Origin of the sequence: Pseudomonas sp. B19(2017), assembly GCF_002113165.1 — a bacterium.
Classification (GTDB): Bacteria; Pseudomonadota; Gammaproteobacteria; order Pseudomonadales; family Pseudomonadaceae; genus Aquipseudomonas.
On sequence record NZ_NEJR01000015.1, the window covers coordinates 1 to 114,033 of the forward strand.

The following is a 114,033-nucleotide window of genomic DNA, read 5'->3' on the forward strand; positions in this document are numbered from 1 at the left end:
GACTTCGAGAAGCTCGACGTCAGCAGCACTGCAGCTGTGACCCAGGTGACCGACACCATCGACACCACGACCGTGACCCTGACTGCTACGCAAAGCGTGGTCGAGGGTGGCGTCGTCACCTACACCGCGTCGGTCAACCACAAGGTCACCGGTTCGGACCTGGTGGTGAAACTGGCCAACGGCCAGACCATCACCATCCCGGTAGGCGAGTCGTCGGCGTCGGTGCCATTCACCGCACCGAACAACGTCCATAACACCAACCTGGACCTGACCAACAAGATCACCGATATCTCGGGTGGCAACTACGAAAAAGTGGTCGCTACCGGAAGCCCTGTCACCGTCGTAACGGACGTGCCGGGTACAAAGGACACTACGGTACTGAGCCTGACCGCTACCCCAACTGTCGACGAAGGCGGCAACATCACCTACACCGCCACCTTGACCAACAAGGCCGGCACCGAGATGACCGTCCGGTTGAGCAACGGCGAGACCATCACCATCGCCCAAGGTGCCACTCAGGGCAGCGTCACCGTCAAGGCCCCTGCGGACGATCCGTACATCGATGCGGGCACGGTACAAGCCAAGATCAATGGCACTACGGGTGGTGACTTCGAGTTACTGTCTACCGACGGCGCCTATGCGGTCACCCAGGTCAAGGACACAATTGACCCTACCGGCCTGAGCCTCAGCGCCACGCCGGCCGTCGAGGAAGGTGGCCAGATCACCTACACCGCCACCTTGACCAACAAGGCTGGCACCGACATGACCATCAAGCTCAGCAACGGCGCTGTCATCAGCATCGAAGCGGGCAAGCTCTCCGGTACCGTTACCGTTCCGGCGCCAGCCGATGACGTCTATATCGATGCAGGCAATGTTTCGGCGAAAATCACCGAAACCACCGGTGGCAACTTCGAGAAACTGAACGTCAGCGATACGGCGGCAGTCACCGCGGTCACGGATACCATCCAGACCACCACCCTGAGCCTCAGCGGTACCACAGCGGTGGCAGAAGGTGCCAACGCCACCTACGTGCTCAACCTGACCAACAAGGCTCAGACCGACGTCACCGTCAAACTCAGCTATACAGGCACCGCCGCCGATGGCACTGACTTCACCGGCGTAGCCACCGTGGTGATCAAAGCCAACAGCACGCAGGCAACGTTCACCATCCCGACCTTCAAGGACAGCATCACCGAGGGTACCGAGCACTTCACCGTCAAGATCGATTCGGCTACTGGCGGCAACTTCGAGAAGCTCGACATCAGCTCAAGCGCTGGCAGCGTGACCACCCAGATCTTCGAGCCAGCCCCGGTCCTGGACCTGGATGGCAACGATTCCAGCGGCAAGACCGGTGCCGACTACCAGACCACCTTCACCGAGAACCAGCCAGGCAGTGGTGTGTCGATCGGCGATGTGGACGTCACCATCACCGACTTCGACAGCTCGCAGCTGACGGGGGCGACAGTCACCCTGACCAACCGCCAACCGGGCGATGCGCTTAACCTGGGCAACAGTGTCAACGGTATCTCGATCAACGCCAACAGCACCGAAGGCAAGGTAGTCCTGACGCTGAGCGGCACTGCATCGCTGGCCGACTATATCCAGGCGATCAAGAACATCACCTTCATCAACAGCAGCGAGAACCCGAGTACCACGCCTCGCATCGTCACCGTGACGGTGACTGACGGCGTGAACACCTCGAACACCGCCACGACCACGGTGAATGTGATTGCGGTCAACGACGCCCCGGTCGCCACCGGCGGCGCTGTCACTGGCGTCGAAGACACACCGCTGGTGCTGACCTGGAGCGATTTCAACATCTCCGATGTCGACAGCGCCCTGTCGAGCCTGGGTGTAACCTTTACCCAGCTGCCAGCGGGCTCCCTGCAGCTGTTCAACGGCACCGCCTGGGTCAACGTCGCCCAGAACCAGACCGTCAGCCAGGCCGACATCGCTGCCGGCAACCTGCGGTTCGTGCCGAAAGCCAACGAGTCGGGTATCGACGGTTATGGCGGAACGGGCGTCGGCAACAAGCAGGCCGACTATGCCCAGATCAAATACAAGCCTACCGACGGTGGCGCTGCGGGTAGCGAGGCCACGCTGAAGGTCGACATCGCGCCCGTGGCCGACAAACCTGGCCTGAACATCGGCAGCAATACCGCCGATTCGCTCGGCCTGACCAAGGAAACCTGGAACAGCCTTACGGGCCTTGGCACCAACGGCAACGGCATCAGCGGCGCTGCGCTGAAGACCGTGTTCGCCAACTCTGGCAGTGCCAGCAAGACCGAGCAGGTTACCAGCGCCGATTCGGGCGGCAGCGTTGCCGCCGGCACGGGTTCCAAGACCTCCGGCCTGATTTACCTGGAAGCCGGCCAGACCTACACCTTCAGCGGCGTTGCCGATGACAGCTTGCAGGTCTACATCGGCAAGACCAGCGTGGTCGGCGCCACCTGGGGTGCCGGGGGTACCATTTCCGGCAGCTTCTCGCCGCCTGTCAGCGGCTATTACACCCTGGAGATCTACCACGCCAACCAGTCCGGCCCGGGCAGCCTGGACATCAACGTCAAGGTCGGTAACGGCCCGGTGACCGACCTGAACAGCTCGGCCATCCCGATGTACCCGAACGTGGCGGCGATGGGCAACGCAGGGCTTTCCGTATCCGACTTCCACGGCAGTGACGGCCAGGGCTACTACGACGGCTACAAGCTCAACGAAGGGCCGGAGAACGGTACCGTCAAGCTGGTTGGCATTTCCACCAACCTGACCGACACCGACGGCTCCGAGAGCCTGAGCGTCAAGCTGGGCGGCATTCCGGCAGGTTCGGTACTCAGCGATGGCGCCGGTCATACCGTCACCGTCGGCGCCACTTCGGTTGATGTCACCGGCTGGAACCTCAACGGCCTCAGCATCAAGCCGCCGGCGTACTACAAGGGCAGTTTCGATGTGACGGTCACCTCGACCGCCACCGAGAGCGTGGGCGGCAGCAAAGCCGCCACCGAAGGCACGATCAAGGTGACCGTGTATCCGGACACCTATACTGCCAGCAACCTGACCACCGACAGCGATACGTTCACCGGCACCGTCACCAGCGACATCATCGTTGCCGACATCAGTGGCCTGCACGTGACGCCGGGTCAGGACTACAACATTGCATTCATCGTCGATACATCGGGCAGTATGGGCAGTGCGGTCGACGCCGCGCGCAACTCGCTGAAGTCGGTGTTCGATACTTTGGCCAACAGCGTCAAGGGTGCGCAATCCGGCACGGTAAACATCTTGCTGGTGGATTTCTCCACCCAGGTGAACAGCACGGTCTCGGTCAATCTGGGCGACAAGAACGCGCTGAGCGCGCTCTACACAGCGCTCAATACGCTCTATTCCAGCGGCTCGACCAACTACGAGGATGCCTTCAAGACTACCGCCAACTGGTTCAAGCAATTGATGGATGCGGGTAACACCGGCAGCCGCCAGACATTCTTCATCACCGACGGTCAGCCGAACGTGTACCAGTCTGGCGAGCGTGAGGGTACCTTCAGGAACATCGGCACCACGGTGGATTCGGTGCTCAAGTCGATCGGCTACAAGCTGGGTGACGTGGTCACCAACAAGATGGTTGGCAGCGACAACCGCTTCAGCATTGATGCCAAAGGCAACATGACAGCCGAGTATTACAACAAGGGATGGCGTAACGACAGTGGTGCATCCGGGCAGTTGCATGCCCAGGGTGACGGCACCTTCGAGTTCTCCTACACCGAAAACGGTTACTACGCGGACTACAACTCGCAACAGAGTTTCCTGTTGCTGTCCAGCCTGTCGGGTGTGGAAGCCATCGGCCTCAACAGTGCGGTCAATGTCAATGACCTGAAGCCTTACGACAGCGATAGCAAGCCGCAGACCAATATCGACCCGAGCAAGTTGGCGGAAGCGATCCTGGGCCACACCGAAGCCACCGTGCCGGGCAATGACACCGTCAACGGTGGTGATGGCAACGACATCATCTTCGGTGACCTGGTGAGCTTCGGTTCGGTCGCCGGCAACGGTGTCGAAGCCATGCAGGGCTATGTCGCAGGCCAGCTGGGGATGGCCGTGGGTGATGTCGATGGTCGCGTGCTGCACAAGTACATCGTCGAGCACGTCAGCGAATTCGATGTCTCGCGCAGCAACGATGGTAATGACATCCTCAACGGTGGCGCGGGCAATGACCTGCTGTTCGGGCAGGGCGGCGACGACACCCTCGACGGCGGCAAGGGCAATGACATCCTGCTCGGCGGCCTGGGCAAGGACACCCTGCTTGGTGGTGAAGGCAACGACATCCTGCTTGGTGGCAAGGGCGATGACACCATGACCGGTGGCACTGGTGCCGATACCTTCGTGTGGAAGGCTGGCGATACCGGCAATGATGTGATCAAGGACTTCAAGGTGGCCGAGGGTGACCGCATCGACCTGAAGGACCTGCTCCAGGGCGAGAAGGGCAGCACCATCGACAACTACCTGAAGCTCACCACGGTGGACGGTACGACGACGCTGCAGGTCAGCAGCGAAGGCAAGCTCAACGCTGCCGGTGGTATCGCCAACGCCGACGTGACCATCAAGCTGGAAGGGGTGAACTGGTCCAATACCACGATCAACTCGTTGATCAGCGGTGCTGACCCGACCATCATCATCCACAACAAGGACAGCTGATGCGCTAGCGGGCTGCCCTGCAGCCCGATCGCCGGCAAACCAGCTCCTACAGGGGCTGTGCAGCTCTCTAGAGTTGTGCGGTTCCTGTGGGAGCTGGCTTGCCGGCGATTGGCCGCTCAGCGGCCACGGCTCTTTCCTGACATCCTGCGACAGCGCATACTCTGGCGCCGGGCCTGCGTGCCCGGCGATCTTTGCCTATGCTGCTGTCTACCACCAAGGAACCAACGTGACGAGGGACACCGCCATGTTCTACGTGCAACGCGATGCCGCCGGCCAGTTGCGGCGGGTAGAAGCGGCCGCTTTCGACGAGTTCACCGAAATGCTTCCTGCCGACCATGCCGATATCCAGGAATGGTTTGCCGATGACGTCGTGGAAAACAGCCTCAATCAGCTGAAGCAAAGCGACCTGGACATGATCCGCGTGCTCGAGGACCTGATCGATGTGCTGACTGCCAAGGGGGTGTTCAATATCACCGACCTGCCCGCTGGCGCGCAGGCCAAGCTGCTCAACCGCTCCAAGGCGCGCAAGGCGCTCAGCAGCTTGACCAACCTCATCGAAGAAGAGGAGCAGGGCGGCTTGATCTGATCATCGGCGAGCAAATCCCGGTGCTATGGTTATTCCGTATAGGTATTTAAATTATTGTGCTTATGACTTTATAGTCACTTCCACTGCGTACCCGTCGACCAATCGATGCGCCGCACGACTTGAACCCACACGGGAAATCCCCGTGCGTTTCTGATCGTTGCGCGCCGTTGAAGTCGCGCACTGCGTGGGAGTGAACAATGTCAGCCGCCTCGAACGCCTTGTCGATCATCGACAGCGCCCAGCCGCAACACTTCGAAATCCGCCCGTTCTCCGGTGCCGTAGGCGCCGAGATTGTCGGCCTGGACCTGGCCAGGCCGGTCAACGCCGAGGATTTCGCCCGTATCCATCGCGCCCACCTCGACCACCACGTGCTGGTGTTCCGCGACCAGCGCATCAGCCCTGACCAGCAGATCGCTTTCAGCCGCCGGTTTGGTCCATTGCAGATCCATGTGCTCAAGCAGTTCCTGCTCGCCGGCCATCCCGAAATCCTGATCGTTTCCAACATCATCGAAAACGGCCAGAACATCGGCTTGGGCGATGCCGGCAAGTTCTGGCACTCGGACCTGTCGTACAAGCAACTGCCCAGCCTCGGCTCCATGCTGCATGCCCAGGAATTGCCCGGCGAGGGCGGCGATACCCTGTTCGCCGACATGCACAAAGCCTGGGATGCCGTACCCGAGGCCCTGCGCAAGGTAGTCGAGGGCCGCAGTGCTGCGCACTCCTACACCGCCCGTTACGCCGAGACCAAGTTCGAAGGCAACTGGCGCCCGACCCTGACCGCCGAACAACTGGCACAGGTCCAGGAAGTCATCCACCCGGTGGTTCGTACTCACCCGGAAAACGGCCGCAAGGCGCTGTTCGTCAGCGAGGGCTTCACCACCCGCATCGTCGGCCTGCCGGACGACGAAAGCCGCGACGTGCTGCAACAGCTGTACGCCCTGAGCGTGCTGCAACAGAACATCTACCGCCACCAGTGGCAGCCCCACGACCTGGTGTTCTGGGACAACCGCTCGCTGATCCACCTGGCCACCGGTTGCCCCGCACACCTGCGACGCAAGCTCTACCGCACCACCATCCAGGGCGATGCCCCGTTCTGACGACTGAGGAAACCCATCATGCGTAAATCCATCAGCCGCCTGGCGGCAAGCATCGGCCTGGGCGCAAGCCTGGTCGTCGGCAGCCTGGCAGCCCCCGCCGCGGCGCAGGCAGAAGGCAAGATCCGTATTGCCGAGCAGTTCGGCATCGTCTACCTGCTGCTGAACGTAGTGCGTGACCAGCATCTGATCGAAAAACATGGCAAGGAGCAGGGCATCGACATCGAAGTCGATTGGGCCCAGCTGTCGGGTGGTTCGGCCATCAACGACGCACTGCTGTCCGGTTCGGTGGACATCGCCGGCGCTGGTGTCGGCCCATTGTTGACCGTGTGGGACCGCACCAAGGGCCGACAGAACGTCAAGGCCGTCGCCTCGCTGGGCAACTTCCCGTACTACCTGGTCAGCAGCAACCCCAACGTGAAGACCATTGCCGACCTCTCCGACAAAGACCGCATCGCCGTACCGGCGGTAGGCGTTTCGGTGCAGTCGCGCTTCCTGCAGTACGCCGCCGCCCAGCAGTGGGGCGACAAGGAATACAACCGTCTCGACAAGTACACCCTGGCCGTGCCGCACCCGGATGCCACTGCCGCACTTTTGGCCGGCGGCACCGAGCTGAACGGGCACTTCTCCAACCCGCCGTTCCAGGACCAGGTGCTGGCCAACAAGAACGTGCACGTGGTGCTCGACAGCTACGACCTGCTCGGCCCCAACTCGCCGACCTTGCTGTTCGCCACCGAGAAATTCCGCAAGGACAACCCCAAAACCTACAAGGCCTTCGTCGATGCGCTGACCGAAGCTGCGGACTTCGCCCAGAAGGACAAGGCGGCTGCCGCCGACACCTACATCCGCGTGACCAAGGCCAAGATCGACCGCGACACGTTGATCAAGCTGATCGACAACCCGCAGTACGAATTCACCGTCACGCCAAAGAATACCTACAAGCTGGCCGACTTCCTCTATCGGGTAGGCGCCATCAAGCACAAGCCGGAATCGTGGAAGGACTATTTCTTCCAGGATGAACGCCCGCTGCAGGGGAGCTGACCGATCATGACCGCCCCATTGCCAGGCCACACGGCCAGCAACCTGAGCCGTGTCGCAACGCCACCTTTGCTCAAGGTGGCTAACCTCAGCCTCGAATATCGCACCGCGCAGCGCGTGGTGCGGGCCACTCACCAGGTCAGCTTCGAAGTCGACCGTGCCGACCGCTTCGTGCTGCTCGGCCCCTCCGGCTGCGGCAAGTCCACCTTGCTCAAGGCCGTGGCCGGGTTCATCTCGCCCCAGGAAGGGCAGATTCTGCTGCAGGGCCAGCCGGTCAGCGGCCCAGGCCCCGACCGCATCGTGGTGTTCCAGGAGTTCGACCAGCTGCCGCCGTGGAAGACGGTGAAGCAGAACGTCATGTTCCCTCTTTTGGTGTCGGGCCAGCTGAAACGCGCCGAGGCCGAAGAGCGAGCATTGCACTACCTGGAAAAAGTCGGCCTGGCAGCCTTCGCCGATGCCTACCCGCACACCCTGTCGGGCGGTATGAAGGCGCGCGTGGCGATCGCTCGTGCCCTGGCAACGCAGCCGAAGATCCTGCTGATGGACGAACCGTTCGCCGCCCTGGACGCGCTGACCCGGCGCAAAATGCAGGAAGAACTGCTGCTGCTGTGGGAAGAGGTGCGCTTTACCCTGCTTTTCGTTACTCACTCCATCGAAGAAGCACTGGTGGTCGGCAACCGCATCCTGCTGCTGTCGCCACACCCGGGGCGAGTGCGTGCCGAAGTGCACAGCCACCAGTACGACCTGGGCAGCCTGGGTGGCAGCGACTTCCAGGCCAGTGCCCGGCGCATCCATCGTTTGCTGTTCGATGAGGCAGATGCGCCTGAACAGCCCGACGATCTTGGTTTCAACGATATCCGCATCGCCTACTGACAGGAGCTTCAGCCCATGACCACTACACCTGTACGCCAGGAATACGAGGTGCAGCTGGAGCCCCTGCTCAGTGTGCCCGTGGAGCGCAACCTGCCGTTGGCTCAGCGCCTGTGGCAGCACGGCTGGCTGCGCAAGGCGGTCATCCTGCTGGTAATCGCCGCGCTGTGGGAGGCCATCGCCCGTTACCAGGGCAACGATCTGCTGCTACCGACCTTCCTGCAGACGGCTACGGCGCTGTGGGACGGCCTGGTCAGCGGTGAGTTGCCGGCCAAGGTTGGCGTGTCGCTGGTGATTCTGCTCAAGGGTTATTTGCTGGGGATCATCCTGGCGTTCGGCCTCACCAGCCTGGCGGTGTCGACCCAGCTTGGGCGCGATCTGCTGGGCACTTTGACCTCGATGTTCAACCCGTTGCCGGCGATTGCCCTGTTGCCCTTGGCCTTGCTGTGGTTCGGGTTGGGTGACAACAGCCTGATCTTCGTGCTGGTGCACTCGGTGCTCTGGGCGTTGGCGCTGAACACCTATGGGGGCTTTCTCGGGGTGTCCGAGACCCTGCGCATGGCGGGACGCAACTACGGCCTGAAGGGGCTGCGGCTGGTGCTGCATATCCTTGTCCCCGCAGCGCTACCGTCGATCCTGTCGGGGCTGAAGATCGGCTGGGCTTTCGCCTGGCGCACACTGATCGCTGCCGAACTGGTGTTCGGGGCCAGCAGTGGCAAAGGCGGGCTGGGCTGGTACATCTTCCAGAACCGCAACGAGCTGTACACCGACAAGGTGTTTGCCGGGTTGGCGGTAGTGATCCTGATCGGCTTGCTGGTGGAAGGGCTGGTGTTCAATACGCTGGAGCGGCTGACAGTGCGGCGCTGGGGGATGCAGCGCTAGCCAGTAAGCCTGTGCCGGCCTCTTCGCGGGCTTGCCCGCTCCCACAGGTACTACACCGCTCTCAAGGTCGATGGGGATCCTGTGGGAGCGGGCAAGCCCGCGAAGAGGCCGGCACAGGCTATGGATTCTGGTACTGAGCCGCCGCATTTCTGAGAGTCTTGCCAATCTCCTCGCGCAATCCGCCAGGCTGCTCCACCACCACCCCATCACCATGGCTCAACAGCCACCAGCGCAGCGGCCAGCCGTCGCTCACCGTGGCCCGCAACCGATGCCCCTGCTCCAGCGCCGTCAGTTGCATGTCACTGCTCAACGGTGCATCCCGCAACTGCCGCGCCAGCGCATCGCTGATCCGCGCCACCAGCACCACCCCCTCACCGCGGGCCGGTTGCAAGGCATCGCCACGCAGGTACGTCAGCAGGTCGAAATTGCCGCGCAACTCACCCACGGCGCTTGCCGACCAGTGCCAGCCAAACGGGATGCTCTTGTCATTGCGCTCCAGCGGAAAGATCAGCGACAGCTCATTGAGATCGCGCTCGACAGTGCGTTTGCTGACAGTGAAGCCCACGTCACGCAGGCGCCAGACCAGCTCGGCGCTGGTGATGCCTGGGGAACGGCTGGGCAGCTGGCGCAGCAGCGCCCACTGCCGGCTGAGGGTGGCGCGAGTGGTGGCGAACGGCAAAAGATAACGTCCTTGTCTAGGCTTGCCGCAATAGGATGGCGGCAGGCGTGGGGCATGGCAATTGGCCACAGCCTGCTCAGATCAAGGAAGTCGCATTTGGTTGCCTGGTGCCGAATCGTTCGCGACAGGTTTTGTCGTGACGTCACGCAGAATCACGCCTCATCACAGCCAAAGGTTGGGGCTGTGCATCGTTCAATGAGGATGAACATGTTTGCTGCCAGCAATATCCATTCGCTGCTTGCCCGCCTTTTGCCCGAGCGGGTCATTGCCCCACCGGCTGCTGTCGGGAGGCGACAGCGACTGTTTGCAGGGATTGGGTTTCCCAGCCAGCGCTCGCTGCTGGTCAGCCGCCTGGACGAAGCCAGCGACTTGCAGGCGGTGTACAGCGACCTGCGCCGCCAGGCCTTGCAAGGCAACGTGGCGGCGCTCAACGACCTTGGCTGGATCTGGCTCAACGGCAAGTACTGGCGTGCCGACACCGGATTGGCCGGCCACCTGTTACGCATGGCGGCCCTGCAGGGCAATGCTGCGGCGTGGTTCAACCTTGGGCAGCAACATTACTTCGGCAAAGGCATCGAGCCCTCTTACGTGCAGGCGGCGGAGTGCTACCGGCAGGCTTTCGAGCGGGGCATGCTGCATGCGGCTGCCGCGCTGGGTGACCTGTACGAGGAAGAGGTGTGTGATAGCAGCCTGCAATGGCGGGTCGACCTGGTGCAGGCTTACCAGTGGTTCTTGCGCGGGGCCGAGCGGGGCGAGGCGCGCTGCCGTTTCGAGGTGGGTTACCGGTTGATGCACGGGCTGTACGTGGAGGCTGATCTCAAGGCAGCGTTGTACTGGCTGGAGCTGGCGGCAGCGGCGGGGGTAGTGCAGGCGGCCGAGGAGCTGGCGGTGCACTTCAGCAGCCGTGACGCGGGCCGCTATCAGGAGTGGCGTGACCGGGCGGTGCAAATGGGCAGCACGCTGGCCTTGACCATGAAGCTGGAGGACCAGATACAGCCCTGAATTTACTGTTGCCTGCCCGGGCCCTTTCGCGGGCTTGCCCGCTCCCACAGGGACCGCACAGGACCTGAAATTTGTGCGACTCCTGTGGGAGCGGGCAAGCCCGCGAAAGGGCCAACAAGGTAAACGCATGAACAACATTTCACCCAAGCTATCCGTCACCCCCGGTTGACGACAGGGGGAGGCACAGGCGTATATTGATAGTTAGCAAACTATGAATATCCTTGGTTCCTGTCATGTCCCTTGATCTCCTGCGCCTGCAAGTCAGCAGTGGCATGGTGGTTGCCGCTCGCCACTGGCGGCGCCTCTGCCATACCGCCCTGACCGGTTACGGTATTTCCGAGGCCTGCGCCGCGCCGTTGCTGATGATCGTGCGCCTTGGCGACGGCGTGCATCAGGTGGCCGTAGCCCAGGCCGCCGGCCTGGAAAGCCCGTCGCTGGTGCGCCTGCTCGACCAATTGTGCAAAGCTGGCCTGGTATGCCGCAGCGAGGATCCGCTGGATCGCCGCGCCAAGGCCCTGAGCTTGACCGCCGAAGGCCGCGCCCTGGCCGAATCCATCGAAACCGAACTGGTACGCGTGCGCCGCGAGGTACTGCATGGCATCGACCAGGCCGACCTGCAAGCCGCGTTGCGCGTGCTGCGTGCCTTCGAAGCCGCCGGTCTGGGCAACACAGGCGGGGCTGCATGAACGGTTTCTTCAGCTCGGTGCCCCCGGCCCGCGACTGGTTCTATGGCGTGCGAACCTTTGCCGCGTCCATGATTGCCCTGTACATCGCCCTGCTCATGCAGTTGCCGCGCCCCTATTGGGCCATGGCTACGGTGTACATCGTCTCCAGCCCGTTCCTCGGTCCCACCAGTTCCAAGGCCCTGTACCGTGCCGTGGGCACGCTGCTCGGTGCCGGCGGGGCGATCTTCCTGGTACCACCGCTGGTGCAGTCGCCATTGCTGCTGAGCATCGCCATCGCCCTGTGGACCGGCACTTTGCTGTTCCTCTCGCTGAACCTGCGCACCGCCAACAACTACGTGCTGATGCTCGCCGGCTACACATTGCCGATGATCGCTCTGGCGGTGGTCGACAACCCGCTGGCAGTGTTCGACGTGGCGTCTTCCCGCGCCCAGGAAATCTGCCTGGGAATTGTCTGCGCGGCGGTGGTCGGGGCGATTTTCTGGCCACGCCGGCTGGCGCCGGTTGTGGTCGGTGCCACCGACAGCTGGTTCACCGAGGCGATCCGCTACAGCGACACCTACCTGGCCCGCGATGTCAGCGCCGACAAGGTTGGCGGCATGCGCGGGGCGATGGTTGCGACCTTCAACTCGCTGGAGCTGATGATCGGCCAGCTCGGCCATGAAGGCGCCGGTCCGCACACCCTGAAGAACGCCCGTGAGTTGCGCGGGCGGATGATCCACCTGCTGCCGGTGATCGACGCCCTTGATGACGCCCTGGTGGCCCTCGAAGGCCGCGCCCCGGCTCAGTTCGCTCTGTTGCAACCGCTGCTCGATGCCGCCCGCGAATGGCTCAAGGGCACCGCCGACAGCGCCTCGGTCGCCCGCTGGACCGCCCTGCACGAACAGATCGAGCGCCTGCAACCTGGCGCCGCGGCCCTCGACCAGCGCGCCGATCTGCTGCTGTCCAACGCCCTGTATCGCCTGACCGAATGGGCCGACCTGTGGCAGGACTGCTGCAGCCTGCAACATGCCCAGCGCAGCGACGATTCCAAACCCTGGCGCGCGGTGTACCGCCACTGGCGCCTGGGCCGCCTGACGGCGTTCTTCGACCGTGGCCTGATGCTGTACTCGGTGGCTTCCACCGTGCTGGCGATCATCGTCGCCTGCGGCCTGTGGATCGGCCTGGGCTGGAACGATGGCGCCAGCGCAGTGATCCTGGCCGCCGTGTCGTGCAGCTTCTTCGCTGCCATGGACGACCCGGCGCCGCAGATCTACAGGTTCTTCTTCTGGACGCTGATGTCAGTCATCTTCTCCAGCCTGTACCTGTTCCTGGTGCTGCCCAACCTGCACGACTTCCCGATGCTGGTGCTGGCCTTCGCCGTACCGTTCATCTGCGTCGGTACCCTGACCGTGCAGCCGCGCTTCTACCTGGGCACCTTGCTGACCATCGTCAACACCTCGACCTTCATCAGCATCCAGGGCGCCTACGACGCCGACTTTTTCACCTTCCTCAACTCCAACCTGGCCGGCCCCGTGGGGCTGCTGTTCGCCTTCATCTGGACCTTGGTGATGCGACCGTTCGGCGTGGAACTGGCGGCCAAGCGCATGACCCGCTTCGCCTGGCGCGACATTGTCGAGATGACCGAACCGGCCACCCTGGCCGAGCACCGTCAGGTGGGCGTGCAGATGCTCGACCGCCTGATGCAGCACCTGCCGCGCCTGTCGCAAACCGGGCAGGACAGCGGCGTGGCATTGCGCGACCTGCGCGTTGGGCTGAACCTGCTCGACCTGCTGGCCTACATGCCGCGTGCCGGCCAGCAGGCTCGCGAACGCCTGAACACGGTGATCGAGGAAGTCGGCGCGCACTATGCCGCCTGCCTGCGCACCGGCGAGCGTCTGCACGCCCCGGCCGCGCTGCTGCGCAACATGGAGCGCGCGCGCCTGGCGCTGAACCTTGATGAGCTGTACGAGCGCGGTGATGCCCGCACCCACCTGCTGCACGCCCTGAGCGGCCTGCGCCTGGCGCTGCTGCCGGGGGTGGAGGTGATGCTCGAGCCAGCCGAACAACCGCAACTGCCCCCCGGCCTCGACGGAGCACCCTTGTGATTGGTGAACTGGATATCAGCGGGGTGTTCCTGCCCACGCTGCTGGTGATGATGTTTGGCACCTACCTGCTGTTCCTCGGGGTGCACGCGGTGCTGGTGCGCCTGCATTTCTACCGCCTGGTCTGGCACCGGGCGTTGTTCAACGTTGCCCTGTATGCCGTGCTGCTTGGTGCGGTGGACCACTTTTGCCGAAACCTGATGCTGCCATGAAAAAACCTTTGCTGACTTTGGGCCGTGTGGTCCTGACCTTGCTGGTAGTGACCTTCGCCGCCGTGCTCGTGTGGCAGATGGTGGTGTACTACATGTTCGCCCCCTGGACCCGCGACGGCCACATCCGCGCCGACGTGATCCAGATTGCGCCGGACGTATCCGGGCTGATCCAGAAGGTCGAGGTGCGTGACAACCAGACGGTCAAGCGTGGCGATGTGCTGTTCACCATCGACCAGGACCGCTTCACCCTGGCCCTGCGCCAGGCCAAGGCGACCCTGGGCGAGCGCCAGGAAACCCTGGCCCAGGCCGCCCGCGAAGCACAGCGCAACCGCAAGCTGGGCAACCTGGTGGCCGCCGAACAGCTGGAAGAAAGCCAGTCCCGCGAGGCCCGTGCCCGTTCCGCCGTCAGCGAAGCGCAGGTGGCCGTCGATACCGCCCAGCTCAACCTCGACCGCTCGGTCGTACGCAGCCCGGTGGACGGTTACCTCAACGACCGCGCGCCGCGTAACCACGAATTCGTCACGGCCGGCCGCCCGGTGCTGTCGGTGGTTGACAGCGCCTCGTACCACGTCGATGGCTACTTCGAGGAAACCAAGCTTGGCGGTATCCACATCGGTGATGCCGTGGACATTCGCGTCATGGGCGACAACACCCGCCTGCTTGGCCATGTGCAAAGCTTTGCCGCCGGCATCGAAGACCGCGACCGCAGCAGCGGCGCCAACCTGCTGCCCAACGTCAACCCGGCGTTCAGCTGGGTACGCCTGGCCCAGCGTATTCCGGTGCGCATTGCCTTTGATGAAGTGCCGCAAGACTTCCGCATGATCGCCGGGCGAACCGCTACGGTGTCGATCATCGAGGGCCAACGCCCATGAAACAGCTGATCCTGGCCGGGCTGTGCCTTTCGCTCGGGGCCTGCATGATGGTCGGCCCCGACTACGAAGTACCGAAGGACGCGGCGGTGCAACGCAGCGACCTCAACGGCCCGCTGCGCCAGGATGCCGACAGCGTGGTCTCGGCACCGGTGCCTGAGGACTGGTGGCAGTTGTATCAGGATCAACGGCTGAACGAGCTGGTGCGCCAGGCCCTGAGTGCCAACACCGAGCTGCGCGTGGCTGCTGCCAACATTGCCAAGGCCCGTGCCCAGGTCGAAGTTGCCGAGTCGCAGGGTGGCTTCAATGGCGGCGTCAAACTGGGTGCCCAGCGCCTGCAGGAGTCGGGCGAAGCCTTCCTGTTGCCCGAGAAGGTGCCGGTGGCCAACATCGGCGAGGCCATTATCAGTGCCTCGTACCAGTTCGACCTGTGGGGCACCTTCAAGCGTGGCACCGAGGCCGCCAAGGCTAATGCCGATGCGGTGCAGGCCGCTGCCGACACCGCCCGCATCACCCTGGTGGCCGACGTGGTCAAGGCCTATACCCAGGTGTGCTCGGCCAACGAGGAATACCATATCGCCCGCGAGTCGCTCGACCTGCAGGAGCAGAGCGTGAAGCTCAACCAGCGCTTGCGCGATGCTGGCCGTGGCGACGAAACCCAGGTCACCCGCTCGCAGACCCAGTTCAAATCCTTGCGCGCCGAACTGCCACGCTTCAAGGCGGAGCGCGAGACTGGCATGTATACCCTGGCCGCTTTGTTGGCCAAGCCGGTCGACCAACTGCCTGCCGGTACTGCCGATTGTGCCGAGCTGCCGCACCTGAAGCAGCTGGTGCCGGTGGGCGATGGCGCTGCACTGCTGAAACGCCGCCCAGATGTGCGCCAGGCCGAACGCCAGCTGGCTGCTGCTACCGCCTACATTGGCGTGGCCACAGGCGCCCTGTACCCGGATATCAGCATCGGCGCTCAGGTGGGCACCATCGGTATCCTCGAGAACCTCGGTGAGCCGTCTACCAACCGCTGGGGTTTTGGCCCGCAGATCAGCTGGACCATCCCCACCAACGGCACCCGCGCCCGCATTCGCATGGCCGAAGCCTCGACCCAGGCAGCCTTGGCGAATTTTGATGGGGTAGTGCTGAACGCCATCCGCGAGACCCAGACCCGTCTGGCGCAGTACAGCGCCCTGTTGGACCGGCGTGACGCGCTGGCCGAGGCGGAGAAGTCGGCCAAGGAAGCGGCGGACCAGACACACCGGTATTACCAGGCTGGGCGTGAGTCGTTCCTGGCGGACCTGCAGGCGACTCGGACTTATACCGATATGCGTGCGCAGTTGGCAGCGGCCAACAGCCAAGTGGCGTTGGGGCAGATTGGCGTGTTCCTGGCGTTGGGTGGGGGGTGGAAGGCAAGTGCGGATGTGCAGCCACGCTGACCGAACGATTGTTCAAGTCTGATGGCTGGGGGGAACTGATTGCCCTTGATAGTGTTGCTAGTTACTCAGCTGTTTGAAAATTCGCCATGCTCTGCCTGACTTAACCAGGCAGGTGGAACATGGAAATATCTACTTATGCTGTATCCGGTGGCTCGGTAAAACTCTTTTACAGGCAAAAGGAGTTGGCCACAGAAGTGGGAACATCGAATGCACGCTCCCTTGTGAGTGACGGGCGGACCACTGTCGCGCAGGTCAATGGCGGGCAAAAATCCGGCTTGGTCTTGCTGGCGGCGGACTCAATGCACAGTGTCATTGACGGGCAGGCAGGGCACTATCGTGCTAAGTTCAACTATCCACCTTACGGATTCACTGCTCCCCAGCCCTTCGTCGCGGCAGGTTTCAATGGCCAGCCTCGTGACTGGCTGACGGGCTGCTATCTGCTGGGGGCCGGCTACCGGGCTTTCAGCCCTGTGCTGATGCGCTTCAACAGCCCGGACAGTTGGAGCCCGTTCGGCAAGGGCGGGTGGAATAGCTATGCCTATGTTTCGTGTGATCCAGTTAACTTCTGCGATCCTACAGGGCATGTGAAGTACCCGCAGAGAACGCTGCTGCGGCCTGCAAAGCGGCCTGATTCGTTCGCTGTGCCTTTGCAGCAGATAAACGCTCCCGTTTCACCCGCACCACCGAAATCTCGATCAAGTTCAAGTGGGTCGACCTCTTCGACGTCAACGACACCCTCGACCCCTTCAGTGGGAAGTTCGCCCAGAAGTGATCGGTACAGTTCGCAAAGTTCTTTGTTCTCCAGCACATCCTCAGGGAGTGGCCGAGGGTGGACGTTGGATAAATCGAATGCACAGTTCAAGTTGTCCGGGCTTTCAGAGGCTGAGCAAAGATCTTTCGACATTTTTCAGAATGCCATCTATCACTTGGGAGCATCACCAAAGAGCGCAGCAATGCTGATGGGTGGGGCCGATTACAAACAGCTCGACAAGAAAACCAACCTCTACCAGATTCGCCTGAGTAAAAGTGAGCGTGTGACGTTAACCATCGAAGACAAGCGAGCGATCATTCGCCAGGTAGGTGGGCATACATGACATTTCCGAACCTGAAACCAAATGCTTCAGTTCGGGTGCCATGTCGAATTATCCTGTTTTTCACTAGCCTTCAAGACCCCGGGGCCGCTGTGCGGCCCATCGCCGGCAAGCCAGCTCCCACAGGTACTCTACTGCCTTAAAGTTCAGTGATTTACTTGTGAGAGCTGGCTTGCCAGCGATGGAGGCCCTGACAGGTCAGCACCTGCCGCAGGCCTGATGAATACCCTGTGGGAGCTGGCTTGCCGGCGATAGGGCCCTCACAGGCGATACACGATCAGAGCCAGATCGCATCCCAATGCGGATAATCCCCAGCCCTCGTAACCAGCCCCGTCCGCTTCGGGTTCATGACGATGTACCGCGCCACATCTTGCACATCCTCCTCCCGGCGCAAGGCCCGGTCATGAAACCCCTTCTGCCAGAGCTGACCGCTTCGCCCTCGATGCCTGTTGATCATCATGGTGCTGCGGGACTTCACCCGGCGCATCAGGTGCTTCAGGCTGGCGGGCCCAAGCTCGACCAGCCAGTGAAAATGATCTGGCATCACCACCCAGGCCAGCGATCGGGCGGCACCTTCCTCCTCAGCCTGGCGGAGCTCTGCCACCAGCAAACGGGCCGAGTGAAAGTCATTAAAGATCGGGGCCCTGTTAAGGGTGGTGCTGGTAAGCAAATACAATCGGCTGGTTTCCGAAAACCGGGGAACTGGCTTGCCGGCGATGAGGCCCTGACAGGCAACACAAGACAGCCTCTCCCGCTTCATCTGATTTGTAGCAAGATTTTTCATGAAATCCGCCCGGCGCCCTTGAGCGAAGCAAAGTGGAAGTGAACAATGTTCTCTTTCGCATTCCCTTCGAGACTGGCCATGAAAACCCGTTCCCGTCTGCTTGCCTTGCTGCCGGTTATATTGCTCGGCCCGCTGCTGGCGCTGTGCAGCACCCTGGCGTTGGCCGAAGCCCCCGCCGAGGCCACCAAGGCCCTGCACCTGCTGGACTACATTGGCGCCGACTACCCGCCCACCGTACAAGACGGCAAGGTGATCGACGATGGTGAATACCGCGAGCAGCAGGAGTTCAGCGCGGTATTGGCCGACTTGGTCAAAGGCCTGCCTGCGCATGCTGAACAAGCAGCCCTGGAGCAGGGCGTCCAGGCGCTGCGCCAGGCCATCGACCAGCGCCAGGACGGCCCGGCTGTTGCCAAGCAGGCCCGCCAGTTGGGTGCTCGCCTGGCGGTAGCCTATGAGGTCAGTCAGGCTCCGGTGATTACCCCAGACCCGGCCCGTGGCGCTTCGCTGTATGCGCAAAACTGCTCGATCTGCCACGGCGACAATGGCGCCGGCGACGGCCCGGCCGGCGTGGGCCTGGAGCCTGCACCCGCCAACCTGCGCGATGTTACGCGTCTCGACCAGTTGAGCCTGTTCGATCTCTACAACACCTTGGCGCTGGGCATCGACGGCACCGAGATGCCTTCGTTTGCCGATCAGTTGGACGATCGCCAGCGCTGGGATGTAGCCGCCTACATCGCCAGCTTCACCGCCAAGCCGGAAGCCGGCAAAGGCGACAAGACCTGGAATATCGCCGACCTGGCCCGCCAGACCCCGGCCGAAGTCGCCGCCAGCGAAGGCCCCACGGCCGTGGAGGCCTTCCGCGCCCAGCGTGCACAGCCGCCGCAGGTCAAGCGCGGCCCGGCGCAATTGCTCGAATACACCGCCAGCACCCTGGACAAGAGCCTGGCCGCCTACCGGGCAGGTGACCACGACCAGGCCTATGACCTGTCGGTGGCAGCCTACCTGGAAGGCTTCGAACTGGTGGAAAGCTCGCTGGACAACATCGACACCCAAGCGCGCAAGGACACCGAGAAATCGCTGATGGCCTACCGTCAGTCGCTGCAGGACGGCCTGCCCGTGGCCCAGGCCGAACAACGCCTGAGTGAAGCCAAAGCCAAGCTGGAGCAGGCTTCCAGGCTGCTGGGCAGCGATGGCCTGAGCTGGTCGCTGAGCTTTGTCTCCGGCTTGCTGATCCTGCTGCGCGAAGGCCTGGAGGCGATTCTGGTGCTCGCAGCGATCCTGGCCTTCCTGCGTAATACTGGCCAGCAGTCGGCGGTGCGCAGTGTCAATATCGGCTGGGGCTTGGCCCTGGTGGCCGGTTTCGCAACCTGGGCACTGGCGGCCTACGTGATCGACGTCGGTGGCGCCCAGCGCGAACTGCTGGAAGGCTGCACGGCGCTTTTCGCCGCGGTGATGGTGCTGTGGCTTGGAGTGTGGATGCACGACCGCCGCCATGCCGCCGCCTGGCAGGACTACATCAAGAGCAGCCTGGTCAGTGGTGGCGGGCGCTTCGGCTTTGCCGTGCTGGCGTTCTTCTCGGTTTACCGCGAACTGTTCGAAGTGATCCTGTTCTACGAAACCCTGTGGCTGCAGGCCGGCCCAGCGGGGCATCAAGCGGTGCTGGCGGGTGGTGCCACGGCGCTGGTGCTGCTGGTGGGATTGGCCTGGGTGATCCTGCGTGGCTCGGCCAAGCTGCCGCTGTCGCTGTTCTTCAGCATCAACGCTGCGCTGCTATGTGCCTTGTCGGTGGTGTTCGCCGGGCATGGCGTGAAGGCCCTGCAAGAGGCCGGAGTGCTGGGCACGCGGCCGGTGGCGTTCTTCGAGTTCGACTGGCTGGGGATTCACGCTGACGCCTACTCGCTTTCGGCGCAGGTGCTGGCCTTGCTGGCCATCGTGTTCCTGTACGGGCGCTCGCGCCTGGCGGAGAAGCGCAGGGCAGTGGCCAACTGATTGGGGCCGCGCTGCGGCCCATCGCCGGCAAGCCAGCTCCCACCCCGACCGCATCGGCTTCAAGCCATTTGCAGTACCTGTGGAAGCCGGCTTGCCGGCGATGGGCTGCAAGGCAGCCCCTTGCATTATCAGTTCAGGCCGGCTGTGGCGCCTTGAGAATGTTCTGCAGCAACTGGACACTTTCGACAGCGTCATGACCCAGGCTGGTCAGGTAGCCGCCATCAGGTTGATCGGTCAGCCCCTTCTCATACAGGCGTTGCGCAGCGGCTACCAGGGTGGGGGAGGCGTTGTTGTGAATCTTGATGCCTTCCTGGCTGCTGTCGTGCTTGAACAGCGAAAGTACTTCCAGTTCAGCGATCAGATCGGGGGTAAAAGGCATGGCGACTCCTGACTTCCAGACAAGGATGGCGGCACCGTTCCACGGTGCCTGATCTTCGAGTGTAGCCGGGTTATTCGTCCTCGCCTTGATCCATCTCAGGCGGCAGTTCCGGCAGCGCACGCAGGGCATTCTCGTACCACTCGCGGTCGAACTCGCGTTCTTCCATCAGCATATTGTCAATTTCGAAGGCCAGTACATGGGCCATCAGGTTGAGAATGTCTTCGCGCTCGTAACCGACCAGGGTCAGTTTGTTGAACGTGGCTTTCGCCGCCGCCGGGTCGCCGCTTTCGATCTGGTTCTCGATGGCCTGGGTCAGCGTTGCCTCGGCGAAGGCTTCGTCGTCGTCAATGTCGATGTCGGTGGGCTCGCTCATGGCGGTACTCCTGGGATGGGATGCACAGTGTGCCACGCCTGTGGCGCCAATGCCCGGGCATTGACAGGGTGCATGACACTGGTCAGGAGTGGGCGATCGGTCTATAAAAGCCGGGCCAACCCCTTACGGCCTGGAGGCTGTTACCTCATGCTCAAGCTTCATGGATTCTCGGTCAGCAACTACTACAACATGGTCAAGCTGGCCCTGCTGGAAAAAGGCCTGCCTTTCGAGGAAGTCACCTTCTATGGCGGCCAGGCGCCACAGGCGCTGGAAGTGAGCCCGCGAGGCAAGGTGCCGGTGCTGCAGACCGAGCACGGCTTCCTCAGCGAAACCAGTGTGATTCTCGACTATATCGAGCAGACCCAGGGCGGCAAGGCGCTGCTGCCGGCCGACCCGTTCGGGCAGGCCAAGGTGCGTGAACTGCTCAAGGAAATCGAGCTGTACATCGAGCTGCCGGCGCGTACCTGCTATGCCGAGTCTTTCTTTGGCATGTCGGTGGAGCCGCTGATAAAGGAGAGAGCCCGTGCCGACCTGCTGGCCGGTTTTGCCACGCTCAAACGCAACGGCCGCTTCGCACCCTATGTAGCGGGTGAGCAACTGACCCTGGCAGACCTGATGTTCTGCTTCTCGGTCGACCTGGCCTGCGCCGTGGGCAAGAAAGTGCTGAACGTCGACTTCCTGGCGGACTTCCCGCAGGCCAAGGCGTTGTTGCAGCTGATGGGCGACAACCCGCACATGGCGCGGATCGTGGCGGACAAGGAGGCGGCGATGCCGGCCTTCATGGAGATGATTCGTAGCGGTAAACGCTGAGCCAGGTGGTGGCCCCTTCGCGGGCATGCCCGCTCCCACAGGGAAATGCTGTACCTGTGGGAGCGGGCGTGCCCGCGAACGAGGGCAAAGCCCTCGCAATGGGCCTTAACGCGAAGCCAGCAGCGCCTTGCCGCGGGCAACGGCGGCACGCACCTGCGCCGGCGCGGTACCACCAATGTGGTTGCGGGCATTCACCGAGCCTTCCAGGGTCAGCACGGCAAACACGTCCTGCTCGATCTGGTCGCTGAACTGGCGCAGTTCGTCCAGGCTCATCTCTGCCAGGTCCTTCCCGGTGTCCACCCCATACTTCACCGCATGGCCCACGATCTCGTGGCAATCACGGAACGGCAGGCCACGGCGTACCAGATAGTCGGCCAGGTCGGTGGCGGTGGAGAAACCGCGCAATGCCGCTTCACGCATGATTGCATGCTTGGGCTTGATCGCCGGGATCATGTCGGCGAAGGCACGCAGCGAGTCGCGCAGGGTGTCGGCGGCGTCGAACAGCGGTTCCTTGTCTTCCTGGTTGTCCTTGTTGTAGGCCAGCGGCTGGCCTTTCATCAGGGTCAGCAGGCCGGTCAGGGCGCCGAATACACGGCCGCTCTTGCCTCGTACCAGTTCCGGCACGTCCGGGTTCTTTTTCTGGGGCATGATCGAACTGCCGGTGCAGAAGCGGTCTGGCAGGTCGATGAACTGGAACTGCGCACTGGTCCACAGCACCAGCTCTTCGGAGAAGCGCGACAGGTGCATCATCGCCACGCTGGCGGCGGCGCAGAATTCGATGGCGAAGTCGCGATCCGACACGCCGTCCAGCGAGTTGCCGGCCACGGCTTCGAAGCCCAGCAGCTTGCAGGTGAGTTCGCGGTCGATCGGGTAGGTGGTGCCGGCCAGTGCGGCGCTGCCCAGGGGCATGCGGTTGGCACGCTTGCGGCAGTCGACCAGGCGCTCGTGATCGCGGCTGAGCATTTCGAACCAGGCCAGCAGGTGATGGCCGAAGGTGACCGGCTGGGCCGTCTGCAGGTGGGTGAAGCCAGGCATGATGGTTTCGGCTTCACGCTCGGCCTGCTCCAGCAGGCCCTGCTGCAGGCGGGTAATCTCGGCCAGGATCAGGTCGATTTCGTCACGCAGCCACAGGCGAATATCGGTGGCCACCTGGTCGTTGCGGCTACGGCCGGTGTGCAGCTTTTTGCCGGTGATGCCGATACGGTCGGTCAGGCGTGCCTCGATGTTCATGTGCACGTCTTCGAGGTCGACGCGCCAGTCGAAGGTGCCGGCCTCGATCTCGCCCTGGATGGTCTTCAGGCCATCAATGATGGTGTCGCGCTCGGCATCGCTGAGCACGCCGACCTGCGCCAGCATGGTGGCATGGGCGATCGAACCCATGATGTCGTGGCGGTACAGGCGCTTGTCGAAATCGACCGAGGCGGTGAAACGGGCGACGAAGGCGTCGACGGGTTCACTGAAGCGGCCGCCCCAGGACTGATTGGTCTTGTCGGTGCTCATGGATTCACTCATTGCAGGCGTGAACGAAAAAGTGGCGCCGATGATAGCAGGGTTGGGCGGGCCGCCGCAGGGCGCTGGTCGAGAGAAATGCGCGGAAAACGACAGAGAAGGATTTGCAGGAATGAACGGCAGTGTTCCACGGACCGTCTACAGTTGGACAGAGGACTGGCAGTGAATCTGCCGGCCGAGTGAATCTTTGGCCATCGCACCGGTCTAGAGCGTGACCTTTGTGTCGCTCGAACCATACCTGTCTACGCTATACCTGTGCGAGACTCATTCAGGAATCCAGCGCAATTATGAATGTCCTGATCGTTGATGACGAACCCCAAGGCCGTGAGCGCCTCAGCCGGCTGCTCGGCGAACTGGAGGGTTACACCGTGCTGGAGCCTAGCGCCACCAACGGCGAGGAGGCCTTGGCGCTGATCGAAAGCCTCAAGCCCGATGTGGTCCTGCTGGACATCGGCATGCCAGGCCTGGACGGCCTGCAGGTTGCTGCTCGCCTGTGCGAGCGCGAGGCGCCGCCGGCGGTGGTGTTTTGCACCGGGGACGACGAATACGGTGCAGAGGCTTTCAAGGACAGTACCCTCAGCCATGTGACCAAACCTTTCCAGGCCCAGGCCTTGCGCGATGCCTTGCGCAAGGCTGAAAGGCCCAACCGCGCCCAGTTGGCGGCGCTCACCCGGCCGGCCAATGAAGGTGGCGGCCCGCGTAGTCACATCAGCGCCCGCACGCGCAAAGGCATCGAGCTGATCCCTTTGCCCCAGGTGATCTACTTCATTGCCGACCACAAGTACGTGACCTTGCGCCACGAGGCCGGGGAGGTGCTGCTCGACGAGCCGCTCAAGGCCCTGGAAGACGAGTTCGGCGAACGCTTCGTGCGTATCCACCGCAACGCGCTGGTCGCCCGTGAGCGTATCGAACGCCTGCAGCGCACGCCGCTGGGGCATTTTCAGCTGTACCTGAAAGGCCTTGACGGCGACGCCCTGACCGTCAGCCGACGCCATGTGGCCGGTGTGCGCAAGATGATGCAGACCCTCTGAGCCTGTACCGGCCCAATCGCCGGCAAGCCAGCTCCTACAGGTATAGTGTCAGCCTTGAGCCTTGCACGGCCCCTGTGTGGCTTGCCGGCGATTGTGTCGGTACAGGTAGGTACAGGATCCTGATCCACATCTGCTAGCGATACCGGCGATGCTGTTATCATCGACAGCATTTCTCTGGATCGGGGCGTTTCATGTCCACTCGCGAAATCCGCATTGCCACCCGTAAAAGTGCCTTGGCCTTGTGGCAGGCCGAATACGTCAAAGCCCGCCTCGAGCAGGCCCACCCCGGTCTGCTGGTGACCCTGGTGCCCATGGTCAGCCGTGGTGACAAGCTGCTCGACGCGCCACTGGCGAAAATTGGCGGCAAGGGCCTGTTCGTCAAGGAACTGGAAACTGCCCTGCTGGACAATGAAGCCGACATCGCCGTGCATTCGATGAAGGACGTGCCCATGGACTTCCCCGAAGGCCTGGGCCTGTACTGCATCTGCGAGCGCGAAGACCCGCGCGATGCCTTCGTCTCCAACCGTTTCGCCAGCCTCGACGCGCTGCCGGCCGGCAGCATCGTCGGTACCTCCAGCCTGCGTCGCCAGGCCCAGTTGCTGGCGCGTCGCCCGGACCTGCAAATCCGCTTCCTGCGTGGCAACGTCAACACGCGCCTGGCCAAGCTGGATGCCGGTGAGTACGACGCCATTATCCTCGCCGCCGCTGGCCTGATCCGTCTGGGCTTCGAAAACCGCATCACCTCCACCATCAGCGTCGATGACAGCCTGCCGGCTGGCGGCCAGGGCGCGGTGGGCATCGAGTGCCGTAGCGCCGACCAGGAAATCCACGCGCTGCTGGCGCCGCTGCATCATGCCGATACCGCCGACCGGGTAGTGGCCGAACGCGCCCTGAACAAACGCCTGAATGGCGGCTGCCAGGTACCGATTGCCTGCTATGCGGTGCTGGAAGGTGACCAGTTGTGGCTGCGTGGCCTGGTTGGCCAGCCCAGCGGCGGCACCCTGCTGGTGGCCGCTGCCCGCGCGCCACGTACTGCCGCCGAAACCTTGGGCGTGCAGGTGGCCGAGGATCTGCTGGGGCAGGGCGCCGAGGCCATCCTCAAGGAAGTCTACGGCGAGGCCGGCCACCCGTGAGCTCATGGCGCCTGTTGCTGACCCGGCCTGCCGAGGACTGTGCGGCACTGGCGCAAAGCCTGGCGGCGGCAGGGGTGGCCAGCAGTTGTCTACCGCTGCTGGCGATCGAGCCCGTCGCTGTGGATAACCGGCAGCGCCGAGTGCTGGAGGGCCTGCAGGGCTACCAGGCGATCATCGTGGTCAGCAAGCCGGCTGCCCGGTTGTTGCTTGAGCAACTGACCGATGCCGACCTGCAGCCCCCCGTGCAAGGCTGGTTCACTGTGGGCGAAGCGACCGCCGCCGTGCTGCAGGGGGCGGGTCTGGCGGTGAGCGTGCCGCCACGTGGCGATGACAGCGAAGCGTTGCTGGCGCTGCCGGCCCTGCGCCAGGCAGTTGCCGTGCCGGCGCCACGAATCTTGATCGTTCGTGGCGTTGGAGGTCGCGAACTGCTGGCAGAGCGTCTTGCAGAGCAAGGTGCTAGTGTCGATTATCTGGAACTGTATCGTCGCTGCCTGCCGGCTTACCCGGCGGGCACCCTGATGCGCCGCATCGAAGCGGAACGCCTCAATGGCCTGGTGGTCAGCAGTGGGCAGGGTTTTGAACACTTGCAGCAAATGGCCGGTGCCGATTGGCCGCAGCTGGCGCGCCTGCCGCTGTTCGTGCCCAGCCCGCGGGTCGCTGAACAGGCCAGGGCCGCCGGGGCCCAACAGGTTGTGGATTGTCGTGGCGCCAGTGCCACGGCCTTGCTGGCAGCCGTGCAGCGCAGCGCTGCACCTGCCTCTTAAGGCGCTAAGCTGAACGCGATGCGCCCCCATGCAAAGGATGGATACGTGAGCGAGACTGTCTTGTCCAATAACGATCAGCCGTCGGCACAGGCGCCGGCGGAACCCGTCACCGCCCCACCTGCCAAGCGCTCCGGCAGTGGCCTGGCAACACTGGCCCTGCTGTTGGGCGCGGCCGGAGTGGCGGTAGGTGGCTGGGGTGTCTGGCAGGTGCGTCAGCTGCAAGGCAGCGAATTCAACCAGGGCCAGCACATCGAGGCACTGAACCAGCGCGCCGAGGCCCTGCAGCAGCGTGAGCAGCAGATCAGCGCGCAACTGGCCAGCCTGCCGGCGGCCAGCGAGCTGGAAGACCGCCGCCGCCTGGTGGCACAGCTGCAAGGCGACCAGCAACGCCTCAGCCAGCGCCTGGAAACCGTGCTGGGCGAAAGCCGCAAAGAATGGCGCCTGGCCGAGGCCGAGCACTTGCTGCGCCTGGCCACCCTGCGTCTGTCTGCGCTACAGGACATCACCAGTGCCAAGGCCTTGGTCGAGGGTGCCGACGAGATCCTGCGCGAGCAGAGCGACCCGGGTGCCTTCGCCGCCCGTGAGCAGCTGGCGCGCAGCCTGGCCACGCTCAACAGCACCCAGCAACCGGACCGTACCGGTCTGTTCCTGAAACTGGCCGCCCAGCGCGAACTGGTGCAGCAACTCAGCGCCCAGTCGCCGGAATTCGACACCAATGCCGATGCCCTGGGCGCCCTGACCGCCGATGGTGATGGCGCCAGTCGCCTGTCGCAGTGGTGGGCCGAGATCTCCAAGTACTTCCAGATCGACTTCAACGCCGATGACAACGTGCGGCCGCTGCTGGCCGGGCAGCAACTGAACCAGCTGCGCCTGGCCCTGAGCCTGACCATCGAGCAGGCCCAGTGGGCTGCGCTCAATGGCGATAGCAAGGTCTACACCCAGGCGCTGGACGACGCCCGTAGCGTGCTGCTGGCCAACTTCAACGCCGACAACCCGCAAAGCAAGGCCATGCTGGACAGCCTCAATGCGCTGGCCGAACAACCGGTGTCGGTGGTTACCCCTGACCTCAGCGAAAGCCTGGCGGCAGTGCAGGCCTATATCCAGCGCCGCCACCTGCCGGCCGAGGCTGAAGGGGGCAAGCCATGAAGCGTGTCTACCTGCTGGCCGTGCTGGCGATCGTGGTCGCCGCAGCACTGGGTATCGCGGTTGCCAAACACAGCGGCTACGTACTGATTTCCTATGGCAGCTTCCGCTACCAGTCGGGGCTGTGGGCGGCCCTGGCCGGCTTGCTGGCCGTGCTGCTGCTGCTGTGGCTGGTGCGCTACCTGGTTGGGCTGGTGCTGACTTCCAGCGGCGTGGTCAACCCGTGGTCGCGGCGTAATCGCAGCCGGCGCGTGCGCCTGGCCATCGAGCAGGGCCAGCTGGACCTCGCCGAGGGCCGTTGGGCCAGTGCCCAGCGCCACCTGCACCGTGCCGCAGAGGCCGAGCGCCAGCCGTTGCTGTACTACCTCGGTGCTGCGCGTGCAGCCAACGAGCAAGGCCGGACCGAAGACAGTGACAACCTGCTGGAGCGTGCCCTGGAGCGCCAGCCGCAAGCGGAACTGGCAATCGCCCTGACCCATGCGCAGTTGCAGATGGACCGTGGCGAAAGCGATGGCGCGCTGGAGACCCTGCTGGCCATGCAGGAGCGCCACCCGCACAACAGTCAGGTGCTGCGCCTGCTGCAGCGGCTGCACCTGGAGCGCGGCGACTGGTCGGCACTGATCCGCCTGCTGCCCGACCTGCGCAAAGGCAAGGTGCTGCCGGCCGCCGAGCTGGCTGCCCTGGAGCAACGTGCCTGGGGCCAGAACCTGAGCCTGGCCACCACCCGTGGCGAAGACGCGCAAAGCGCCCGTCAGGCCCTGGAGCGCGCCTGGCAACAACTGACTGCGGCTCAGCGCCAGGAGCCACAGCTGGTGCTGGCCTATGCCGAACAGTTGCGCCAGGTAGGGGCCCAGAGCGAAGCCGAACAGGTGCTGCGCACCGCCCTCAAGCGTGACTACGAAAGCCACCTGGCCCGCCTGTACGGCCTGGTGCGTGGCGATGACCCGGCGCGCCAGCTGCAAACTGCCGAAGGTTGGCTCAAGGCCCACCCGCAAGATGCCAGCCTGCTGCTTACCCTGGGCCGCCTTAGCCTGCAGAACCGCCTGTGGGGCAAGGCGCGCGACTACCTGGAAAGCAGCCTGCGCATGGAGCGCAACCCCGAGGCCTGCGCCGAGCTGGCACGCCTGCTCGCCAGCCTTGGCGAGACCGAACGCAGCAACCAGCTGTTCCAGGAGGGCCTCGGTCTGCTGGACGAGCGCCTGCTAGCCCTGCCTTTGCCAGAAGGCGTGCGCGCCTGACCTACCCTCGGGCCCGTGCCAAGGTGCGGGCTCCGGGGGCGGGTAACTTGTCCACCGACGTAAGTTAGATCTGCAGTCCATTTCTTCAGATGTTTCCTACCGAATGGCTGGAAATTTCCTTCGCGATTCAGCGCCTTGTCGTTGCTGTCGCGCCTTGAAACAAAGCGTGTCTTTCCTCTACCGTTTCAAGTCACTTCCATTATCCCGGGACCTTCACCGCCCATGCTGCCGGCCCGTTTGCGCACCTTTTTCCTACCTGCCTGCCTCGCTGCACTGGCGGTACTGGCTGCGTCCTTGCACCTGGAAAACGCCCTCGGCCTGGTGCCATGCCCGTTGTGTTTCAGCCAGCGGTTGTTGCTGGGCATATACGCGCTGCTGTGCCTGACGGCAGTGCTGCAGGCGCCGGGTACGGCGGGCATTCGCTGTTACGCGCGGGTGACGCTGGCCTGTTCGGCTGCCGGGGCGTTGCTGGCAGCGCGACATGTCTGGTTGCAAGGGGATGACGGGGCCATTCCTGTCTGCCCAATGCCGATCGGGCGTCTGTTCGAGCAGTCCTGGGGCGAGGCGGTTCGGCAACTGTTGCTCGGCGGCCCGGATTGCAACGCGCTGACCTGGAGCTTTCTTGACCTGACCCTGCCCGAGTGGAGCCTGCTGGCCTTCCTGCTGCTGGCGGCGCTGCCCTTGAGTTGCCTGCTGGCGTATCGTTTCCGCAGCCTGGCGAGAACATGACCTGGCGCAAGGTTGCGCCATTGGTGCGACCAATGGCCGTGTAACAGGGTATTAAACACTTGTATGAACTTTGTCCGCTGCGTACCTTGAAGGCCAGACCGCGCGGGAATAATCTCCCAGCACGCATACCGAAAACACAACTGCTCGATGCCGTCTGCTGATGTCACCTTTGTGCTGCACGGTCGTGGTGCGAGGTGCAGCGGCATCTACCCAGAAGGGAAGAGATCGCCATGCTCGATAGTTGTCAGAACGCTCAGGAACGCTGGGGTGGGGTTCACAAGCTGATCGACCGCTGGCTGGAGGAGCGCCAGGAACTGGTGCAGGCTTTTCGCGCACTGCGCGACGCCAAGCCGGCCTTTGCCGACAAGGATACGAACGGGGAGTTTTGCGCGCTCCTCGTCGACTACGTTTCGGCGTGGCATTTCGAAGTCTGCGAGCAGCTGGTCAGTGAAGCAAAGGCCTTCGGAGACGAGAAGGCGCTGAAACTCGCCGAAGAGATCAACCCACGGATCAACGACAGTACCCAGATCGCACTGGCCTTCAATGACCATTGCGCCAAGGGTGAGTGCAAGGACACCCAACGCTTTGCCGAAAAGCTGGGCAAGCTGGGTGGCCTGCTGCACGAGCGCTTCGAACTGGAAGACTGCCTGATCGAAGTGTTGCACAACGCGCACAAGGAAGAAGGCGCGGTCCAGGCCTGAGTATTGGCGTCAGTCGCCAACCGCCAGCAGCTCGATCTCGAACACCAAGGGTGTGTAGGGTGCGATCAGGTCACCTGCACCCTCGGCGCCATAGGCTTGTGCCGACGGGATCACCAGGCGCCATTTGGCGCCAGCGTGCATGTTTGGCAAGGCCACCTGCCACCCTTCGATCACCGAATCCAGGCTGAACCACTGGGGCGTCTGGTTCTGGTCGAACACCGAGCCGTCTGGCAGCCTGCCTACATAACGCACCTGCACCTTGCCACCGGCCTTGGGCTGCGCGCCCGTACCTGCTTGCAGTTCGCTGTAGAGCACACCCTCCGGTAGTTCGTGCACACCATAACGACCACGCTCGTTGGCCATGAAGCGTGTTTCGGCAGCCTGCAGCTTCTGCATGGCGGCATCGCCTTCCTGCGTTTCATGCTGCTGGAGCACGGCCTGCATGCGTGCCTTGTCGAGTTTCAGCGGTTGCCCCTGGTAGGACTGGCGCAGGCCTTCGACCAGCGCATCCAGTTGCAGGCCCGGCATCTCCTGGCGTAGCCGCTCACCCAGGCTGGCACCTAGGCTGTAGGCAAGGTCATGTTCGTCGCTGTCGGCCAGGGCGAGGGGTGCCAGCAGGCATAAACCGAAAACAAGATATCGAGGCATGGTCAGTTCCTGCGCCAGTGAGCGGGGAAGTATGCCAGTGTTTCGACAGACTTCTGTTTTGTATCAACCAGTACTGGCCCTATCGCCGGCAAGCCAGCTTCCACCTCGATCGCGCTGCCTTCAAGGCCTGTGCAGTAGCTGTGGGAGCTGGCTTGCCGGCGATGAGGCCAGTACAGGCAGACAATTGTGCCGACATGGAGAAGGTTGTGGGCGATAGGGCCGGTACAGATAACTGCCAAATATCAGCAATGATTTATTCAGCAACTACACTTGCTCGGAGCTGCAAGATAACAACTTTGCCCAGGCATGCAACGCGGCGTAAACAATACTGTCAACATGCCCTAGCGGCGGTAGCAGCAGAAGCATAGTATGAGCCGCAATCTCGTCAGCCAGGAGGTAAACCATGTCGGCTAAAAAGAAGCCAGTAAGTACGCCGTTACACCTGCTCCAGCAACTTTCGGGCAGCTTGCTCGAACACTTGGAGGATGCCTGCTCGCAAGCGCTGGCTGATGCGGAAAAACTGCTGGCCAAGTTGGAAAAGCAGCGTGGCAAGGCCCAGGAAAAACTGCACAACGGTCGCCTGAAACTGCAAGACGCGGCCAAGGCAGGTAAAGCCAAGGCGCAGACCAAGGCGCAAAAAGTCATTGGCGAACTTGAAGAGTTGCTCGATTCCCTCAAGGAACGTCAAACCCAGACCCGTTCTTATATCCAGCAACTCAAGCGCGATGCGCAGGACAGCCTCAAGCTGGCCCAGGGTGTAGGCAAGGTTCGCGAAGCCGCAGCCAAGGCGCTTGATCAACGTGCTGCCAAGACCACCAAACCGGCAGCCGTCAAACCCGCCACCAGGGCTGCTGCGGCCAAGCCCGCCGCCAAAGCCACCGCTGCTGCAAAACCTGCAGCCAAGCCGGCTGCCAAGGCCACCGCTGCTGCCAAACCTGCAGCCAAGCCGGCTGCCAAAGCCACTGCTGCTGCCAAGCCTGCAGCCAAGCCGGCTGCCAAGGCCACCGCTGCTGCCAAACCTGCAGCCAAGCCGGCTGCCAAGGCCACTGCTGCTGCCAAGCCTGCAGCCAAGCCGGCTGCCAAGGCCACCGCTGCTGCCAAACCTGCAGCCAAGCCGGCTGCCAAGGCCACCGCTGCTGCCAAACCTGCAGCCAAGCCGGCTGCCAAGGCCACCGCTGCCGCCAAACCTGCCGCCAAAGCCACTGCTGCTGCGAAGCCTGCAGCCAAGCCAGCTGCCAAAGCCACTGCTGCTGCCAAACCTGCAGCCAAGCCAGCGGCGGCAAAAGCGCCAGCCAAAGCCGCTGCTGCCAAGCCTGCCGCGAAACCAGCGGCCGCCAAGGCTCCCGCCCGTGGGGCCACCAAACCCGCTGCAGCCAAGCCTGTTGCCAGCAAGCCAGCCGAAACCAAACCGGCCACGCCTGCTGCCAGCACCCCGGTCACCGCGACCAACTCGGCCACCCCGGCAGCTTCGGTAGCACCATCGGCACCCGTCAGCACCCCGGCTCAGGCACCGTCTTCGGCGTCCTGAAGCGCTGCCGCCGCGACGCGCAAACAAACCAGCGCGTCGTGGTGGCGGGCCTGGTCCGGCGCCAGCCGGGCCAGCCAGTCGTCCGTGCACTCATGGACGCCCGCTGGCCACTGTCGCGAGCGCTCTTGCAAACGTTCCAGCAAAGCTTTCTCGGCCAGTAATTCCAACCCCTTCACCTGCTCACGCAGCACCGCCAGTTGCGCATCACTTTGCGCTGCTGCTCGCCACTGTTGGCGCAAGCTACGTAATGGGTTGACCACTTCGCGCTGCCAGGGCCCGGCAACCTCGCGCAGTACCTGTACGCGCTCGTCCCGCACAGCCACGCCACGCGCCTGTAGCCAGGTTGCACACAGCAGCAGGCAGACATCGCCACCTTGCGCCTGCAGGGCGAGGCAGGCCGCTTCTACGCCGGGCCTGGCATACAGGGCCAGGGCGTGATTCCACAGGTCGGTGTGCATGGTTCCACTCGCGCTATGGGCCGAGGAAGCTGGTAGACTCCGCGACCATCATGATCAGACTATCCAACCTCACTTTACAGCGTGGGCCGCAGCGCTTGCTAGAAGGCGCCGAGATGACCCTGCACACCGGTCACAAGGCCGGCCTGATCGGCGCCAACGGCGCCGGAAAATCCAGCCTGTTCGCCTTGCTGCGCGGTGAGCTGTCGCCCGATGCCGGCGATTGCCAGCTACCGGGTGACTGGCGCATCGCCCACATGCGCCAGGAGGTCGATACCCTCGACCGCCTGGCCGTGGACTATGTGCTCGACGGCGACGTGCGCTTGCGCAAGGTCCAGGCCGATCTGGCCGCGGCCGAGCAGGCCCACGACGGTACAGCCCTGGCGCGCCTGCACATTGAGCTGGATAGCGCCGACGGCTATACCGCCGACGCCCGCGCCCGCAAGTTGCTGGCCGGGCTGGGCTTCACCAACGAGCAGATGGACCGCCGCGTCGGCGACTTCTCCGGTGGCTGGCGGATGCGCCTGAACCTGGCCCAGGCCTTGATGTGCCCGTCCGACCTGCTGCTGCTTGACGAGCCCACCAACCACCTGGACCTGGACGCTATCCTGTGGCTGGAGGACTGGCTGAAGGGTTACCCCGGCACATTGTTGCTGATCTCCCATGACCGCGACTTCCTCGACGCAGTGGTCGACCATGTGCTGCACGTCGAGCAACGCAAGCTGAACCTGTACAAGGGCGGCTATACCGCCTTCGAGCGCACCCGTGCCGAGCGCCTTGCGCAACAGCAGCAGGCCTACGAGAAGCAACAGGCCCAGCGTGCGCACATGGAAAAGTACATCGCCCGCTTCAAGGCCCAGGCCACCAAGGCCCGCCAGGCACAGAGCCGGATCAAGGCCCTGGAGCGCATGGAGGAGCTGTCGGCGGCGCATGTCGATTCGCCGTTCGACTTCGTCTTCCGCGAGTCGCAGAAAATCTCCAGCCCGCTGCTGAGCCTGTCCGAAGGCCGCCTGGGCTATGGTGACAAGGCGATCCTCGACAAGGTCAAGCTGCAGCTCACCCCGGGTGCGCGCATTGGCCTGCTCGGTCCCAACGGTGCCGGCAAGTCGACCCTGATCAAGAACCTCGCCGGCGAGCTCGAGCCGCTGTCGGGTCGCCTGGTGCGTGGCGAGAACCTGGCGGTGGGCTACTTTGCCCAGCACCAGCTGGACTCGCTGGACGACAAGGCCAGCCCGTTGCTGCACCTGCAGCGCATCGCCCCCACCGAGCGCGAGCAGACCCTGCGCGATTTCCTGGGTGGTTTCGACTTCCATGGCGACCGCGTCGACGAGCCGGTGGTGAACTTCTCCGGGGGTGAAAAAGCCCGCCTGGCGCTGGCGCTGATCGCTTGGGAGCGGCCGAACCTGCTGCTGCTCGACGAACCGACCAACCACCTCGACCTGGAAATGCGCCTGGCGCTGACCATGGCTCTGCAGGAGTTTGCCGGTGCCGTGGTGGTGGTGTCGCACGACCGTCACCTGCTCAAGAGCACCACCGACGACTTCCTGCTGGTAGCTGACGGCAAGGTCGACGTCTTCGATGGTGACCTGGACGACTACAGCCGCTGGCTGGTCGAGTACCGCCAGCGCAGCGCGCCGGCCAGTAGCGCCCCGGTCAACCCGGACAAGACCGACAAGAAAGCCCAGCGCCAGGCTGCCGCAGCCTTGCGCCAGCAACTGGCCCCGCACAAGAAGGCTGCCGACAAGCTGGAAGCCGAGCTCAGCCAGGTGCACGTGCAACTGGCCGAGATCGAGACTGCGTTGGGTGATGGTGGCCTCTACGAGGCGTCGCGCAAGGACGAATTGCGTGACCTGCTGGCGCGCCAGACCAAGCTGAAGCAGCGCGAAGGCGAACTGGAAGAGGCCTGGATGGAAGCCCTGGAAACCCTCGAGAGCATGCAGGCCGAGCTCGAGGCGCTGTCCTGAAAGGGCCAGGTATTGCGCTACCCTAAAGGGCTGCGCAATACCTGTGGGAGCGGGCTTGCCCGCGAAGAGGCCGGTACAAGCAGCAAATTCTTCAAAATCTTCTGGTTATTTTTTCACCAACACCTTAGCTTAACGTTTTGCAGCATATGTTCGAGCGAGGTGTGTGATGTCGATGGAAGTGTGGTTGGGCTTCTTTGCCGCCTGTTGGGTGATCAGCCTTTCACCCGGTGCCGGGGCGATTGCCTCGATGTCCAGCGGCCTGCAATACGGCTTCTGGCGTGGTTACTGGAACGCCCTGGGCCTGCAGCTGGGCCTGATCGTGCAGATCGCCATCATCGCCGCCGGCGTCGGCGCCATCCTGGCCGCCTCGGCCACGGCCTTCCAGGTCATCAAATGGTTCGGTGTCGCCTACCTCATCTACCTGGCCTACAAGCAGTGGCGTGCCTTGCCCATGGACATGAGCGATGAATCCGCCGTGCGCCCGATCGGCAAACCGCTGAGCCTGGTGTTCCGTGGCTTCCTGGTCAACGTCAGCAACCCCAAGGCGCTGGTGTTCATGCTGGCGGTGCTGCCGCAGTTCATCAACCCGCATGAACCGCTGTTGCCGCAGTATGTGGCGATCACCGTGACCATGGTTGCCGTGGACATGCTGGTGATGGCGGGCTACACCGGGTTGGCAGCGCGGGTGTTGCGCTTGCTGCGTACGCCCAGGCAGCAGAAGCGTTTGAACCGGACGTTCGCCGGGTTGTTCATTGGTGCGGCCACCTTCCTGGCGACCCTGCGCCGCGCGCCAGTCTGATAGACCGCATACAGGCCATTCGCGGGCTTGCCCGCTCCCACAGGTACTGCGCCGCCCTCGTGGCTGTAGAGCACCTGTGGGAGCGGGCAAGCCCGCGAATGGGCCACCGCTATTTCTGTTTGTCCACCAATCCCTTGAGCAAATCCACCGGCAGCGGAAAGACGATAGTCGAGCTCTTGTCCCCGGCAATCGTCCCCAGCGTCTGCATGTAGCGCAGCTGCATCGCCCCCGGCTCCTTGCTCAGCATTTGCGCCGCCTGCATCAGCTTCTCCGATGCCTGCAACTCGCCCTCGGCATGGATCACCTTGGCCCGCCGTTCACGCTCGGCCTCGGCCTGGCGGGCAATGGCGCGCACCATCGATTCGTTGAGGTCGACGTGCTTGATCTCGACGTTGGCCACCTTGATGCCCCAGGCATCGGTCTGTGCGTCCAGCACCTGGCGAATGTCCGAGTTCAACTGCTCGCGTTCGGCCAGCAGTTCATCCAGTTCGTGTTTGCCGAGCACCGCACGCAGAGTGGTCTGTGCCAGCTGGCTGGTTGCCACGAGAAAGTCCTCGACCTGGATGATTGCCTTCTGCGGATCGAGCACGCGAAAGTAGACCACGGCGTTGACCTTGACCGAGACGTTGTCGCGGGTGATCACATCCTGCGGTGGTACATCCAGCACCACGGTGCGCAGGTCGACCCGTACCATTTGCTGGATCACCGGGATCAACAGGATCAGCCCCGGCCCCTTCACCTGCCAGAAGCGCCCCAGCTGGAACACCACGCCGCGCTCGTATTCGCGCAGGATGCGGAATGCCGACAGCAACAGCATCGCCAGCACGATCAGTACCGCGCCGAAGCCCAATTGCATGAACATGGTCATTCTCCTTGCGCCGCGGGCGCGGCGGCGCTCACTTCCAGCATGACGCCATGGCGCGCGGTCACCCGCACGTTCTGGCCCGCTTGCAGTGGCGTTGCACACTGCGCCTGCCATTGCTCGCCCTGGGCCAGCACAAAGCCACAGAACGGGTTACCCGTCATCACCTGGGTGACGGTGACCAGGCTGCCGACGAGGCCGGCGTCACCGCTGACCAGCGCCCGTCGGCGGGCCTTGAGGGCCATGCCCAGCACACCGCCAATCAGCAGTGCCGAAAGCACCGCCAGGGTGCCGATCAGGGCCAGCGGGATGCCGAAACCAGGGGCGTCGGTGTCGATCAGGATCAGCGCGCCGACAACGAAGGCGACGATGCCGCCAAAGCCGACCACGCCGAAACTGGGCAGGAAGGCTTCGGCGATCATGAAAGCGATGCCGAGCAATATCAGCGCCACCCCGGCGAAGCTCACCGGCAACAGTTGCAGGGCATACAGCGCCAGCAGCAGGCAGATGCCGCCGACCACGCCGCCGAGCGTCGAGCCCGGGTTCATGAACTCGAACAGCAAGCCGTACACGCCGATCATGATCAGGATCAGTGCCACGCTGGGGTTGGTTATCACCGCCAGCACCCGTGTGCGCCAGTCCGGCAGGTGCTCGACCAGGCTGGCGCCGGCGGTTTGCAACAGCCGGGGCTGGCCAGCGACGGTCAGCGTCTTGCCATCGAGTTTGCGCAGCAGGTCGGGCAGGTCATCGGCCACCTGGTCGATCACGTTCAGCCGCAAGGCCTCGCTGGCAGACAGGCTGACCGCCTCGCGCACGGCCTTCTCCGCCCAATCGGCATTGCGCCCGCGCAGTTGCGCCAGGCCACGAATGTACGCCGCTGCATCATTGACCTGCTTGCGCGCGAGGGTTTCGTCATCGCTGCCTTTGGCCTTGTCGTCCTTGGGCATGCCTGGCGGGGCGCCGATCTGCACGGGTGTGGCGGCACCCAGGTTGGTACCGGGCGCCATGGCCGCGACATGGCTGGCATAAAGGATATAGGTGCCGGCGCTGGCGGCGCGGGCACCGCTGGGGGCGACGAAAGTGGCGACCGGCACGGGGCTGGCGAGAATCGCCTTGATCATCTGGCGCATGGCGCTGTCCAGCCCGCCCGGGGTGTCCATGCGGATAACCACCAGTTGGGCGCCCTGCGCCTGGGCCTGGTCGAGGCTGCGTACCAGGTAGTCGGCGCTGGCTGGGCCGATAGCGTCATCGATGCCCAGCACCCAGACCGCAGCGGGCGCTGCCTGGCCGCCTGGCGTGATGCCAAGCAGCAACAGCAGCAACAGCCAGCGCCAGCAGCGGGCGATCACCTGTCGTCACCTCGATTGCCTCTATTGCACAAGTTTAGCCCTGCCTGCTGGTACCCGGCCTAAAATTGGAGATTGGGGGACGAAACCGGAGGTGCATCATGCGTATGGCAAAGACCCTGCAGGATCGCCTGGACAAGGCCAACTGCGACTACGACATCATTCCCCACCCACATTCGGCCACCAGCCTGGAGTCGGCCCGCACGGCCGGCGTGCCCGCCGAGCGGGTCGCCAAGTCGGTGATGCTCGATGACCGTCATGGCAACTACATCATGGCCGTGCTACCGGCCAACCGGCATCTGGACATGACCAAGGTGCGCATGTCCGGGGCCTGGCAACTGACCCGTGAAAGTGGCCTGCCGAGCCTGTTCGGCGACTGCGAGCGCGGTGCCGTGCCGGCGCTGGGTGATGCCTACCAGATAAAGATGCTGCTTGATTCGAGTCTTACCCGCCAGGGCGATGTCTATCTGGAGGCGGGTGATCACGATCATCTGATCCACATGAGCATGGAGCAATACCTGAAGCTGGTGCCGCGCGCCGAAGTGCGCGAGCTCAGCTGATGCTCTCAACCCATGCCGGGCCGGCATCGTCGACGACCGGTCTGGCGACGAGGAGGAACCATGGAAAAGCCGATTCATCCTTTGTCCGAGATTTTCAAACAGCTGGGGCTGTCTGACGATCCGGTCGATATTGACCGTTTCATCACCACCCATTCGCCGCTCGATGACGATATAAAGCTGGTTGATGCGCCTTTCTGGAACGCTTCCCAGCGCGATTTCCTGAAAGAGAAGTACATCGCCGATGACGACTGGATTCCGATGATCGACCAACTGAACGAGGCGCTGCACCTACGCAAAAAATAAAGCGCCGAGTGGTGCCTGACGAGTGATTGGCCGTTGCTATGCTCAGGAAAACAACAAGGGGATAGCGCGATGAAAGATCCCTACGCACCGGGTTTCTGGTGCTCCGTGACGATCCTGGGCACGTTGACGGCCAGTTATTTCTACGGCATTCGGCAAACGCAACAGATGAACCAGGCAGTGCACTTCCTGTATGCCGCTGCCGCTGTCACCGTGGCGGTTGCCCTGGTGGCGCTGGCCTGGATCGCCTGGCAGCAACTGCACCTGAACAAGCGCGAAGTGGTGCAGGGGCGAACGTTGCTGACCATCTGGAACACCAAGGTCGCGCTGCGCCGCGTCGAAACGGTGTTCGACCGCTATTTCTGGGGCAGCTACTGGCATTCGGGGCGCACCTTCGAAGAGGTCATGGGCGAGCTCAAGGGCACACCGCTGGAGCAGAGCCTGGATGCCCTGAAACGCCAGTGCCGCTTGCTCGACCGCGAAATTCATGACCACCATCACCATTGGCTGGCCAATGCCCGCGACCTGTCCAGCGTGGCCCAGGCCATGGCTCGTGAACGCTACCAACTGGATCTGGGCGAGCCAACCCGCAGCGGCCATGGCAATACCGCCGTGCTCAACCGGGACCTGGAAGTACTGGTGTACACCTGGTCGGCGCGCCTGCGCAGCTTCGATCATCAACTGGACGAACTGGAGCGCGCCTACCATTGAGGTGCTTCATTCACCGCGGATGTACTGCTCCAGTTTCATGATCAGGCTTGCCTGTTCGGCGATGGTTTCCTTGACCAGGTCGCCGATCGACAGCAAACCGAGCAACTCGCCATTGCTGACCACCGGCAGGTGGCGCAGGTGGCGGTTGGTCATCAGGTTCATGCAGTACTCCAGGTTCTGCTTCGGCTCCACGGTAACCACCGGCGCACTCATGATTTCGCGCACGGGGGTAGCGGCGGACGAGCGGCCCTTGAGCACCAGTTTGCGCGCATAGTCCCGTTCACTGACGATACCTACCACCTGGTTGGCCTCGACCACCGGTAGCGCACCGACGTTTTTCTCCGCCAGCAGCTTCAGGGCGTCGAGTACCGAGTCATCCGGGCCGATGGTGTACACGGTCTGGTGCTGGGATTTGGTCTTGAGGATTTGTTCGACGGTCTTCATACGGGCCTCTGCGGGTGGAAAAGCACTGTCTCGGAGTAAATAAAGCATCCGGCACGGCGCTCTGCACGGCAATGCAGGAAACGGCATCGAGTCGATTGAAAAACGTCATGAGCGGTCGCCTGTACCGGCCTCTTCGCGGGCACGCCCGCTCCCACAGGCTGCGCAATTCCTGTGGGAGCGGGCGTGCCCGCGAAGAGGCCGGTACAGTCAATCAGAGTTTCGGCATCTGCCCGATCCGCGCCACCATTTCGCTCACCACCTGCAAGTCCAGCATGAACTGCTCCACAGTCTTGAACTCGTTGTCGTTATGCCCGGTGTACTTCACATCGGGCATGGCCAGGCCAAACTGCACGCCGTTAGGCAGGTCATGCACCGAGGTCGCACCCGCCGAAGTACCAAACTCATGCTTCATGCCCAGGTTCTCGGTAGCCACGTCAAGCAAGGCCTTGACCCATTCGCCCTCGGGGTTGCGGAACATCGGCTCGTCCAGGCTGTAGTCGAAGGCCACCGAGGTGTGGCTTTGCCGGGTCCATTTGCCCAGTTTGTCGGCCAGTTCGTCCTTGATCGCGGCAATTGGCTTGCCTTTCGGAATGCGCAGGTTCACCGCCAGTTTCAGGCCTTTTTCATCCACCCCGACAAAGGTCAGCGAGGCGGTCAGCGGGCCCATGAACGGGTCCTTGAAGGCCACGCCGAGCTTGTTGCCCAGGTAGTCCAGGCCCCAGTTGTCGGCGGCGTAGCGGGCGGCGTCGGTGAAGTGGTTGTGCTTGAGCGGCACCTGCTGGCCCAGGCCGTTGATGAAGCCGAGCATGCGCGCCACCGGATTGACCCCGGACTCCGGCTCCGAGGAGTGGGCGGAAACACCGGTCACGGTGAGCAACACCTGCTTGCCCTCGGCCTTGGCAGCGATGCTGAAGTCGCCGCCATTGCGCTTGACGTAATCGGCGCCGGCTTTTTCCAACTGCCTGGCCAGCTTCGCCGGGTTGTCGGCGAGCAGCGTCGCGACCGAAGTCGTCGGGATCTGGTTGGTCGCCAGGCCGCCAGTCAGGTTGACGATCTCGGCACCCTTGCCACTGGCCGGGCGCTTGCTGAAGCTGGCCATGACCGTGCCGTAGCCTTTCTCGGCGATGACCACCGGGTAGCCGCCATCGAGTGCCAGGTTGTAGTCAGGCGTGGGGTTGCGCTCGAAGTAGTAGGGGATGGCATCGCCGCTGGTTTCTTCAGTGGTGTCGATCAGCAGCTTGAACTGCCGGGCCAGCGGCAGGTTCTCGTCCTTGGCCACTTTCAGCGCGTACATCGCCACGACAATGCCGTTCTTGTCGTCTTCGGTGCCGCGGCCGTACATGCGGTCGCCGACCAGGGTGACCTTGAACGGGTCCAGGCGGGTGCCATCGGCCAGCTTCCAGTTGTCCGGGTTGACCGGTACCACGTCGGCGTGGGCATGGATGCCGACCACTTCCTTGCCGCTGCCCAGCGAAATCTCGTACACCCGGTTGTCGATGTTGCGGAAAGCCAGGCCGAAGCTGTCGGCCAAGGCCTTGATCTTGTCGGCGATCCGGAGGAACTCGGGGTTTTCGTGCTGCGGCGTACCCTCGACGTTGAAGGTGGGGATGGCCACCAGTTCACGCAGGGTTTCGCTGGCAGCCTTGCCATACTTGATGCGGGTATACAGGCCGAGCAGGCGGTTGATCTCGTTCTGTTGCTCGGCTGCCAGTGGCTTGCCGGCCAGATAGGCATCGAGGGTTGCCGCGAGGTTGTCGGCCTTGGCCAGGTCGTTGCCCTTGAGTTTGCCGAGGAACTGCTTGAAGTCGCTTGGGTCGCTGCCGTCGAAGGCTTTGACGATGGCTGCGGATTGCTGCTGGGTAAGGTTGGCCTGGGCCGGCAGGGTGAACAGGCCGATGCTGGCCAGCAGCAGGGTGGTGGCGGTAAGTTTTTTCAGGTGCATGGTTGTGCGCATTCCTTCGCCAATCATTGTTGTGGTAACCCGTCGGGAAACGGGAAGACGCCCACGCTAACACCAATGACCCGTGGTACGGGAGTGCCAGAAACGCGACATGTCGCACAAACGAAAAAGCCCCGGGCACAGGCCCAGGGCTTTTTGATATGGCGCACTCGGCGGGATTCGAACCCACGACCCCTGCCTTCGGAGGGCAGTACTCTATCCAGCTGAGCTACGAGTGCAACGCGCACGCATGATACCCATCTGATCCGATGGCGTCCATCGCCTTGATCTGTAGCCGTTTTTACCTTTCGCCGAGAGTGGCCACGCCAGCAATCACCAACGCATCTATCCATATGCGATATCGGTATTTCCATGGCAGTTAATATGCCCTCTATCCTCTGGTCACAACTTGTTATAACAAGTCATCGATCAGCGAAGAGACCCCATGGCCGAACTGCTCCCCCTGTCCCCGGTACCGCTTTACACCCAGCTCAAGGAATTGCTGCGCGAGCGCATCCTCGACGGCACTTACCCACCGCATAGCCGCATGCCTTCGGAAAGCGAGCTGGGCAAGGCCTTCGACGTCAGCCGCATCACGGTGCGCCAGGCATTGGGCGACCTGCAGAAGGAGGGGCTGATTTTCAAGATTCATGGCAAGGGCACCTTCGTCGCCAAGCCCAAGGCATTCCAGAACGTCAGCACCCTGCAAGGGTTGGGCGAGTCGATGACGCAAATGGGTTACGAGGTGATCAACCGCCTGCGCAGCTTCCGCCATGTGCCGGCCAATGCATTGGTGGCCGCGCGGCTGCAGGTCGAGGAGGGCAGCTTGGTCACCGAGATCCGCCGGGTGCGGTTGATCAACCGCGAACCGGTGTCGCTGGAGCTGACCTGGTTGCCCAAGGCCGTCGGCGAAAAACTGGAAAAGGCCGACCTGGTCACCCGCGACATTTTCCTGCTCCTGGAAAACGACTGCGGCATTGCCCTTGGCCACGCCGACCTGGCTATCGATGCGGTGCTGGCCGACAGCGACCTGACCCAGGCGCTGGATGTTGAAGAAGGTTCGCCGATCATGCGTATCGAGCGCCTGACCCATGCCGCTGACGGTACGCCACTGGACTTCGAACACCTTTACTACCGTGGCGATGCTTTCCAGTACCGCCTGCGTATCGACCGCCAGAAGGGGAGCAAGGCATGAGCATCCAGACTCAGGATTACGACATCATCGTTATCGGTGGCGGTACCGCCGGGCCGATGGCGGCGATCAAGGCCAAGGAGCAGGACAAAAGCCTGCGCGTGTTGCTGCTGGACAAGGCCAACGTCAAGCGCAGTGGTGCCATCAGCATGGGCATGGACGGCCTGAACAACGCGATCATCCCCGGCCACGCCACCCCCGAGCAGTACACCAAGGAAATCACCGTGGCCAATGACGGTATCGTCAACCAGGCCACGGTGCATGCCTACGCCACCCACAGCTTCGAAACCATCGAGCAACTCGACCGCTGGGGCGTGAAGTTCGAGAAGGACGAGACCGGCGACTACGCGGTGAAAAAGGTTCACCACATGGGCGCCTACGTGCTGCCCATGCCCGAAGGCCACGACATCAAGAAGGTTCTTTACCGTCAGCTCAAGCGTGCCCGAGTCGAGATCAGCAACCGTATGGTCTGCACCCGTGTGCTGCTCGATGGTGAAGGCGCGGCCGCTGGCGTGCTGGGTTTCGATTGCCGTAGCGGCGAGTTTCGGGTGGTGCGGGCCAAGGCGGTAATCCTTGCCTGCGGCGCGGCCGGGCGCCTGGGCTTGCCGTCGTCGGGTTACCTGATGGGCACCTACGAGAACCCGACCAACGCCGGTGACGGCTATGCCATGGCGTACCACGCAGGTGCCGAGCTGGCCAACCTCGAGTGCTTCCAGATCAACCCGCTGATCAAGGACTACAACGGCCCGGCCTGCGCCTACGTCACCGGCCCACTGGGTGGGTATACCGCCAACAGCAAGGGTGAGCGCTTTATCGAGTGCGACTACTGGAGCGGCCAGATGATGTGGGAGTTCCACCAGGAACTCGAGGGCGGCAATGGCCCGGTGTTCCTCAAGCTCGATCACCTGGCCGAGGAAACCATCCAGAACATCGAACAGATCCTGCACAGCAACGAGCGCCCCAGCCGGGGCCAGTTCCACGCCGGGCGTGGCACCGATTATCGCCAGCACATGGTCGAGATGCATATCTCGGAGATCGGTTTCTGCTCGGGGCATTCGGCGTCGGGGGTGTGGGTCAATGAAAAGGCCGAGACCAGCGTCAAAGGGCTGTATGCCGCGGGCGATATGGCAGCGGTGCCGCACAACTACATGCTCGGGGCCTTCACCTATGGCTGGTTTGCCGGTGTGAACGCTGCGCATTACGTGATCGGGCGCGAGTTCGCCGAGGTCGATGCCGAACAGGTCGAGCGCGAGCGCGCGCGGGTGTTCGCCCCGCTGCTCCGTGAGCATGGCCTGCCCCCAGCGCAGGTCGAGTACAAGCTCAGACGCATGGTCAACGATTACCTGCAGCCGCCGAAGGTCACCAGGAAGATGGAGATCGGCCTGGAGCGCTTTGCCGAGATCGAGCGTGACCTGGACCAGATGAAGGCCAGTAACCCTCATGAATTGATGCGTGCGATGGAAGTTTCGGTGATTCGTGATTGCGCCGAGATGGCCGCGCGGGCCTCGCTTTTCCGCGAGGAAAGCCGCTGGGGGTTGTACCACCACCGTGTGGACTTCCCCGAGCGCAACGATGGCGAGTGGTTCTGCCATTGCCATCTGAAAAAGGGCGAGCACGGAGAAATGACCAGCTTCAAGAAGGCCGTCGAACCCTACCTGATCGCCCTGGATACAGAAGAGCAGACCGCTTATGACCGGTTGCGTGTCAAAGCCGATGCCGCCTAAGCGACACCTCACCTTGTGGGAGCGGGTTTACCCGCGAACACCGGCGAAGCCGGTGCCATCCACCGTGTTGGATTCTTCGCGGGTAAACCCGCTCCCACAGGGAAACGTGCAAGCCTCTAGATAGAAGGGAGCCAATGAAGGCCCCGAGGACTCCGTGAAATGGCCTACCAGCCGCAAGAAATCTTCTTCCGCAGCAGTGCCCCCGTCACCATCGACGAAGACAAGTGCATCGCCGACAAAGGCTGCACCGTCTGCGTCGAGGTTTGCCCCATGGACCTGCTGGCGATCAACCCGGCCACCCAAAAGGCCTACATGGCCTTCGACGAATGCTGGTACTGCATGCCCTGCGAAAAGGACTGCCCCACCGGTGCGGTGAAGGTCGACATTCCGTACCTGCTGCGCTGATTCATCCCGCCATCCGGCGCACCACCGGACGCCCCCCTGCAGTGCCCCTCGTTTCCCACCACCCAGGCCGGGGGCGGAGACGACCCAATTCCTATAACGACTCGAGGGGAAACACCCATGCGCCTTGTTGCAACCGTGGCCGGCCTCGCGCTGGCGCTCACTGGCCTGAATGCCAGCGCCGAAACCATCCGCATCGCCATCGGCACCCAGGACACCACCATCAATTGCGCCACCGGTGGCCTGCTGATACGCGAGCTTGGCTTGCTGGACAAGTACCTGCCGCATGACGGCAAATACAAGGATGCCAAGTATCAGGTGGAGTGGAAGAACTTCACCAGCGGTGCGCCACTGACCAACGAAATGGTCGCTGGCAAGCTCGACTTCGGCGCCATGGCCGACTTCCCTGGCTCGTTCAACGGCGTTGCTCACCTGGATGCCGGCAAGCGCAGCCTGTTCGTAAGCGTGCTGTCGGGCAGCGTGCACGGCAGCGGCAACGGCATCGTCGTACCTGCGGCGTCCAGCGTGCAATCGTTGGCTGAACTCAAGGGCAGGACCATTTCCGTGCCGTTCGCATCCACCGCCCACGGCATGCTGCTGCGTGCCGTAGCAGCCCAGGGCTGGGACCCGCAGAAGGATGTGCGCATCATCGCCCAGGCGCCGGAAATCGCCGGTTCCGCCCTGCGTAGCAACCGCATCGAGGCCCATGCCGACTTCGTGCCGTTCGCCGAACTGTTCCCCAACCGCGGCTTCGCTCGCAAGATCTATGACGGCGCCCAGGCCAACGCACCGACCTTCCATGGCGCCTTGGTCGATGCCGGTTATGCGAAGAAATACCCGGAAGTGGTCACCGCCTACCTGCGTGCCAGTCTCGAAGCCGATCGGCTGATCGCTGCTGAGCCTGAGAAGTACAGCGAGTTGATCGAGCAAGTCACCGGCATCGAGGCCGAGGTCAATTACCTGTTCCACGGCCCGCTCGGCCTGCAGACGCGCGACCTGACCTGGAAGCCTGAATACCGTCAGGCGGTCGCCACTTCCATCGATACGCTCAAGCTGCTTAAAAAGACCGATCGCGGCCTCGACACCGACAAGTTCATCGACGACCAGTACATCCGTGCGGCCTTCAAGGAGGCTGGCCTGGACTACGACAAGGCGCTGAAGGACTACGACCCGCAGCCACTCAAGGCCAATGACGCACTGACCGGCAAACCGATTACCGATTTCAGCCGCCTGGCGCAGATCTGGGTACGCGGTGAAGGCAAGGTCCGCCACTACGCTTCGCCGGAGGCCGCGCTTGGCGCCTTGGCCCAGCTGGAGCAGGAGGGCAAGGACATCCGCGCCATCTACGCCCAGGCCGCCGACAGCGGGATCAAGTTGCTGGCGAACCAGGCCTGGTTCGTACGCAACGCCAAGGGTGAACTGGCGGCGTTCCTGCTCAAGGACCAGGCCGAGCAGTATGCCAAGGCCCATGGCGGTGAAGCGCTGGACTTCGCCAGCGCCAACCAGAAGCTGGTCGCCCAGCGCTGACCGGGAGGCACCGACATGACCTGCAACCTCAAGCGCTGGCCGGTGCGCCTGGCTTCGCTGCTGGCCTGCCTGCTGTTCTGGCAGGTCGCGGCGAGCGCGAAGCTGGACCTCGGGCTGCTGACGTTCACCTATGTCCCCACACCGAAGGCGGTGCTGGAAGCTGCGTGGCAGTTGTTGACCTCCAGCACGCTGCTGGCGCACCTGGGCAGCAGCCTGTCGCGGGTGTTTGCCGGTTATGCCGCCGCGGCGCTGACCGGCGTGGCCCTGGGGTTGTTGATCGGTCGCTCGAAATGGGCCGAGGACACCCTGCTGCCGCCAATGGAAGTACTGCGGCCGATTCCGGCGGTGGCGTGGATCCCGCTGGCGATCCTGATGTTCCCGTCGTCGGAGCTGTCGATGGTATTCATAACGTTCACTGGCGCGTTGTTCCCCATCCTGCTGAACACCGTGCACGGCGTCGAGGCCGTCGACCCGCGCCTGGTTGCATCGGCGCGCAGCCTCGGTGCAGGGCGTGGGTCCATCCTGCGCGAAGTGGTGTTGCCGGGAGCGTTGCCGAGCATCGTCACGGGCCTGGCCATCGGCATGGGCACCTCATGGTTCTGCCTGGTCACCGCCGAGATGATTTCCGGGCAGTTCGGTATCGGCTACTACACCTGGGAGTCCTACACCTTGCAAAACTACCCGGACATCATCGTCGGCATGCTGCTGATCGGCGTGCTGGGTATGGGCAGCAGCGCCCTGGTCAAGCGCCTTGGCGAGTTGGCCACGCCTTGGTACCGCGCGCGGAGGGCCAGCTGATGAACAGTTATCAACCAGCACCAGGGCGAATCGACGGGCGAGGCCTGTCGATTCGCCTGGGGCACGGCAGCGAAGCATTCGAGGCGGTGCAGCGTCTGGACTTTGCCGTGGAGCCTGGCGAGTTCGTCTGCATCCTTGGCCCTTCCGGTTGCGGCAAGTCGACCTTGCTCGGCGCCCTGGCCGGGCACCTGCTGCCCAGCAGCGGCCAGCTGAGCGTGGACGGCCAGGCTGTTGCCGGGCCGTCACCGCAGCGTGGCATGGTGTTCCAGCACCACACCTTGCTGCCCTGGCGTAGCGTGCTCGACAACGTGGCCTTTGGCCTGAAGATGCAGGGCCAGGGCCGCGCCGAACGCCGCCGGCAGGCTCGTGAAATGCTGCGATTGGTGGGGCTGGACGACTTTGCCGGGCGCTGGCCCAGCCAGCTGTCCGGCGGTATGCAGCAACGGGCCGAGATTGCCCGGGTGCTGATCAACCGCCCGCGCCTTTTGCTGATGGACGAACCTTTCGGTGCCCTGGATGCGCAAACCCGCGCACGCATGCAGGAGCTGTTGCTGGATATCTGGGCAAGCATCCGCACCACCGTGGTGTTCGTCACTCACGATATCGACGAGGCGCTGTTCCTGGCCGACCGTATCCTGGTAATGAGCCCGCGACCTGGCCGCTTTATCGAAGACCTGCACCTGGACTTTCCGCGGCCACGCCGCGCCAGCCTGCTGACCAGCCCTGAATTCACTCACCTCAAGCGTCACTGTCTGGCCTTGCTCCGTCACGAGGAAGGCCGCGAACTTCCGCGCCTGACCCCGTTGGGCCTGCCGGACACTGAGCACCCACCGCTACGGATCGCGCTATGACTGAACGAAAGACTGACAACCCCGACATCCTTGCTCTGCTGCCTCGCCTTGGTGCTGCCGACGTGAGTGTGCGCCGCATCGCCCTGATCGAACTGGCCGACCTGGAAGACCCCGATGGCTTGCCGTGGCTCACCGATGCACTGCTGGTGGACTCCGCCGACGAGGTGCGTGCCGAGGCCGCGCGCCTGCTCGAGGCCTGGGAAGAACCCGAAGTCGTGCAGGCCCTGTGCGCTGCGCTGGCCGACGCTGCCGAGCCGGTACGGCTGGCTGCCGCACAGAGCCTCAGCGAGCTCAAGAGCCTTGAAACCGGTCAGCTGATCCTGCCATGGGTCAAGCATGCCGATGCCTTCGTCCGTGCCAGCGCCCTGCGCGCCTTGCGCGAGCTGCGCCTGGAAGATGCTGCGGAGCCTGCACTGCTGGCCCTGGCCGACGGCGACGCCGCGGTCCGGCGTGAGGCAGTGGGTATTCTTGGCTGGCTCAAGCACCAGCCGGCGTTGCCAGCATTGGCAACGCTTGCCGAAGACGAGCCGGACACCGAGGTGCGCCGTGCGGCCATCGGTGCGCTGGGGCTCGCGCGCGACAGCGCGGTGCTGCCCGCATTGGTGGCTGCATTGACTGACAAGGCCTGGCAAGTGCGCGAAGAAGCCGCCACCACGCTAGGCAAGGTGGGCCTGGCCCCGGCAGGCCCGGCACTGGTAAATGCGCTTGCCGATGACTTCTGGCAGGTACGTCTGCGTGCGGCGCGGTCGCTGGGGCGGCTGCGTCATGTTGCGGCCCTGGACGCGCTTGGCCAGTTGCTTGGCCACGGCATTGCCAACCTGCGCAAGGAGGCGGCTCTGGCCCTGGGGGAGCTGGGTCAGGCGCGTGCCTTGCCGGTGCTGCAGGCCGCCGAGGCCGATGCCGACCCCGAGGTGCGCAAGGCTGTGCGGATTGCCATGGCGCAACTGCGCGGGGCCTGCTGATGAAAGCCCCGCAAGCGGTTCGCAACATGCGCGCGCCCGGGCAGCTGGTGCTGCAATGGCAAGACGGCGAGCACAGCCTCAGCCATGTCCGGCTGCGCGGTGCCTGCCCCTGTTCGCAATGCCGAGCGGCACGGCTGCAGGGGCGTATCAGCTTGGTGCGCGATGATGTGCGCGTGGTGCACATCGAACCGCAAGGATATGGTGTACAACTGGTGTTCAGCGATGGGCATGAGCGGGGTATCTACCCTTGGGCTTACCTGCGTGACCTCAGTGCCCGGTGAGTCTTCTTCGCGGGCATGCCCGCTCCCACAGGTTTGGTGCAAGGCTCAGAAAACGCGCGGTTCCTGTGGGAGCGGGCGAGCCTGCGAACACCGGCGTAGCCGGTGCCAGCCGCCGCGTTGGATTCTTCGCGGGCATGCCCGCTCCCACAGGTTTGGTGCAAGGCTCAGAAAATGCGCGGTTCCTGTGGGAGCGGGCGAGCCCGCGAACACCGGCGTAGCCGGTGCCAGCCGCCGCGTTGGATTCTTCGCGGGCATGCCCGCTCCCACAGGTTTGGTGCGAGGCTCAAAATGCGCGGTTCCTGTGGGAGCGGGCGAGCCCGCGAACACCGGCGTAGCCGGTGCCAGCCGCCGCGTTGGATTCTTCGCGGGCATGCCCGCACAGGCTCAGAGCGCAATCAGCTCCGGCCTCAGCCCTTCGACCCGTCGCACCGGCGGCGTCAGGTAACCGCCATCCCCGGTGATCTGGTGCAGCACCTTCTCCCGCAGCCCGTGAAGTGCTACACCCGTACGCAACCGTGGGTGGGGCAGGTCGATATCCACCACCGCCTTGATCCGCCCCGGGCGCGGCTCCAGCACCACCACCCGGTCGGCCAGGTAGGTGGCTTCTTCGGCGTCATGGGTGACCAGTAACGTGGTGATGCCGGCACGTTCGCGAATGGCCAGCAGCTCGTCCTGCAGTTGCTGGCGGGTCAGCGCATCCAGCGCGCCGAACGGCTCGTCGAGCAGCAAGATACGCGGGCTGGCTACCAGGCCACGGGCGATCGCCACACGCTGGGCCATGCCGCCGGAAAGCTGGTGTGGGTACGCCGACTCGAAGCCGACCAGCCCCACCAGTTGCACGAACTCGTGTACCCGCCGCGCGCGTTCACCCTGGGTGAGCGGTTCGTTGACCAAACCCAGGGCGATGTTCTGTTCCACGCTCAGCCAGGGGAACAGCCGGTGTTCCTGAAACACGATGCCGCGCTCGCTACCAATGCCGCTGACAGTTTCGCCGTCGACGCGAATATTGCCGCTGTAGTCGGTATCCAGCCCTACCAGCAGGCGCAGCAGGGTGGATTTGCCACAGCCGGAAGCACCGACGATGGCAATGAATTCGCCTTGGTTGATCGACAGGTTGAAGTTGCGGATGGCTTCCAGCGGCTGGCCATCGACGCTGAACACTTTGCCAACCCCCTCGAAGCTGACCAGGGGCGGGGCGACGTCGGGCTGGTTGGCCGCGAGCAGGTGCGAGGTGTTGAAGGCGTTCATGCGGTTCTCCAGCGCGTGGCGCGCGATTCGAGGCGTTGTCCAAGGGTGCCGAGCAGGGCGCCGACCAGGCCGATCAACAGCATGGCGGCCATTACCTGGTCCATGCGGAACAGTTGCTGGGCGCCGATCATCAGGCTGGCGATGCCGCCGTCCGAGGGCATGAAGTATTCGGCACCGATGGTGCCCAGCCAGGCGTAGATCAACGACAGGCGCAGGCCGGCGAAAATGGCCGGGGCTGCGCCGGGCAGCACCAGCAGGCGCAGGCGTTGCCACAGGTTCAGGCGCAGGGTGCGAGCCGCTTCGCCCAGTTGTGGCGACAGGCTAGCGATACCGCGCTGGGTGGCGATCAGCAGCGGGAAGAACGCAGCCATGCCGACGAACACCTGCTTGGCCCCTTCACCCAGGCCGAACCAGGCCGTGAGCAGCGGCACCCAGGCGAACAGGGCCACCTGGCGCAGGGCTGACAAGCTGGGCCCGAAGATACGTTCGGCATTGGCCGAAAGCCCCAGCAGCAAACCGACCAGCAGGCCAGCGCCACCGCCCAGCAGCAAGCCGGCCAGGGCGCGCTGCAGGCTCAGCAACAAGGCCTGCGGCAGCGAACCATCGGCCAGGCCGATCAGCAGGGTTCGCAATACTTCAAGGGGCGAGGTCAGGATGTTGTTGTCGACCCAGCCGAAGCCGCTGCTGGCTTGCCACAGTGCTAACAGTGCCAGCGGTAGCAGCAGGCTCTGCCAACCTCGCGGCACGGGGCCACGCGGCTGCTCCCCTGTTGCCGCTTGCGGCCAGTACAGCAGGCGTTTTTCCAGGGCGGAGAAACTGCGCTCCAGCAGTGCGCCAACCAGGCCGATCACCAGGATGCACAGCAGCACCAGGTCGAGCATGAACAGCTGTCGTCCCCACACCATCAGGTAACCGATCCCTTCGCTTGAGGCCAGCAGTTCGACCGCCAGCAGCGAGGTCCAGCCGGTGGCCAGAGCCAGGCGTACGCCGGTGAGAAAGGCCGGCAGGGCAGCCGGCAGCAACAGGCGAAGGAACAGAAGATGGCGAGGCAGACGCAGCGCCGCAGCGGCTTCCCGCAGTTTGGGCTGGGCATCACGTACACCGACCAGGGTGTGCAAGGTAACGGGAACCACCACGGCTTTCACCAGCACCACCAGCTTGAGCAATTCGCCGATCCCGAAGAACAGCATGAACAACGGGATCCAGGCCAGGGTAGGAATCTGTGCCAGCGCCACGAAGGTTGGCAGCACCAGCGTCTGCGCCTGCCGCGAAGCACCCAGCCAGACGCCCAAAAGCAAGCCGCTGCCGATGCCGACCGCCAACCCCCAGAACAACCGCTGCAAGCTTATCCACAGGTGCCCCCACAGCTCGCCGGAGCCAAACTCCAGTGCGCTCTGCCACACCAATGCTGGCGCCGGCAGAATCTGCTCGCTCATCCAGTGCAGCCGGCTGGCCACCACCCAAAGCAGCGTAATAACCACAGGCAACACCCACGGCAGCAAGTTGGCGCGATCCTGGTGGGAGCGGCCTTGCGTCGCGAATGGGCCGCGTAGCGGCCCCCGAAACCAACCCCGACCTCTGCTCAGAATTCCATTCATCGGCCATCTCTCGAAGCGTTGTTAAGTTATTCATTTATGGAATTAAAAAAATCCAAAAATGACTTTCAAGAGATAAGAGCATGCACTCCCTGCATACGGAAGCCCCCCGCCGTTGCGTTTTCCTCATATTTTCCATGCGTTTTCCGCAAGCCCGCCGCAGACCCGCAGCCCGCCTGATTTATGCCTTTAAGTTACTGAAGAATGAAGTTTTGATCTTTGTAGGTTCTAACCAGACCTGCCTAGCTTCTGGCCAAAGCGCCGGCCATCGCCGGTGGCAGCCTGCCAAGGAGCCTTGCCATGAAAACCCCGTTGCGCCACCTGATCACCGCCCTTGGGCTGGCCTTCACCCTCATCGCCCATGCGGCTGAACCGGCCAAGCCAGAAAGCATCCGCATCGCCGTGCCCGACCTCAGCGCGGGCAGCAAACCCAGCGCCGGTGGCGTGGTCGACGTGCTGCGTGACCAGCAACTGCTGGAAAAGGAATTCGCCAAAGATGGCATTCGCATCGACTGGCACTTCTTCAAAGGCGCCGGGCCGGTGGTGAACGAAGCGTTGGCCAACGGCCAGGCCGATTTCGCCTATCTCGGCGACCTGGCCGCCATCGTCGGCAAGGCCAATGGCTTGGACACCCGCGTGCTGTCGGCGGGTGTACGCGGGGTGAAGAGCTACCTGGGCGTGGTGCCTGGTTCCGGCATCAAGACCCTGCACGACCTCAAGGGCAAGCGCGTGGCGGTGTTCCGTGGCACCGCCAACCAGCTGTCTTTCGCCAGCGCCCTGTCCAGCCAAGGGTTGAGCGAGCGCGAGCTGAAGGTGATAAACCTGGACTTCAATGCCGCCAACGCAGCGCTGGCCGCCAAGCAGATCGATGCCACCTGGGGCCTGTCCAACCTGTTGTCGCTGCGTGAGCGCGGGCTGGTCGAGCTGCCGGTCAACTCGCGTGATCTGGAAGGCGCCGGCAGCACCCAGGCGGTGCTGCTGGGCACCGGCGATTTCATCCGCAAATACCCCGAGCTGGTTCAGCGCCTGGTCAACGCCCAGCAACAGGCCAGTGCCTGGCTGCGTGACGAACACAACCGCGAAGCCTACGTCGAGTTGGTGGCCAGTAATGCCAACTGGCCGCGCAGCATCCTGCGCGATGACCTGGCCAAGGAAGATCTCGCTCACTACTTCGATCCACGCCTGGACGCCGGATTCGTCGGCCAGCTGCAGCAGGGCGTGGACCTGGCCGCCAAGGAGCGCCTGATTCGTCGTGGCTTCCAGGTGGCCGACTGGATCGAACCCCGCTTCCTCGATACCGCCCTGCAACAGCAACAGGCCGTGCAGGCTGCCCGCTGACCCCCGTAAACCCGACAATGACCGCAAGGATACGACCATGAGCAACGCCGCCCTGGCCACCGCGCCACAGAACCTCGAACTCGACATCCACCCGGTTGCCGGCCGCATCGGCGCCGAAATTCGCGGAGTGCAATTGTCCGCCGATCTCGATGCAGCCACCCTGGAAGCCATCCAGGCTGCGCTGGTGAAATACAAGGTGATCTTCTTCCGTGGTCAGACCCACCTGGATGACCAAAGCCAGGAAGCCTTCGCCAAGCTGCTCGGCGAGCCGGTCGCCCATCCCACCGTGCCGGTGGTGGATGGCACCAGCTACCTGTTGCAGCTCGATGGCGCCGAAGGCCAGCGGGCCAACTCCTGGCACACCGACGTGACCTTCGTCGACGCGTACCCCAAGGCCTCGATCCTGCGCAGCGTGGTGGCGCCTGCCTCCGGTGGCGATACCGTGTGGGCCAATACCGCCGCAGCCTACCAGGAGCTGCCTGAGCCGTTGCGCGAGCTGGCCGACAAGTTGTGGGCGGTGCACAGCAACGAGTATGACTACGCGAGCCTCAAGCCCGATGTCGACCCGGCCAAGCTGGAGCGCTACCGCAAAGTATTCACCTCCACGGTGTACGAGACCGAGCACCCGGTGGTGCGCGTGCACCCGATCAGTGGCGAGCGAGCGCTGCAGCTGGGCCACTTCGTGAAGCGCATCAAAGGTTATTCGCTGGCGGATTCGCAGCACCTGTTCGCGGTGCTGCAAGGGCATGTGACACGCCTGGAGAACACCGTTCGCTGGCGCTGGCAGGCTGGGGATGTGGCCATCTGGGACAACCGCGCGACGCAGCATTATGCGGTGGATGATTACGGGACCCAGCCGCGTGTGGTGCGGCGGGTGACCTTGGCGGGTGAGGTGCCGGTCGGGGTAGATGGGCAACTCAGCCGCACTACGCGTAAAGGCTGATATCACCGGGGCCGCTTTGCGGCCCATCGCGACACAAGGCCGCTCCTACAGGCGATCGCATGCCCCTGTAAAAGCGGCCTTGTGTCGCGAAACGGGGGCGAAGCCCCCGCCAGCTACAACTCGGTATCGCAGGCAATCAGCTGCCTGACCAGCCCCTGAGCCAGCGGCGATAGCCCATACCCCACCCGGCTCACCACCCCATAACGGGTATAGAACGCTTCTTCCTGCTCCAGCGTCAGGTCGGCCAGCTGCAATGCCACCAGTCCCCCGTCACGCTGATACGGCCGCAAGTTGGCATTGCAGGCAATGCCGATCGTGTCCGAATGCATCACCACATTCAGCAGTGCATAGCCATGCTCGCACTCCACCGTCGGTAGAAAATCCTGTCGCCCGCTGAGGTCGCTGAGGATCTTGCGGATGTTCGGCGGGCGGAAGGTGGTGGCCAGCGGGTAATCGAACAGGTCTCGCGCCCGCACGCTCTCGCGCTCGGTCAACGGATGCCCGACGCGGCAGCAAAAATGCCAGCGCTGCGGCGCCAGCTTGTGTACCTGGTAGTCCGGGTCGGACTCGAACTGGCGGGTGTCGGCGACGAAGAACTCGATCTCCTCGGCCACCAGCTTGCGGTTCAGCGCCTGCCAGTTATCCACCTGGAAGCAGGTCCGCGCCGCGGGGTATTCGGCGACGAAACGTGCCACTGCCCGCGGCACCAGGCCTCCGGCTGGTGCCGGGCCGGAGCCGAAGCGCACCACGCCGGTGGTGGCGCCATTGAACTGGTGAATCTCGTTGACCAGGTTATGCGCGCCATGCACCAGCCGCCGCGAATGCTCCAGCACCAGCAGGCCCTGGCGGGTTGGCGCCAACTCCTTGCTGGCGCGGTCCACCAGGCGGCAGCCGATATTGTGCTCGAGGGTCTGAATGCTGCGGCTGAACGCTGATTGCGACAGGTTTACCGCAGCCGCCGCAGCAACGAAGCTGCGGTGCTCGACAAGGGCAATGTAGTGGCGCAGCTGACGTAGATCGATATGCATTTTTTACATTGAAACTTTCGGTCGAATGCAATTGCTGACAAGGGTTAGTCCCCTTATAAAGGGAGTCACTTATTCCACAAAATATGAATTAAAACTATTTATATCACTTAAAAGAATATAAGCCCGACTGACCGCGATTCGGTTCCGCCAACGGAAATGCTCGCCAGGGCCCATGCCTCAAGGAGCATTTGCATGTCCGGAGTTTCCCGTTGGCCTGCGCGCGCGTCGCGTTTCACCTTGCCACCCTTGGCTGCCGGCGTGTTGCTGGCGGCGTCCTCTGCCAGCTTCGCCGAAGAGCCGGTCAACGCCACCCCGGCGGTGGAGCAGGAAGCCAAGCTCGGTACCGTAACGGTCAATGCCCGCCGCCGCGAAGAAACCGCGCAAAGCGTGCCCACGCCGATCAGCGTGCTCGACAGCGAAACCCTGGAGAGCCAGCGCATCTACCGCGTGCAGGACCTGCAGCAGCTGGTACCCAGCACCAACGTTGCCTATGTGCATGCACGCCAGTCGAGCATTTCGATCCGTGGCCTGGGCAACAACCCGGCCAGCGATGGCCTGGAAGGCAGTGTCGGTATCTACCTGGACAACGTCTACCTCGGCCGCCCCGGCATGGCGGTGTTCGACCTGCTGGACGTGGAGCAGCTGGAGGTGCTGCGCGGCCCGCAAGGTACGCTGTTCGGCAAGAACACCACCGCCGGTGTGCTCAACATCACCACGCGCAAGCCAACCTTCCACCGTGAGGGCAGCATTCAGCAGTCGATTGGTGAAGACGGCTACCTGCAGACCCAGGGCAGCTTCTCGGGGCCGATCAGCGACACCCTGGCCGGGCGCATCAGCGCCTACCGCACCGAAGACGACGGCTATGTGAAGAACATCCACAACGGCGACGACCTCAACGGTGGCAAGCGCCAAGGCTTTCGTACCCAGCTGCTGTTCAAACCGAGCGAAACCTTCAACCTGCGCTGGATCGGCGAATACAACGAAGAAGACTCCGACAACGGCATCCTCAGCCTGTACAGCACCGGCCCGACCATCAATGGTGTCAACCGCTACGAAAGCCTGGCCGCCCAGGCCGGCGCAACGTTGGTGTCGGGCAAGGACCGCAAGGTCAACTTCGACGCCGACCAGCAAGTGACGGTGTTCCAGGGTGGTACCTCGGTGGAGGCCAACTGGACCCTGCCCAACGACTTCACCCTGACCTCGATCACCGCCTACCGCTGGTGGGACTTCACCCCGCGCAACGATGACGGCCTCAACGTACCGGTCTTCTACAGCGCCGGGGTATCGGTGCGCGACAAGCAATACTCGCAGGAAATCCGCCTGGCTTCGCCCACCGGTGGTGCCTTCGACTACGTGCTGGGCGCGTACTATTTCAAGCAGGACCTGGACAACAAATCCTTCACTTACTACGGGCCACAGGCGGACATCTGGAACTTGACCCCGGCCGGCGCCCTGGCCAATGTCGACACCATTGGTAACGGGCACATCGACACGGACAGCTATGCGCTGTTCGCCCAGGGCACCTGGCACATCACCGACCGGCTGGACTTCACCGCCGGCATTCGCGGCACCTATGAAGAAAAGAGCGCCTGGGTGACCCGCGATGCACCAATCGGTGGCGCAGCGGTAACCGGGGCCGCCGCAGCAGCGCGCCAGGGACGCGTAGGCGCCTATGATTCAGGCGACCTCAACCAGTACAGCTTCAGCCCCTCTGGCCTGCTGGGCCTGAGTTACCGCTTCAACGAGCAGCTGCTGGGCTACGCCACCCTGACCCACGGCGAGAAGTCTGGCGGCATCAACCTTACCGTTGGCGCTGCGCCACGGCTGGGCACCGACTCGCTGCTGGTCGGCACCGAGCGGGTCAACAATGCCGAAGTCGGCTTGAAAAGCTCGCTGTTCGACGACCGCCTGCAACTCAATACCAACCTGTTCTGGGCCGAAGTGCATGGCTACCAGGCCAACGTCTACGACCAGATCAACCGCGTGCAGTACCTGGCCAACGCCGGTAGCGTGCGCTCGCGTGGTCTGGAGTTCGAAGCCACGGCGTTGCCGCTGCGCGGCCTCACGGTCAACTTCAACGGCTCATGGAACGACGTGCGCTACACCGACTACAAAGACGCCCCATGCCCTCCGGAGGTGAGCCTGGCCAATGCCACTGCCACCTGCGATTTGTCCGGCCACCAGGTGGTCGGCGCCTCTAAGTACATCGCCAACCTCAACACCCAGTACAAGTGGCAGGCCAGCGAGCACATCGAACCCTATGTCACGGCCAGCTACGCCTTCCGCTCGAAGGCGGTGGGCACCATCGACGACTCCGATTTCGGCCAGATCCCCAGCTACGCGCTGGTCAACCTTTCTGCCGGTGTGCGCCTGGACCAGGGCGACGGCGTGGTCGACCTGTCGTTGTGGGTGAAAAACGCCGGTGACAAAACCTACTTCACCAGCCTGTGGAACTCCGCCAACGGTGGCTATGCCGGCGTGCTCGGCACCCCGCGCACTTTCGGCGCCACCGCCCGTTACGACTTCTGAGCACAAGGAGCTATGCCATGAATGCCAAGACCAAAACCCCTGCATTGCCTGAAGGCGCCTGCCTGACCGCCAAGGTCCCCGAACGTGACGAGGCGCTGCTCGGCGACGTGGTAGTCAACCCGTATCGCCTGGCGCCGCTGACCGCGATCATTCGCGACGGTGGGCGCAGCCTGAGTGCCGCGCACGTGCGCGTGCTGGGGCGGGGCGAGCGCGGTGTGGACATTGCCTATGAGGTATCCGACCGTTCGTTGTGGACCTACGGCGGTATCCCGGTATTCGGCCTGTACCCGGATCATGTCAACCAGGTGGAAGTCACCTACAAGCTCGATGGCGAGCGCATTCGCGAGCAGTACCAGATCTACGCCCCGGCCGTGCGCCTGCCGGTGGTGGCCGCGCAGACCGCCGCGTTGCCTGAAGTTCAGCCGGTCAAGGTAGCGCCAGGTTTTGAAAAACGCCTGTACCTGTTCAACCACCTGCAGGGCGACATCCCGGGCGGGCGCGCTTTCAAGTGGAATGCCCTGGGCGGCGCGGCAGAATGGGACCAGGTGGGCAACAACTGGATCGCCGACAGCAATGGTGACGTGCGCTGGTACCTGGACATCGAGCAGATCCACGACGCCAACCGCCGCGATGGGCTGGGCGGCACCATGGGCTTCCAACAGACCCGCGACGGCAAGCTGATCTGGGGCCAGGGCCAGACCTACTCCAAGTACGATTTGCTGGGCCGGCGCATCTGGCAGCGCAGCCTGCCCGACAAGTTCGCCGACTTCTCCCATGAAATCCGCGAGACGGCCAATGGCACCTACCTGCTGCGGGTGGGCACCAGCGACTATCGCCGCCCCGACGGCAAGCGCGTGCGCTCGATCCGCGACCACATCATCGAGGTCAACGAGGCCGGTGATGTGCTGGACTTCTGGGACCTCAACCAGATCCTCGACCCGTACCGTGGCGACCTGCTGGAAACCCTTGGCAAGGCAGCCATCCAGTTGCCGCCGGGCGTGCAGAAGCAGGATGAGCGGCTGGCCAACGAACTGGCTGAGGGTGACCTGCCCTTTGGTGACACCCCGGGGGTAGGCACCGGGCGTAACTGGGCACACGTCAATGCCATCGACTACGACGCCGATGACGACAGCATCATCGTTTCAGCACGGCACCAGGGCGTGGTGAAGATTGGCCGTGACAAGCAGGTGAAGTGGATTCTCGCCTCGCCCCAAGGCTGGCCTGAGCGTCTGCGCGAGAAAGTGCTGACGCCGTTGGCGAGCGAAGGCTTCGACTGGTCGTGGACCCAGCACACCGCCTGGCTGACCGGCAAAGGGACGCTGACCGTGTTCGACAACGGCTGGGGCCGCGACTTTGCACCGACCAGGCTGACCGGCAACTACAGCCGGGCGGTGGAATACCGCATCGACGAGGCCGAGGGCACTGTCGAGCAGGTGTGGGAATACGGCAAGGAGCGCGGCGACGAGTGGTACAGCCCGGTGACCTCGGTGGTGGCCTACCGGCCGGAGACCGACACCCAGTTCATCTATTCGGCATCGGTGAACTTCCTGACCCCGGAGAAACTGACCACCACCGTGCTCAACGAGGTGCGGCGCGGGACGCAGGAGGTGCTGGTGGAGCTGAAGGTGCACAGCCGGCAGCCGGGCAGCGTGGGTTACCGGGCCTTGGTGATCGACCTGGCCAAGGCGTTCTGAGCCATCCCTTCCGGGAGGGCCGTCGGTCCTCCCATCCTATTTCCTTCAGCGCGTTCGTCTAACCTGTACTGGCCTCTTCGCGGGCACGCCCGGCTCCCACAGGTACTGCACCGAATTCGAAACCGGTGGGGTACCTGTGGGAGCGGGCGTGCCCGCGAAGAGGCCGGTTGCCATTATGCAAATCATGAAATTTCCGCCAGGCTGTTCAACCATTCGTTCTTTTTTTCGAACAGCCTATTGTCCAACACCCCAGCAGCCGCTTAGCATTCGTTTGAGATTTCAAACGCTCGATGCCCTGCCTTGGGCGCTTTTCAACAATCAACAATTCGGGAAGCCGACATGCAGCTCAAAGACGCTCAGTTGTTCCGCCAGCAAGCCTACATCAACGGTGAGTGGCTGGATGCGGACAACGGCCAGACCATCAAGGTCACCAACCCGGCCACTGGTGAAGTCATCGGTACCGTGCCGAAGATGGGCACCGCGGAAACCCGCCGCGCCATCGAAGCCGCCGACAAGGCCCTGCCGGCCTGGCGTGCCCTGACCGCCAAGGAGCGTTCGGCCAAGCTGCGTCGCTGGTTCGAACTGATGATCGAGAACCAGGACGACCTGGCTCGCCTGATGACCACCGAACAAGGCAAGCCGCTGGCCGAAGCCAAGGGCGAAATCGCCTACGCCGCCTCGTTCATCGAGTGGTTCGCCGAAGAAGCCAAGCGCGTCTACGGTGACACCATCCCGGGCCACCAGCCAGACAAGCGCCTGATCGTCATCAAGCAGCCAATCGGCGTTACCGCGGCCATCACCCCGTGGAACTTCCCGGCCGCCATGATCACCCGTAAAGCCGGCCCGGCCCTGGCCGCTGGCTGCACCATGGTGCTCAAGCCTGCCTCGCAAACCCCTTACTCGGCCCTGGCCCTGGTCGAGCTGGCCCACCGTGCCGGTATCCCGGCTGGCGTGCTGAGCGTGGTTACCGGCAGCGCTGGCGAAGTTGGCGGCGAACTGACCGGCAACTCCCTGGTCCGCAAGCTGTCCTTCACCGGCTCGACCGAAATCGGTCGCCAGCTGATGGAAGAGTGCGCCAAGGACATCAAGAAGGTTTCCCTGGAGCTGGGTGGCAACGCCCCGTTCATCGTGTTCGACGACGCCGACCTGGACAAGGCGGTCGAGGGCGCGATCATCTCCAAGTACCGCAACAACGGCCAGACCTGCGTCTGTGCCAACCGTATCTACGTGCAGGATGGCGTCTACGACGCGTTCGCCCAGAAGCTGGCCGCCGCTGTTGCCAAGCTGAAGATCGGTAACGGCCTGGAAGAAGGCACCACCACTGGCCCGCTGATCGACGGCAAGGCTGTCGCCAAGGTTCAGGAACACATCGAAGACGCCGTTGGCAAAGGCGCCAAGGTGCTGTCCGGTGGCAAGATCATCGAAGGCAACTTCTTCGAGCCGACCATTCTGGTCGACGTGCCGAAGACCGCTGCCGTCGCCAAGGAAGAGACCTTCGGCCCACTGGCGCCGCTGTTCCGCTTCAAGGACGAGGCCGAAGTCATCGCCATGTCCAACGACACCGAGTTCGGCCTGGCTTCGTACTTCTACGCCCGCGACATGAGCCGTGTGTTCCGTGTTGCCGAAGCCCTGGAATATGGCATGGTAGGTATCAACACCGGCCTTATCTCCAACGAAGTGGCGCCGTTCGGTGGCATCAAGGCTTCGGGCCTGGGCCGCGAAGGCTCCAAGTACGGTATCGAGGACTACCTCGAGATCAAATACCTGTGCATCAGCGTCTGATCGCACGGTAACGGTTTTACCTCTGCCAGCGGGGCGCGAGAGCGACGTCTCGCTGGCCTTTTTTACATCGCAGTACCTGGTGGCCAGGGCGTTCACGGCAGTCGATCAACGAATACTGTTCGCGAGCACTCCCAGCCACCCCCCGAATAAAAGCGCCACTCCAGACCGGCGCAATGAGGGCATTATGAGCAAGACCAACGAATCCTTGATGCAACGTCGTGTCGCCGCCGTCCCACGTGGCGTTGGCCAGATCCACCCGATCTTCGTCGATACTGCGAAGAACTCGACCGTGATCGACGTTGAAGGCCGCGAACTGATCGACTTCGCCGGCGGCATCGCAGTACTGAACACCGGCCACCTGCACCCGAAAGTGGTTGCGGCCGTGCAAGAGCAGCTGACCAAGGTCAGCCACACCTGCTTCCAGGTGCTGGCTTACGAACCCTATGTAGAGCTGTGCGAAAAGATCAACAAGCTGGTCCCGGGCGACTTCGACAAGAAGACCCTGCTGGTCACCACCGGCTCCGAAGCCGTTGAAAACGCCGTCAAGATCGCCCGTGCCGCCACTGGCCGCGCTGGCGTCATCGCCTTCACCGGCGGCTACCACGGCCGTACCATGATGACCCTGGGCCTGACCGGCAAGGTTGTGCCGTACTCCGCTGGCATGGGCCTGATGCCAGGCGGCATCTTCCGCGCCCTGTTCCCGAGCGAACTGCACGGCATCAGTGTTGACGACGCCATCGCCTCGGTCGAGCGCATCTTCAAGAACGACGCCGAGCCGCGCGACATCGCCGCGATCATCCTCGAGCCGGTACAAGGCGAAGGCGGCTTCCTGCCAGCGCCGAAAGAGCTGATGAAGCGCCTGCGCGCCCTGTGCGACCAGCACGGCATCCTGCTGATCGCCGACGAAGTACAGACCGGCGCTGGCCGTACTGGCACCTTCTTCGCCATGGAACAGATGGGCGTTGCGCCTGACCTGACCACCTTCGCCAAATCCATCGCTGGCGGCTTCCCGCTGGCTGGTGTGTGCGGCAAGGCCGAGTACATGGACGCCATCGCTCCTGGCGGCCTGGGCGGTACCTACGCCGGCTCGCCGATCGCTTGCGCCGCGGCCCTGGCCGTGATCGAAGTGTTCGAAGAAGAGAAACTGCTGGACCGCAGCAAAGCTGTGGGTGAGCGCCTGACCACTGGCCTGCGCGAAATCCAGAAGAAGTACCCGATCATCGGCGACGTCCGTGGTCTGGGCTCGATGATCGCTGTCGAAGTCTTCGAGAAAGGCACTCACACCCCGAACGCTGCTGCCGTTGGCCAGGTTGTCGCCAAGGCCCGCGAGAAGGGCCTGATCCTGCTGTCCTGCGGTACCTACGGCAACGTCCTGCGTATCCTGGTTCCGCTGACCGCCGAAGACGCGCTGCTGGACAAAGGCCTGGCTATCATCGAAGAGTGCTTCGCTGAAATCGCCTGATGTAATGCGCTTCAGAAAAAACCCGCTTCGGCGGGTTTTTTTTGTGCCCAGGAAAGCCATGGAGCGCTATCGTTGTCGAAGGATTTGCTCAGGAAGCTGCGATGGACTGTGTGTCAGGGCTATTCAGGAGTTGGCGATGAACGCTGCAGACCCCTCCCCACCGAGCGTACTGATTGTCGAGGGCGACCCCTGGGTGCGTGACCTGCTCAGCGAAATGCTGCTTAGCGTGCGCTGTGACGCCCGCCTGCAGGTCTGCGCCGACGGCTCGCAGGCCTTGAACGCACTGTCCAGCAAGCCCGACCTGATCATTGCCGCGCGTGAGCTGGCAGGTGTCGATGGCCTCGACCTGTTGCGCAAGGTACGCGCCAAAGGCCCGAGTTTGCCGTTCATCCTCATGAGCAACCGCATTGACAGCGCCAGCGTGCACGAGGTGCTCCCCCTGCACCCCACGGCTTACCTGAGCAAGCCGCTGAACCTGGACACCCTGCGCAAACGCCTGGAAGAACTGCTGCTGGCGGTTGGCGAAGAAATCGCCTGCCCGGCGCCGGCCTTGCAGGCAGGTGCCAGCCTGCCGGCCTACCTTGAGCAGCGTCGCGCTACCGCCGACGGCGGGCCGCTGCTGGCCGATGTGGAGGTGGCGATCAAGCGCGCGCTCAACCCCCAGGGCCTGAACCTGAGAGTGCTTGAAGAGCAAGTGCAGGGCGACCCACAGATCACCGCCGTGCTGATTGCTGCGGCCAACAGTGCAGCACTGCACCGCGAAGCACCGGTGCAGACGTTGCTGCAGGCCTTGAACAAGCTTGGCAGTACCCAGAGCATGAACCTTATCCTGGGCATGACCCTCAAGCGCAGTGCGCGCCTCAGTGACCCGCTGCTGGCGGAGCATGCAGCCCATTACTGGGCGTTGTCGCTGCACACTGCCGAATATGGCCGCACCTTGGCACGCATGCTCGAGCTGGACGAAGGGCGTTGTTATTGCGCCGGGTTGCTGCATTGCCTGGGCGACCTGGCGGTACTGCGCTGCTTGCAGGAATGGCGGCTGGCCGGGGGCGACCTGGACGAGGACCGGGTGCAGCTTTCGCTCAATGAGTTCGGTGCGGCGTTCGGTTCGGCGTTGCGTACGCGCTGGCGGTTGCCGTTGGGGTTGCGCGAGTTGATCGCGGCGATCTACCAGCTGGGTGGCGGGGTGTATTCGCGGGAGATCCTGGCCATGAACCTGGCCGGGCAGTTGTCGCGGCTGCCGGCTGGGCAGGGGCTGGAGAAGGTGGCCAGCAGCAAGACAGCGCGCCTGCTCAAGCTCGGCCTGCCGGAGCTGAGCCGGTTGCGCAAGGTGGAGAACCCGGAGGTGAAACCGCAGCGGGAAGAACCGCCTTTAGCTGAGGGTGAAGTTTCGGGCTGAGATCTTGGGGCCGCTTTGCGGCCCATCGCGACACAAGGCCGCGCCTACACGGGTACGCGGTTGCCTGTAGGAGCGGCCTTGTGTCGCGATAGGGGGGCAAAGCCCCCCAAAGGCTCAGCCGCGGACGATCTGGTTCTTGCCCTGCCGCTTGGCCTGGTACATCGCCGCATCGGCCCGGGCATACAGGCTGTCCAGTGCCGCATCCTCGTCAGTCAGCCCGGTCACCCCTTGGCTCACCGTCACCCCGTAGGTCTGCTCCCCATGGCTGAAGCTCAGCCGCTGGATATGCCGCTGCAAGCGCTCGGCAATCTGCTCTGCCACCTGGGCAGTACAGCCCGGAAACACCGCCGCGAACTCCTCACCACCAATGCGCCCGAACAAGTCACCACGCCGCAGCACGGCCTTGCCGCTATCGGCGATCTGCTGCAACACCTGGTCGCCTTCCTGGTGGCCGTAGCTGTCGTTGATTCGCTTGAAATCGTCGATGTCCAGCAACAGGAAGGCCAATGGCGTACCGTCTTCGCGGGCACTTTCGAAGGCTTGCTGGGCGCATTCGAAGAAGTGCCGGCGGTTGCTGCTCTGGGTCAGCACATCGGTGGTAGCCAGGCGCTGCAACTCGCCTTCGAGCTGCTTCTTCTCGGTGATGTCTTCGGCGATGCCGACGATGATCACCCGGTCGCCATCGCGTTGCTGGTTGATGTAGCACTTGTCGCTCAGCCAGCGGATCTGGCCGTCGGCATTGAGAATGCGGTACTCGCGGTCTTCCACCGAGCCCTTCAGCAGCACCTGGGCCAGGCTGCGCTCGGCGAACTCCAGGTCGTCGGGGTAGATGCTGTCGCGCCACTCGTTGTAGTCGGCCAGCACCAGGCTGGCCGGGCGGCCGAAGATGCGCTCGTAGGCGGGGCTGACGTACAGCACCTGACGGGTTTCCCAGTCGAAGGCCCATAGCACCGCATTGACACTGTCGAGCAGTGAGCTGAACAGCTGCTCGCGTTCGCTCAGGCGGGCAACCTCGCCCTGGGCGTGGAGCAGGGCAAGCAAGGTTTGGGCGGCTTCGGGAGGCGGGGTGCCGGGCAGTGTCGTTGGAATGTTCTTGGCCATGTGCACGGAGCAGATCTCGGCGTGAAAGCGTGCGGCCAGCATCTGGCCCGCCACGCGGGCGATGTGCCAGATATGAGTGTAAACGAGCGGGCGAAGTTCCGGTCGGCACGCCCCGCCAGGGGGCGTGCCGATCAACGGCGGTCAGGCGCCGGTCGGGCGCAGGGAGTAGGTTTTGAGCTGTGCCGCAAAGTCCCGCAGGGCGTGGATGCCGCTGGTTTCCGCGTCGTGTACCCAGTCTTTCATGGCGGCGAGCATGTCGTGGCCGTTGGCGCTGGTACGTGCCCAGATCTGCTGCAGAGCCAGGCGTTTTTCGTAGATGGTCTTCAGCGCCTGGCTGTGGGCGAGCATCGACTCGATGCGCACATGGTGGCGGTCTTCCAGCAGGCTGGTCTCGCGCGACAACAGGCGCTTGGCGCGGCGGAAGTGGTGGCGCAGCGAGGCATCGACGCGCGCCAGTTCCTGCTTGACCAGCGGGCCGATCACCAGCTTGCGGTACTGGGCCATGATCTGGAAGCGGTTGTTCAGAATGGCCATGGCGGTATCCATGTCCAGGTTGCCTTTGCCTTCGACCCGGTGGGCGATCGGCGCCACGCGCTGCACCTTGGCCAGGCGCAGCAGGCAGAACAGGCGGATCCACGCCCAGCCCATGTCGAATTCCCAGCGTTTGACCGACAGCTTGGCCGAGTTGGGGTAGGTGTGGTGGTTGTTGTGCAGTTCTTCGCCACCGATGACGATGCCCCACGGCACCAGGTTGGTGGCGGCATCTCGGCACTCGAAGTTGCGGTAGCCGAGCGCGTGGCCCAGGCCGTTGACCACGCCGGCGGCCCAGAACGGAATCCACATCATCTGCACTGCCCAGATGGTGATGCCGATGGTGCCGAACAGCAGCAGGTCGATCACCGCCATCAGCGCGATGCCGCCCAGCTTGTAGCGCGAATAGAGGTTGCGCTCGATCCAGTCGTCCGGGCAGTTCTTGCCGTAGATGCGCAGGGTTTCGGGGTTACGCGCCTCTTCACGATAGAGTTCGGCCCCTTTGCGCAGCACCGTACTCAGGCCCTTGTGTACAGGGCTGTGCGGGTCGTCGGGGGTTTCGCACTTGGCGTGATGCTTGCGGTGGACGGCAGTCCACTCGCGGGTGTTCTGCGCCGTGGTCAGCCACAGCCAGAAACGGAAGAAGTGCTTGAGCGCGCCGTTGAGCTCCAGGGCCCGGTGCGCAGAGTAGCGGTGCAGGTAGACCGTGACGCTGACAATGGTCACGTGGGTCATCAACAAAGTGATGCCGACCAGTTGCCAGGCCGACAAGTCGAGCAGGCCGTTGTACCACATAGGTGTAAATACCCTCGAAATGCAGGGGGAAGGGTCGATTATCCCTTGGCCGGGAAATAAAACCAGTCAACCGTTCAGATAGGAGGTCACGACATGTTTCAGCCTTTATAATGCCCCATCCTTTTCTATGGGCAATTGCACCCGACATGTCTGTTTCCGTTCGCGACGCCTTGCGCATGGCTGCGCTGTATGTGGTGCTCTCGATCCTCTGGCTGACGCTGGCCGAGGTGGTGCTGCACAGCATGACTGACGACCCTCTGGCGGTGACCGTGGGCCGGCAGATCAACGTGGTGATCTGGGTGCTGTTCAGTGCCTTGCTGATCTACGTGTCGCGGGTGCGGCTGCTCGACTTCATCGGTGTTGGTGCGCGTATGCGTGGCGAAGACCGGGAACGCCTGCGCATGGCCGCGGCAGTGTTCGACAGCACCCTCGAAGGCGTGCTGGTGACCGATCGCCATGGCCTGATCGTGCACGTCAACCGTGCCTTCATGCGCATCACCGGCTACCGGCAGGAGGAGGTCATCGGGCAGCGTCCGAACAAGTTCAAGTCGGGCCGTCATGGGCTGGCGTTCTACCAGCAGGTCTTCGCCACCCTGGCGGAAAAGGGCGAGTGGAGTGGCGAAATCTGGAACCGGCGCAAGAGCGGCGAAATCTATCCGCAGTGGCAGACCATTTGCGCCATCCGCGACGACGAAGGCGAGCTCAGCCATTACGTGGCGGTGTTCAGCGACATCAGCGCGATCAAGCATTCGGAACAGGAACTGGCCTACATGGCCCACCACGACCCGCTGACCGGCCTGCCCAACCGTCTGCTGTTCACCGACCGGGTCGAGCAGGCGCTGGCCGCAGCCCAGGCCAACAAGCGCGGTTGTGCCCTGCTGTTGCTGGATCTGGACCACTTTCAGAGCATCAACGATGGCCTTGGCCACACCATTGGCGACCAGTTGCTGAAGCTGGTGGGCGAGCGCCTGGCTGAAATGCTCGGCAGCGGCGTGACCCTGGCGCGTCTGGGGGGCGACGAATTTGGCGTGCTGGCGGAGAACTGCCAGGAAGTCGGCCAGGCGGGCAAGCTGGCGCAGGGCATCATCGAGCGCCTGCGCGAGCCGTTCCTGTTCGACGGTCACCGCCTGTTCATCAGCGTCAGCGTGGGCATCAGCCTGTTCCCCAGCGATGCCTTGAGTGCCGAGCAGTTGCTGCGCAATGCCGATTCGGCGTTGTACAAGGCCAAGAGCAACGGGCGGGCCTGCTATGCGTTGTACACCGAAGAGCTGACCGCTCACGCCCAGCACCGGGTCGAAACCGCCGGCGAGCTGCGCCGGGCCCTGGAGCAGGACGAGCTGCGAGTGTTCTACCAGCCTGTGCACGACCTGGCGACCGGCCGCCAGGTCGGCGTCGAGGCCCTGGTGCGTTGGCAGCATCCCCAGCGCGGCCTGGTGCCACCGGGCGAGTTCATCCCGATTGCCGAGCGCACCGGGCTGATTGCCGAGATCGATGCCTGGGTGTTGCGCCAGGCGTGTTGGCAGATGGTGCAATGGCAGGGCGAAGGCCGGCAGTTGGCGTTCGTGGCGGTGAACATCTCTAGCCGCCTGTTTGGCCAGCACGCGTTGTACCAGCAGGTCGCCGAAGTGCTGCACGACACCGGCCTGGACCCAGCCCTGCTGGAACTGGAAGTGACCGAGAGCGCGGTGATGGAAGACCCGGAGGTGGCGCTGGAGCAGTTGCATCGCCTGCGTGAGCTGGGGGTGACCCTGGCCATTGATGACTTCGGCACCGGGTACTCGTCATTGCTGCGGCTCAAGCGCTTGCCGGTGCAGAAGCTGAAGATCGACCAGGGTTTCGTTGCCGGGTTGCCGCTGGATGAGGACGATATCGCGATTGTCCGGGTGATCATCGCCCTGGCCCGTAGCATGGGCATGCAGGTGCATGCCGAAGGCATCGAGCAGGCGGAGCAGGCCAGCTTCCTGCTGCAGGAACTGTGTCAGCTGGGGCAGGGCTACTGGTTCGGGCGACCGGTGCCTGCCGAGGACTTGCACTGGGGTTGAGGGCCTCTTCGCGGGCACGCCCGCTCCCACAGGTACTGCACTGGACCTGAGAGATGTGGGGACCTGTGGGAGCGGGCGTGCCCGCGAAGAACTCAACGCTTGTTCAAGCCTTTCGCCAACCGGTCCCCACCCAGCTGGATCAACGCCACCAACGCCACCAGCATGGCAATCACGGTCAGCATTATCTGGCTATCGAAACGCTGGTAGCCATATCGGTAGGCAATGTCCCCCAAGCCCCCTGCACCGATCGCCCCGGCCATTGCCGAGGAGTTGATCAGGGTTACCAAGGTAATGGTGAACCCCCCTACGATCCCCGGCAGTGCCTCGGGCAGCAGCACGTGCCAGACGATGTGCCAGCGCCGGCAACCCATGGCCTGCGCAGCTTCCACCAGGCCGTGGTCGACTTCGCGCAGGCTGACCTCGGCAATCCGCGCGAAAAACGGCGTTGCGGCAATGGTCAGCGGTACCACTGCCGCCCACACGCCATAGGTGGTACCCACCACCAGGCGGGTAAAGGGGATAAGCGCAACCATCAGGATCAGGAACGGGATCGAGCGGAACAGGTTGACGAAGGCACCCAGCACCCGGTTCAGCAGCGGCGCCTCGAAAATTCCGCCCTTGTCGCTGGTAACCAGCAGCACCGCCATCGGTACCCCCACCAGCAGGGCGATCAGCGACGACACACCGACCATCAGCAGGGTATCGAGCAAGCCTTCCAGCAGGCGATCAAACCACATGGCCCAGTACCTCCACATCCTCGGCCCATCGGCGGGCGCGTTCCAGCAATTGGTGTGTGTCGAGCGGCGAATGCCGCACCGACAGGATCAGTTGCCCCAAGGCATGTTCGCCAATGGTTTCCACGCCGCCCTGCAGCAGGCGCACGCGGCCGCCAAGGTCGTTGAACAGGGCAGACAGTTCGGGCTCGCCGAACAGGGTCAGTCTCAACACTACGGCGCTGTCGCGGCTCGCCGGGCTGGCCCGCAGGCTGGCTTGCAGCGCGATGGGCAACCTGGCCTGCAACGGCGCGAGCAGGGTGCGGGTGACCTCGTGGCTTGGTGAGCCAAACACCCGCCAGACCTCACCTTGCTCGACCACTTCTCCGCGCTCCAGCACCACAACTCGGTGGCAGATATCACGGATTACCGCCATTTCGTGCGTGATCAGCACGATGGTCAGGCCGAGGCGCTGGTTGATGTCGCGCAGCAGTTCGAGAATGGAAGCGGTGGTTTCCGGGTCCAGCGCCGAGGTGGCCTCGTCGCACAGCAGGATCTCAGGGTCATGCACCAGCGCCCGGGCAATGCCCACGCGCTGCTTCTGCCCGCCGGACAGCTGCGCCGGGTACACGTGGTGCTTTTCCTGCAGGCCAACCAGGTCCAGCAGTTCGCGCACCTTGCGCTGGCGTTCGGCCTTGGCCACGCCGGCCACCTTCAGAGGTAGCTCGACGTTCTGCCACACGGTCTTGGCCGACATCAGGTTGAAGTGCTGGAAGATCATGCCGATGCGCCGGCGCAGGGCCACCAGGTGGTCCTCGTCGAAGGGCGCGATATCCACCTGGTCGATCAGCACACGCCCCTGGCTGGGTTGCTCCAGGCGGTTGATGGTGCGCAGCAATGATGACTTGCCGGCGCCGCTGCGGCCGATGATGCCGAAGATTTCGCCATGGCGGATGTTCAGGTCGATGCCTTGCAAGGCCGGTTGCGCCTGGCCCGGGTAAGTCTTGCCCAGGCCGATGAAGCGCACGTGGGCTTCATTGGCTTCCGGGCGCAGGGCCTGCTTCCTGGCCGTCGGCGGCAGTGGTTGTACGGTAGGCGCCCGGAGCGCGCTGGCCTGGCTCATGTCAGCCCTCCCAACCGGCCTGGTAGAGCTTGCCGTGGGCTTTGTCCAGGGCTGCGCGCACCACTGGCGAGTGCTGGTAGATGTCGACGAACCTGGCCAGGCGCGGGTCGTCCTTGCTTTGCGGGCGAATGACGAACTGGATCACGTATTCCTTGTTCTCCAGGCCGTCGAACAGCAGTGCGGAGCCGGCGTCGAAGCTGTTGGCCAGGCGGATGTAGGCCGGGTAGCCTTGCACCAGGTCGGCGTCGTCATAAGCACGTACCAGTTGCACGGCCTCGACCTGAAGAATCTTCAGTTTTTTCGGGTTGGCGACGATGTCGTCTTCGGTGGCCTTGTAGCCGACCCCCGGCTTGAGGGTGATCAGCCCGGCCTTGGCCAGCAACTGCAGGCCACGGCCGCTGTTGATCGGGTCGTTGGCGATGGCCACGCTGGCGCCTTCAGGCAGGTCGGCGAAGCGCTTGTACTTCTTCGAGTACAGGCCGACGTTGTTGATGATGCCGGGGGCGTAGGGCACCAGGTTGAAACCCGCAGCCGCCTTGGCGTTTTCCAGGAACGGGATGTGCTGGAAATAGTTCACGTCGATGTCGCCGCTGTTGAGGCTGACATTCGGCGCGATCCAGTCGCTGAACTCGACCAGCTTCACCTCCAGGCCTTGCTTGTGCGCTTCTGCCACTGCGGCTTCCAGCGGAATGGCAAATGCGGCGGTGGTGCCGATCTTCAGCGGTTCGGCAGCCAACGCGCTGGCGGACAGGCCGAGGGTGAGGGCAATGGCCGCGACGGGCCGGAACAGTTTATCAAGCATGGTGCAGAGCTCCAGTCGGGACAGGGTCAGAGGTAAAGCGGTAAGCCGAGCCAGGGTGGTCGGCGGGCAAATGCGGGTGGTTGGCCTGGAACAGTTTTTCGCGCAGGGTGCCTTTGGCGTAGGCGGTCTTGTAGCGGCCTCGCTGTTGCAACTGCGGGATGACCAGGTCGATGAAGTCCTCGAAGCTTTCCGGGGTTACGGTGCGGGTCAGGTTGAAGCCGTCCAGGCCGGTTTCATCGATCCAGGCGATCAACTGCTCGGCCACCTGCCCGGGCGCGCCGACCAGGGTCACGTAACGGCCACCCAGCGCGTGCTGCTGCAGCAGGCGCCGACGGGTCCAGGCGTTGTCCTGCAACTGGCGTGTGGCGGACTGGATGGCGTTGCCCTGGCTGAAGGCAATCGGCTCGTCCAGGGCGTAGGCGGCGAAGTCGATGCCGGTGGACGCTGCGAAATGCGCGACCCCGGCCTCGGCGCTGGCATGGCGCAGGTACTCGGCATGCTTGGCTTGGGCCTGCTGCTCGGTGGCGGCTACGATCACCGTGATGCCCATGAACACCTTGACCGCCTGCGGGTCGCGGCCAGCGGCCTGGGCGGCGGCGCGCACCTTGTCGACCTGGGCGCGAGTGGCGGCCTTGTCCTGGCCACTGATGAACACGCATTCGGCATGGTTGCCGGCGAAGGCCAGGCCACGTTGCGAGCTGCCGGCCTGGAACAGCACCGGGGTACGCTGCGGCGAAGGTTCGCACAGGTGGTAGCCGTCGACCTTGTAGAACTCGCCCTGATGCCGGACTTTGCGCACCTTTTCGGGCCTGGCATAGACGCGCTGCTGGCGGTCGGCGACCACGGCATCGTCGGCCCAGCTGCCTTCCAGCAGTTTGTACAGCACCTGCAGGTACTCGTCGGCCTGGTCGTAGCGGCGGTCATGCTCGGGTTGCTGCGCCAGGCCCATGGCCCGGGCGGCGCTGTCGAGGTAGCCGGTGACGATGTTCCAGCCAACCCGGCCATTGCTCAGGTGGTCCAGGGTGGAAAGGCGCCGGGCGAACAGGTACGGCGCTTCGTAGGTAAGGTTGGCGGTAAGGCCGAAACCCAGGTGGCGGGTGACGGCGGCCATGGCCGAAACCAGCAGCAGCGGGTCGTTTACCGGCAGCTGGATCGACTCCTTGAGGGTAACGTCCAGCGACTGGCCGTAGATGTCGTAGGTGCCGACGATGTCGGCGATGAACAGCCCGTCGAACAGGCCGCGCTCCAGCAGGCGCGCCAGGCTGGTCCAGTAGTCCAGGGTCTTGTACTGGGTCGAGGTGTCCCGTGGGTGGGTCCACAGGCCGTGGTTGATGTGCCCGATGCAGTTCATGTTGAAGGCATTGAGCAGGATCTGCCTGGCCATCAGATGGTCCCCCGGCGTGGTGGGTTGGCATCGTTGAGGTAGTAGTTGCCGATGGCGTGGTATTTCCAGCGCACCGGGTCGTGCAGGGTGTGCACGCGGGCGTTGCGCCAGTGGCGGTCGAGGTTGTGTTCGGCCAGGGTGGCCTGGCTACCGCCCAGTTCGAACAGCGTGGTGCCGGCTGCGAGGGCAATCTCGGTACTGATGGCGCGGGCCTCGGCCACCGCGATGGATGCGGCGGCCACGTTGTCGGCAGTGCTGTCGTCGCGGGCGCGGTCCAGGTATTCGCCGGCACGCTCCAGCAAGGCTTCGGCGGCGTGCAGGCGGATTGCCAGGTGGCCGAAGCTCTTCAGCGTCAGCGGGTCATCGCTGGCCTTGTCCAGGCCGGAGTCGACCCAGGGGCGGCTGCGGGTACGCACGAAATGCAGGGTGTCTTCGTATGCGGCGCGGGCGATGCCTGTGTCGATGGCAGCATGAAGGATCTGCGCCAGCGGGCCGACCGGGGTGGGGCGCTCGAAGGCACTCTGGAAGGGCACCACGTCGGCAGCGCTGACGTATACGTTGTCGAACACCACCGAGCCGCTGCCGGTGGTGCGCTGGCCGAAGCCGCTCCAGTCGTCGATCACCTGCAGGCCCTGGCTGTCGGCCGGAACGAAGGCCAGGTGCTGCACGCCATGCTCATCGACCACCGAGGTGGGAATGCGCTGGGCGTAGATGGCGCCAGTAGCGTAGAACTTGCGGCCATCGATGCGAAACCCGTCGCCGTCGCGGCTCAGGCGGGTGGTGCGCTCGTTGGCGGTCTTCGTGCCCAGTTCGGCCAGGGCATTACCGAAGCGCTTGCCCGCCAGTACTTCGGCGTACAGGCGTTGTTGCTGTTCGGGCGTGCCGTTTACCCGCAGCACTTCCAGTGCGTAGAAATGGTTTTGCGGGATTTGCCCGAGCGAGCCGTCGGCCTGGGCGATCCGGGCGATGACCTTGGCCAGGGTGACGTTGGACACGCCGGCGCCGCCGAAGGCCTTGGGCACGCTGATGGCCCACAGGCCGGAGCGGGTGAACAGCTCGAGCTCGGCGTGCGGCAGGTGGCGCTCGCGGTCGCGCAGGGCGCTGTCGCGGCGTAGCTGTTGGGCGATGTCTTCGGCGACGTTCAGCGCTTCGGTGTCGCTGGTGATGATGTTTGTAGTCATGGTGTTCTCCGGGGGCCGCTGCGCGGCCCTTCGCGGGCTCGCCCGCTCCCACAGGTAAAGTGATGCCTGTTCAGGCGGTGGTAATCCTGTGGGAGCGGGCGAGCCCGCGAAGGGCTGCGCAGCAGCCCCAAAGGCAGCAAGTCAGATCCAGGAATGCCGCGCTGGCAAGGTGCCGTTGAGGTGGTAAGCGCCAACCGCGTGATACTTCCAGCGCACCGGGTCGTGCAGGGTGTGCACCCGGGCATTGCGCCAGTGGCGGTCGAGGTTGAACTCGGCGAGGGTGGCGCGGCTGCCAGCCAGCTCGAACAGCTTTTCGCTGGCCTGCAGGGCAATCTCCGTAGTCAGCACCTTGGCCTCGGCCACCGCGATCGACGCCCGTGCTGCGCTGGCGGCATCCACCGGCGCGGCATTGACCTCGTCGAGCACCCGCGCGGCCTTGCGCAGCAGGGCTTCGGCGGCGTGCAGTTCGAGCTTCAGGCGGCCGATGTCGGCGATTACATAAGGGTCGTCGCTGGCGCGATCGACCTTGGCCTCGATCCATGGCCGGGCCTTTTCGCGCACAAAGCTGATGGCGTCTTCGATCGCCGCTTCGGCAATGCCGGCATCGATCGCCGCCTGGATCAGCTGCGAAGCCGCGCCCTGGATGTTGGGAATGTCGCGCTGGCGCCAGTTGTCGATCACCAGGTCGGCATCCACCGGCACCTGGTCGAGCAGCACGGTGCCGCTGGCAGTGGTGCGCTGGCCGAACCCGGACCAGTCATCGACGATGCGCAGCCCCGGGCTGCCTCGGCGTACGAAAGCCAGGCGCTGGCGGCCTTCGTCGTCCAGTGCCTTGACCGCCACCCAGTGGGCGAACAGGGCGCCGGTGGAATAGAACTTCTCGCCGCTGATGCGATAGCTGTCGCCGACGCGGGTGATTCTGGCCTTGAGGGTGAGGGTGTCCTTGGTGCCGCGCTCCGGGCCGGCATTGCCGATGCGCCAGCCGTCGAGCACGCTGCGGAAGATCACCGCCTGCTGTGCCTCTGTGGCGGTCAGGCGCAGCAGTTGCAGCATGCCGAACTGGTTCTGCGGGATCTGCCCCAGGGCCGGGTCGGCAGCGCTGATCAGGCGAAATACTTCGGCTACGGTCTCGAACGAAACATCGGGGCCGCCATGGGCCTTGGGAACGCTGATGCTGCCCAGGCCGCTGCGGGTGAACAGTTCGATCTCGGCCCATGGCAGCTTGCGTTGCTGGTCGCGGCGGGCGGCCTGCTCGCGGGCGACCTCGGCCACTTCGCGGGCCGCTTGCAGGGCTTCGGCGTCGTTGCGCAGTACCTTGGCCGGCAGCAGCAAGGGCGAGCTGTCGAGATCGCTGTGGAATTGAGTATTGGGTTGGCTGGACATCAGTACCGCTCCTTGGCTGCACTCAATGCCCTGGCGTTACGCACTGGGGTGATTGTGATCCTGACCATTCCTGACCTCACAAAAAAGTAGTGCCGCTACAGCTGATCGCGACAGATATGTGCTGGTCCGGTGGTCCGGTGTATATACCCTAATGCTTTATAAAAACTTTATGAACTAACTCTTTGGAATATCTATAGAAGGATGGATTTGCTACAGATGTGCCGGCCTATTCGCGGGTAAACCCGCTCCCACAGGGGGCCTACACAGGTTTTGAGAGCTGTGGAGGTTCTCTGTGGGAGCGGGTTTACCCGCGAAGAGGCCAGTGCAGGTTTACTCGGAGGCAGCAGTCCCCAGGAACTTGCGCAGGAACTGCCGGGTACGCTCTTCCTTTGGCGCTGCAAACAGCGCCTTGGCCTCGCCCTGTTCCACGATCACGCCCTTGTCGAAGAAGATCACCCGGTTCGCCACATCGCGGGCAAAGCTCATCTCGTGGGTAACGATGATCATGGTGCGCTTTTCCTCGGCCAGGCCGCGGATGGTCGCCAGCACTTCACCCACCAGTTCGGGGTCCAGCGCCGAAGTCGGCTCGTCGAACAGGATTACCTCCGGCTCCATGGCCAGGGCGCGGGCGATGGCCACCCGTTGCTGCTGGCCACCGGACAGGCGCCGCGGGTAGGCGTCTTCCTTGCCCGCCAGGCCGACCTTGGCCAGCAGGCGCCGGCCCAGTTCGATGGCCTGCTCGCGGGGCGTCTTCTTGACGATCACTGGCCCCTCGATCACGTTTTCCAGGGCAGTGCGGTGAGGGAACAGGTTGAAGTTCTGGAACACGAACCCGGCCTGCTGGCGCAAACGGCGGATCGCACTTTGCTGTCCACCCAGCGGGCGGTTGGCGTCGATGCTGATATCGCCAATCTGTATCTGCCCGGCATCGGGTGTTTCCAGCAGGTTGAGGCAACGCAGGAAGGTGGTCTTGCCCGAGCCGCTGGGGCCGATGATGGCCACCACTTCGCCGGGCTGCACGGTCAGGTCGATACCGTTGAGCACGGTCTGGCCCTTGAACCGCTTGGTCAGGCCTTTGACTTCAATCATGCTCAATGCTCCTGGTCATGCTGGTTGACTCGCGCTTCCATGCGGTTCTGGAAGTGCGCGAGGATGCTGCACAGCACCCAGTAGATGACCGCCACCGCCACGTACATGGTGAACACTTCAAAGGTGCGTGCGGTAATCAGCTGGGCCTGGCGGAACAGTTCCGGCACCTGGATGGTCGCCGCCAGGGCGGTGTCCTTGACCAGCGAAATGAAGCTGTTGCCCAACGGCGGCAGTGCGGTGCGCAAGGCCTGGGGCAGGATCGCCCGGCGCATGGCCTGGACTCGGGTCATGCCGATACTGGCCGCGGCTTCCCACTGGCCACGGTCGATCGAGGAAATCGCCGCGCGCAGGATTTCGCAGATGTAGGCGGCCATGTTCAGCGACAGGCCGATCAGCGACGCCGGGATCGGGTCGAGCTCGATGCCGATCTGCGGCATGCCGAAGTAGATGACGAACAGCTGCACCAGCAGCGGCGTGCCGCGGAAGAACGACACGTAGACCCGGGCCAGCCAGTTCAGCGGCAGGATCTTCGACAGCCGCATCAACGCCAGGGCAAAGCCCAGCAGCAGGCCGAAGAACATGCCGCCAACACTGAGCAGCACTGTATAACCCGCGCCTTTCAGCAGGAAGGGCGCGGAGTCGACAACGAGTTGCAGGCTTTCAGCGATCATTTGGTGACATCGGCACCGAAGTATTTCTCGGACAGCTTGGCCAGCGTGCCGTCAGCCTTGAGCTTGTCCAGTGCCTTGTTGATTGCCGCCAGCAGTTCCGGCTCGCCCTTGCGCAGGGCCACGCCGCTTTCCAGGCGCGAGAAGGCATCGCCGGCCAGCTCGGTGTCCTTGGCTTTCTGTGCGTATTCCAGCGCAGCCAGGCGGTCGATCAGGATGGCGTCGATGCGGCCATTACGCAGGTCGGCGAACTTGCTCGGGTCGTCCTCATAGGTACGCACATCGGCTTGCGGCACGTCCTGCTTGACCCATTGCTCGTAGTTGGTACCCAGGCCTACACCAACCTTCTTGCCGGCCAGGTCGGCAGCCTTGTGGATGTTCAGCTGCTCGGCCTTCTTCTTCAGGATCAGCGCCTGGATGCCGGAGATGGTGTAAGGCTCGGAGAAGTCATACTTCTTCTTGCGCTCCTCGGAAATGGTTACCTGGTTGATCACTACGTCCAGGCGTTTGGACTCCAGTGCGGCGAGGATGCCGTCCCACTTGGTCGGCTGCACCTTGGCCTTGACCCCCAGCTCCTTGGCCAGCAGTTCGGACAGCTCCACTTCGAAGCCGGTCAGCTTGCCGTTTTCGTCCTGGAAGCTGAACGGTGGGTAGGTGCCTTCGAGACCGACGTTGATCACGCCTTTTTCCTGGATGGTCTTCAGCTGCTCGCCGGCGAAGGCCTGGCTGAGCAGGCCGGCACCCAGCAGGATTGCCAGGCTGGCATTGAGTAGCGGTTTGGCGAATTTCGACATGGCAGAGCCCCGCGCTTGTTGTGGAAGTAGTGGGTGGCGACTATAGATTCGGCTGCTTAGGCCAGGAAATACTAAAAAATTATTTTGTTATTCCCTTTTATGTTCTTGCCAGTTGCAGACTGCATTGAGGGTAGGCGAGGTTGCCTGCTCCGTCATCGCGGCTTATGCCTGACTTAGCGCAGGATGGAATAAAGCGTTGTTTTTTCCAAGAGACGGATTTGCCGTAGAGTGGATTGCATGTAGGCAGGTCCGGCCCTTTGCGGGCTCGCCCGCTCCCACAGGTACTGCACAGGGCTTGAAATGTGTGCGGTCCCTGTGGGAGCGGGCGAGCCCGCGAAGAGGCCGGCCCTGCCGATAAAAATAGTTGGCCTCTTCAGGCAGGAGAAAACCGTGAGCGAACAACCTTCATCCGGGCACTGGCAGTTGCAGAGTATCGTCACCGGCCTGCGCGGCGCCCGTGAACAATGGCGCACCCGCAACGGCCGCAGCATTGGCGAGCAGGGCGGGCGTGAGCTGCCATCGCGCGAGGCGATGCGGCAGATTCTGGAACAACTGTGCGGCGCACTTTTCCCGATGCGCCTTGGCCCGGTCGACCTGCGCGAAGAAAGCGAAGACTTCTACGTCGGGCATACCCTGGATGCCGCGCTGACCGCTTTGCTGGCCCAGGCCCGCCTGGAGCTGCGCTACGCCGCGCGGCATAGCAAGGGTGAGCTGGCCGGTGTCGATGCTCATGCGCTGAGCCTGGTACAGGGCTTCGCCGCGGCCTTGCCGGGCCTGCGCGTGCTGCTCGACACCGACGTGCTGGCCGCCTACCACGGCGACCCGGCGGCGCGCAGCGTCGATGAAGTGCTGCTGTGCTACCCGGGCATCCTGGCAATCATCCATCACCGCCTGGCGCACCACCTGTACCAGGCCGGCCTGCCGTTGCTGGCGCGGATCAGTTCGGAGCTGGCGCATTCGGCCACGGGGATCGACATTCACCCCGGTGCGCAAATCGGCCCGAGCTTCTTCATCGACCACGGTACCGGCGTGGTGATCGGCGAAACTGCGATCATCGGTGAGCGTGTGCGCATCTACCAGGCGGTGACCCTGGGCGCCAAGCGCTTCCCCAGCGATGAATCGGGCACCTTGCACAAGGGCCTGCCACGCCACCCGATCGTCGAGGACGATGTGGTGATCTATGCCGGGGCCACGGTGCTGGGGCGGATCACCATCGGCAAAGGCTCGACCATTGGCGGCAATGTGTGGCTGACCCGCAGTGTGCCGGCTGACAGCAACATCACCCAGGCCAACTTGCAGCTGGATTGCCAGGACAAGAACTGATCTGGCAATTCCTTGGCCTGTACCGGCCTCTTCGCGGGCTTGCCCGCTCCCACAAGGACCGCACAAATATTGAATCTTGTGCATTACCTGTGGGAGCGGGCAAGCCCGCGAAGAGGTCAGTGCAGGAGGGCACCAATCAGCGCCCCGATTCGCATTGAAATCCGATCCATGTTTAACTTGAACGCTTGTTCAATGAAAAACGCTGGTCCGCTGCCGGTGTTCAACAGGAGGATTCCTTTGCTGAACCCGTTCATTCCGAACCTTACGTCATTCGACGAGGTGCACACCCAATGAGTGCACCGACCCCCTCCCTTGCCAATGGCAAGATCCGCATGAACCCCCCGGTGTTCTACTTCGCGGCAAGTTTCATCCTCATCTTCGGCCTGGTGGTCATTTCCTATCCGCAAGCAGCAGGCGACTGGTTGCTGACGGCGCAGAACTGGGCGGCCAACACGGTCGGCTGGTACTACATGCTGGCCATGACGCTTTACCTGGTCTTCGTGGTGGTCACCGCCTTGTCCGGCTACGGCAAGATCAAGCTCGGTGCCGACCACGACGAGCCCGAGTTCAGCTACCTGTCGTGGGCCGGCATGCTGTTCGCCGCCGGCATCAGCATCACCTTGTTCTTCTTCTGCGTTTCCGAACCGCTGACCCACATGCTGCAGCCGCCCCAGGGCGAAGCGGGCACGGTCGAGGCCGGGCGCCAGGCAATGCAGATCCTGTTCCTGCACTGGGGCCTGCATGGCTGGGGCGTATTTGCCTTCGTCGGCATGGCCCTTGCCTACTTCGCCTACCGGCACAACTTGCCGCTGGCGTTGCGTTCGGCGTTGTACCCGTTGATCGGCAAGCGCATCAACGGCCCGATCGGTTATGCGGTGGACGGCTTCGGCATCATCGCCACGGTGTTCGGCCTGGGCGCCGACATGGGCTTTGGCGTGCTGCACCTGAACGCCGGCCTCGAGTACCTGTTCGGTATCAGCCACAGCCAGTGGGTGCAGGTGCTGCTTATCACCCTGATGATGGGCGCGGCGGTGGCCGTGGCCGTCGCCGGGGTGGAGAAGGGCGTGCGGGTGATGAGCGACATCAACCTGTTCCTGGCCTGCGCGCTGCTGCTGTTCGTGTTGTTCGCCGGGCCTACCCAGCACCTGTTCAACACGCTGATCCAGAACCTTGGTGACTACCTGGGGGCCTTGCCGCGCAAGAGCTTCGACGTTTATGCCTACGGCGAGAACCGCGACTGGCTGGGTGGCTGGACGGTGTTCTACTGGGCCTGGTGGATTGCCTGGGCGCCGTTCGTGGGCCTGTTCATCGCCCGCATCTCCCGTGGCCGCACCATCCGCGAGTTCGTCTTTGGTGTGCTGCTGATCCCGCTGGGCTTCACCCTGGCGTGGATGTCCATCTTCGGCAACAGCGCCCTGGACCAGGTCATCAACCACGGCATGACCGCGCTGGGCCAGTCGGCGCTGGATAACCCGTCGATGAGCCTGTACCTGCTGCTGGAGACCTACCCCTGGAGCAAGGCGGTGATCGCCATGACGGTGTTCATCAGTTTCGTGTTCTTCGTCACCTCGGCCGACTCGGGTACTGTGGTGCTGTCGACCCTGTCGGCCAAGGGTGGTGATACCGACGAGGACGGGCCGAACTGGCTGCGCATCTTCTGGGGCGCGATGACGGCACTGATCACCAGTGCGCTGTTGTTCGCCGGTAGCATCGATTCGCTGAAGTCGGCGGTGGTGCTGACCTCGCTGCCGTTCTCGCTGATCCTGCTGTGCATGATGTGGGGGCTGCACAAGGCGTTCTACCTGGAGTCGCAACGGCAGATCGCACAGATGCATTCGCTGGCCCCGTTCGCCCAGTCACGCCGTGGCCGCGGCGGCTGGCGCCAGCGCCTGAGCCAGGCAGTGCACTTCCCGTCGCGTGATGAGGTTTACCGGTTCATGGACGACGTGGTGCGCCCGGCGATTGCCGATGTGCGTGAAGTGTTCGAGCAGAAGGGCCTGGTGCTGATTACCCAGGACGACCCGAGCCACGACAACGTCAGCCTGAAGATTGGCCATGGCGAGGAACAGCCGTTCATTTACCAGGTGCAGATGCGTGGCTATTTCACGCCGTCGTTTGCGCTGGGTGGGCTGGGTACGCAGGAGTTGAAGAATCGCCGCTATTACCGGGCGGAGGTGCACCTGAGCGAAGGCAGCCAGAACTATGACCTGGTGGGCTACAGCAAGGAGCAGATCATCAACGACATCCTCGACCAGTACGAACGGCACATGCAATTCCTGCATCTGGTCAGGTAACAACCTGTAACGGCCTCTTCGCGGGCTCGCCCGCTCCCACAGGTTCAACACAGTTTCTGAAATCTGTGCCGGACCTGTGGGAGCGGGCGAGCCCGCGAAGAGGCCAGTACAGGCAACAACTAGAAGGGCGCATCTCCAAGGATGGTCGCGCGATGCATCACCCGCCGATTGGGCCGGTAGTCATCCACGGCAAAATGCTGGGTCACGCGGTTGTCCCAGAAGGCCACGTCATTCTCCTGCCACCGCCAGCGAATGCTGAACTCCGGCCGCGTTGCATGGGCGAACAGCAGTTTCAGCAGCGCCTCGCTTTCCAGCTCGCTCAGCTCATTGATGCGAGTGGTGAACCCCTCATTGACGAACAACGCCTTGCGCCCGCTGACCGGATGCGTGCGCACCACCGGGTGCGAAAGCGGCGGGTTGTTGCGCCGCGTGGCTTCCCAGCGCGCCAGGTCTTCCGGCGTGGTGCCAAAGCGCTCCAGCGGGAACGACTTGGTGAAATCATGGGTGGCGGTCAGCCCGTCGAGCATCTCGCGCAGCGGCGCCGACAAGGCTTCGTAGGCTGCGATGCCGCTGGCCCACAGGGTGTCGCCGCCGTAGGCCGGCAACTGCTTGGCGCTGAGCACCGCGCCCAGGGCCGGGGTCGGCAGGAAGGTCACGTCGGTGTGCCACACGGCGTTGTCGCGCACATCGGTAACCGCCGTGTCGAGAATCAGTACCTGCGGGGTTTCCGGCACGTTGGGGTAGATCGGGTGGATGTGCAGGTCGCCGAAGCGGGCGGCAAAGCGCGCCTGTTGCTGCGGGTTGATCGGCTGGTCGCGGAAGAACAGTACCTGGTGCTGCAGCAGCGCCTGCTCGATGGCGTCACGCTCTTCGACGGTGATATCGCGGCTGATGTCCACGCCGCTGATCTGGGCGCCAAGCGCAGGGCTGAGGGGGGTAATGGTCAGGCTCATGTCGGTCTCTTCAATCAGGCGCCAGGCTGCTGGCGTGGTCAACAGGGTTCAGTGGCTCTGCCCATGCCAAGGCACCAGCTTGCGTTGCAGGGCACGCAGGCTCATTTCCAGGGCGAAGGCGATCAGGGCAATCAGCAGGATGCCCAGCACTACCACATCGGTAACCAGGAACTGCGCTGCCGACTGCACCATGAAGCCCAGGCCGCTGGTAGCGGCGATCAACTCGGCGGCCACCAGGGTCGACCAGCCGACCCCAAGGCCAATGCGGATGCCGGTAAGGATGTCGGGCAGGGCGCTGGGCAGGATCACATGACGAATCAGCTGCGCCTTGGTCGCGCCCAGCGACTGCGCGGCACGCAGCTTGGCCGGGTCGACCGTGCGCACGCCGGTGGCGGTGGCAATGGCGATGGGGGCGAAGATCGCCAGGTAGATCAGCAGCACCTTGGACAGCTCGCCGATGCCGCACCAGATGACGATCAATGGCAGGTATGCCAGCGGCGGGATCGGCCGGTAGAACTCGATCAGCGGGTCGAGAATGCCGCGGGCCACGCGGTTGTAGCCGATGGCGATACCCACCGGGATGGCGGTGAGGGTGGCTGCCAGCAGGGCCAAGCCGATGCGCCCCAGGCTGGCACCCAGGTGCTGCCACAGGCTGGCATCCATGTAGCCTTGGGTCAGCAAGGTCCCGGCCTTGGCCAGGATGTCGGCGGGCGAGGGCAGGAACAGTGGCTCGATCCAGCCGGCTGCGGTCACCAGCCACCAGGCCAGCAGCAAGCTGGCCAGGGTCAAGGTGCTGATCCAGCGGGTGGGCAGGGGGCGGCGCAGCTTGGTGGCTGGCCGGGGTTGGTTGTTGCGTTTGCCGGCGACCGGCAGGTCCAGGCTGCTCATGCGCGCTCCTGCAGGCTTTGACGTTGGGAGAACACCCGCGCCAGCACATGCTCGCGGGTTTCGATGAAGGCCGGGTCGGACTTGATCGCACGCGCCGGTTCACCGGCGGCATAGCGTTGGCCGAAGTCCAGCTGCAGGCGTTCCACCACGCGCCCCGGGTTGGGCGCCAGCAGCACCAGTTCGCTGGCGAGGAAAACGGCTTCTTCGATGTCGTGGGTAATCAGGAACACCGGCTTGGCGGTGCGTTGCCACACCTGCAGCAACAGCTCCTGCATCTGCTCGCGGGTGAAGGCATCCAGTGCGCCGAACGGTTCGTCCATCAGCAACACGCGCGGGTCGGCTGCCAATGCCCGTGCCAGGCCCACGCGTTGCTTCTGGCCACCGGACAGTTGCCAGATACGCCGTTCGCCAAAGCCGTCGAGGTCGACCAGGGCCAGCATTTCGCGGGCCTTGGCTTCTCGCTCGGCGCGTGGCACGCCGGCCAGTTCCAGGCCGAAGGCGACGTTGCCCAGAACGTTCTGCCAGGGCAGCAGCGCATCGTCCTGAAACACCACACCGCGCTCGGCGCCGGGGCCCTGCACGGCCACGCCGTCCAGGGTGATACGCCCGCCGCTGGGGGCGACGAAGCCGGCGATCAGATTGAGCAGCGAGGTCTTGCCGCTGCCGGACGGCCCCAGGGCCACCAGCAGCTGGCGTGGCCCCAGGCTTAGGTTGATGTCGGCCAGTACCGGGGTTTCGGCACCGGGGTACTGTGCGCTGATGCGCTCCAGTTCGAGCAAGGCCATGGCAGGCTCCGGTCGGCTTCTACAGGCTTAGTTGGGGAGATACTGGGCGCTGACGTACGGCGAATAGTCCGGCAACACCGCGTCGACCTTGCCTTGCTGCTTGAGGAAGGTGGCCGTGTCGGTCAGCGCCTGGGTGGTCGGCGCGCCCAGTGCGCTGGCCTGGTCGGCGGCCAGCGGGTAGACGTTGCCCTGCAGCAGCACCGGGATGTCGGCAGGCTTGGCGCCCGACAGTTTGGCCAGCTTGCTTACGTTGTCGGGGTTGGCCAGCCAGGCTTGCGGGTTCTTGCGGTAGTCGGCGTAGGCATCGAGGGTGACCTTGGCAAAGGCCTTGACCACGTCGGGGTGCTTGGCGGCGAAGTCCTTGCGCACGATCCAGGCGTCGAAGGTGGGCGCACCTTTCTTGGCCAGCTCGCCGGAAGTGATTAGCACTTTGCCGTTCTCCTTGGCTACACCCAGGGCCGGGTCCCAGACGTAGGTGGCGTCGATGTCGCCGCGCTTCCAGGCGGCAATGATTGCCGGTGGAGCGAGGTTGAGGATCTGCACCTTGGCCGGGTCGATGTTCCAGGTCTTGAGTGCAGCCAACAGGCTGTAGTGGCCGGTGGAGACGAACGGCACGGCGACTTTCTTGCCGACCAGGTCTTGCGGCGTCTTGATGCTGTCGCGGGCGACCAGTGCTTCACCGGCGCCAATCTGCGTGGCGATGAGGAAGGTCTCGACCGGTAGCTTGCGGGTGGCGGCGGCGGCCAGCGGGCTGGAGCCCAGGTAGCCAATCTGCACATCGCCGCTGGCTACGGCGGTGATCACATCGGCGCCGTTGTCGAATTTGCGCCAGTCGATGCTGGCCTTGCTGGCTTTTTCGTAGTCGCCATCGACCTGCGCAACCTTGGCTGGGTCGACGGTGGTCTGGTAGGCCACGGTGAGGTCGGCGGCCTGGGCCAACCAGCTGGCGCTGGCGAGGGTCAGGGCGGCGAACAGGCGCAGCGGAGCGTGCGGGATCATGGTGAACCTCTCGTCAGGCAATCGGTGTGATGGATGGCGAGAAGGCTAAATGATCTAAGAAAAGTAAAATAAATAACTTTTTCGCATTAGCTTAGGAGCCGATTGCTTAACCATGCCGCCGTAGTGCGATCGGTGTGGGAGCGGGCATGCCCGCGAAGCAGGCGACGTGGTGAATGGCACCGGCTTCGCCGGTGTTCGCGGGCATGCCCGCTCCCACATCGATCGCACCAAGGCGCGACTCTGGGGTGACTTCGCTCAATGGCGAAACCAGAGACCGCTGCTAGGCTTTCTGTCCCGATAGAACGATACGGAATTAGGTTATGAGCAAACGTTTGCAAATAACCGTTGGTTATGAATGGTGGTGTCGATACAACGAATCGTAGTAACAGTTCCTAACATATTCCTTAAAAATCTTACCAATTCATAAAACGGTCATTTTGGATTTATAGGATTGTCATTATCCTGTAGCGCAGGTGGCGGTCTTAGACCAAAGTCGCGAAACGTTTAGAAACGATTGACTTAACGGTCACTCTTTGGGACTAAATCGCCAATCCACGGTGAGCGGGGCACAAGACCCTTCCGCCAGAGATACACAAGAATTAGAACGTAGAGGAGCAAAACATGTACAAGTCCAGCCTGGCCCTGGCCGTGGCACTGGGGGTTCTCGCCCAACAAGCAGGCGCTGCCGGTTTCGTTGAAGACAGCAAACTGTCGCTCAGCTCGCGCACCATGTACTTCAACGATGACAACCGCGAAAGCGGTATTGACCAGAAAGAAAGCGGTCAGGGCTTCAAGCTTGACTACCTGTCTGGCTTCACTGAGGGCACCGTAGGTTTTGGTGTCGACGTTCAAGCGCTGTGGGGCATTCACCTGGATGGTGGCCGTGGCAGCCGTCCTGATGCCAACAACACCTTCTTCCCAAGCGACTCCGATGGTTCGGCAGTCCACGACTGGGCACGCATTGGTGGTAACGCCAAGGCTCGCTTCTCCAAGACCGAGGTCCACTACGGTAGCGCCTTGGCGCCTATGCTGCCGATCCTGGTCTCCAACGATGGCCGTCTGCTGCCGCAGACCTTCGAGGGTGGCACCCTTCAGTCGAAGGAAATCGACAACCTGACCCTCAACGCAGGTCAATTGACCCACGCCATGGGCCGTGCTTCGAGCAACCGTACCGGTCTGTCCGTTTCTGGCGCCTTCCGCGACAGCAACAAGTTCCAGTTCGCCGGTGGTGACTACAAGCTCACTCCAGACCTGACCCTGCAGTACTACTACTCGAACCTGGAAGACTTCTACAAGCAGCACTTCCTGGGTGCCACTCACGTCTACAAGATCGCCGACAACCAGTCGTTCAAGACCGACCTGCGCTACTTCGATAGCCGCAGCGACGGCAAGAATGGCGAGACCGGTTATGCCTTCGACAACAACGGTGGCTACGCGAAGAACGCGGGCGAGGTCGACAACAAGACCTGGAGCGCCATGTTCACCTATACCCTGGGTGGCCACGCGCTGATGGTCGGTCACCAGCAAGTGGGTGACGATGGTGGTTTCGTCTGGCTGAACCAAGGTAGCGTCCGCAAGGACGGATCCACTTCCCCGCTGGAAGGCAACGGCGGCGCAAGCTTCTACCTGTTCACCGACAGCATGATCAACCAGTTCGCTCGCGCCGGTGAAAACACCACATTCGGTCAGTACTCCTATGACTTCGCATCCCTGGGCGTTCCAGGCCTGAAGGCTTCGGTGGCCTACCTGCGTGGTGACGATATCCGCAACAAGTCGGGCAACGGCAGCTACAACGAATGGGAACGTGACGCACGCGTCGACTACACCCTTCAGGAAGGCGCCCTCAAAGGCCTGGGCTTCAGCCTGCGTCAGGGTGTCTACCGTGGTAGCGGCGAAAGCATCGGTGACAAAGACCAGACTCGCTTCATCGTGAACTACACTTACAGCTTCCTGTAAGCCCGTAGCTGACCAAGAAGCCTCGCCTAGTGCGAGGCTTTTTTGTATCTGCAATTTTGTATGCGTTATGGTTATAAATAAATCAGTATTTATTCTTTTTATTTTTAATCGAACGCAGGCACATTGAACCCACACGGTACAGAACCCAGCACAGGAGCCGCAGCCCATGAGCCTCAAACTCGGCGATATCGCCCCCGATTTCGAACAGGATTCCAGCGAAGGCAAAATCCGCTTCCACGAGTGGCTGGGCAACAGCTGGGGGGTGTTGTTCTCTCACCCGGCCGACTTCACCCCGGTGTGCACCACCGAGCTGGGCCTGACCGCCAAGCTGAAGGACGATTTTGCCAAGCGCGGTGTGAAGGCCATTGCCCTGTCGGTGGACCCGGTCGATTCGCACCACCGCTGGATCGATGACATCAACGAAACCCAGAACACCGTGGTCAACTTTCCGATCATTGCCGACGCCGACCGCAAGGTGTCCGACCTGTACGACCTGATTCACCCGAACGCCAGCGACACCCTGACGGTGCGCTCACTGTTCGTCATCGACCCGAACAAGAAGGTGCGCCTGACCATTACCTATCCGGCCAGTACCGGGCGCAACTTCAACGAAATCTTGCGGGTGATCGACTCGCTGCAGCTGACCGACAACCACAAGGTCGCCACACCAGGCAACTGGCAGGACGGTGACGATGTGGTGATCGTGCCCTCGCTCAAGGACGAGGAAGAGATCAGGCAGCGCTTCCCTAAAGGTTACCGGGCGATCAAACCCTATTTGCGGCTGACCCCGCAGCCCAATCGTTAAAGCATTCCTCGTTGCATTGCTCTTAGCCAAGCAGGGATATTCGGGCCGTTTCGACGGCCCTTTTTTATGCCTTGCTGAAACCGCGCAGGCTTCTTCGCGGGCATGCGCGCTCCCACAGGAACTGCGCAGTTCTCAGCTTTGCCACAAAACCTGTGGGAGCGGGCGTGCCCGCGAATAGGCCCTGCAGAAAAAACACAAATGGAATAAACAAATGAAAAAATATGATTTCTAGATATATGCGGTGACTGTTAATGTCACTCCCAACAGAACACAAGGAAGCGCTTCAATGCTGGTCGTCTCAATCGGTGGTAGCCCCAGTACCCGTTCACGCTCCGGCGTGCTGCTGGAGCGTTCTCGCCAGTGGCTGCAGGATCAGGGTGTAGAGGTAGTGACGTTCCAGGTACGTGACTTTCCCGCTGAAGACCTGCTGCACGCCCGTTTCGACAGCCCGCAGGTGCAGCACTTCCAGCAGCTGGTGGCCCAGGCCGATGGCCTGATCGTCGCCACGCCGGTGTACAAGGCCTCATTCGCCGGGGCCCTGAAAACCTTGCTCGACCTGCTGCCCGAACGCGCCCTGGCACACAAGATCGTGTTGCCGATCGCCACCGGCGGCAGCATCGCCCACATGCTGGCGGTGGATTACGCACTGAAACCTGTGCTGTCGGCACTCAAGGCGCAGGAGACCCTGCAAGGGATCTTCGCCGACGACAGCCAGGTCGCCTACGCAGAAGGCAGCAGGCCCGCGCAGCTGGCAGCGGCGCTGGAAGAACGCCTGCAGGATGCGCTGGAAACGTTTCATGTTGCACTGGCCCGCCGGCCGCGCCCCGTGGCCCCCGGCATATTGAACGAACGCCTGATCAGCGCTCGCTGGAGCATCTGACCGGCTCAACCCGCTTCACCACCTTACTCGCCCGACAACGAGGCAAGCAGGTGCAACCCGAACCTACTCGCACAGGAGAGCGCCATGCGCACAGTCTTCTTGCGTCGCGGTCTGGTCGCCCTGTTTGCGGCGGCTGTGTCCTTCGGCGCCATCACCCAAGCCCAGGCCGAGAGCCTGCGTATCGGTTACCAGAAATACGGCACCCTGGTGCTGCTCAAGGCCAAGGGCACGCTGGAAAAGCGCCTGGCCGAGCAGGGCGTGCAGGTGCAATGGACCGAATTCCCCGGCGGCCCGCAGCTGCTTGAGGGGCTGAACGTCGGCTCTATCGATCTTGGCGTCACCGGCGAAACCCCGCCGGTGTTCGCCCAGGCCGCCGGTGCCGACCTGCTGTACGTCGCCTACGAGCCGCCAGCGCCGCACAGCGAGGCGATTTTGGTGCCGAAGGGCTCGCCGATCCAGTCGGTCAAAGACCTCAAGGGCAAGAAAGTCGCCCTCAACAAAGGCTCCAACGTCCATTACCTGCTGGTGCGAGCGCTGGAAGATGCAGGGCTGAAGTACAGCGACATCCAGCCGGTGTACCTGCCTCCGGCCGATGCCCGTGCCGCCTTCGAGCGTGGCAGCGTGGATGCATGGGTGATCTGGGACCCGTACCAGGCTGCCGCCGAGAAACAGCTGCAGGCTCATACCCTGCGCGATGGTCAGGGCCTGGTCGACAACCATCAGTTCTACCTGGCCACCCGCAACTACGCGACCCAGCACCCGGCGGTGATCAACACCCTGATCGAAGAAGTGCGCGCCGTGGGCGAATGGTCCAAGGCCAACCCCCAGCAGGTCACTGACCAGGTCGCCCCGCTGCTCGGCCTGCCCGCGGACATCACCCTGACCTCGGTCAAGCGCCAGGGCTACGGTGCAGCACCGCTCACTCCTGAAGTGATCGTCGCGCAACAGAAGATCGCAGACGCCTTCCAGGCGCTCAAGCTGATACCCAAGCCGTTGAGCATCAAGGACGTGATCTGGACCCCACCGGCCAAGGTCGCCAACGCGCCTTGATTGATTTGCCTGCGCCGGGGCGTCACTCCGGCTTGAGCCACCCTGAGGAGACAACTCCAATGAGCCTTAACATTTTCTGGTTCCTCCCTACCCACGGTGACGGCAAGTACCTGGGCACTTCCGAGGGCGCCCGCGCCGTCGACCACGGCTACCTGCAACAGATCGCCCAGGCTGCCGACCGCCTCGGTTTTGGTGGCGTACTGATTCCGACCGGGCGTTCCTGCGAGGATTCCTGGCTGGTGGCAGCATCGCTGATCCCGGTGACCGAGCGCCTGAAATTCCTGGTTGCCCTGCGCCCCGGGATCATTTCGCCGACCGTGGCAGCGCGCCAGGCTGCGACCTTGGACCGCCTGTCCAATGGCCGTGCACTGTTCAACCTGGTGACCGGGGGCGATCCGGATGAGCTGGCGGGTGATGGCCTGCACCTTAGCCATGAAGAGCGCTATGAAGCCTCGGTCGAATTCACCCGTATCTGGCGCAGGGTGCTGGAAGGTGAAAACGTCGATTACGACGGTAAACATATTCAGGTGAAGGGCGCCAAGCTGCTCTATCCACCAATCCAGCAGCCTCGACCACCCCTGTATTTCGGTGGCTCGTCCGAAGCCGCGCAAGACCTGGCCGCAGAACAGGTAGAGCTATACCTGACCTGGGGTGAGCCACCGGCAGCCGTAGCCGAAAAAATCGCCCAGGTGCGTGAAAAAGCTGCCGCTCAAGGCCGGGAAGTCCGCTTTGGTATTCGCCTGCATGTGATCGTGCGTGAAACCAACGAGAAAGCCTGGGCTGCCGCCGACCGCCTGATCTCGCACCTGGACGATGACACCATCGCCCGTGCCCAGGCATCGCTGGCACGTTTTGACTCGGTGGGCCAGCAGCGCATGGCGGCCCTGCACGGCGGCAAACGCGACAACCTGGAAGTCAGCCCCAACCTCTGGGCGGGTGTCGGCCTGGTACGTGGCGGTGCCGGCACTGCACTGGTCGGCGATGGCCCGACTGTGGCGGCGCGGGTCAAGGAATACGCCGAGCTGGGCATCGATACCTTCATCTTCTCCGGCTACCCGCACCTGGAAGAGTCGTACCGGGTGGCCGAGCTGCTGTTCCCGCACCTGGATGTGCAACGCCCGGAGCAAGCCAAGACGGGCGGTTATGTGAGCCCGTTTGGCGAAATGGTGGCCAACGACATCCTGCCCAAGTCCGTGGCGCAGAGCTGAGGGCCAGGCCATGAGTCATGCAACTTCCAACAACCTTGGCCAGCGCCTGGCGCCATGGGCGCTGCCGGTACTGCTGCTGGCCGCCTGGCAACTGGCGGTCAGCGCCGGCTGGTTGTCGACGCGTATCCTGCCGGCACCCAGCGCCGTGGTCAGTGCCGGCGTGGAGCTGGTGCGCAGTGGCGAGATCTGGACTCACCTGGCCATCAGTGGCTGGCGTGCCGGGCTGGGCTTCGTCATCGGCGGTAGCATCGGCCTGCTGTTGGGCTTTATCACCGGCCTGTCTAAGTGGGGCGAGCGCCTGCTCGACAGCTCGGTGCAAATGATCCGCAACGTACCGCACCTGGCGCTGATACCGCTGGTGATCCTTTGGTTCGGTATCGACGAGTCGGCAAAGATCTTCCTGGTTGCGCTGGGCACGCTGTTCCCGATCTACCTGAACACCTACCACGGCATCCGCAACGTCGACCCGGCGCTGGTGGAAATGGCGCGCAGCTATGGCCTGTCCGGTTTCAGCCTGTTCCGCCAGGTGATCCTGCCAGGGGCACTGCCGTCGATCCTGGTCGGCGTACGTTTTGCCCTGGGTTTCATGTGGCTGACCCTGATCGTTGCCGAAACCATCTCGGCTAACGCCGGCATCGGTTACCTGGCAATGAACGCTCGTGAATTCCTGCAGACCGACGTGGTGGTGCTGGCGATCGTGCTGTATGCCGTGCTCGGCAAGCTTGCCGACCTCGCCGCCCGCGGCCTGGAACGTGTGTGGCTACGCTGGCACCCGGCCTATCAAGTGGCCAGGAAGGAGGGCGCATGACCGTACTCAAGGAACAGCCGCCACGCCTGCTGCGTGGCATCCCGCTGGCGTCCAGCGGCCTGCGCAAGACCTTTGGCCAGCGCGAAGTGCTCAAGGGCATCGAGCTGCACATTCCGGCCGGTCAGTTTGTCGCCATCGTTGGCCGTAGCGGCTGCGGCAAGAGCACCTTGCTGCGCCTGCTGGCGGGTCTCGACCAGCCGACCGCAGGTCAGTTGCTGGCCGGCGCTGCGCCGCTGGAGCAGGCCCGCGAAGAAACCCGCCTGATGTTCCAGGACGCACGCCTGCTGCCGTGGAAAAAGGTGATCGACAACGTTGGCCTGGGCTTGTCTGGCGACTGGCGCCCGCGTGCGCTGGAAGCGTTGGAGTCCGTTGGCCTGGCCGACCGCGCCAATGAATGGCCGGCTGCACTCTCGGGCGGCCAGAAGCAGCGCGTGGCCCTGGCCCGGGCGCTGATCCACCAGCCGCGCCTGCTGCTGCTGGATGAGCCGCTCGGTGCGCTGGATGCATTGACCCGTATCGAGATGCAGCAACTGATCGAACGCCTGTGGCGTCAGCACGGCTTCACCGTGTTGCTGGTGACCCACGATGTCAGCGAGGCAGTTGCCGTGGCTGACCGGGTGATCCTGATCGAGGACGGCGAGGTCGGGCTCGACCTCACTGTTGACCTGGCACGGCCTCGCGCGCGCGGTTCGCACCGCCTGGCCGCGCTGGAAAGCGAAGTCCTCAACCGTGTGTTGTCGGCCCCGGGCGCTGCGCCCGAGCCGGATCCTGTAGCCCCTTTGCCCACGCAACTGCGTTGGGCGCACTGAACCCCCAGAAGCCAAAAGGAAGCAAATCATGACCATCAAAGCCATCAACGTTCGCAACCAGTTCAAAGGCACCGTGAAGGAAATCCTCGAAGGCCCGGTACTGTCGGAAATCGACGTGCAGACTGCCTCGGGCATCGTCACTTCGGTCATCACTACCCGCTCCGTGCGTGAGCTGGAGTTGCAAGTGGGTAGTGAAGTGATTGCCTTCGTGAAATCGACCGAAGTGTCTATCGCCAAGCTGTGATGGGTGTTGACCATGGGGCTGCTTGGCAGCCCTTCGCGGGCACGCCCGCTCCCACAGGTCCTGCGCAGGTTTCAGGTTTTGCGCGGACCCTGTGGGAGCGGGCGTGCCCGCGAAGGGCCGCACAGCGGCCCCAATGATGCTGCGTCAGCTGGCCGGCCGCAGATCGCCGAATAGCCGGTTGGCCTGGTTCTCGTTCATGCTGCCGCGCCAGGCGCCGTTCCCCATGTCGCGTTCGCTCGCCAGTTTCAGGTGGCCTGCTTCCAGCCGGTTGAAACCTTGTGCCGGTTTTTGTCGGAAGTGAAAGTGTGCATACCACAAGGCCTGCCGGCTACTCCGATCAAGGATGCGATATTCCTCCAGGTATTCGACCGGGTTGCCTTTGCGGTCCAGCTTGGGATTCAAAGTGCGCGACCAGGCAATTTCGACTTCCCGCTCGGCAAGCAGGTATTGCAGATAACCAACGGTAGGCTTTCTGGTGACCTTGGTCTGGGCGATGCGCAGTTCGCGGCCAAGTGCCTCCATCTGCTCGGCAGCGGTATTCAGCCTTTGCGTCAAGGTTCGTTGCCCATCGGTCATTGCATCCCCTGCTTTCTGACCAATCCTGTCGGCAATGAAGCGCAGCTGCTGCGCGTGCCCTTGGGCGATGTCCTCCAGGTCGGCAGGGACTGCTTGCGGCGTCTGATACCGGCGTAGCTTGGCCTGCTGCCTGGGAATATCGTCCAGACGAGCCGTGGCGGTTTCCACCAGGTTCGCCATTGTCTGGGTGGGCGCCACGCGTTGTGTTGTCGACAACTGCCATTGGCCTGTTTCGTTCCTGGCATAAGTGGTATGGGCTTGATCGGAATGTGGCTGGTTGATACGCATGCGTGCCTGCCCTCGCTCGACGTACTCGGTGCCGATCAGCGGGCCTTCCACGGTTTCGAACAGGCGTGGCCGGCTAATTCCCTGCCCAGGCTGGCGACCGGTGCGTTGTCGGGCGGCATTGGCCCTGTCGAGGCTGTTTTCGATGTCGTCGATCAGCTGACGCAGCAGCTGTCGCAGCGAACGGTTTTCCTCGGGCGACAGAAGGTTCTGGAAATTGTCTTCCCACGCCCTGACGTAGTTCAGGAATCGTGCGTAGTGGCTTTGTGCGCTTCGCAGGAAGTTGCGCTCCTGGGCTCGACTTAGACTGGCCTGGGGCAATTGCAGGTTGCTGTAGAGGGTGCTGCGCAATGCAACGCCTTGCTCGTGGAAGTGTGTCATGAATGCGCTGATCTGCGGATGTCCGACGGCGCTTGCCTTGAATAGCGTCAGCGAAAGGATCGATGCCCGGACAAGTCGTGCATTGGTAAGATCGAGGACCAATCTTGTCTCTTCTACCAACAGCTGGTAACGGGTCAATGCGCTGCCTTGCAAGGTATTGCGCCTGGCCTGATGACGAATGGCCAAGCGCTCCACTTCCTGCAAGGTTTCGATCAGCTCGCGATTGGCCGTCAATACCTCCTGGGTCAGGCGCTCCACCCGTTCGATGGTGGCAGTGTGCCCATGCAGGGCCTGGAACGCAGCTTTAGCACGCTGGACCTCATTCGTCGCCAGGGTGAAGCGTTCCGATACCAGGCGCATCTCGCGGACGCTCATCTCGCTGATGTTTTCCTCACATATTGCGGCGAACCTGGCGTGGTCCGCCCTGCTCAGCGTGGAACGCTGTTCGCGCAGGCGCACAAGGCTGCGCGTGTTGAACTCGATGTTGCGGTTGAGTTCTTCGACCAGCTGACGACGTGCATTGGCGAGCGCAGCCCTTTGCGAGTCGGTCGGGCGAACCCCATCTGCGACTGCCTGGCGGGCCGTGCGGTAGCTGGCTTCCCTGGTCCTCAGGCTATCTCGCGTACGCACCAGCCCGTCGTTTATATCGTGCGCGAGATCCATGCCGGTCAATTGCCGGGGGTGTCGGCGAAGGATCCTGCGCCAGTATGCGATGCCCTGATTGTGCAGGGTGGTGAGTATGCCGCCGCCGCCTTGCAGGCCGTTGTCGACCAGCAGGCCGTTCAGCCTTCCCGGGGTTTCCCAGAGCCCCTGTTCACTCAAGCGCACAGGTTGGCGGTAGGTGCGCAGGCCCTGGGGTTTGAGCCGCCAGGTAGCGTGCGCCGGGTCCCAGCCCACTGCATACCAGGCGTTGTTGCGCGAGATGAAGTGTTGTTGGCTTGCAGTGTGTTCGAACACACTCGCCCCTTGGGGATGGGCGGAAGGTACCATCGGGCCTGCTGGTAATTCTGCCTCGTAACCCGCGAATGGGCTTGGCGGGGTCTTGCGAATTCCGCCGGTTGGCCTGAACGGGTCAAGACGCTGGCGTTGTCGGGTCAACTGGCGTGCAGTGGCTGCGGAGTTGCCTGCGGTGGCCGCCACCGGTGCAAGCGTGAGCAGGGCATCGGTCAATGACTGTAGCAGGCTGACCAGGTGTTGCAGGCCCTCTTCCAGCTCACCCCTGTCGAATGCCGAGACAGCGGCGTTAGCCGTGTGCCAGCCATCGTACAGCGCCAACGCTGTGCCTGCGCCGGGCAATATGCTGAGTGCCAGCCTCAAGCCGAGAAAGAAGTAACGGTTGAACACCTCGGGCTCGGCAAGCGCCATGTCGGCCTGGCTACGCGAGGTAGCGCGATGAGTGCGGATGAGTTCGCCCATGTCCTGGGCGGCTTCGTAGGTTGGCAAGGTTTCATTGCGCACCGAACCCATGCCTATGAAGGTGCGGAATCCGGTTCGCAATGCCTGGTTGATGTACCGCTCATGTTCATCCGGGTTACCGGCCTGCGTCCGGGTTGCCAGATAGTGGGCCATGCCACGCTCCAGCGCCATCGTTTGCAGCGCCTCGCAGGCGACCTGGGGGGTTGCATGCTGAGTGATGATCCTGCCGTTGGGGGCATCCGGCATATACAGCAGTACCGGCCCCGCCATACCCTTGATGACGCTGATACCCGACAGGCCCACGCTGTTACTGGACCCGTCAGCAGCAGTGCCCGGTGCCAGCACCAGCGCGTGGTAGGTGATGGTTCTGGTGACAGTGCCGTCGACCTGCTCATGGCAGAACCTTTCCAATAGCTGCTGGCCTGCGGTGTCAAGGCTGGCTGGCCTGCTCAAGGTCAGCAGCCGCAGGCGGTGTTCGTAAGGCGCACGCAGGGTTTCCTGGCGCCATTGCGCCTGCCAGCCGGACTCGTGGGCAAAGCCCAGGTAGGCCTTGACGATACGTTGTTCGTAGCTGCCGGCGGCATCCAGCAGGGTAATCATCGAGGTGATATAGGCTGGCGTAAGTGCCAGTTCCAGCGTGCGGTTCGCCGGCTTGCACCTGATTGTGGCATTGCCCAGCCTGAGCCGCCGATTATCATCCAGTGCCAGCAGTATGAAGGCTTCCAGATTAACGTCACTGCGCTTTTCGCTGAATACCGGTATATCCCGGGACCCAGCGCCGCCAATGGCCGATTGGCCGGTTACCACCTTTTTCACGGCTACGCTGTCGGCGATGTCGAGGATGATCTGCGGAATGTCCTGAATGGCAAATTCGTTGCGCAGATGTTGATGCAACAGATGGCGGGTGAATTGCTTGCGTGACGGCAAGCTGATCCTGAGCAGGTCGCTTGAGGCAAGCAGTGCGTCTCGCAACGCATCGACCTGTTTGGCCATACCGTCGAGCTGCTGCGGGTCAAGGTGACGCAAGGGGGCAAGCTGTGCGTGCATGCTGCTGGTACGGTTCTTCTCCGCGAACCGTGCCAGGGCCATCTCCCTGGCGCGGTTCGCGCTTATGCACAGGCGCTGTCGGACATGCTCCTTCGAGATGTCGGCAGGCAGCGCGGCAACAATAGCCTCCACGCAATGTTGCATGAAGTGCGACTCGATCGCTGTATGGCTGAACGATACCGATGTGGCGTTGGCCAGAGCCTCCAGCAATTGCAGGCTGTCGGCCGGCTGCGCCGCTTCCAGCAGTGCGTCCGGCCATGCGCCATGCAGCGTAGCCAGCAGACTTCCGGCAAGGGCCGCCTCGTGTTCGAAAGCCCGCAGCCCGCCACGTTGGCCTGGCCTGTAAAGCAGTATGCCGGGGGCGTGGGTGTCGTCGTTTTCTCCGGGAAGGGCACGGAAGGTCATGTAACCGTGCAACTGCCAGCTCTGTTCTGCAATCACCAGCTCCAGGGTGCTGGCCTGTACCAGGCGTTGCAGGCCAGGCTTGGGCCTGTCGACGAGCTGCTCGATCCAGTCCAGATGCGTATCTGACAGCTCCCCCATGGTGTGCTGCAGGCGAGCTTCCTTGAGCAAGGCTTGGCAAAGCCCTCCGCTGATCTGTTCAAGTGGCGTGTTGTCACCCACGCGTTCCTTGAGGTTGGTGCTCGTCAGCACGGCTGGCAGTTCCAACAAATAGACGTCCCGGGCATCTTTCAGTACCTCGAGCGCTGCCTGGCGTTCCCTCAGGAGCGTGACCTTGGCAGAGGTGGGCGCTGTCTCTCCGGCCAGATACTGCTCCAGCAGTGTTTCCTGACGCTCGATCGACTGCTGGCGCCAGGCGATGGGCAGGTGTTGTTCCAGGCAGGCAAAGTGAGCCTCTTCCTCCGCCAGGGCGGTATCGTCAGCGTTCACCTGGTCGATGGCGCTTTTCAGCGTCGCATCGAGTGCCTCGCGAACCAGATCGCTGCGCTGGCGTTCCCAGGTTTGCAGGTCGGACAAGTCCAGTGAGTCCGTTTCGCTTTGCAGGCAGGCTTGAAGCAGGTGGTGCTGGGTAATTTCCTGATCCTGGCGGAGCATTTCCGCCAGTAGTGCACTGAAGCCATCGCTTTGCACATCGGTGACGACGACGTTCTGTCGTGCGCCTTCGACAATGGAAGATCTGGGGTCCGACCAGAACCAGGATCGGTTGACGAAGACCCAGTCACGCAAAGATTCAAGATCGCTGAACGCCAGCACCGGATGCAACCTGGCTGGCAGGTAGAGCAGCCAGGGTGTCTGGCCTGCGTGAGGGCGGATCAATAATGCGGCTGTACTGGTCAGCGTGTTTCCTGGCGACAGTTGCCATTCCAGCAGGGCGTGTTGCGCCGAGCGCTCCCTGCCGCGCAGCCAACCTTTGATATCTATCGTGCCCAGGCCATATGCAGTGTCCAGACTGCCGGTGAAATGCTGGCGAAGCAGTTTGCTTGCCTGGGCTTTTCGCGAGGTATCGGTACCGGGCATGCGCCCATCCCAGTAATTGCCCGCAGCGTGAAACTGCGCTGCCCTGACCACGGGGCCAAGGTTCTGCGCCCATGTATCGGCAGTGGTCGTTGCGTATGCCGCTGTATCGGTGAAGCCCCACGGGGTCCAGTCGGCAAATGGATTGGCAAAGACCGGGCCAGCCAGCAGGCGGGTGGCGAATGTCAGCATGCTCACCTGGCTCTCGCCATGGCGCAAGCCGCAATGGCTGGGGTCCAGTTGCAGTTGAGCCTGCAAGGTGTCGTGCACGGTTTGCTGCAGGCTGGGTGCCTGGCTCAACAGGGTTCGCAGCTGTCTGGTGCTGCGTTCCAGGGATTGCCGCGCTGCCGTGAGCAGGTTGCCTTTGCCGGCCAGTAAATGACGGGGGCTGTCGGTACCGGTAACAGGCAGTGTCTTGACCAGATCGCGCTGGTGGTTTGCAGAGGTGGGCATGAGCAATCGTCTCTTCAAGGGCTGGTGTTGACTGCCCTTTATTGAATTGATCGCGGTGGTACGAGGGGTGGTACTTGTATCTCAGCCGCTGCAGCGCAGTGGCAGGAAGGGCGGCAAGTAAAGCGAGAGATAGGCTTCGAACACGCGCATGCCTTCCTCGGCCATGCGCGGTGTGATTTGTTCGAACAGCTGCATGGAGCGCGCGTAGACGCGATCGCTCAGCTCCATGGCCAAGGCGAAGACATCCACATCGTGAGGCATCGTCGGCAGCTGGAAATGCCGATCGAACAAGCTATGCATCAATTCGCCCAGTTCCATGTCGTGCTGGCGGTCGGCCTGCACTACTTCGCTCAACCCGTGCTGGGCAAGGATCAACTGACGCGCTGCGGCATCCTCGTTGTAGATATCGAGCATGCGCTGCTCGACCAGCCGCGACAGTTGGTGCCAGGTGCTGAAGGCGCAGCTGTCGATCGGTGCACTCAAGGCCTCGCGAAACGCCCGGTGCACGTCGGCCGTCAACGCCTCCAGCAAAGCCGGCACGCTGGCGAAAAAGTGGTACACCGACGACGGTGGAATCTGTGCGCGTTCGGCCACGCTATAGATCGAAAGCGCCGCTACGCCTTGCTCGGCCAGCAACTCGCGGGCAGCCGCCAGAATCGCCTCGATTCTGGCCTGGCTGCTGGCACGCGGCTTGCGCGGGCTGGCGCTGCGGGTCATCAGTTGCTGATCGCCAGGATGCTGGCCTGGTAGGCGCCGACGAACAGGTCGAAGTCGCCCACTTCCTGCTGTTCCAGGCGCGACTGTTCGGCCAGTGATTCGCGGGCCAGGGTTTCGAAGGCTTGCTGACGTTCGACGGGCAGTGGCTGTTCGCGGAAGGTTTCGGCGTGAATACGGCTCTGGCGCAGGGAGAACCTGACGAAGCTTTCGTCATGCTCGGTCATGCGCGCCAGCACCTGGGCCGACGGGGTCAGCGAGGCGTCGTCTACCTTGGCTTGTTGGGCATCCAGGGCCTTGCCGTGTTCTGCGCCGCCTTGCGCCTGGTCGAGCAGCTCAGCGAGTGGGCGGATACGCTCGATCAGCTCGCTGGCCCAGTCTTTCAGGCCGATCGGCTGGCCATTGCGGTGCAGTTCCAGGTCCGGGCGACGGCCTTCCTTGACCACGGTCAGGAAATTGCTGGTGCACTGGCCGCATTCGCCGTTATCCAGTTGCGGGCTGTCTTCCAGTGCGCAGAACAGCAGGAACGCGTCCAGGAAGCGCGCCTCGGTCAGGTCGATGCCCACCGGCAGGAACGGGTTGATGTCCAGGCAGCGCACTTCCACATACTGCACGCCGCGCGAGGTCAGGGCCTGGATCGGTCGTTCGCCGGTGTAGGTGACGCGCTTGGGGCGAATGTTCGAGTAGTACTCGTTCTCGATCTGCAGGATGTTGGTGTTCAGCTGTACCCACTCGCCATCCACGTGTGTACCGACTTCGACGTAAGGCGGGTAGGGCGTGCCTACCGCCTTGCGCAGGCTGTCGGTGTAGCTGGCCAGGTTGTTGTAGCACGGCGTGAGACCGGCCTGGGCGTTGCTCTGGTAGCCCAGGTCGCTCATGCGCAGGCTGGTGGCGTAGGGCAGGTACAGGGTTTCGGCGTCCAGCTCTTCGAGCTGGTGCGGGCGGCCACGCATGAAGCCTTTGTCCAGGGCCGGCGAGGCGCCGAACAGGTACATCAGCAGCCAGCTGTAGCGGCGGAAATTGCGGATCAGCGCGATATAGGCCGACGACTGGTAGTCGCGGTCGCTCTCGCTGCCGCCTTCTGCGGCGCGCAGCAACGGCCACAGCGCTTCGGGCAGCGAGAAGTTGTAATGGATACCGGCGATGCACTGCATGGTGCGGCCGTAGCGCAGGGCCAGGCCCTTGCGGTAGACGTGCTTGAGCTTGCCGATGTTCGAGCTGCCGTACTCGGCGATCGGGATGTCCTCCTCGGCCGGCAGCGTGCAGGGCATCGACGGGCTCCACAGGTATTCGTCGCCCAGCTTGCTGTAGACGAAACGGTGGGTCTCTTCGAGGCTTTCCAGCACCTTGGCCGGGTCGGGCAGGGCTGGGGTGATGAACTCCAGCAGCGACTCGGAATAATCGGTGGTGATCTGCTCGTTGGTCAGCGCCGACCCCAGTGCTTGCGGATGCGGGGTCTGGGCCAGGCGACCTTCGTCGGTCACGCGCAGGCATTCGCGCTCAATACCGTGCAGGCACTGCTTGAGCAGGGGGAGATTGGCGCCGAGCAGGCTCAGGCGGCGGTTGAGGAGGTCGCTCAAGATGTATTCCTTCACGCGTCAGTCGCCCCAATATGGGGGTAGAAAAGACGGTCTACAAGGGTAGTGGGAAAAGGAACTGGCGTTGTCGCCTGGTTTACGCGGTTCTGGCATTGCGCAGCGCCGACTTCGAGGGCCGCTTAGCAGCCCATCGCCAGCAAGCCGGGCTTCCACATGTAAACCACGATATCCAGGCTTGTGGATTACCTGTGGGAGCCCGGCTTGCCGGCGATGGGGCGCGAAGCGGCCCCCTGCTGTTGCCGAAAATACCGCAGATACTGCTTGGTGAGCTAGAGAACCGCGAAGGTTCCTTGCGCTTTCGCCACCAGCTTGTCGCCCTGAACTACGTCGGCGTCGACCACCAGGGTGCGCCGCCCGGCGTGCAGCACACGGGCGATGCACAGCACCTCGCCGTCACTGACGGCGCGCATGTAGTTGATCTTGCACTCGATGGTGACGCTTTGCTGGTCGAAACCATGGCTGGCCGAGCAGGCCAGGCCCATGGCGATGTCCACCAGGCTGAAGATCGCCCCGCCGTGCAGCTTCTGGCCACGGTTGCGCAAGTGTGGCTCGAGTGCCAGGGCTACCTCGGCAACACCTGTTTCCAGGCGTTGCAGGCGGCAGCCGAGCAGCTGGCTGAAGGCGCTTTCGACGTATTCGCGTGGTACGTCCATCACTTCTTCTTCAGCTGCTTGGCATTGGCGAACAGTGCGGCCATTGCGTTGTTGGCCGGGGCCGCAGTGGCAGTTTCGCGCTGGCGCGGCGCCTGCTGCTGGCGGTTGCCGCCATTGCCACGGTTACCGCCGCGGTTGCCTTCGACCTTCTCGCCCGGGGTGTCGCTCATGCGCATGGACAAGCCGACGCGCTTGCGCGGGATGTCCACTTCCATGACCTTGACCTTGACCACGTCGCCGGCCTTGACCGCTTCACGCGGGTCCTTGACGAACTTCTCCGACAGCGCCGAGATATGCACCAGGCCGTCCTGGTGCACGCCGATGTCGACGAAGGCACCGAAGTTGGTGACATTGGTCACCACGCCTTCGAGGATCATGCCCGGCTCCAGGTCCTTGAGGTCTTCGACGCCGTCCTGGAAGGTGGCGGTCTTGAACTCGGGGCGTGGGTCGCGGCCAGGTTTGTCCAGCTCCTGCAGGATGTCGGTGACGGTCGGCAGGCCGAAGGTTTCATCGGTGAACTTTTTCGGGTCCAGGCGCTTGAGGAAACTGCTGTCGCCGATCAGCGAGCGGATATCGCGGTCGGTGTCGGCGGCAATGCGCTGCACCAGCGGGTAGGCCTCGGGGTGCACTGCAGAGGCGTCCAGCGGGTTGTCGCCGTTCATTACGCGCAGGAAGCCGGCGGCCTGTTCGAAGGTTTTTTCACCCAGGCGGCTGACCTTTTTCAGTGCCGCACGCGTGGCGAACGGGCCGTTGGCATCGCGATGGGCGACGATGTTCTGCGCCAGGGTGGCGTTGAGGCCGGAGATGCGCGTCAGCAGCGCAACCGACGCAGTGTTGACGTCCACGCCCACGGCGTTCACGCAGTCCTCCACCACGGCGTCCAGGCCCCGCGCCAGTTTCAGCTGGGACACGTCGTGCTGGTACTGGCCCACACCGATGGATTTCGGGTCGATCTTCACCAGTTCGGCCAGTGGGTCTTGCAGGCGGCGGGCAATCGACACGGCGCCGCGGATCGACACATCCAGGTCCGGGAACTCGCGGGCGGCCAGCTCCGATGCGGAATACACCGAAGCGCCGGCCTCGGAGACCATGACCTTGGTGATCTTCAGCGCCGGGTACTTCTTGACCAGTTCTGCCACCAGCTTGTCGCTTTCGCGGCTGGCGGTACCGTTGCCGATGGCGATCAGCTCTACCGAGTGCTTGGCGCACAATGCGGCCATGATGGAAATGGTACGGTCCCAGTCGTTCTTCGGCGCGTGCGGGTAGACCGTGGTGTGGTCCAGCAGCTTGCCGGTGGCATCGACCACGGCGATCTTGCAGCCGGTACGCAGGCCCGGGTCGAAGCCCAGGGTGGCGCGCGGGCCGGCCGGGGCGGCCAGCAGCAGGTCGTGCAGGTTGTGGGCGAACACGTTGATCGCCTCGCCTTCGGCGTTGTCGCGCAGTTCGCCGAACAGGTCGGTTTCAAGGTGGGTGTACAGCTTGACCTTCCAGGTCCAGCGCACTACTTCGCCCAGCCACTTGTCGGCCGGGCGGTTGCGGTTCTCGATGCCGACATGGTTGCCGATCATCAGCTCGCACGGGTGCAGGGTGCCGGGCAGTTCTTCGCCGACTTTCAGCGAGGCACTCAGCACGCCTTCGTTGCGCCCGCGGAAAATGGCCAGGGCACGGTGCGACGGGGCGTTGCGCAGCAGTTCGTCGTGGGCGAAGTAGTCGCGGAACTTGGCGCCTTCTTCTTCCTTGCCTGGCACGACGCGGGCGCTGAGCACGGCTTCCTGCTTGAGGAAGCTGCGCAGCTTGTCGAGCAGGGCGGCATCTTCGGCGAAGCGCTCCATGAGGATGTACTTGGCGCCTTCCAGCGCGGCCTTGACGTCGGCCACGCCTTTGTCGGCGTTGACGAAGCGCGCGGCTTCGCTTTCCGGGGCCAGGTCGGGGTTGTTGAACAGGCCGTCGGCCAACTCGCCGAGGCCGGCTTCCAGGGCAATCTGGCCCTTGGTGCGGCGCTTCTGCTTGTACGGCAGGTACAGGTCTTCGAGGCGGGTCTTGGTGTCGGCCAGCTTGATCTCGCGGGCCAGTTCCGGGGTCAGCTTGCCCTGCTCCTCGATGCTGGCCAGGATGCTGGCGCGGCGTTCGTCGAGTTCGCGCAGGTAGCGCAGGCGCTCCTCCAGATGGCGCAGCTGGGTATCGTCCAGGCTACCGGTCACTTCCTTGCGGTAGCGGGCGATGAAGGGCACGGTCGAGCCTTCGTCCAACAGGCCCACGGCCGCCTCGACCTGCTGGGGGCGTACGCCCAGTTCCTCGGCGATACGGCTGTTGATGCTGTCCATGTAAACCACCTGACATTTGTGAATACGGGGGTCGCCTGTGGGTCTTTCGCCCGGCGGCGCTGGATGAAAGGCGCGCATTATACCCATCGCAAACGGCTTGCGGTGATGGCGCCCGGCCAGCCGGAACTGGCGCCGGGGGAAAAATCTGCTAACAATGCTCACGCAACGTGCAGCAATGGCTACGCCATAATGCGCGGCGATACCAGAGGAGTTATTCATGACCGGCACGCCAAACACCGCTGAAGGTGACAAGATTCTCATCGTCGACGACGACCCGGGGCTGAGCAGCCTGCTGGAACGTTTCTTCACCAGCAAGGGCTACCGTGCCCGCGCAGTACCCAACACCGAGCAGATGGACCGCCTGCTGCAGCGTGAGGTGTTCAACCTGGTGGTGCTCGACCTGATGCTGCCCGGCGAAGATGGCCTGTCGGCGTGCAAGCGCCTGCGCCAGCAGAACAACCAGATCCCGATCATCATGCTTACCGCCAAGGGCGACGAGCTCAGCCGTATCAAGGGCCTGGAGCTGGGCGCCGACGACTACCTGGGCAAGCCGTTCAACCCGGACGAGCTGATGGCACGGGTCAAGGCCGTGCTGCGCCGACAGGCACCGAGCGTGCCGGGAGCGCCAGGTAGCGAAGACGAGTCGGTCACCTTTGGCGACTACGAGCTGTCGCTGGCCACCCGCGAACTCAAGCGTGGCGACGAAGTGCACATGCTCACCACCGGCGAGTTCGCCGTGCTCAAGGCGCTGGTGATGCACGCACGCGAGCCGCTGACCCGCGACAAGCTGATGAACCTGGCCCGTGGCCGCGAATGGGATGCGCTGGAGCGTTCCATCGACGTGCAGATCTCGCGCCTGCGCCGCATGATCGAGCCGGACCCGTCCAAGCCGCGTTATATCCAGACCGTCTGGGGCGTGGGCTACGTGTTCGTGCCGGACGGGAACGCCGGCAAATGATGCCGCGCCGTCGATGAAGACACCGCTCTGGTTTCCGCAAAGTTTCTTCGCCCGCACCCTGTGGCTGGTGTTGATCGTCGTCCTGTTCTCCAAGGCCTTGACCCTGGTCTACCTGCTGATGAACGAAGACGTGCTGGTCGACCGTCAGTACAGCCACGGTGTGGCGCTGACCCTGCGCGCCTATTGGGCGGCCGACGAAGAAAACCGCGACAGGATCGCCGAAGCGGCAGGCCTTATCCGGGTCACCGGCTCGGGGGTGCCTGAGGGCGAGCAGCACTGGCCCTATAGCGAAATCTACCAACGGCAGATGCAGGCCGAGCTGGGCGAAGACACCGAGGTACGGCTGCGCATCCATGCGCCACCGGCGTTGTGGGTCAATGCGCCGAGCCTGGGCCCGGGCTGGTTGAAGGTACCGCTGTACCCGCACCCGCTGCGGGGGCAGAAGATCTGGAACGTGTTGGGTTGGTTCCTGGCTATCGGCCTGTTGTCCACCGCCTCGGCCTGGATATTCGTGCGCCAGCTGAACCAGCCGCTCAAGCGCCTGGTGTTCGCCGCCCGCCAGCTGGGCCAGGGGCGCAGCGTGCGCCTGCCGATCAGCGACACGCCCAGCGAAATGACCGAGGTGTACAAGGCCTTCAACCAGATGGCTGAGGATGTCGAGCAGGCCGGGCGTGAGCGCGAATTGATGCTGGCCGGGGTTTCCCACGACCTGCGCACACCGCTGACGCGCCTGCGCTTGTCGTTGTCGTTGCTGGACAGCGACAGCGAACTGAGTGACGACATGGTCCGCGATATCGAGGACATGGACGCGATCCTCGATCAGTTCCTGGCCTTTATCCGCGATGGCCGTGACGAGCCGGTGGAGGAGGTCGACCTGGCCGACCTGGTGCGCGAGGTGGTGGCGCCGTACAACCAGCCGGAAGAACGCGTGCGGCTGTGCCTGGAGCCGATCCCGCCGTTCCCGCTGCGCCGGGTTTCGCTCAAGCGCATGCTGGGCAACCTGATCGGCAACGCCCTGCACCACGCCGGCAAAGGGGTCGAGGTAGCCGCCTATGTGTCGGGTGACGAGAGTGCGCCGTATGTAGTGCTGAGCGTGCTCGATCGCGGGACGGGGATCGACGAGTCGGAGCTGGAGACCATCTTCAACCCGTTCATTCGTGGTGACCGGGCCCGCGGTGGCAAGGGTACCGGGCTGGGTTTGGCGATCGTCAAGCGGATCGCGGCGCAGCATGGCGGCAATGTGGAATTGCGCAATCGGTCCGGTGGCGGGATCGAGGCGCGGGTGAGGCTGCCGCTGGGGTTGTTGCTGCCGCGTAATGCCGTGTGATTGCCGGGGCCGCAAAGCGGCCCCAGGATCTCAGCCCTTACCCTTGGTCCGGGTCTGATTAGGCCCTCCATTCTTCTCCAGGTGCTCGATGATCATGCCGGCCACGTTCTTGCCGGTGGTCACTTCGATACCTTCCAGCCCCGGCGACGAGTTCACCTCCATCACCAGCGGCCCATGGTTGGAACGCAGAATATCCACACCGGCCACGCTCAAGCCCATCACCTTGGCCGCGCGAATGGCGGTCATGCGTTCTTCCGGGGTGATCTTGATCAGGCTGGCCACCCCTCCGCGATGCAGGTTGGAGCGGAACTCCCCCGGCTTGGCCTGGCGCTTCATCGACGCGATGACCTTGTCGCCGACCACGAAGCAGCGGATGTCTGCGCCACCCGCTTCCTTGATGTATTCCTGCACCATGATGTTCTGCTTCAACCCCATGAACGCCTCGATCACCGATTCGGCGGCCTTGGTGGTTTCGCACAACACCACGCCGATTCCCTGGGTGCCTTCCAGCACCTTGATCACCAGTGGCGCGCCGTTGACCATCTGGATCAGGTCGGGGATGTCGTCCGGCGAGTGGGCGAAGCCGGTAATCGGCAGGCCGATGCCGCGTCGCGACAGCAGTTGCAACGAACGCAGCTTGTCGCGGGAGCGGGCTATCGCTACCGACTCGTTGAGCGGATACACGCCCATCATCTCGAACTGGCGCAGCACCGCGCAGCCATAGAAGGTTACCGAGGCACCAATGCGCGGGATCACCGCGTCGAAGCCTTCCAGCGGCTTGCCGCGGTAGTGAATCTGCGGCTTGTGGCTGGCGATGTTCATGTAGGCCCGCAGGGTGTCGATCACCACCATTTCGTGGCCCCGCTGGGTACCGGCTTCGACCAGGCGGCGGGTGGAATACAGACGCGGATTGCGCGACAGCACAGCGATCTTCATGCAGCACCTGTTACAGGGGAGAGGGTGGCCGGAAAGGCCGGTTTGTCTTGGACGTACTTCAGGCCAGGGTTGACCACCAGCTGGCCATGGATCAGGGCCTTGGAACCTAGCAACAGGCGATAACGCATGTTCTTGCGGCAGGCCAGGGTGAACTCCACCTCCCACACACCATCGCCCAGGGCCAATGACGTGCGGATGACATAGCGGGTCTGGGCCTGGCCGTTGGAGCTCTTGATGGTTTTCATGGTCACCAGCGGTGCTTCGCAGCGGCGGTGGCGCAACTGCACCACCGAGCCCAGGTGTGCGGTGAAGCGGACCCAGGGCTGGCCGTCGCGCTCGAACGGTTCCACCTCGGTGGCGTGCAAGCTGGAGGTGCTGGCGCCGGTGTCGATCTTGGCGCGCAACCCGGCTACGCCAAGGTCGGGCAGGGCGACCCACTCGCGCAGGCCGATCACAGTCAAATGGTCAAATGTCTTCACGAAACGCACCCTGCGGATGAGGTGTTGAACTGTAAGCACGGCGGGGATTTTTTGCATCCGATCGTTACGGTAGTACAGTTCGATGAAACACAGCGTTCGAGGTAACGGGATGGCACAAAAAGCCGAAGACGACGACAAGGTCCGCCTGGACAAATGGCTGTGGGCGGCACGCTTCTACAAGACCCGCGCGCTGGCCAAGGCAGCGATCGAGAGCGGCAAGGTGCATTGCCGGGGTGAGCGCTGCAAGCCGGGCAAGGAGCCGCGGGTGGGCGACGAGTTCGTGCTGCGCACCGGGTTCGACGAACGCACCGTGGTGGTCAAGGCGCTTTCAGTAGTGCGGCGTGGGGCGCCAGAGGCGCAGACGTTGTATGAAGAGACCGAGGACAGCGTGCGTCGGCGTGAGCAGGCGGCTGAACTGCGCAAGGCCGGGGCGATGGGGGTGACCACCGACGGCCGGCCGACCAAGAAGCAGCGGCGGCAGATTCACCAGTTGCATGGGAGCTTCGAATAGCCGGGGCCGCTTTGCGGCCCTTTCGCGACACAAGGCCGCTCCTACAGGAAATCGCGTACCCCTGTCGGAGCGGCCTTGTGTCGCGATGGGCTGCGCAGCAGCCCATGGCCCTAACGGGTGACAGCCATTCGCCCGACCAGCGGTAACCTGGCCAGCAGGTTAAACAACGGCGCCGTCCAGCGCAGCAGCAGCGCACTCCCCTTGGCCGCCAGCGGCGTGTAGCAGCTCCAGCCCAGCGCCAACACCGCCATCAGCAGCCCGCCGATGTAGTCATCCTGCCCCCAATGGGCACCGGCCACCAGGCGCGGCAACATGAACAACACCGCCAGGCCCCAGACCACCAGGTACTGCATCAGGCGGCGGCTGAACACGCTCATGAACAGCGCCCATACCAGCAGCACCGAGGCATGATCCCCCGGGAAACTCTTGCTGGAACGGTCTTTCAGTTCCCAGGCTGCTTCCAGGTTCGGGTAGTAGTCGCTGAGGTGCACCACATCGTCGAACATCATTGACGGGCTCTTGTGCTGCCAGCCGGCTGCATCAACCCACTTGGAAAACAGCGCGCGAATCACCACTAAGAGGATTAGCGTGACCAGGAAACCGAAAAAGGCCTGGCGCACCTGGGTTGCCTTGAACACCCAGTCGCCTCGTATAAGCACTGCCAGAAGGATCAGGCCGACGACGATGTCGAACGGGCGCAAGCTGCCGACAGTCCAGATGTAGCGCCAGGTGGTGTTGTCGGCCAGCGGCGCATTCAGGCTGTGGAACAGCCACTCGTCGAAAGTCAGGCACAAGATCTGGCCAAAGGGCCATAACCAGAAACACAGTAGAGCGATGGGAAGCAGCGTACAGGCTGCCAATGGCCCCCAGGACCACCTTGCTTGGAACAGTGGTCGATTGTCCATAAAATACCTCTATTGCAAACAGGAATCGGAGCGCCTTGTGAGCGCTCTGTCATGGGGTTCTCGCATGTTTCGACAACCCTTGTAACCATTTTGTCATCATTTTCAGATAGCCAAAACCTATGAGCGACTTGCCTGATACCGATTTCACCCAACGTTTCATCTTCGACGAGCGCGATGTGCGCGGCGAGTGGGTGTCTCTCGATGACAGCTACGCCGCGGTGCTGGCGCGTCATGAGTACCCGCAGCCGGTGCAGGCGTTGCTCGGCGAGCTGATGGCCGCCACCGCCTTGCTGGTGGGGGCGCTGAAGTTCGACGGCCTGCTGATTCTGCAGGCGCGTTCCGCAGGGCCGATCCCGCTGTTGATGGTCGAATGTTCGGGGGATCGGGACATCCGTGGCATGGCCCGCTACGAAGCGGACCAGATCCCTGCGGATGCGACCCTGTCGCAGCTGATGCCCGATGGCCACCTGACCCTGACCATCGATCCGGTCAAGGGTCAGCGCTACCAGGGCACTGTCGACCTCGACGGCGCCACCCTGTCGGAGTGCTTCACCAACTACTTCGTCCAGTCGCAACAGCTCAACACGCGCTTCTGGCTCAACGCCGAAGGCGGCAAGGCCCGTGGTCTGCTGCTGCAGCAACTGCCGCGCGATCGCCAGCCGGACGATGAAGAGCGTGAAGAAAGCTGGCAGCACGTTGTGGCATTGGCCACCACGCTCAAGGCCGATGAGTGGGCGCTGGACAACGAAACCCTGTTGCACCGCTTGTACCATGAAGATGCCGTGCGCCTGTTCGACATCCAGCCGCTGCGCTTCAACTGCAGCTGCTCTCGCGAACGTTCCGGCAATGCGCTGGTCAGTTTGGGCGAGCACGATGCCAAGGCGCTGGTGGAAGAATGCGGCGGGCAGGTGGAGATCGATTGCCAGTTCTGCAACGAACGCTATTTCTTCGACGCCAGCGACGTGGCGCAACTGTTTGCCGGTGGCGGCACTGACGTAGCCTCAGAAACTCGTCACTGAAACGTTTAACTACAGGACAATCTCCTGTCGAATTGCGCAAAAGCGCAGTTCTGACAGGAGGGGCCTACTTTTTTTGGGCGTTTCTGGCATAATCCGGCCACTTTTTTCGCTGTAGTAGTTTTTTCAAGACAACTACAAAACGTTTGGAGCACTCGGCCTCGGGCCGGATGGGGTATCTCATGACGCAAGCCAACAACACCGTGTACACCGACCTGAGCGTCGATGAGCTGGTAAAAGAAGCGCTGCAACGCGGTGAAGGCGTACTAGCCGATACTGGTGCACTGGTCGTGGAGACTGGTCACCGTACTGGCCGTTCGCCGGCTGACCGTTTCATCGTCGAAGAACCTTCCACCCAGGACGCCATTGCCTGGGGCCCGATCAACCGCAAGTTCCCGGCAGACAAGTTCGATGCCCTGTGGGACCGCGTCGAGGCGTTCAACAACGCCCAGGATCACTTCGTTTCCTACGTTCACGTAGGGGCCGCTGCCGAGCACTACCTGCCGGTGAAGATGACCACCCAGACTGCCTGGCAGAACCTGTTCGGTCGTTGCCTGTTCATCAACCCGGAGCAGTACAACCCGGCCGGTCGCGGCGAGTGGCAGGTTCTTAACGTCGCCAACTTCGTGTGCGAACCAGAGCGTGACGGCACCAACTCCGATGGTTGCGTGATCATCAACTTCGCCCAGAAGAAAGTGCTGATCGCTGGCATGCGCTACGCCGGCGAAATGAAGAAAGCCATGTTCTCGGTGCAGAACTTCCTGCTGCCGGCCGCCGACGTGCTGCCTATGCACTGCGCCGCCAACATCGGCGAAGCAGGCGATGTGACCTTGTTCTTCGGCCTGTCCGGCACCGGCAAGACCACCCTGTCGGCCGACGAAAGCCGTTACCTGATCGGTGACGACGAGCACGGCTGGGGCGAGGGCGTGGTCTTCAACATCGAAGGCGGCTGCTACGCCAAGTGCATCGACTTGTCCGAGAAGAACGAGCCGGTCATCTGGAAAGCCATCAAGCATGGCGCCGTGCTGGAAAACGTGGTTCTCGACGCCAACAAGCACGCCGACTACACCGATGTCAGCCTGACCCAGAACAGCCGTGCGGCCTACCCGCTGGAGCACGTTGCCAAGCGTTCCGCAGCGAACCTGGGCGGCGAGCCGAACGCAGTCATCTTCCTGACCTGCGACCTGACAGGTGTTCTGCCTCCGGTTTCGATCCTGAACAACGAGCAGGCGGCCTACCACTTCCTGTCCGGTTACACCGCGCTGGTCGGTTCCACCGAAATGGGTTCGGGCAGCGGCATCAAGTCGACCTTCTCCACCTGCTTCGGCGCCCCGTTCTTCCCGCGCCCGGCTGGCGAGTACGCCGAACTGCTGATCAAGCGTATCAAGGGCTTCGACTCGAAGGTCTACCTGGTCAACACCGGCTGGACCGGCGGTGGCTACGGCGTTGGCAAGCGCTTCAGCATCCCGACCACCCGTGCCGTGATCGCTGCAATCCAGAGCGGCGCGCTGATCGGTGCCGAAACCGAGCACCTGGACATCATCAACCTGGACGTGCCGAAGGCTGTTCCGGGCGTTGATACCGAGCTGCTCAACCCGCGCACCAACTGGGCTGACAAGGCTGCCTACGACGAGGCCGCCAAAGGCCTGGCCAAGCTGTTCATCGAAAACTTCAAGAAGTTCGAAGTCTCCGACGCCATCAAGGCCGCTGGCCCGCAGCTGTAAGCTGACCCGCCCGCAACGAGAAAGCCGCCCCTTTGGGGCGGCTTTTTTGTTTTCTACACGCCTGTGCGGGCCTCTTCGCGGGTAAACCCGCTCCCACAAGTATGCCGCTGGTCTCGAGGGCGGCGGAGACCTGTGGGAGCGGGTTTACCCGCGAAGAGGCCCGCACGGGCAGCGAGAATCCGGATTTTCTGTTTCACTGTCAGCATCCATTGTGAAGACAAGAGCCAGCCAGATGACCGAATCCCCTCAGCGCACTGCCTTCTCCCATTTCCACCCCATTCTCACCCGCCCCCAGGACAACGACCTGAACGGCCACATTGCCGGTGCCACCGTGCACGGCTTCTTCGAAACCGCCATCCAGGCGTTCCTTGTCGAACAGGCCGAACTGGACCTGCGTGACGGCGACCTGGCCGCCTTCGTGGTCAGCTCGGCGGCGGACTTCTACGCGTTGCCAGGCTTCCCGGACGTGCTGGAAGTGGGGCTCGGGGTAACGCGCCTGGCAGGCAGCACGGTGGAGTACCGCCTGGCCCTGTTCCGCCCAGGGGAGCCGGAGGCGTGTGCGGCAGGCACGGTGGTGCAGGTGTTCATCGAGCGCGCCAGTGGCCGGCCAGTGGCGTTGCCAGAAACGCTGCAGGTGATCCTGTCTGGCATCCTGCTGGAACCGCAGGCATAAAAAAGCCCCGCTGGCAGGGGCGGGGCTTTTGTTGCCGGGGCAGGGCCCTCAGGCGTTAGTCGCGCCAGTGGCGCTTGTGCTTGCGGTGGCCGTAGTGGTGGCCACGGTCCCAGTGGCGACGGTCGTCGTCATAGCCACGACGGTAGCGGCGGCCATCGCGGTAATCGTCTTCGTCGGCCTCTTTACCCATGTAGTTACCCAGTGCGCCACCGGCGCCACCGCCGGCTGCCGCGCCAATGTAGCTACCGGTAGTACCGCCCATGGAGCGGCCGACCACGTTGCCGCCTGCGGCGCCCAATGCGCCACCGATGGCTGCCTCACCACGCTGGTGCTTGTTGGCACCGACTGCACTACCAGCTGCGCCGCCCAGGCCAGCGCCAATCGCGCCGCCTGTGCTACCACCAATGGACTGGCCCACGACAGAGCCCAGTACCCCACCCAATGCGCCGCCAATGCCGGCCTCGGTGGTGCCGCCTGCCATGGCAACGCCGCTGAGCAAGCTGAAAGACAACAACAGTATCGAGGAGTACTTCTTCATCAAGAGAGCCTCATAGGGATGACGAGGCGAATGTGAGCCTTGCAGGTGCGTCTGGCAACGGAAATCCGACGAGTAACACGACTTGTACACAATTCTGTAAGTTACTGTATTTACTGTGAAACTTTATCGTTTTTTGGCTGTCTTAGACTTTTATGACGAAGCCCTGAACCATGAATGGAACAGGGCTTTTTCGTTTTTGGCGGTGAGGCTGATGGCCTCTTCGCGGGCTCGCCCGCTCCCACAGGAACTTCACAAATTTCCCATCCTGTGGAGTACCTGTGGGAGCGGGCAAGCCCGCGAAGAACCCAACACAATTGCTACAGGATACGCCCGTCGTCCCGCGCCCGCTCCAGCTTGATGGCAATGAACTTCGACGTCGGCGTATGGCTGCCATCGCCAATGCTCTCCAGCGGCACCAGCGGGTTCACCTCCGGGTAGTATGCCGCCGCCTGCCCGGCCGGGATGTCGAAGGCCAGCAGGGTAAAACCGTGCACACGGCGCACATGTTCATCCCCCCACAATGACACGATGTCGACCCGCTGCCCTGGCTGGAAGCCCAGGCGGATAATGTCGGCTTCGTTGGCGAACAGCACCTCGCGCTGGCCGCGCACGCCGCGGTAACGGTCATCCAGGCCGTAGATGGTGGTGTTGTACTGATCGTGCGAGCGCATCGACTGCATGATCAGGTCCGGCACCTGGCCGCCGGCGCGTACGCGCTCGTCGAGCAGTGTGTCGGGCAGCAGGTTGGCCTTGAAGTTGGCGCGGCCGGTGCTGGTCTTCCATTCGCGGCTGGCGGCGCTGTTGCCCAGGTAGAAACCGCCCGGCTCGCGCAGGCGCTGGTTGAAGCCGCTGAAGCCGGCGATGGTGTCGCCGATCAGCTCGCGAATACGGTCGTAGTCAGCCACCAGCCAGTGCCAGTCCACGGGCGTCTTGCCCAGGGTGGCGGCGGCGATACCGGCGATAACTGCCGGCTCCGAGCGCATCTGCGTCGACAGCGGCTGCAGTTGGCCATTGGAGGCATGGACCATGCTGAACGAGTCCTCTACCGTGACCGCCTGTGGCCCGTCGGCCTGCAGGTCGATGTCGGTGCGGCCCAGGCATGGCAGGATCAGAGCCTGCTTGCCGTGCACCAGGTGGCTGCGGTTGAGCTTGGTGCTGATGTGCACGGTCAGCTCGCAGTTGCGCAGCGCCTGGGCGGTGCGCTCGGTGTCTGGCGTGGCCTGGGCGAAGTTGCCACCCAGGCCGATGAATACCTTGGCCCGGCCGTCGAGCATGGCGTGGATCGCCTCGACGGTGTTGTGGCCATTGTGCCGCGGCACGGGGAAGCCGAAGCGCTGCTCG

The 114,033-nt window shown here is 63.3% G+C and carries 99 protein-coding genes and 1 tRNA gene (1 of these 100 only partly in view); 60 read left to right on the forward strand and 40 right to left on the reverse strand.

Annotation, left to right across the window (positions count from 1 at the left end; all coding sequences use genetic code 11):
* From CAF70_RS18940 to CAF70_RS18965, 6 genes are all read left to right on the forward strand, one after another.
* On the forward strand, positions 1-4,683 hold a 4,683-nt coding region (locus CAF70_RS18940; protein ID WP_143491956.1), incomplete at its 5' end, for an immunoglobulin-like domain-containing protein.
* A gap of 244 nt (positions 4,684-4,927) precedes the next feature.
* Positions 4,928-5,269 (forward strand): tryptophan synthase subunit beta, encoded by a 342-nt coding sequence (locus CAF70_RS18945; protein ID WP_085626060.1) that lies wholly within the window; start codon positions 4,928-4,930, stop codon positions 5,267-5,269.
* A gap of 197 nt (positions 5,270-5,466) precedes the next feature.
* Positions 5,467-6,366, forward strand: a complete 900-nt coding sequence (locus CAF70_RS18950) for a TauD/TfdA family dioxygenase (RefSeq protein ID WP_085626059.1) — start codon at positions 5,467-5,469, stop codon at positions 6,364-6,366.
* An 18-nt stretch (positions 6,367-6,384) separates the two neighbouring features.
* Positions 6,385-7,404 (forward strand): ABC transporter substrate-binding protein, encoded by a 1,020-nt coding sequence (locus CAF70_RS18955; protein WP_085626058.1) that lies wholly within the window; start codon positions 6,385-6,387, stop codon positions 7,402-7,404.
* Between the two features lie 6 nt (positions 7,405-7,410).
* A complete protein-coding gene (locus CAF70_RS18960) occupies positions 7,411-8,274 on the forward strand; it encodes an ABC transporter ATP-binding protein (protein ID WP_085626057.1) in 864 nt (287 codons plus the stop codon).
* Positions 8,275-8,289: 15 nt separating this feature from the next.
* Positions 8,290-9,153 (forward strand): ABC transporter permease, encoded by an 864-nt coding sequence (locus CAF70_RS18965; protein ID WP_085626056.1) that lies wholly within the window; start codon positions 8,290-8,292, stop codon positions 9,151-9,153.
* 118 nt (positions 9,154-9,271) lie between these two features.
* On the opposite strand, the gene CAF70_RS18970 is transcribed toward CAF70_RS18965, so the two are convergent.
* Complete coding sequence (locus CAF70_RS18970; RefSeq protein WP_085626055.1) at positions 9,272-9,832, reverse strand: WYL domain-containing protein; 561 nt, start codon at positions 9,830-9,832, stop codon at positions 9,272-9,274.
* A gap of 207 nt (positions 9,833-10,039) precedes the next feature.
* Here CAF70_RS18970 and CAF70_RS18975 point away from each other — a divergent pair, with 207 nt between their 5' ends.
* The 7 genes from CAF70_RS18975 (at position 10,040) to CAF70_RS19005 (ending at position 17,203) form a co-directional block, all read left to right on the forward strand.
* Positions 10,040-10,834, forward strand: coding sequence for a tetratricopeptide repeat protein (locus CAF70_RS18975; protein ID WP_085626054.1), 795 nt, complete (start codon positions 10,040-10,042; stop codon positions 10,832-10,834).
* 233 nt (positions 10,835-11,067) lie between these two features.
* Positions 11,068-11,520: a MarR family winged helix-turn-helix transcriptional regulator gene (locus tag CAF70_RS18980; protein WP_085626053.1), complete on the forward strand. Its 453-nt coding sequence runs from the start codon at positions 11,068-11,070 to the stop codon at positions 11,518-11,520.
* On the forward strand, positions 11,517-13,604 hold the full coding sequence (locus CAF70_RS18985) for an FUSC family protein (protein WP_085626052.1): 2,088 nt from the start codon (positions 11,517-11,519) through the stop codon (positions 13,602-13,604). The genes CAF70_RS18980 and CAF70_RS18985 overlap by 4 nt, the downstream gene beginning before the upstream one ends.
* Complete coding sequence (locus CAF70_RS18990; RefSeq protein ID WP_003255905.1) at positions 13,601-13,813, forward strand: DUF1656 domain-containing protein; 213 nt, start codon at positions 13,601-13,603, stop codon at positions 13,811-13,813. The genes CAF70_RS18985 and CAF70_RS18990 overlap by 4 nt, the downstream gene beginning before the upstream one ends.
* Positions 13,810-14,685 carry an HlyD family secretion protein gene (locus CAF70_RS18995; RefSeq protein WP_085626051.1) on the forward strand — a complete coding sequence of 292 codons (876 nt, stop codon included), beginning with the start codon at positions 13,810-13,812 and terminating at the stop codon, positions 14,683-14,685. The genes CAF70_RS18990 and CAF70_RS18995 overlap by 4 nt, the downstream gene beginning before the upstream one ends.
* Entirely contained in the window at positions 14,682-16,109 is a 1,428-nt protein-coding gene (locus CAF70_RS19000) for an efflux transporter outer membrane subunit (RefSeq protein ID WP_085626050.1), read from the forward strand. The genes CAF70_RS18995 and CAF70_RS19000 overlap by 4 nt, the downstream gene beginning before the upstream one ends.
* A 119-nt stretch (positions 16,110-16,228) precedes the next feature.
* On the forward strand, positions 16,229-17,203 hold the full coding sequence (locus CAF70_RS19005; RefSeq protein WP_085626049.1) for an RHS repeat-associated core domain-containing protein: 975 nt from the start codon (positions 16,229-16,231) through the stop codon (positions 17,201-17,203).
* Positions 17,204-17,477: 274 nt separating this feature from the next.
* Here the strand turns inward: CAF70_RS19005 and CAF70_RS19010 are convergent, their stop codons facing one another.
* Positions 17,478-17,984, reverse strand: a complete 507-nt coding sequence (locus tag CAF70_RS19010; protein ID WP_256573301.1) for a transposase — start codon at positions 17,982-17,984, stop codon at positions 17,478-17,480.
* Positions 17,985-18,029: 45 nt separating this feature from the next.
* Here CAF70_RS19010 and CAF70_RS19015 point away from each other — a divergent pair, with 45 nt between their 5' ends.
* Positions 18,030-19,973 carry a cytochrome c/FTR1 family iron permease gene (locus CAF70_RS19015; protein ID WP_085626047.1) on the forward strand — a complete coding sequence of 648 codons (1,944 nt, stop codon included), beginning with the start codon at positions 18,030-18,032 and terminating at the stop codon, positions 19,971-19,973.
* Positions 19,974-20,106: 133 nt separating this feature from the next.
* On the opposite strand, the gene CAF70_RS19020 is transcribed toward CAF70_RS19015, so the two are convergent.
* Positions 20,107-20,352 carry a TIGR02647 family protein gene (locus CAF70_RS19020; RefSeq protein WP_085626046.1) on the reverse strand — a complete coding sequence of 82 codons (246 nt, stop codon included), beginning with the start codon at positions 20,350-20,352 and terminating at the stop codon, positions 20,107-20,109.
* Positions 20,353-20,422: 70 nt separating this feature from the next.
* Positions 20,423-20,725 carry a hypothetical protein gene (locus tag CAF70_RS19025; protein WP_085626045.1) on the reverse strand — a complete coding sequence of 101 codons (303 nt, stop codon included), beginning with the start codon at positions 20,723-20,725 and terminating at the stop codon, positions 20,423-20,425.
* A 147-nt stretch (positions 20,726-20,872) separates the two neighbouring features.
* Between CAF70_RS19025 and CAF70_RS19030 the strand changes: the two genes are divergently transcribed.
* Complete coding sequence (locus CAF70_RS19030; protein WP_085626044.1) at positions 20,873-21,535, forward strand: glutathione S-transferase; 663 nt, start codon at positions 20,873-20,875, stop codon at positions 21,533-21,535.
* A gap of 105 nt (positions 21,536-21,640) precedes the next feature.
* On the opposite strand, the gene argH is transcribed toward CAF70_RS19030, so the two are convergent.
* Entirely contained in the window at positions 21,641-23,035 is a 1,395-nt protein-coding gene (gene argH / locus CAF70_RS19035; RefSeq protein WP_085626043.1) for an argininosuccinate lyase, read from the reverse strand.
* A 296-nt stretch (positions 23,036-23,331) separates the two neighbouring features.
* Between argH and CAF70_RS19040 the strand changes: the two genes are divergently transcribed.
* From CAF70_RS19040 to rsd, 7 genes are all read left to right on the forward strand, one after another.
* Positions 23,332-24,075, forward strand: a complete 744-nt coding sequence (locus tag CAF70_RS19040) for a LytTR family DNA-binding domain-containing protein (RefSeq protein WP_085626042.1) — start codon at positions 23,332-23,334, stop codon at positions 24,073-24,075.
* Between the two features lie 191 nt (positions 24,076-24,266).
* Positions 24,267-25,208 (forward strand): hydroxymethylbilane synthase, encoded by a 942-nt coding sequence (hemC, locus tag CAF70_RS19045; protein WP_085626041.1) that lies wholly within the window; start codon positions 24,267-24,269, stop codon positions 25,206-25,208.
* Positions 25,205-25,972: a uroporphyrinogen-III synthase gene (locus CAF70_RS19050; protein WP_085661671.1), complete on the forward strand. Its 768-nt coding sequence runs from the start codon at positions 25,205-25,207 to the stop codon at positions 25,970-25,972. The genes hemC and CAF70_RS19050 overlap by 4 nt, the downstream gene beginning before the upstream one ends.
* 45 nt (positions 25,973-26,017) lie before the next feature.
* On the forward strand, positions 26,018-27,118 hold the full coding sequence (locus tag CAF70_RS19055) for a uroporphyrinogen-III C-methyltransferase (protein ID WP_025337277.1): 1,101 nt from the start codon (positions 26,018-26,020) through the stop codon (positions 27,116-27,118).
* The gene (locus CAF70_RS19060) at positions 27,115-28,353 is read left to right on the forward strand and encodes a heme biosynthesis protein HemY (RefSeq protein WP_085626040.1); all 1,239 of its coding nucleotides are present in this window, start codon (positions 27,115-27,117) and stop codon (positions 28,351-28,353) included. Before CAF70_RS19055 ends, CAF70_RS19060 begins: the two co-directional genes overlap by 4 nt.
* 222 nt (positions 28,354-28,575) lie before the next feature.
* Positions 28,576-29,082: a disulfide bond formation protein B gene (locus CAF70_RS19065; RefSeq protein WP_085626039.1), complete on the forward strand. Its 507-nt coding sequence runs from the start codon at positions 28,576-28,578 to the stop codon at positions 29,080-29,082.
* A gap of 230 nt (positions 29,083-29,312) precedes the next feature.
* Entirely contained in the window at positions 29,313-29,783 is a 471-nt protein-coding gene (gene rsd, locus CAF70_RS19070) for a sigma D regulator (RefSeq protein WP_085626038.1), read from the forward strand.
* 9 nt (positions 29,784-29,792) lie between these two features.
* Here rsd and CAF70_RS19075 read toward each other — a convergent pair whose 3' ends face one another.
* On the reverse strand, positions 29,793-30,431 hold the full coding sequence (locus tag CAF70_RS19075; protein ID WP_085626037.1) for an FKBP-type peptidyl-prolyl cis-trans isomerase: 639 nt from the start codon (positions 30,429-30,431) through the stop codon (positions 29,793-29,795).
* 403 nt (positions 30,432-30,834) lie between these two features.
* Between CAF70_RS19075 and CAF70_RS19080 the strand changes: the two genes are divergently transcribed.
* Positions 30,835-31,959: an AlgP family protein gene (locus CAF70_RS19080; RefSeq protein ID WP_085626036.1), complete on the forward strand. Its 1,125-nt coding sequence runs from the start codon at positions 30,835-30,837 to the stop codon at positions 31,957-31,959.
* Here the strand turns inward: CAF70_RS19080 and CAF70_RS19085 are convergent.
* Positions 31,935-32,417 (reverse strand): TIGR02444 family protein, encoded by a 483-nt coding sequence (locus CAF70_RS19085; protein WP_085626035.1) that lies wholly within the window; start codon positions 32,415-32,417, stop codon positions 31,935-31,937. The genes CAF70_RS19080 and CAF70_RS19085 overlap by 25 nt on opposite strands.
* A gap of 50 nt (positions 32,418-32,467) precedes the next feature.
* Between CAF70_RS19085 and CAF70_RS19090 the strand changes: the two genes are divergently transcribed.
* Together CAF70_RS19090 and CAF70_RS19095 are read left to right on the forward strand one after the other, a co-directional pair.
* Positions 32,468-34,378, forward strand: a complete 1,911-nt coding sequence (locus tag CAF70_RS19090) for an ATP-binding cassette domain-containing protein (protein WP_085626034.1) — start codon at positions 32,468-32,470, stop codon at positions 34,376-34,378.
* A 166-nt stretch (positions 34,379-34,544) separates the two neighbouring features.
* Complete coding sequence (locus tag CAF70_RS19095; protein ID WP_085626033.1) at positions 34,545-35,177, forward strand: LysE family transporter; 633 nt, start codon at positions 34,545-34,547, stop codon at positions 35,175-35,177.
* Positions 35,178-35,286: 109 nt separating this feature from the next.
* Here the strand turns inward: CAF70_RS19095 and CAF70_RS19100 are convergent, their stop codons facing one another.
* Positions 35,287-36,039, reverse strand: a complete 753-nt coding sequence (locus tag CAF70_RS19100) for a slipin family protein (RefSeq protein ID WP_025337287.1) — start codon at positions 36,037-36,039, stop codon at positions 35,287-35,289.
* A 2-nt stretch (positions 36,040-36,041) separates the two neighbouring features.
* Positions 36,042-37,388, reverse strand: coding sequence for a nodulation protein NfeD (locus CAF70_RS19105; RefSeq protein WP_085626032.1), 1,347 nt, complete (start codon positions 37,386-37,388; stop codon positions 36,042-36,044).
* Between the two features lie 98 nt (positions 37,389-37,486).
* On the opposite strand from CAF70_RS19105, the gene CAF70_RS19110 reads away from it, so the two are divergent.
* The 3 genes from CAF70_RS19110 to CAF70_RS19120 all read left to right on the forward strand — a co-directional run bounded on the left by CAF70_RS19110 (position 37,487) and on the right by CAF70_RS19120 (position 38,956).
* Positions 37,487-37,945, forward strand: coding sequence for an aminoacyl-tRNA deacylase (locus tag CAF70_RS19110; RefSeq protein WP_003260230.1), 459 nt, complete (start codon positions 37,487-37,489; stop codon positions 37,943-37,945).
* 60 nt (positions 37,946-38,005) lie between these two features.
* The gene (locus CAF70_RS19115; protein WP_085626031.1) at positions 38,006-38,248 is read left to right on the forward strand and encodes a DUF2789 domain-containing protein; all 243 of its coding nucleotides are present in this window, start codon (positions 38,006-38,008) and stop codon (positions 38,246-38,248) included.
* A gap of 69 nt (positions 38,249-38,317) precedes the next feature.
* Entirely contained in the window at positions 38,318-38,956 is a 639-nt protein-coding gene (locus CAF70_RS19120) for a hypothetical protein (RefSeq protein WP_063914406.1), read from the forward strand.
* Positions 38,957-38,962: 6 nt separating this feature from the next.
* Here the strand turns inward: CAF70_RS19120 and CAF70_RS19125 are convergent, their stop codons facing one another.
* The 3 genes from CAF70_RS19125 to CAF70_RS19135 form a co-directional block, all read right to left on the reverse strand.
* Complete coding sequence (locus CAF70_RS19125) at positions 38,963-39,400, reverse strand: CBS domain-containing protein (protein WP_085626030.1); 438 nt, start codon at positions 39,398-39,400, stop codon at positions 38,963-38,965.
* A 211-nt stretch (positions 39,401-39,611) separates the two neighbouring features.
* The gene (locus CAF70_RS19130; protein WP_085626029.1) at positions 39,612-41,342 is read right to left on the reverse strand and encodes a dipeptidase; all 1,731 of its coding nucleotides are present in this window, start codon (positions 41,340-41,342) and stop codon (positions 39,612-39,614) included.
* Positions 41,343-41,501: 159 nt separating this feature from the next.
* Positions 41,502-41,578, reverse strand: a tRNA-Arg gene (locus CAF70_RS19135).
* Positions 41,579-41,784: 206 nt separating this feature from the next.
* Here CAF70_RS19135 and CAF70_RS19140 point away from each other — a divergent pair.
* The 8 genes from CAF70_RS19140 (at position 41,785) to CAF70_RS19175 (ending at position 49,076) form a co-directional block, all read left to right on the forward strand.
* Positions 41,785-42,534 (forward strand): GntR family transcriptional regulator, encoded by a 750-nt coding sequence (locus CAF70_RS19140; RefSeq protein ID WP_085626028.1) that lies wholly within the window; start codon positions 41,785-41,787, stop codon positions 42,532-42,534.
* Positions 42,531-44,255, forward strand: a complete 1,725-nt coding sequence (locus CAF70_RS19145) for a fumarate reductase/succinate dehydrogenase flavoprotein subunit (protein WP_085626027.1) — start codon at positions 42,531-42,533, stop codon at positions 44,253-44,255. The genes CAF70_RS19140 and CAF70_RS19145 overlap by 4 nt, the downstream gene beginning before the upstream one ends.
* A gap of 159 nt (positions 44,256-44,414) precedes the next feature.
* The gene (locus CAF70_RS19150; protein WP_046616397.1) at positions 44,415-44,660 is read left to right on the forward strand and encodes a ferredoxin family protein; all 246 of its coding nucleotides are present in this window, start codon (positions 44,415-44,417) and stop codon (positions 44,658-44,660) included.
* A gap of 117 nt (positions 44,661-44,777) precedes the next feature.
* Entirely contained in the window at positions 44,778-46,184 is a 1,407-nt protein-coding gene (locus tag CAF70_RS19155; protein WP_085626026.1) for an ABC transporter substrate-binding protein, read from the forward strand.
* A 15-nt stretch (positions 46,185-46,199) separates the two neighbouring features.
* A complete protein-coding gene (locus CAF70_RS19160; RefSeq protein WP_085626025.1) occupies positions 46,200-46,982 on the forward strand; it encodes an ABC transporter permease in 783 nt (260 codons plus the stop codon).
* Complete coding sequence (locus CAF70_RS19165) at positions 46,982-47,833, forward strand: ABC transporter ATP-binding protein (protein WP_085626024.1); 852 nt, start codon at positions 46,982-46,984, stop codon at positions 47,831-47,833. The genes CAF70_RS19160 and CAF70_RS19165 overlap by 1 nt, the downstream gene beginning before the upstream one ends.
* Positions 47,830-48,795 carry a HEAT repeat domain-containing protein gene (locus tag CAF70_RS19170; protein WP_085626023.1) on the forward strand — a complete coding sequence of 322 codons (966 nt, stop codon included), beginning with the start codon at positions 47,830-47,832 and terminating at the stop codon, positions 48,793-48,795. The genes CAF70_RS19165 and CAF70_RS19170 overlap by 4 nt, the downstream gene beginning before the upstream one ends.
* Positions 48,795-49,076, forward strand: coding sequence for a gamma-butyrobetaine hydroxylase-like domain-containing protein (locus tag CAF70_RS19175; RefSeq protein ID WP_085626022.1), 282 nt, complete (start codon positions 48,795-48,797; stop codon positions 49,074-49,076). Before CAF70_RS19170 ends, CAF70_RS19175 begins: the two co-directional genes overlap by 1 nt.
* Before the next feature lie 384 nt (positions 49,077-49,460).
* Here the strand turns inward: CAF70_RS19175 and CAF70_RS19190 are convergent, their stop codons facing one another.
* Positions 49,461-50,324 (reverse strand): ABC transporter ATP-binding protein, encoded by an 864-nt coding sequence (locus tag CAF70_RS19190; RefSeq protein ID WP_085626020.1) that lies wholly within the window; start codon positions 50,322-50,324, stop codon positions 49,461-49,463.
* Positions 50,321-51,922, reverse strand: coding sequence for an ABC transporter permease (locus tag CAF70_RS19195; protein WP_256573300.1), 1,602 nt, complete (start codon positions 51,920-51,922; stop codon positions 50,321-50,323). Before CAF70_RS19195 ends, CAF70_RS19190 begins: the two co-directional genes overlap by 4 nt.
* Positions 51,923-52,219: 297 nt before the next feature.
* Here CAF70_RS19195 and CAF70_RS19200 point away from each other — a divergent pair, with 297 nt between their 5' ends.
* Both CAF70_RS19200 and CAF70_RS19205 read left to right on the forward strand, forming a co-directional pair.
* Positions 52,220-53,257: an ABC transporter substrate-binding protein gene (locus CAF70_RS19200; protein ID WP_085626019.1), complete on the forward strand. Its 1,038-nt coding sequence runs from the start codon at positions 52,220-52,222 to the stop codon at positions 53,255-53,257.
* A gap of 37 nt (positions 53,258-53,294) precedes the next feature.
* Positions 53,295-54,200, forward strand: a complete 906-nt coding sequence (locus CAF70_RS19205) for a TauD/TfdA family dioxygenase (RefSeq protein WP_085626018.1) — start codon at positions 53,295-53,297, stop codon at positions 54,198-54,200.
* Positions 54,201-54,313: 113 nt separating this feature from the next.
* On the opposite strand, the gene CAF70_RS19210 is transcribed toward CAF70_RS19205, so the two are convergent.
* Positions 54,314-55,228 (reverse strand): LysR family transcriptional regulator, encoded by a 915-nt coding sequence (locus tag CAF70_RS19210; protein ID WP_085626017.1) that lies wholly within the window; start codon positions 55,226-55,228, stop codon positions 54,314-54,316.
* A 192-nt stretch (positions 55,229-55,420) separates the two neighbouring features.
* On the opposite strand from CAF70_RS19210, the gene CAF70_RS19215 reads away from it, so the two are divergent.
* The 5 genes from CAF70_RS19215 to CAF70_RS19235 all read left to right on the forward strand — a co-directional run bounded on the left by CAF70_RS19215 (position 55,421) and on the right by CAF70_RS19235 (position 64,094).
* On the forward strand, positions 55,421-57,757 hold the full coding sequence (locus CAF70_RS19215; protein ID WP_085626016.1) for a TonB-dependent receptor: 2,337 nt from the start codon (positions 55,421-55,423) through the stop codon (positions 57,755-57,757).
* Between the two features lie 17 nt (positions 57,758-57,774).
* Positions 57,775-59,451: an aryl-sulfate sulfotransferase gene (locus CAF70_RS19220; RefSeq protein WP_085626015.1), complete on the forward strand. Its 1,677-nt coding sequence runs from the start codon at positions 57,775-57,777 to the stop codon at positions 59,449-59,451.
* Between the two features lie 339 nt (positions 59,452-59,790).
* Positions 59,791-61,233: an NADP-dependent succinate-semialdehyde dehydrogenase gene (gene gabD, locus CAF70_RS19225; RefSeq protein ID WP_015268576.1), complete on the forward strand. Its 1,443-nt coding sequence runs from the start codon at positions 59,791-59,793 to the stop codon at positions 61,231-61,233.
* Between the two features lie 184 nt (positions 61,234-61,417).
* Entirely contained in the window at positions 61,418-62,695 is a 1,278-nt protein-coding gene (gene gabT / locus CAF70_RS19230; RefSeq protein WP_023662096.1) for a 4-aminobutyrate--2-oxoglutarate transaminase, read from the forward strand.
* Positions 62,696-62,831: 136 nt separating this feature from the next.
* Positions 62,832-64,094, forward strand: coding sequence for a response regulator (locus tag CAF70_RS19235; RefSeq protein ID WP_085626014.1), 1,263 nt, complete (start codon positions 62,832-62,834; stop codon positions 64,092-64,094).
* 114 nt (positions 64,095-64,208) lie between these two features.
* On the opposite strand, the gene CAF70_RS19240 is transcribed toward CAF70_RS19235, so the two are convergent.
* The gene (locus tag CAF70_RS19240; RefSeq protein ID WP_085626013.1) at positions 64,209-65,237 is read right to left on the reverse strand and encodes a sensor domain-containing diguanylate cyclase; all 1,029 of its coding nucleotides are present in this window, start codon (positions 65,235-65,237) and stop codon (positions 64,209-64,211) included.
* 99 nt (positions 65,238-65,336) lie between these two features.
* On the reverse strand, positions 65,337-66,521 hold the full coding sequence (desA, locus tag CAF70_RS19245; RefSeq protein ID WP_085626012.1) for a delta-9 fatty acid desaturase DesA: 1,185 nt from the start codon (positions 66,519-66,521) through the stop codon (positions 65,337-65,339).
* Between the two features lie 146 nt (positions 66,522-66,667).
* Between desA and dibA the strand changes: the two genes are divergently transcribed.
* A complete protein-coding gene (gene dibA, locus CAF70_RS19250; protein ID WP_085626011.1) occupies positions 66,668-68,563 on the forward strand; it encodes a phosphodiesterase DibA in 1,896 nt (631 codons plus the stop codon).
* Positions 68,564-68,655: 92 nt separating this feature from the next.
* On the opposite strand, the gene CAF70_RS19255 is transcribed toward dibA, so the two are convergent.
* From CAF70_RS19255 to tcyJ, 9 genes are all read right to left on the reverse strand, one after another.
* The gene (locus CAF70_RS19255) at positions 68,656-69,300 is read right to left on the reverse strand and encodes a methionine ABC transporter permease (RefSeq protein ID WP_008096606.1); all 645 of its coding nucleotides are present in this window, start codon (positions 69,298-69,300) and stop codon (positions 68,656-68,658) included.
* Positions 69,290-70,399, reverse strand: coding sequence for a methionine ABC transporter ATP-binding protein (locus CAF70_RS19260; protein WP_085626010.1), 1,110 nt, complete (start codon positions 70,397-70,399; stop codon positions 69,290-69,292). The genes CAF70_RS19255 and CAF70_RS19260 overlap by 11 nt, the downstream gene beginning before the upstream one ends.
* Before the next feature lies 1 nt (position 70,400).
* Positions 70,401-71,201: a MetQ/NlpA family ABC transporter substrate-binding protein gene (locus tag CAF70_RS19265; RefSeq protein ID WP_085626009.1), complete on the reverse strand. Its 801-nt coding sequence runs from the start codon at positions 71,199-71,201 to the stop codon at positions 70,401-70,403.
* Positions 71,194-72,585, reverse strand: coding sequence for an LLM class flavin-dependent oxidoreductase (locus CAF70_RS19270; RefSeq protein WP_085626008.1), 1,392 nt, complete (start codon positions 72,583-72,585; stop codon positions 71,194-71,196). Before CAF70_RS19270 ends, CAF70_RS19265 begins: the two co-directional genes overlap by 8 nt.
* Positions 72,585-73,766, reverse strand: coding sequence for an SfnB family sulfur acquisition oxidoreductase (locus CAF70_RS19275; RefSeq protein WP_085626007.1), 1,182 nt, complete (start codon positions 73,764-73,766; stop codon positions 72,585-72,587). The genes CAF70_RS19270 and CAF70_RS19275 overlap by 1 nt, the downstream gene beginning before the upstream one ends.
* A 141-nt stretch (positions 73,767-73,907) precedes the next feature.
* The gene (locus CAF70_RS19280) at positions 73,908-75,149 is read right to left on the reverse strand and encodes an SfnB family sulfur acquisition oxidoreductase (RefSeq protein WP_085626006.1); all 1,242 of its coding nucleotides are present in this window, start codon (positions 75,147-75,149) and stop codon (positions 73,908-73,910) included.
* A 330-nt stretch (positions 75,150-75,479) separates the two neighbouring features.
* Positions 75,480-76,238, reverse strand: a complete 759-nt coding sequence (gene tcyN, locus CAF70_RS19285) for an L-cystine ABC transporter ATP-binding protein TcyN (RefSeq protein WP_013970435.1) — start codon at positions 76,236-76,238, stop codon at positions 75,480-75,482.
* 2 nt (positions 76,239-76,240) lie between these two features.
* A complete protein-coding gene (gene tcyL, locus CAF70_RS19290; RefSeq protein ID WP_025337317.1) occupies positions 76,241-76,909 on the reverse strand; it encodes a cystine ABC transporter permease in 669 nt (222 codons plus the stop codon).
* A complete protein-coding gene (gene tcyJ, locus CAF70_RS19295; protein ID WP_085626005.1) occupies positions 76,906-77,700 on the reverse strand; it encodes a cystine ABC transporter substrate-binding protein in 795 nt (264 codons plus the stop codon). Before tcyJ ends, tcyL begins: the two co-directional genes overlap by 4 nt.
* A 390-nt stretch (positions 77,701-78,090) precedes the next feature.
* Here tcyJ and epsC point away from each other — a divergent pair, with 390 nt between their 5' ends.
* Together epsC and betT are read left to right on the forward strand one after the other, a co-directional pair.
* Positions 78,091-79,023 carry a serine O-acetyltransferase EpsC gene (epsC, locus tag CAF70_RS19300; protein ID WP_085626004.1) on the forward strand — a complete coding sequence of 311 codons (933 nt, stop codon included), beginning with the start codon at positions 78,091-78,093 and terminating at the stop codon, positions 79,021-79,023.
* Positions 79,024-79,355: 332 nt separating this feature from the next.
* Positions 79,356-81,317 (forward strand): choline transporter BetT, encoded by a 1,962-nt coding sequence (gene betT / locus CAF70_RS19305; protein WP_178076405.1) that lies wholly within the window; start codon positions 79,356-79,358, stop codon positions 81,315-81,317.
* 119 nt (positions 81,318-81,436) lie between these two features.
* On the opposite strand, the gene tauD is transcribed toward betT, so the two are convergent.
* Genes tauD through tauA form a run of 4 tightly spaced genes read right to left on the reverse strand, consistent with a single transcriptional unit; the run spans position 81,437 to position 84,942 of the window.
* Positions 81,437-82,270 carry a taurine dioxygenase gene (tauD, locus tag CAF70_RS19310; RefSeq protein WP_085626061.1) on the reverse strand — a complete coding sequence of 278 codons (834 nt, stop codon included), beginning with the start codon at positions 82,268-82,270 and terminating at the stop codon, positions 81,437-81,439.
* Between the two features lie 48 nt (positions 82,271-82,318).
* Entirely contained in the window at positions 82,319-83,158 is an 840-nt protein-coding gene (gene tauC / locus CAF70_RS19315) for a taurine ABC transporter permease TauC (RefSeq protein WP_085626002.1), read from the reverse strand.
* Positions 83,155-83,943, reverse strand: coding sequence for a taurine ABC transporter ATP-binding subunit (gene tauB / locus CAF70_RS19320; protein WP_085626001.1), 789 nt, complete (start codon positions 83,941-83,943; stop codon positions 83,155-83,157). The genes tauC and tauB overlap by 4 nt, the downstream gene beginning before the upstream one ends.
* A gap of 27 nt (positions 83,944-83,970) precedes the next feature.
* Positions 83,971-84,942, reverse strand: a complete 972-nt coding sequence (tauA, locus tag CAF70_RS19325; RefSeq protein WP_085626000.1) for a taurine ABC transporter substrate-binding protein — start codon at positions 84,940-84,942, stop codon at positions 83,971-83,973.
* A gap of 621 nt (positions 84,943-85,563) precedes the next feature.
* Here tauA and CAF70_RS19335 point away from each other — a divergent pair.
* The 8 genes from CAF70_RS19335 to CAF70_RS19370 all read left to right on the forward strand — a co-directional run bounded on the left by CAF70_RS19335 (position 85,564) and on the right by CAF70_RS19370 (position 92,702).
* Positions 85,564-86,898: an OprD family porin gene (locus tag CAF70_RS19335; RefSeq protein WP_085625999.1), complete on the forward strand. Its 1,335-nt coding sequence runs from the start codon at positions 85,564-85,566 to the stop codon at positions 86,896-86,898.
* A gap of 166 nt (positions 86,899-87,064) precedes the next feature.
* Positions 87,065-87,703 (forward strand): peroxiredoxin, encoded by a 639-nt coding sequence (locus CAF70_RS19340; RefSeq protein ID WP_085625998.1) that lies wholly within the window; start codon positions 87,065-87,067, stop codon positions 87,701-87,703.
* Between the two features lie 286 nt (positions 87,704-87,989).
* Positions 87,990-88,583 carry an NADPH-dependent FMN reductase gene (gene ssuE / locus CAF70_RS19345; protein ID WP_085625997.1) on the forward strand — a complete coding sequence of 198 codons (594 nt, stop codon included), beginning with the start codon at positions 87,990-87,992 and terminating at the stop codon, positions 88,581-88,583.
* Between the two features lie 84 nt (positions 88,584-88,667).
* Positions 88,668-89,633, forward strand: coding sequence for a sulfonate ABC transporter substrate-binding protein (locus CAF70_RS19350; RefSeq protein WP_085625996.1), 966 nt, complete (start codon positions 88,668-88,670; stop codon positions 89,631-89,633).
* Positions 89,634-89,692: 59 nt separating this feature from the next.
* On the forward strand, positions 89,693-90,841 hold the full coding sequence (gene ssuD / locus CAF70_RS19355) for an FMNH2-dependent alkanesulfonate monooxygenase (protein ID WP_085625995.1): 1,149 nt from the start codon (positions 89,693-89,695) through the stop codon (positions 90,839-90,841).
* Positions 90,842-90,851: 10 nt separating this feature from the next.
* Positions 90,852-91,649: an aliphatic sulfonate ABC transporter permease SsuC gene (gene ssuC / locus CAF70_RS19360; RefSeq protein ID WP_085625994.1), complete on the forward strand. Its 798-nt coding sequence runs from the start codon at positions 90,852-90,854 to the stop codon at positions 91,647-91,649.
* On the forward strand, positions 91,646-92,458 hold the full coding sequence (gene ssuB / locus CAF70_RS19365; protein ID WP_013970450.1) for an aliphatic sulfonates ABC transporter ATP-binding protein: 813 nt from the start codon (positions 91,646-91,648) through the stop codon (positions 92,456-92,458). Before ssuC ends, ssuB begins: the two co-directional genes overlap by 4 nt.
* A 28-nt stretch (positions 92,459-92,486) precedes the next feature.
* Positions 92,487-92,702, forward strand: coding sequence for a molybdopterin-binding protein (locus tag CAF70_RS19370; protein WP_003255829.1), 216 nt, complete (start codon positions 92,487-92,489; stop codon positions 92,700-92,702).
* Between the two features lie 144 nt (positions 92,703-92,846).
* On the opposite strand, the gene CAF70_RS19375 is transcribed toward CAF70_RS19370, so the two are convergent.
* The 5 genes from CAF70_RS19375 to CAF70_RS19395 form a co-directional block, all read right to left on the reverse strand.
* Positions 92,847-98,336 carry a dermonecrotic toxin domain-containing protein gene (locus CAF70_RS19375; RefSeq protein WP_085625993.1) on the reverse strand — a complete coding sequence of 1,830 codons (5,490 nt, stop codon included), beginning with the start codon at positions 98,334-98,336 and terminating at the stop codon, positions 92,847-92,849.
* 81 nt (positions 98,337-98,417) lie between these two features.
* Positions 98,418-99,053: a TetR/AcrR family transcriptional regulator gene (locus CAF70_RS19380; RefSeq protein ID WP_085625992.1), complete on the reverse strand. Its 636-nt coding sequence runs from the start codon at positions 99,051-99,053 to the stop codon at positions 98,418-98,420.
* Complete coding sequence (gene gshA / locus CAF70_RS19385; protein WP_178076404.1) at positions 99,053-100,630, reverse strand: glutamate--cysteine ligase; 1,578 nt, start codon at positions 100,628-100,630, stop codon at positions 99,053-99,055. Before gshA ends, CAF70_RS19380 begins: the two co-directional genes overlap by 1 nt.
* A gap of 287 nt (positions 100,631-100,917) precedes the next feature.
* Entirely contained in the window at positions 100,918-101,301 is a 384-nt protein-coding gene (locus CAF70_RS19390; protein WP_085625990.1) for a PaaI family thioesterase, read from the reverse strand.
* Positions 101,301-103,625 (reverse strand): Tex family protein, encoded by a 2,325-nt coding sequence (locus CAF70_RS19395; protein ID WP_085625989.1) that lies wholly within the window; start codon positions 103,623-103,625, stop codon positions 101,301-101,303. Before CAF70_RS19395 ends, CAF70_RS19390 begins: the two co-directional genes overlap by 1 nt.
* A 217-nt stretch (positions 103,626-103,842) precedes the next feature.
* Between CAF70_RS19395 and ompR the strand changes: the two genes are divergently transcribed.
* A complete protein-coding gene (ompR, locus tag CAF70_RS19400; RefSeq protein ID WP_012270052.1) occupies positions 103,843-104,583 on the forward strand; it encodes a two-component system response regulator OmpR in 741 nt (246 codons plus the stop codon).
* Between the two features lie 13 nt (positions 104,584-104,596).
* A complete protein-coding gene (locus tag CAF70_RS19405) occupies positions 104,597-105,910 on the forward strand; it encodes an ATP-binding protein (protein ID WP_085625988.1) in 1,314 nt (437 codons plus the stop codon).
* Between the two features lie 30 nt (positions 105,911-105,940).
* On the opposite strand, the gene rimK is transcribed toward CAF70_RS19405, so the two are convergent.
* Both rimK and CAF70_RS19415 read right to left on the reverse strand, forming a co-directional pair.
* Entirely contained in the window at positions 105,941-106,846 is a 906-nt protein-coding gene (rimK, locus tag CAF70_RS19410; RefSeq protein ID WP_015268602.1) for a 30S ribosomal protein S6--L-glutamate ligase, read from the reverse strand.
* On the reverse strand, positions 106,843-107,292 hold the full coding sequence (locus CAF70_RS19415; protein WP_170931083.1) for an ATP-dependent zinc protease: 450 nt from the start codon (positions 107,290-107,292) through the stop codon (positions 106,843-106,845). Before CAF70_RS19415 ends, rimK begins: the two co-directional genes overlap by 4 nt.
* Positions 107,293-107,434: 142 nt before the next feature.
* On the opposite strand from CAF70_RS19415, the gene CAF70_RS19420 reads away from it, so the two are divergent.
* The gene (locus CAF70_RS19420; protein WP_013970457.1) at positions 107,435-107,836 is read left to right on the forward strand and encodes an RNA-binding S4 domain-containing protein; all 402 of its coding nucleotides are present in this window, start codon (positions 107,435-107,437) and stop codon (positions 107,834-107,836) included.
* A 110-nt stretch (positions 107,837-107,946) separates the two neighbouring features.
* Here CAF70_RS19420 and CAF70_RS19425 read toward each other — a convergent pair whose 3' ends face one another.
* The gene (locus tag CAF70_RS19425) at positions 107,947-108,741 is read right to left on the reverse strand and encodes a phosphatase PAP2 family protein (RefSeq protein ID WP_085625987.1); all 795 of its coding nucleotides are present in this window, start codon (positions 108,739-108,741) and stop codon (positions 107,947-107,949) included.
* 119 nt (positions 108,742-108,860) lie between these two features.
* On the opposite strand from CAF70_RS19425, the gene hslO reads away from it, so the two are divergent.
* From hslO to CAF70_RS19440, 3 genes are all read left to right on the forward strand, one after another.
* Positions 108,861-109,760: an Hsp33 family molecular chaperone HslO gene (hslO, locus tag CAF70_RS19430; RefSeq protein WP_015268604.1), complete on the forward strand. Its 900-nt coding sequence runs from the start codon at positions 108,861-108,863 to the stop codon at positions 109,758-109,760.
* A gap of 179 nt (positions 109,761-109,939) precedes the next feature.
* Positions 109,940-111,481: a phosphoenolpyruvate carboxykinase gene (locus CAF70_RS19435; RefSeq protein ID WP_015268605.1), complete on the forward strand. Its 1,542-nt coding sequence runs from the start codon at positions 109,940-109,942 to the stop codon at positions 111,479-111,481.
* Positions 111,482-111,713: 232 nt separating this feature from the next.
* Positions 111,714-112,154: a thioesterase family protein gene (locus tag CAF70_RS19440; protein ID WP_085625986.1), complete on the forward strand. Its 441-nt coding sequence runs from the start codon at positions 111,714-111,716 to the stop codon at positions 112,152-112,154.
* 55 nt (positions 112,155-112,209) lie between these two features.
* On the opposite strand, the gene CAF70_RS19445 is transcribed toward CAF70_RS19440, so the two are convergent.
* Positions 112,210-112,692, reverse strand: coding sequence for a glycine zipper domain-containing protein (locus CAF70_RS19445; protein ID WP_085625985.1), 483 nt, complete (start codon positions 112,690-112,692; stop codon positions 112,210-112,212).
* Between the two features lie 317 nt (positions 112,693-113,009).
* Positions 113,010-114,033, reverse strand: the final stretch of a protein-coding gene (locus CAF70_RS19450) for an FdhF/YdeP family oxidoreductase (protein WP_085625984.1). Its footprint extends 1,322 nt past the window's final position; 1,024 of the gene's 2,346 nt are visible here — the last part of the coding sequence; its start codon lies beyond the right edge, outside the window; its stop codon occupies positions 113,010-113,012.

Coding starts and splice junctions, on each gene's coding strand:
- CAF70_RS18985 (WP_085626052.1), top strand. CDS start 11,517: ATGAACGGTTTCTTCAGCTCGGTGCCCCCGGCCCGCGACTGGTTCTAT.
- CAF70_RS19265 (WP_085626009.1), bottom strand. CDS start 71,201: ATGCTTGATAAACTGTTCCGGCCCGTCGCGGCCATTGCCCTCACCCTC.
- CAF70_RS19040 (WP_085626042.1), top strand. CDS start 23,332: ATGAATGTCCTGATCGTTGATGACGAACCCCAAGGCCGTGAGCGCCTC.
- CAF70_RS19375 (WP_085625993.1), bottom strand. CDS start 98,336: ATGCCCACCTCTGCAAACCACCAGCGCGATCTGGTCAAGACACTGCCT.
- CAF70_RS19175 (WP_085626022.1), top strand. CDS start 48,795: ATGAAAGCCCCGCAAGCGGTTCGCAACATGCGCGCGCCCGGGCAGCTG.
- CAF70_RS19100 (WP_025337287.1), bottom strand. CDS start 36,039: ATGTTCATGCAATTGGGCTTCGGCGCGGTACTGATCGTGCTGGCGATG.
- CAF70_RS18975 (WP_085626054.1), top strand. CDS start 10,040: ATGTTTGCTGCCAGCAATATCCATTCGCTGCTTGCCCGCCTTTTGCCC.
- CAF70_RS19380 (WP_085625992.1), bottom strand. CDS start 99,053: ATGACCCGCAGCGCCAGCCCGCGCAAGCCGCGTGCCAGCAGCCAGGCC.
- CAF70_RS18965 (WP_085626056.1), top strand. CDS start 8,290: ATGACCACTACACCTGTACGCCAGGAATACGAGGTGCAGCTGGAGCCC.
- ssuD (WP_085625995.1), top strand. CDS start 89,693: ATGAGCCTTAACATTTTCTGGTTCCTCCCTACCCACGGTGACGGCAAG.
- CAF70_RS19190 (WP_085626020.1), bottom strand. CDS start 50,324: ATGAACGCCTTCAACACCTCGCACCTGCTCGCGGCCAACCAGCCCGAC.
- CAF70_RS19000 (WP_085626050.1), top strand. CDS start 14,682: ATGAAACAGCTGATCCTGGCCGGGCTGTGCCTTTCGCTCGGGGCCTGC.
- tauD (WP_085626061.1), bottom strand. CDS start 82,270: ATGAGCCTGACCATTACCCCCCTCAGCCCTGCGCTTGGCGCCCAGATC.
- CAF70_RS19165 (WP_085626024.1), top strand. CDS start 46,982: ATGAACAGTTATCAACCAGCACCAGGGCGAATCGACGGGCGAGGCCTG.
- CAF70_RS19195 (WP_256573300.1), bottom strand. CDS start 51,922: ATGAATGGAATTCTGAGCAGAGGTCGGGGTTGGTTTCGGGGGCCGCTA.
- CAF70_RS19350 (WP_085625996.1), top strand. CDS start 88,668: ATGCGCACAGTCTTCTTGCGTCGCGGTCTGGTCGCCCTGTTTGCGGCG.
- CAF70_RS19030 (WP_085626044.1), top strand. CDS start 20,873: ATGCTCAAGCTTCATGGATTCTCGGTCAGCAACTACTACAACATGGTC.
- gabT (WP_023662096.1), top strand. CDS start 61,418: ATGAGCAAGACCAACGAATCCTTGATGCAACGTCGTGTCGCCGCCGTC.
- CAF70_RS19255 (WP_008096606.1), bottom strand. CDS start 69,300: ATGTGGTTTGATCGCCTGCTGGAAGGCTTGCTCGATACCCTGCTGATG.
- CAF70_RS19390 (WP_085625990.1), bottom strand. CDS start 101,301: ATGGACGTACCACGCGAATACGTCGAAAGCGCCTTCAGCCAGCTGCTC.
- CAF70_RS19335 (WP_085625999.1), top strand. CDS start 85,564: ATGTACAAGTCCAGCCTGGCCCTGGCCGTGGCACTGGGGGTTCTCGCC.
- CAF70_RS19145 (WP_085626027.1), top strand. CDS start 42,531: ATGAGCATCCAGACTCAGGATTACGACATCATCGTTATCGGTGGCGGT.
- CAF70_RS19120 (WP_063914406.1), top strand. CDS start 38,318: ATGAAAGATCCCTACGCACCGGGTTTCTGGTGCTCCGTGACGATCCTG.
- CAF70_RS19220 (WP_085626015.1), top strand. CDS start 57,775: ATGAATGCCAAGACCAAAACCCCTGCATTGCCTGAAGGCGCCTGCCTG.
- CAF70_RS19270 (WP_085626008.1), bottom strand. CDS start 72,585: ATGGCCAGGCAGATCCTGCTCAATGCCTTCAACATGAACTGCATCGGG.
- betT (WP_178076405.1), top strand. CDS start 79,356: ATGAACCCCCCGGTGTTCTACTTCGCGGCAAGTTTCATCCTCATCTTC.
- CAF70_RS19005 (WP_085626049.1), top strand. CDS start 16,229: ATGGAAATATCTACTTATGCTGTATCCGGTGGCTCGGTAAAACTCTTT.
- CAF70_RS19235 (WP_085626014.1), top strand. CDS start 62,832: ATGAACGCTGCAGACCCCTCCCCACCGAGCGTACTGATTGTCGAGGGC.
- ompR (WP_012270052.1), top strand. CDS start 103,843: ATGACCGGCACGCCAAACACCGCTGAAGGTGACAAGATTCTCATCGTC.
- CAF70_RS18955 (WP_085626058.1), top strand. CDS start 6,385: ATGCGTAAATCCATCAGCCGCCTGGCGGCAAGCATCGGCCTGGGCGCA.
- CAF70_RS19435 (WP_015268605.1), top strand. CDS start 109,940: ATGACGCAAGCCAACAACACCGTGTACACCGACCTGAGCGTCGATGAG.
- CAF70_RS19065 (WP_085626039.1), top strand. CDS start 28,576: ATGCTGCCGGCCCGTTTGCGCACCTTTTTCCTACCTGCCTGCCTCGCT.
- CAF70_RS19405 (WP_085625988.1), top strand. CDS start 104,597: ATGAAGACACCGCTCTGGTTTCCGCAAAGTTTCTTCGCCCGCACCCTG.
- tauC (WP_085626002.1), bottom strand. CDS start 83,158: ATGAGCAGCCTGGACCTGCCGGTCGCCGGCAAACGCAACAACCAACCC.
- CAF70_RS19210 (WP_085626017.1), bottom strand. CDS start 55,228: ATGCATATCGATCTACGTCAGCTGCGCCACTACATTGCCCTTGTCGAG.
- CAF70_RS19425 (WP_085625987.1), bottom strand. CDS start 108,741: ATGGACAATCGACCACTGTTCCAAGCAAGGTGGTCCTGGGGGCCATTG.
- CAF70_RS19160 (WP_085626025.1), top strand. CDS start 46,200: ATGACCTGCAACCTCAAGCGCTGGCCGGTGCGCCTGGCTTCGCTGCTG.
- CAF70_RS19140 (WP_085626028.1), top strand. CDS start 41,785: ATGGCCGAACTGCTCCCCCTGTCCCCGGTACCGCTTTACACCCAGCTC.
- argH (WP_085626043.1), bottom strand. CDS start 23,035: ATGAGCACCGACAAGACCAATCAGTCCTGGGGCGGCCGCTTCAGTGAA.
- CAF70_RS19150 (WP_046616397.1), top strand. CDS start 44,415: ATGGCCTACCAGCCGCAAGAAATCTTCTTCCGCAGCAGTGCCCCCGTC.
- CAF70_RS18960 (WP_085626057.1), top strand. CDS start 7,411: ATGACCGCCCCATTGCCAGGCCACACGGCCAGCAACCTGAGCCGTGTC.
- CAF70_RS19080 (WP_085626036.1), top strand. CDS start 30,835: ATGTCGGCTAAAAAGAAGCCAGTAAGTACGCCGTTACACCTGCTCCAG.
- CAF70_RS19395 (WP_085625989.1), bottom strand. CDS start 103,625: ATGGACAGCATCAACAGCCGTATCGCCGAGGAACTGGGCGTACGCCCC.
- CAF70_RS19110 (WP_003260230.1), top strand. CDS start 37,487: ATGCGTATGGCAAAGACCCTGCAGGATCGCCTGGACAAGGCCAACTGC.
- CAF70_RS19200 (WP_085626019.1), top strand. CDS start 52,220: ATGAAAACCCCGTTGCGCCACCTGATCACCGCCCTTGGGCTGGCCTTC.
- tcyN (WP_013970435.1), bottom strand. CDS start 76,238: ATGATTGAAGTCAAAGGCCTGACCAAGCGGTTCAAGGGCCAGACCGTG.
- tcyL (WP_025337317.1), bottom strand. CDS start 76,909: ATGATCGCTGAAAGCCTGCAACTCGTTGTCGACTCCGCGCCCTTCCTG.
- ssuB (WP_013970450.1), top strand. CDS start 91,646: ATGACCGTACTCAAGGAACAGCCGCCACGCCTGCTGCGTGGCATCCCG.
- tcyJ (WP_085626005.1), bottom strand. CDS start 77,700: ATGTCGAAATTCGCCAAACCGCTACTCAATGCCAGCCTGGCAATCCTG.
- CAF70_RS19060 (WP_085626040.1), top strand. CDS start 27,115: ATGAAGCGTGTCTACCTGCTGGCCGTGCTGGCGATCGTGGTCGCCGCA.
- gabD (WP_015268576.1), top strand. CDS start 59,791: ATGCAGCTCAAAGACGCTCAGTTGTTCCGCCAGCAAGCCTACATCAAC.
- CAF70_RS19260 (WP_085626010.1), bottom strand. CDS start 70,399: ATGAGCCAGGCCAGCGCGCTCCGGGCGCCTACCGTACAACCACTGCCG.
- CAF70_RS19205 (WP_085626018.1), top strand. CDS start 53,295: ATGAGCAACGCCGCCCTGGCCACCGCGCCACAGAACCTCGAACTCGAC.
- CAF70_RS18950 (WP_085626059.1), top strand. CDS start 5,467: ATGTCAGCCGCCTCGAACGCCTTGTCGATCATCGACAGCGCCCAGCCG.
- ssuC (WP_085625994.1), top strand. CDS start 90,852: ATGAGTCATGCAACTTCCAACAACCTTGGCCAGCGCCTGGCGCCATGG.
- CAF70_RS18945 (WP_085626060.1), top strand. CDS start 4,928: ATGTTCTACGTGCAACGCGATGCCGCCGGCCAGTTGCGGCGGGTAGAA.
- CAF70_RS19420 (WP_013970457.1), top strand. CDS start 107,435: ATGGCACAAAAAGCCGAAGACGACGACAAGGTCCGCCTGGACAAATGG.
- rsd (WP_085626038.1), top strand. CDS start 29,313: ATGCTCGATAGTTGTCAGAACGCTCAGGAACGCTGGGGTGGGGTTCAC.
- CAF70_RS19340 (WP_085625998.1), top strand. CDS start 87,065: ATGAGCCTCAAACTCGGCGATATCGCCCCCGATTTCGAACAGGATTCC.
- CAF70_RS19240 (WP_085626013.1), bottom strand. CDS start 65,237: ATGCTGGCCGCACGCTTTCACGCCGAGATCTGCTCCGTGCACATGGCC.
- CAF70_RS19445 (WP_085625985.1), bottom strand. CDS start 112,692: ATGAAGAAGTACTCCTCGATACTGTTGTTGTCTTTCAGCTTGCTCAGC.
- CAF70_RS19085 (WP_085626035.1), bottom strand. CDS start 32,417: ATGCACACCGACCTGTGGAATCACGCCCTGGCCCTGTATGCCAGGCCC.
- CAF70_RS19090 (WP_085626034.1), top strand. CDS start 32,468: ATGATCAGACTATCCAACCTCACTTTACAGCGTGGGCCGCAGCGCTTG.
- rimK (WP_015268602.1), bottom strand. CDS start 106,846: ATGAAGATCGCTGTGCTGTCGCGCAATCCGCGTCTGTATTCCACCCGC.
- dibA (WP_085626011.1), top strand. CDS start 66,668: ATGTCTGTTTCCGTTCGCGACGCCTTGCGCATGGCTGCGCTGTATGTG.
- desA (WP_085626012.1), bottom strand. CDS start 66,521: ATGTGGTACAACGGCCTGCTCGACTTGTCGGCCTGGCAACTGGTCGGC.
- CAF70_RS19010 (WP_256573301.1), bottom strand. CDS start 17,984: ATGAAAAATCTTGCTACAAATCAGATGAAGCGGGAGAGGCTGTCTTGT.
- CAF70_RS18995 (WP_085626051.1), top strand. CDS start 13,810: ATGAAAAAACCTTTGCTGACTTTGGGCCGTGTGGTCCTGACCTTGCTG.
- CAF70_RS19155 (WP_085626026.1), top strand. CDS start 44,778: ATGCGCCTTGTTGCAACCGTGGCCGGCCTCGCGCTGGCGCTCACTGGC.
- hslO (WP_015268604.1), top strand. CDS start 108,861: ATGAGCGACTTGCCTGATACCGATTTCACCCAACGTTTCATCTTCGAC.
- CAF70_RS19280 (WP_085626006.1), bottom strand. CDS start 75,149: ATGTCCAGCCAACCCAATACTCAATTCCACAGCGATCTCGACAGCTCG.
- CAF70_RS18980 (WP_085626053.1), top strand. CDS start 11,068: ATGTCCCTTGATCTCCTGCGCCTGCAAGTCAGCAGTGGCATGGTGGTT.
- CAF70_RS19170 (WP_085626023.1), top strand. CDS start 47,830: ATGACTGAACGAAAGACTGACAACCCCGACATCCTTGCTCTGCTGCCT.
- CAF70_RS19125 (WP_085626030.1), bottom strand. CDS start 39,400: ATGAAGACCGTCGAACAAATCCTCAAGACCAAATCCCAGCACCAGACC.
- CAF70_RS19015 (WP_085626047.1), top strand. CDS start 18,030: ATGTTCTCTTTCGCATTCCCTTCGAGACTGGCCATGAAAACCCGTTCC.
- CAF70_RS19020 (WP_085626046.1), bottom strand. CDS start 20,352: ATGCCTTTTACCCCCGATCTGATCGCTGAACTGGAAGTACTTTCGCTG.
- CAF70_RS19275 (WP_085626007.1), bottom strand. CDS start 73,766: ATGACTACAAACATCATCACCAGCGACACCGAAGCGCTGAACGTCGCC.
- CAF70_RS19095 (WP_085626033.1), top strand. CDS start 34,545: ATGTCGATGGAAGTGTGGTTGGGCTTCTTTGCCGCCTGTTGGGTGATC.
- CAF70_RS19440 (WP_085625986.1), top strand. CDS start 111,714: ATGACCGAATCCCCTCAGCGCACTGCCTTCTCCCATTTCCACCCCATT.
- CAF70_RS19215 (WP_085626016.1), top strand. CDS start 55,421: ATGTCCGGAGTTTCCCGTTGGCCTGCGCGCGCGTCGCGTTTCACCTTG.
- ssuE (WP_085625997.1), top strand. CDS start 87,990: ATGCTGGTCGTCTCAATCGGTGGTAGCCCCAGTACCCGTTCACGCTCC.
- hemC (WP_085626041.1), top strand. CDS start 24,267: ATGTCCACTCGCGAAATCCGCATTGCCACCCGTAAAAGTGCCTTGGCC.
- CAF70_RS19370 (WP_003255829.1), top strand. CDS start 92,487: ATGACCATCAAAGCCATCAACGTTCGCAACCAGTTCAAAGGCACCGTG.
- tauA (WP_085626000.1), bottom strand. CDS start 84,942: ATGATCCCGCACGCTCCGCTGCGCCTGTTCGCCGCCCTGACCCTCGCC.
- CAF70_RS19025 (WP_085626045.1), bottom strand. CDS start 20,725: ATGAGCGAGCCCACCGACATCGACATTGACGACGACGAAGCCTTCGCC.
- CAF70_RS19130 (WP_085626029.1), bottom strand. CDS start 41,342: ATGCACCTGAAAAAACTTACCGCCACCACCCTGCTGCTGGCCAGCATC.
- CAF70_RS19115 (WP_085626031.1), top strand. CDS start 38,006: ATGGAAAAGCCGATTCATCCTTTGTCCGAGATTTTCAAACAGCTGGGG.
- CAF70_RS19075 (WP_085626037.1), bottom strand. CDS start 30,431: ATGCCTCGATATCTTGTTTTCGGTTTATGCCTGCTGGCACCCCTCGCC.
- tauB (WP_085626001.1), bottom strand. CDS start 83,943: ATGGCCTTGCTCGAACTGGAGCGCATCAGCGCACAGTACCCCGGTGCC.